The 114,035-nt window shown below is 60.5% G+C and carries 104 protein-coding genes, 2 tRNA genes and 1 pseudogene (2 of these 107 cut by a window edge); 50 read left to right on the top strand and 57 right to left on the bottom strand.

Going from position 1 to position 114,035, the window contains the following annotated elements:
* Together tcuC and JBE38_RS18465 are read left to right on the top strand one after the other, a co-directional pair.
* Positions 1-573 carry the 3' end of an MFS transporter gene (tcuC, locus tag JBE38_RS18470; protein ID WP_060753695.1) on the top strand. The gene continues 732 nt to the left of window position 1, outside the view, so the window shows 573 of its 1,305 coding nt (coding positions 733-1,305); its start codon lies beyond the left edge, outside the window; it ends in the stop codon at positions 571-573.
* Positions 573-1,331 (top strand): substrate-binding domain-containing protein, encoded by a 759-nt coding sequence (locus JBE38_RS18465; RefSeq protein ID WP_060753696.1) that lies wholly within the window; start codon positions 573-575, stop codon positions 1,329-1,331. The genes tcuC and JBE38_RS18465 overlap by 1 nt, the downstream gene beginning before the upstream one ends.
* On the opposite strand, the gene JBE38_RS18460 is transcribed toward JBE38_RS18465, so the two are convergent.
* Positions 1,323-2,225, bottom strand: coding sequence for a LysR family transcriptional regulator (locus JBE38_RS18460; RefSeq protein WP_060753829.1), 903 nt, complete (start codon positions 2,223-2,225; stop codon positions 1,323-1,325). The two genes, JBE38_RS18465 and JBE38_RS18460, sit on opposite strands and share 9 nt — an antisense overlap.
* 194 nt (positions 2,226-2,419) lie before the next feature.
* On the opposite strand from JBE38_RS18460, the gene JBE38_RS18455 reads away from it, so the two are divergent.
* The 3 genes from JBE38_RS18455 (at position 2,420) to JBE38_RS18445 (ending at position 4,588) form a co-directional block, all read left to right on the top strand.
* The gene (locus tag JBE38_RS18455) at positions 2,420-3,298 is read left to right on the top strand and encodes a hypothetical protein (RefSeq protein WP_205344832.1); all 879 of its coding nucleotides are present in this window, start codon (positions 2,420-2,422) and stop codon (positions 3,296-3,298) included.
* Positions 3,299-3,910: 612 nt separating this feature from the next.
* Entirely contained in the window at positions 3,911-4,213 is a 303-nt protein-coding gene (locus tag JBE38_RS18450; protein ID WP_090366207.1) for a type II toxin-antitoxin system HigB family toxin, read from the top strand.
* A 3-nt stretch (positions 4,214-4,216) separates the two neighbouring features.
* Positions 4,217-4,588 (top strand): helix-turn-helix domain-containing protein, encoded by a 372-nt coding sequence (locus JBE38_RS18445; protein ID WP_090366209.1) that lies wholly within the window; start codon positions 4,217-4,219, stop codon positions 4,586-4,588.
* A gap of 71 nt (positions 4,589-4,659) precedes the next feature.
* On the opposite strand, the gene JBE38_RS18440 is transcribed toward JBE38_RS18445, so the two are convergent.
* The gene (locus JBE38_RS18440; RefSeq protein WP_201026469.1) at positions 4,660-5,199 is read right to left on the bottom strand and encodes a tetratricopeptide repeat protein; all 540 of its coding nucleotides are present in this window, start codon (positions 5,197-5,199) and stop codon (positions 4,660-4,662) included.
* Between the two features lie 245 nt (positions 5,200-5,444).
* Here JBE38_RS18440 and JBE38_RS18435 point away from each other — a divergent pair, with 245 nt between their 5' ends.
* On the top strand, positions 5,445-6,671 hold the full coding sequence (locus tag JBE38_RS18435; RefSeq protein ID WP_205344831.1) for an MFS transporter: 1,227 nt from the start codon (positions 5,445-5,447) through the stop codon (positions 6,669-6,671).
* A 473-nt stretch (positions 6,672-7,144) separates the two neighbouring features.
* On the opposite strand, the gene JBE38_RS18430 is transcribed toward JBE38_RS18435, so the two are convergent.
* The 5 genes from JBE38_RS18430 to dapA all read right to left on the bottom strand — a co-directional run bounded on the left by JBE38_RS18430 (position 7,145) and on the right by dapA (position 10,833).
* A tRNA-Ser gene (locus tag JBE38_RS18430) sits at positions 7,145-7,234 on the bottom strand.
* Positions 7,235-7,317: 83 nt separating this feature from the next.
* Entirely contained in the window at positions 7,318-8,031 is a 714-nt protein-coding gene (gene purC, locus JBE38_RS18425; protein WP_010212191.1) for a phosphoribosylaminoimidazolesuccinocarboxamide synthase, read from the bottom strand.
* A 27-nt stretch (positions 8,032-8,058) separates the two neighbouring features.
* Entirely contained in the window at positions 8,059-8,817 is a 759-nt protein-coding gene (locus tag JBE38_RS18420; protein WP_104995791.1) for an MBL fold metallo-hydrolase, read from the bottom strand.
* 4 nt (positions 8,818-8,821) lie between these two features.
* Positions 8,822-9,937: an outer membrane protein assembly factor BamC gene (gene bamC / locus JBE38_RS18415; protein ID WP_060753703.1), complete on the bottom strand. Its 1,116-nt coding sequence runs from the start codon at positions 9,935-9,937 to the stop codon at positions 8,822-8,824.
* 17 nt (positions 9,938-9,954) lie between these two features.
* A complete protein-coding gene (gene dapA / locus JBE38_RS18410; RefSeq protein ID WP_090366213.1) occupies positions 9,955-10,833 on the bottom strand; it encodes a 4-hydroxy-tetrahydrodipicolinate synthase in 879 nt (292 codons plus the stop codon).
* A gap of 273 nt (positions 10,834-11,106) precedes the next feature.
* Here dapA and JBE38_RS18405 point away from each other — a divergent pair, with 273 nt between their 5' ends.
* Positions 11,107-11,667 (top strand): glycine cleavage system protein R, encoded by a 561-nt coding sequence (locus JBE38_RS18405; protein WP_003172487.1) that lies wholly within the window; start codon positions 11,107-11,109, stop codon positions 11,665-11,667.
* A 10-nt stretch (positions 11,668-11,677) separates the two neighbouring features.
* Positions 11,678-12,151 (top strand): peroxiredoxin, encoded by a 474-nt coding sequence (locus JBE38_RS18400; RefSeq protein ID WP_090366215.1) that lies wholly within the window; start codon positions 11,678-11,680, stop codon positions 12,149-12,151.
* A gap of 130 nt (positions 12,152-12,281) precedes the next feature.
* Here the strand turns inward: JBE38_RS18400 and JBE38_RS18395 are convergent, their stop codons facing one another.
* Positions 12,282-13,352 (bottom strand): AI-2E family transporter, encoded by a 1,071-nt coding sequence (locus JBE38_RS18395; protein WP_060753706.1) that lies wholly within the window; start codon positions 13,350-13,352, stop codon positions 12,282-12,284.
* 30 nt (positions 13,353-13,382) lie between these two features.
* Positions 13,383-13,622: a sulfurtransferase TusA family protein gene (locus JBE38_RS18390; protein WP_205344830.1), complete on the bottom strand. Its 240-nt coding sequence runs from the start codon at positions 13,620-13,622 to the stop codon at positions 13,383-13,385.
* A gap of 94 nt (positions 13,623-13,716) precedes the next feature.
* Between JBE38_RS18390 and JBE38_RS18385 the strand changes: the two genes are divergently transcribed.
* Entirely contained in the window at positions 13,717-15,150 is a 1,434-nt protein-coding gene (locus JBE38_RS18385; RefSeq protein ID WP_060753708.1) for a M48 family metalloprotease, read from the top strand.
* Between the two features lie 67 nt (positions 15,151-15,217).
* On the opposite strand, the gene JBE38_RS18380 is transcribed toward JBE38_RS18385, so the two are convergent.
* From JBE38_RS18380 to rpoE, 4 genes are all read right to left on the bottom strand, one after another.
* Positions 15,218-16,657 carry a DegQ family serine endoprotease gene (locus JBE38_RS18380; RefSeq protein ID WP_060753709.1) on the bottom strand — a complete coding sequence of 480 codons (1,440 nt, stop codon included), beginning with the start codon at positions 16,655-16,657 and terminating at the stop codon, positions 15,218-15,220.
* A gap of 234 nt (positions 16,658-16,891) precedes the next feature.
* Positions 16,892-17,854 (bottom strand): MucB/RseB C-terminal domain-containing protein, encoded by a 963-nt coding sequence (locus JBE38_RS18375; protein WP_205344829.1) that lies wholly within the window; start codon positions 17,852-17,854, stop codon positions 16,892-16,894.
* 16 nt (positions 17,855-17,870) lie between these two features.
* Positions 17,871-18,458 (bottom strand): sigma-E factor negative regulatory protein, encoded by a 588-nt coding sequence (locus JBE38_RS18370; RefSeq protein WP_060753711.1) that lies wholly within the window; start codon positions 18,456-18,458, stop codon positions 17,871-17,873.
* 32 nt (positions 18,459-18,490) lie between these two features.
* Positions 18,491-19,072, bottom strand: a complete 582-nt coding sequence (gene rpoE, locus JBE38_RS18365) for an RNA polymerase sigma factor RpoE (RefSeq protein ID WP_060753712.1) — start codon at positions 19,070-19,072, stop codon at positions 18,491-18,493.
* Between the two features lie 463 nt (positions 19,073-19,535).
* On the opposite strand from rpoE, the gene nadB reads away from it, so the two are divergent.
* Positions 19,536-21,152, top strand: coding sequence for an L-aspartate oxidase (nadB, locus tag JBE38_RS18360; RefSeq protein ID WP_205344828.1), 1,617 nt, complete (start codon positions 19,536-19,538; stop codon positions 21,150-21,152).
* On the opposite strand, the gene JBE38_RS18355 is transcribed toward nadB, so the two are convergent.
* Positions 21,121-21,567 (bottom strand): protein YgfX, encoded by a 447-nt coding sequence (locus JBE38_RS18355; protein WP_205344827.1) that lies wholly within the window; start codon positions 21,565-21,567, stop codon positions 21,121-21,123. The genes nadB and JBE38_RS18355 overlap by 32 nt on opposite strands.
* Positions 21,551-21,805 (bottom strand): FAD assembly factor SdhE, encoded by a 255-nt coding sequence (locus JBE38_RS18350; RefSeq protein ID WP_017255216.1) that lies wholly within the window; start codon positions 21,803-21,805, stop codon positions 21,551-21,553. The genes JBE38_RS18355 and JBE38_RS18350 overlap by 17 nt, the downstream gene beginning before the upstream one ends.
* Before the next feature lie 140 nt (positions 21,806-21,945).
* Between JBE38_RS18350 and ygfZ the strand changes: the two genes are divergently transcribed.
* Both ygfZ and JBE38_RS18340 read left to right on the top strand, forming a co-directional pair.
* Positions 21,946-22,887 (top strand): CAF17-like 4Fe-4S cluster assembly/insertion protein YgfZ, encoded by a 942-nt coding sequence (gene ygfZ, locus JBE38_RS18345; protein WP_090366223.1) that lies wholly within the window; start codon positions 21,946-21,948, stop codon positions 22,885-22,887.
* Positions 22,888-22,923: 36 nt separating this feature from the next.
* Complete coding sequence (locus JBE38_RS18340) at positions 22,924-23,745, top strand: HDOD domain-containing protein (protein WP_090366225.1); 822 nt, start codon at positions 22,924-22,926, stop codon at positions 23,743-23,745.
* On the opposite strand, the gene JBE38_RS18335 is transcribed toward JBE38_RS18340, so the two are convergent.
* Positions 23,746-25,131 (bottom strand): sensor histidine kinase, encoded by a 1,386-nt coding sequence (locus JBE38_RS18335; RefSeq protein WP_090366227.1) that lies wholly within the window; start codon positions 25,129-25,131, stop codon positions 23,746-23,748.
* Complete coding sequence (locus tag JBE38_RS18330) at positions 25,124-25,795, bottom strand: response regulator (protein ID WP_104995785.1); 672 nt, start codon at positions 25,793-25,795, stop codon at positions 25,124-25,126. Before JBE38_RS18330 ends, JBE38_RS18335 begins: the two co-directional genes overlap by 8 nt.
* Positions 25,796-26,029: 234 nt before the next feature.
* Here JBE38_RS18330 and JBE38_RS18325 point away from each other — a divergent pair, with 234 nt between their 5' ends.
* The 7 genes from JBE38_RS18325 (at position 26,030) to JBE38_RS18295 (ending at position 38,750) form a co-directional block, all read left to right on the top strand.
* Positions 26,030-27,319 carry an OprD family porin gene (locus tag JBE38_RS18325; RefSeq protein ID WP_205344826.1) on the top strand — a complete coding sequence of 430 codons (1,290 nt, stop codon included), beginning with the start codon at positions 26,030-26,032 and terminating at the stop codon, positions 27,317-27,319.
* A gap of 36 nt (positions 27,320-27,355) precedes the next feature.
* Positions 27,356-28,336, top strand: a complete 981-nt coding sequence (locus JBE38_RS18320) for a Bug family tripartite tricarboxylate transporter substrate binding protein (RefSeq protein WP_205344825.1) — start codon at positions 27,356-27,358, stop codon at positions 28,334-28,336.
* Between the two features lie 130 nt (positions 28,337-28,466).
* A complete protein-coding gene (locus JBE38_RS18315; RefSeq protein ID WP_060753721.1) occupies positions 28,467-28,925 on the top strand; it encodes a tripartite tricarboxylate transporter TctB family protein in 459 nt (152 codons plus the stop codon).
* A gap of 1 nt (position 28,926) precedes the next feature.
* Positions 28,927-30,441: a tripartite tricarboxylate transporter permease gene (locus JBE38_RS18310; RefSeq protein WP_205344824.1), complete on the top strand. Its 1,515-nt coding sequence runs from the start codon at positions 28,927-28,929 to the stop codon at positions 30,439-30,441.
* Entirely contained in the window at positions 30,434-31,465 is a 1,032-nt protein-coding gene (locus JBE38_RS18305) for an AbrB family transcriptional regulator (RefSeq protein WP_205344823.1), read from the top strand. The genes JBE38_RS18310 and JBE38_RS18305 overlap by 8 nt, the downstream gene beginning before the upstream one ends.
* A gap of 137 nt (positions 31,466-31,602) precedes the next feature.
* Complete coding sequence (locus JBE38_RS18300) at positions 31,603-35,010, top strand: YncE family protein (protein WP_240202541.1); 3,408 nt, start codon at positions 31,603-31,605, stop codon at positions 35,008-35,010.
* Positions 35,011-35,156: 146 nt separating this feature from the next.
* Positions 35,157-38,750: a YncE family protein gene (locus JBE38_RS18295; RefSeq protein ID WP_205344822.1), complete on the top strand. Its 3,594-nt coding sequence runs from the start codon at positions 35,157-35,159 to the stop codon at positions 38,748-38,750.
* Positions 38,751-38,827: 77 nt separating this feature from the next.
* Here JBE38_RS18295 and JBE38_RS18290 read toward each other — a convergent pair whose 3' ends face one another.
* The 4 genes from JBE38_RS18290 to ung form a co-directional block, all read right to left on the bottom strand.
* Positions 38,828-41,116 (bottom strand): autotransporter outer membrane beta-barrel domain-containing protein, encoded by a 2,289-nt coding sequence (locus tag JBE38_RS18290; protein WP_205344821.1) that lies wholly within the window; start codon positions 41,114-41,116, stop codon positions 38,828-38,830.
* A 199-nt stretch (positions 41,117-41,315) separates the two neighbouring features.
* The gene (locus JBE38_RS18285; RefSeq protein ID WP_205344820.1) at positions 41,316-43,241 is read right to left on the bottom strand and encodes a hypothetical protein; all 1,926 of its coding nucleotides are present in this window, start codon (positions 43,239-43,241) and stop codon (positions 41,316-41,318) included.
* 212 nt (positions 43,242-43,453) lie between these two features.
* Positions 43,454-45,544 carry a hypothetical protein gene (locus JBE38_RS18280; RefSeq protein ID WP_205344819.1) on the bottom strand — a complete coding sequence of 697 codons (2,091 nt, stop codon included), beginning with the start codon at positions 45,542-45,544 and terminating at the stop codon, positions 43,454-43,456.
* 230 nt (positions 45,545-45,774) lie between these two features.
* Positions 45,775-46,467 (bottom strand): uracil-DNA glycosylase, encoded by a 693-nt coding sequence (gene ung, locus JBE38_RS18275; RefSeq protein WP_205344818.1) that lies wholly within the window; start codon positions 46,465-46,467, stop codon positions 45,775-45,777.
* A 135-nt stretch (positions 46,468-46,602) separates the two neighbouring features.
* Here ung and JBE38_RS18270 point away from each other — a divergent pair, with 135 nt between their 5' ends.
* Positions 46,603-47,715 (top strand): enoyl-CoA hydratase/isomerase family protein, encoded by a 1,113-nt coding sequence (locus tag JBE38_RS18270; RefSeq protein WP_205344817.1) that lies wholly within the window; start codon positions 46,603-46,605, stop codon positions 47,713-47,715.
* Between the two features lie 10 nt (positions 47,716-47,725).
* Here JBE38_RS18270 and JBE38_RS18265 read toward each other — a convergent pair whose 3' ends face one another.
* Positions 47,726-48,166 carry a DUF3757 domain-containing protein gene (locus JBE38_RS18265; protein ID WP_060753727.1) on the bottom strand — a complete coding sequence of 147 codons (441 nt, stop codon included), beginning with the start codon at positions 48,164-48,166 and terminating at the stop codon, positions 47,726-47,728.
* 145 nt (positions 48,167-48,311) lie between these two features.
* Positions 48,312-48,665, bottom strand: a complete 354-nt coding sequence (locus tag JBE38_RS18260; RefSeq protein ID WP_205344816.1) for a hypothetical protein — start codon at positions 48,663-48,665, stop codon at positions 48,312-48,314.
* A 261-nt stretch (positions 48,666-48,926) separates the two neighbouring features.
* Here JBE38_RS18260 and JBE38_RS18255 point away from each other — a divergent pair, with 261 nt between their 5' ends.
* From JBE38_RS18255 to JBE38_RS27700, 6 genes and pseudogenes are all read left to right on the top strand, one after another.
* Positions 48,927-50,549: a methyl-accepting chemotaxis protein gene (locus JBE38_RS18255; RefSeq protein ID WP_205344815.1), complete on the top strand. Its 1,623-nt coding sequence runs from the start codon at positions 48,927-48,929 to the stop codon at positions 50,547-50,549.
* 85 nt (positions 50,550-50,634) lie between these two features.
* Positions 50,635-50,847 (top strand): cysteine-rich CWC family protein, encoded by a 213-nt coding sequence (locus JBE38_RS18250; RefSeq protein WP_205344814.1) that lies wholly within the window; start codon positions 50,635-50,637, stop codon positions 50,845-50,847.
* Positions 50,847-51,539: a 16S rRNA pseudouridine(516) synthase gene (locus JBE38_RS18245; RefSeq protein ID WP_205344813.1), complete on the top strand. Its 693-nt coding sequence runs from the start codon at positions 50,847-50,849 to the stop codon at positions 51,537-51,539. The genes JBE38_RS18250 and JBE38_RS18245 overlap by 1 nt, the downstream gene beginning before the upstream one ends.
* 303 nt (positions 51,540-51,842) lie before the next feature.
* Positions 51,843-52,727 (top strand): alpha/beta fold hydrolase, encoded by an 885-nt coding sequence (locus JBE38_RS18240; RefSeq protein WP_205344812.1) that lies wholly within the window; start codon positions 51,843-51,845, stop codon positions 52,725-52,727.
* Between the two features lie 220 nt (positions 52,728-52,947).
* Positions 52,948-53,021, top strand: a tRNA-Gly gene (locus tag JBE38_RS18235).
* 92 nt (positions 53,022-53,113) lie between these two features.
* A pseudogene (locus tag JBE38_RS27700) lies at positions 53,114-53,331 on the top strand (helix-turn-helix domain-containing transcriptional regulator); the annotation flags it as partial.
* Here the strand turns inward: JBE38_RS27700 and JBE38_RS18230 are convergent.
* On the bottom strand, positions 53,324-54,511 hold the full coding sequence (locus JBE38_RS18230) for an MFS transporter (protein ID WP_205344811.1): 1,188 nt from the start codon (positions 54,509-54,511) through the stop codon (positions 53,324-53,326). The pseudogene JBE38_RS27700 and the gene JBE38_RS18230 sit on opposite strands and share 8 nt — an antisense overlap.
* Positions 54,508-55,671: an MFS transporter gene (locus JBE38_RS18225; protein WP_205344810.1), complete on the bottom strand. Its 1,164-nt coding sequence runs from the start codon at positions 55,669-55,671 to the stop codon at positions 54,508-54,510. The genes JBE38_RS18230 and JBE38_RS18225 overlap by 4 nt, the downstream gene beginning before the upstream one ends.
* 95 nt (positions 55,672-55,766) lie before the next feature.
* Between JBE38_RS18225 and JBE38_RS18220 the strand changes: the two genes are divergently transcribed.
* The 4 genes from JBE38_RS18220 to JBE38_RS18205 all read left to right on the top strand — a co-directional run bounded on the left by JBE38_RS18220 (position 55,767) and on the right by JBE38_RS18205 (position 58,259).
* The gene (locus JBE38_RS18220; RefSeq protein WP_090366250.1) at positions 55,767-56,678 is read left to right on the top strand and encodes a LysR family transcriptional regulator; all 912 of its coding nucleotides are present in this window, start codon (positions 55,767-55,769) and stop codon (positions 56,676-56,678) included.
* A gap of 117 nt (positions 56,679-56,795) precedes the next feature.
* A complete protein-coding gene (locus JBE38_RS18215; RefSeq protein ID WP_060753735.1) occupies positions 56,796-57,128 on the top strand; it encodes a hypothetical protein in 333 nt (110 codons plus the stop codon).
* Between the two features lie 93 nt (positions 57,129-57,221).
* Positions 57,222-57,722: a methylated-DNA--[protein]-cysteine S-methyltransferase gene (locus JBE38_RS18210; RefSeq protein WP_060753736.1), complete on the top strand. Its 501-nt coding sequence runs from the start codon at positions 57,222-57,224 to the stop codon at positions 57,720-57,722.
* A 111-nt stretch (positions 57,723-57,833) separates the two neighbouring features.
* Entirely contained in the window at positions 57,834-58,259 is a 426-nt protein-coding gene (locus JBE38_RS18205; protein ID WP_060753737.1) for a low affinity iron permease family protein, read from the top strand.
* Positions 58,260-58,314: 55 nt separating this feature from the next.
* On the opposite strand, the gene JBE38_RS18200 is transcribed toward JBE38_RS18205, so the two are convergent.
* The 9 genes from JBE38_RS18200 to yiaY form a co-directional block, all read right to left on the bottom strand.
* On the bottom strand, positions 58,315-58,842 hold the full coding sequence (locus JBE38_RS18200) for a DUF4142 domain-containing protein (RefSeq protein ID WP_090366255.1): 528 nt from the start codon (positions 58,840-58,842) through the stop codon (positions 58,315-58,317).
* Between the two features lie 120 nt (positions 58,843-58,962).
* Entirely contained in the window at positions 58,963-59,604 is a 642-nt protein-coding gene (locus JBE38_RS18195) for a LysE family translocator (RefSeq protein WP_090366257.1), read from the bottom strand.
* A gap of 52 nt (positions 59,605-59,656) precedes the next feature.
* The gene (gene fos, locus JBE38_RS18190; protein ID WP_205344809.1) at positions 59,657-60,067 is read right to left on the bottom strand and encodes a fosfomycin resistance glutathione transferase; all 411 of its coding nucleotides are present in this window, start codon (positions 60,065-60,067) and stop codon (positions 59,657-59,659) included.
* Positions 60,068-60,137: 70 nt separating this feature from the next.
* Entirely contained in the window at positions 60,138-61,466 is a 1,329-nt protein-coding gene (locus JBE38_RS18185) for an MFS transporter (protein WP_205344808.1), read from the bottom strand.
* Positions 61,467-61,525: 59 nt separating this feature from the next.
* Positions 61,526-62,467: a hydroxymethylglutaryl-CoA lyase gene (locus JBE38_RS18180; protein WP_161549719.1), complete on the bottom strand. Its 942-nt coding sequence runs from the start codon at positions 62,465-62,467 to the stop codon at positions 61,526-61,528.
* Complete coding sequence (locus JBE38_RS18175; protein WP_205344807.1) at positions 62,464-63,657, bottom strand: CaiB/BaiF CoA transferase family protein; 1,194 nt, start codon at positions 63,655-63,657, stop codon at positions 62,464-62,466. Before JBE38_RS18175 ends, JBE38_RS18180 begins: the two co-directional genes overlap by 4 nt.
* Before the next feature lie 110 nt (positions 63,658-63,767).
* Positions 63,768-64,688 (bottom strand): LysR family transcriptional regulator, encoded by a 921-nt coding sequence (locus JBE38_RS18170; RefSeq protein ID WP_104995766.1) that lies wholly within the window; start codon positions 64,686-64,688, stop codon positions 63,768-63,770.
* Entirely contained in the window at positions 64,688-65,362 is a 675-nt protein-coding gene (locus tag JBE38_RS18165) for an NAD(P)H-binding protein (RefSeq protein WP_205344806.1), read from the bottom strand. The genes JBE38_RS18170 and JBE38_RS18165 overlap by 1 nt, the downstream gene beginning before the upstream one ends.
* 92 nt (positions 65,363-65,454) lie before the next feature.
* Positions 65,455-66,603 (bottom strand): L-threonine dehydrogenase, encoded by a 1,149-nt coding sequence (gene yiaY, locus JBE38_RS18160; protein WP_060753746.1) that lies wholly within the window; start codon positions 66,601-66,603, stop codon positions 65,455-65,457.
* Between the two features lie 122 nt (positions 66,604-66,725).
* On the opposite strand from yiaY, the gene JBE38_RS18155 reads away from it, so the two are divergent.
* A complete protein-coding gene (locus tag JBE38_RS18155; RefSeq protein WP_090366268.1) occupies positions 66,726-67,742 on the top strand; it encodes a DUF4917 family protein in 1,017 nt (338 codons plus the stop codon).
* A gap of 141 nt (positions 67,743-67,883) precedes the next feature.
* Here the strand turns inward: JBE38_RS18155 and JBE38_RS18150 are convergent, their stop codons facing one another.
* On the bottom strand, positions 67,884-68,411 hold the full coding sequence (locus tag JBE38_RS18150) for a helix-turn-helix domain-containing protein (RefSeq protein ID WP_205344805.1): 528 nt from the start codon (positions 68,409-68,411) through the stop codon (positions 67,884-67,886).
* A 106-nt stretch (positions 68,412-68,517) separates the two neighbouring features.
* Between JBE38_RS18150 and JBE38_RS18145 the strand changes: the two genes are divergently transcribed.
* The 6 genes from JBE38_RS18145 to JBE38_RS18120 all read left to right on the top strand — a co-directional run bounded on the left by JBE38_RS18145 (position 68,518) and on the right by JBE38_RS18120 (position 75,551).
* Positions 68,518-69,300 (top strand): aldolase, encoded by a 783-nt coding sequence (locus tag JBE38_RS18145; protein ID WP_060753749.1) that lies wholly within the window; start codon positions 68,518-68,520, stop codon positions 69,298-69,300.
* Between the two features lie 28 nt (positions 69,301-69,328).
* The gene (locus JBE38_RS18140; protein WP_205344804.1) at positions 69,329-70,201 is read left to right on the top strand and encodes a dihydrodipicolinate synthase family protein; all 873 of its coding nucleotides are present in this window, start codon (positions 69,329-69,331) and stop codon (positions 70,199-70,201) included.
* 131 nt (positions 70,202-70,332) lie between these two features.
* On the top strand, positions 70,333-70,872 hold the full coding sequence (locus JBE38_RS18135; protein WP_205344803.1) for an RNA polymerase sigma factor: 540 nt from the start codon (positions 70,333-70,335) through the stop codon (positions 70,870-70,872).
* On the top strand, positions 70,869-71,837 hold the full coding sequence (locus JBE38_RS18130) for a FecR family protein (RefSeq protein ID WP_161549725.1): 969 nt from the start codon (positions 70,869-70,871) through the stop codon (positions 71,835-71,837). Before JBE38_RS18135 ends, JBE38_RS18130 begins: the two co-directional genes overlap by 4 nt.
* A gap of 127 nt (positions 71,838-71,964) precedes the next feature.
* The gene (locus tag JBE38_RS18125; RefSeq protein ID WP_205344802.1) at positions 71,965-74,523 is read left to right on the top strand and encodes a TonB-dependent receptor; all 2,559 of its coding nucleotides are present in this window, start codon (positions 71,965-71,967) and stop codon (positions 74,521-74,523) included.
* Between the two features lie 116 nt (positions 74,524-74,639).
* Complete coding sequence (locus JBE38_RS18120; RefSeq protein ID WP_090366278.1) at positions 74,640-75,551, top strand: DMT family transporter; 912 nt, start codon at positions 74,640-74,642, stop codon at positions 75,549-75,551.
* Here the strand turns inward: JBE38_RS18120 and JBE38_RS18115 are convergent.
* From JBE38_RS18115 to JBE38_RS18100, 4 genes are all read right to left on the bottom strand, one after another.
* On the bottom strand, positions 75,548-76,765 hold the full coding sequence (locus tag JBE38_RS18115) for a class I SAM-dependent methyltransferase (RefSeq protein ID WP_060753755.1): 1,218 nt from the start codon (positions 76,763-76,765) through the stop codon (positions 75,548-75,550). The genes JBE38_RS18120 and JBE38_RS18115 overlap by 4 nt on opposite strands.
* A gap of 87 nt (positions 76,766-76,852) precedes the next feature.
* A complete protein-coding gene (locus JBE38_RS18110) occupies positions 76,853-77,470 on the bottom strand; it encodes a TPM domain-containing protein (RefSeq protein ID WP_060753756.1) in 618 nt (205 codons plus the stop codon).
* 28 nt (positions 77,471-77,498) lie between these two features.
* Positions 77,499-78,230, bottom strand: coding sequence for a TPM domain-containing protein (locus tag JBE38_RS18105; RefSeq protein WP_205344801.1), 732 nt, complete (start codon positions 78,228-78,230; stop codon positions 77,499-77,501).
* An 18-nt stretch (positions 78,231-78,248) separates the two neighbouring features.
* Positions 78,249-78,860, bottom strand: coding sequence for a LemA family protein (locus tag JBE38_RS18100; protein ID WP_060753758.1), 612 nt, complete (start codon positions 78,858-78,860; stop codon positions 78,249-78,251).
* Positions 78,861-79,102: 242 nt separating this feature from the next.
* Here JBE38_RS18100 and bglX point away from each other — a divergent pair, with 242 nt between their 5' ends.
* Positions 79,103-81,394, top strand: coding sequence for a beta-glucosidase BglX (gene bglX / locus JBE38_RS18095; protein ID WP_205344800.1), 2,292 nt, complete (start codon positions 79,103-79,105; stop codon positions 81,392-81,394).
* A 127-nt stretch (positions 81,395-81,521) separates the two neighbouring features.
* Here bglX and JBE38_RS18090 read toward each other — a convergent pair whose 3' ends face one another.
* The 5 genes from JBE38_RS18090 to JBE38_RS18070 all read right to left on the bottom strand — a co-directional run bounded on the left by JBE38_RS18090 (position 81,522) and on the right by JBE38_RS18070 (position 86,324).
* A complete protein-coding gene (locus JBE38_RS18090) occupies positions 81,522-82,679 on the bottom strand; it encodes a phospholipase D-like domain-containing protein (protein WP_161549729.1) in 1,158 nt (385 codons plus the stop codon).
* Between the two features lies 1 nt (position 82,680).
* The gene (locus JBE38_RS18085) at positions 82,681-83,259 is read right to left on the bottom strand and encodes a YceI family protein (protein WP_161549730.1); all 579 of its coding nucleotides are present in this window, start codon (positions 83,257-83,259) and stop codon (positions 82,681-82,683) included.
* 112 nt (positions 83,260-83,371) lie between these two features.
* Positions 83,372-84,814 (bottom strand): amidase, encoded by a 1,443-nt coding sequence (locus JBE38_RS18080; RefSeq protein ID WP_205344799.1) that lies wholly within the window; start codon positions 84,812-84,814, stop codon positions 83,372-83,374.
* A 125-nt stretch (positions 84,815-84,939) separates the two neighbouring features.
* Complete coding sequence (locus JBE38_RS18075) at positions 84,940-85,254, bottom strand: amidase (RefSeq protein WP_104995753.1); 315 nt, start codon at positions 85,252-85,254, stop codon at positions 84,940-84,942.
* On the bottom strand, positions 85,251-86,324 hold the full coding sequence (locus JBE38_RS18070; RefSeq protein ID WP_205344798.1) for a serine hydrolase domain-containing protein: 1,074 nt from the start codon (positions 86,322-86,324) through the stop codon (positions 85,251-85,253). The genes JBE38_RS18075 and JBE38_RS18070 overlap by 4 nt, the downstream gene beginning before the upstream one ends.
* Positions 86,325-86,511: 187 nt before the next feature.
* Between JBE38_RS18070 and olsB the strand changes: the two genes are divergently transcribed.
* The gene (gene olsB, locus JBE38_RS18065) at positions 86,512-87,267 is read left to right on the top strand and encodes an L-ornithine N(alpha)-acyltransferase (RefSeq protein ID WP_205344797.1); all 756 of its coding nucleotides are present in this window, start codon (positions 86,512-86,514) and stop codon (positions 87,265-87,267) included.
* The gene (locus JBE38_RS18060) at positions 87,267-88,058 is read left to right on the top strand and encodes a lysophospholipid acyltransferase family protein (protein ID WP_060753766.1); all 792 of its coding nucleotides are present in this window, start codon (positions 87,267-87,269) and stop codon (positions 88,056-88,058) included. Before olsB ends, JBE38_RS18060 begins: the two co-directional genes overlap by 1 nt.
* Positions 88,059-88,063: 5 nt before the next feature.
* On the opposite strand, the gene JBE38_RS18055 is transcribed toward JBE38_RS18060, so the two are convergent.
* Complete coding sequence (locus JBE38_RS18055; RefSeq protein ID WP_205344796.1) at positions 88,064-88,681, bottom strand: acyl carrier protein phosphodiesterase; 618 nt, start codon at positions 88,679-88,681, stop codon at positions 88,064-88,066.
* A 153-nt stretch (positions 88,682-88,834) separates the two neighbouring features.
* Here JBE38_RS18055 and JBE38_RS18050 point away from each other — a divergent pair, with 153 nt between their 5' ends.
* Genes JBE38_RS18050 through JBE38_RS18040 form a run of 3 tightly spaced genes read left to right on the top strand, consistent with a single transcriptional unit; the run spans position 88,835 to position 91,424 of the window.
* Complete coding sequence (locus JBE38_RS18050; protein WP_060753768.1) at positions 88,835-89,161, top strand: ArsR/SmtB family transcription factor; 327 nt, start codon at positions 88,835-88,837, stop codon at positions 89,159-89,161.
* A 13-nt stretch (positions 89,162-89,174) separates the two neighbouring features.
* Positions 89,175-90,341 carry an MFS transporter gene (locus JBE38_RS18045; RefSeq protein ID WP_090366298.1) on the top strand — a complete coding sequence of 389 codons (1,167 nt, stop codon included), beginning with the start codon at positions 89,175-89,177 and terminating at the stop codon, positions 90,339-90,341.
* A gap of 27 nt (positions 90,342-90,368) precedes the next feature.
* Positions 90,369-91,424 (top strand): alkene reductase, encoded by a 1,056-nt coding sequence (locus JBE38_RS18040; RefSeq protein ID WP_104995748.1) that lies wholly within the window; start codon positions 90,369-90,371, stop codon positions 91,422-91,424.
* 317 nt (positions 91,425-91,741) lie between these two features.
* On the opposite strand, the gene JBE38_RS18035 is transcribed toward JBE38_RS18040, so the two are convergent.
* Entirely contained in the window at positions 91,742-92,374 is a 633-nt protein-coding gene (locus JBE38_RS18035) for a TetR family transcriptional regulator (RefSeq protein WP_090366301.1), read from the bottom strand.
* Between the two features lie 265 nt (positions 92,375-92,639).
* Here JBE38_RS18035 and JBE38_RS18030 point away from each other — a divergent pair, with 265 nt between their 5' ends.
* The 5 genes from JBE38_RS18030 (at position 92,640) to JBE38_RS18010 (ending at position 100,814) form a co-directional block, all read left to right on the top strand.
* A complete protein-coding gene (locus JBE38_RS18030) occupies positions 92,640-93,788 on the top strand; it encodes an efflux RND transporter periplasmic adaptor subunit (RefSeq protein WP_060753772.1) in 1,149 nt (382 codons plus the stop codon).
* Between the two features lie 3 nt (positions 93,789-93,791).
* Positions 93,792-96,953: an efflux RND transporter permease subunit gene (locus JBE38_RS18025; protein WP_161549735.1), complete on the top strand. Its 3,162-nt coding sequence runs from the start codon at positions 93,792-93,794 to the stop codon at positions 96,951-96,953.
* A complete protein-coding gene (gene adeC, locus JBE38_RS18020; protein ID WP_205344795.1) occupies positions 96,950-98,407 on the top strand; it encodes an AdeC/AdeK/OprM family multidrug efflux complex outer membrane factor in 1,458 nt (485 codons plus the stop codon). The genes JBE38_RS18025 and adeC overlap by 4 nt, the downstream gene beginning before the upstream one ends.
* Positions 98,408-98,580: 173 nt before the next feature.
* Positions 98,581-99,831 carry an OprD family porin gene (locus tag JBE38_RS18015; RefSeq protein ID WP_205344794.1) on the top strand — a complete coding sequence of 417 codons (1,251 nt, stop codon included), beginning with the start codon at positions 98,581-98,583 and terminating at the stop codon, positions 99,829-99,831.
* An 83-nt stretch (positions 99,832-99,914) separates the two neighbouring features.
* Positions 99,915-100,814 carry a polysaccharide deacetylase family protein gene (locus tag JBE38_RS18010; protein ID WP_060753776.1) on the top strand — a complete coding sequence of 300 codons (900 nt, stop codon included), beginning with the start codon at positions 99,915-99,917 and terminating at the stop codon, positions 100,812-100,814.
* Here the strand turns inward: JBE38_RS18010 and pcaC are convergent, their stop codons facing one another.
* The 11 genes from pcaC to pcaR form a co-directional block, all read right to left on the bottom strand.
* Positions 100,815-101,207 (bottom strand): 4-carboxymuconolactone decarboxylase, encoded by a 393-nt coding sequence (gene pcaC / locus JBE38_RS18005; protein WP_060753777.1) that lies wholly within the window; start codon positions 101,205-101,207, stop codon positions 100,815-100,817.
* Positions 101,208-101,426: 219 nt separating this feature from the next.
* On the bottom strand, positions 101,427-102,218 hold the full coding sequence (gene pcaD, locus JBE38_RS18000; RefSeq protein ID WP_205344793.1) for a 3-oxoadipate enol-lactonase: 792 nt from the start codon (positions 102,216-102,218) through the stop codon (positions 101,427-101,429).
* A gap of 10 nt (positions 102,219-102,228) precedes the next feature.
* On the bottom strand, positions 102,229-103,593 hold the full coding sequence (locus JBE38_RS17995; RefSeq protein WP_205344792.1) for a 3-carboxy-cis,cis-muconate cycloisomerase: 1,365 nt from the start codon (positions 103,591-103,593) through the stop codon (positions 102,229-102,231).
* Positions 103,594-103,602: 9 nt separating this feature from the next.
* Positions 103,603-104,898 (bottom strand): MFS family transporter, encoded by a 1,296-nt coding sequence (locus tag JBE38_RS17990; protein WP_104995741.1) that lies wholly within the window; start codon positions 104,896-104,898, stop codon positions 103,603-103,605.
* A 166-nt stretch (positions 104,899-105,064) separates the two neighbouring features.
* The gene (gene pcaG / locus JBE38_RS17985) at positions 105,065-105,631 is read right to left on the bottom strand and encodes a protocatechuate 3,4-dioxygenase subunit alpha (RefSeq protein ID WP_060753781.1); all 567 of its coding nucleotides are present in this window, start codon (positions 105,629-105,631) and stop codon (positions 105,065-105,067) included.
* Position 105,632: 1 nt separating this feature from the next.
* Positions 105,633-106,337 (bottom strand): protocatechuate 3,4-dioxygenase subunit beta, encoded by a 705-nt coding sequence (gene pcaH / locus JBE38_RS17980; RefSeq protein WP_205344791.1) that lies wholly within the window; start codon positions 106,335-106,337, stop codon positions 105,633-105,635.
* An 18-nt stretch (positions 106,338-106,355) separates the two neighbouring features.
* Complete coding sequence (gene pcaF, locus JBE38_RS17975; protein ID WP_205344914.1) at positions 106,356-107,561, bottom strand: 3-oxoadipyl-CoA thiolase; 1,206 nt, start codon at positions 107,559-107,561, stop codon at positions 106,356-106,358.
* Positions 107,558-108,337: a CoA-transferase subunit beta gene (locus JBE38_RS17970; RefSeq protein ID WP_198762038.1), complete on the bottom strand. Its 780-nt coding sequence runs from the start codon at positions 108,335-108,337 to the stop codon at positions 107,558-107,560. The genes pcaF and JBE38_RS17970 overlap by 4 nt, the downstream gene beginning before the upstream one ends.
* A complete protein-coding gene (locus JBE38_RS17965) occupies positions 108,337-109,194 on the bottom strand; it encodes a CoA transferase subunit A (RefSeq protein ID WP_060753785.1) in 858 nt (285 codons plus the stop codon). The genes JBE38_RS17970 and JBE38_RS17965 overlap by 1 nt, the downstream gene beginning before the upstream one ends.
* A 172-nt stretch (positions 109,195-109,366) precedes the next feature.
* Positions 109,367-110,707, bottom strand: a complete 1,341-nt coding sequence (locus JBE38_RS17960; RefSeq protein ID WP_060753786.1) for an MFS transporter — start codon at positions 110,705-110,707, stop codon at positions 109,367-109,369.
* 144 nt (positions 110,708-110,851) lie between these two features.
* On the bottom strand, positions 110,852-111,694 hold the full coding sequence (gene pcaR, locus JBE38_RS17955) for a pca regulon transcriptional regulator PcaR (RefSeq protein WP_060753787.1): 843 nt from the start codon (positions 111,692-111,694) through the stop codon (positions 110,852-110,854).
* Between the two features lie 556 nt (positions 111,695-112,250).
* On the opposite strand from pcaR, the gene JBE38_RS17950 reads away from it, so the two are divergent.
* Both JBE38_RS17950 and JBE38_RS17945 read left to right on the top strand, forming a co-directional pair.
* Positions 112,251-112,451, top strand: a complete 201-nt coding sequence (locus JBE38_RS17950) for a hypothetical protein (RefSeq protein ID WP_003172389.1) — start codon at positions 112,251-112,253, stop codon at positions 112,449-112,451.
* Positions 112,452-112,780: 329 nt separating this feature from the next.
* On the top strand, positions 112,781-114,035 hold the 5' portion of the coding sequence (locus JBE38_RS17945; protein WP_205344790.1) for an inorganic phosphate transporter. The gene runs 221 nt beyond the window's last position; only the first 1,255 of its 1,476 coding nucleotides appear in the window; the start codon lies at positions 112,781-112,783; the stop codon falls past the right edge of the window.

Here is a 114,035-nt window from a genome sequence, read left to right as displayed (position 1 = left end):
CTGATGGTTGCCATGACCACCACGGCGTTCTACCTGATCACGGTCTACGCGCCGACCTTCGGCAAGACCGTGCTGCAACTGAGCACTTCCGACGCCTTGCTGGTGACGTTGCTGGTGGCGGTGTCGAACTTTGTCTGGCTGCCGATCGGCGGCACCCTGAGCGACCGCTTCGGGCGCAAGCCGGTGCTGGTGGCCATGACCGCCCTCACCGTGATCACCGCCTACCCGGCGCTGTCGTTCGTGGTGAATGCGCCAAGCTTCGCGCATATGCTCGAAACCCTGCTGTGGTTCTCCTTCCTGTACGGCATGTACAACGGCGCAATGATCCCGGCCCTGACCGAAATCATGCCGGTGGAAGTACGTGTGGCCGGTTTCTCCCTGGCTTATAGCCTGGCAACCGCCATTTTCGGTGGTTTCACCCCGGCGATCTCCACCTGGTTTATCCATGTCACCGAAGACAAGGCTTCGCCGGCCTACTGGATGATGTTTGCCGCGCTGTGTGCCCTGTGCTCGACCTTGGCCCTGTACCGTCGCGCCAATACCCGCGGGCAGATGCTGCAGGAGGCTGTATGATGCGCACCCTACTCAACAGCCTTACGGCCCTTGCACTCGGCGCCCTGGCACTGACGGCGCAGGCCGAAGAACTCAACGTGATGACCTCCGGTGGTTTTACCGCTGCCTATAAATTGCTCGGCCCGCAATATGCCAAACAAAGTGGCGACACCCTGAATACCATCCTGGGTCCGTCCATGGGCAAGGCGCCGGAAGCGATTCCCAACCGTCTGGCGCGTGGCGAACCCGCCGATGTGGTGATCATGGTCGGCTATGCGCTGGATGACTTGATCAAGCAAGGCAAGGTCGACCCTGCGTCCCGCGTGGAACTGGCGGACTCGCGTATTGGCCTGGTGGTGAAAGCCGGCGCGGCCAAACCGGCGATCGGCACTGACGCCGAATTGAAGGCCACGCTGACCCAGGCCAAATCCGTGGCTTATTCGGACAGCGCCAGCGGCGTGTATGTCGAGAAGGAACTGTTCAAAAAGCTCGGCATGCCCGCCAAAGGCACGATGATCGAGCGCCTGCCGGTGGCCGAACAGGTCGCCAAGGGTGACTACGAGGTCGGCTTGCAGCAGGTGGCGGAACTGTTGCCGATACCAGGGGTGACGTTTGTGGGCAAGATCCCGGAAGACGTGCAGTCAGTGACACGCTTTGCGGCGGGGATTCCGGTCAACGCCAAACACCCGGCCCAGGCCAAGGCACTGCTGAAGTTCCTGGCTTCACCCGAGGCGCAACCGGTGGTGCAATCCACCGGCCTGGACTCGGTGTCACGCTGACCGAAACGGCATCTCCCGTACCAACCGCTCCAACTCCAGCGCCGCCGGCGGCAACGTCCGCCCGCGGCGCTTGATCAAGCCCACATTGCGCATCACCTGCGGTTCCACCAGCGGCACACTCACCAGGATCGGGTGTTCGCCCGCCGGCATCGCAATCGATGGCACCATCGCCACGCCCAACCCCGCCTCCACCAGCCCGATCATCGTGGTCACGTGGTGGGTCTCGCAGACACTCGGTTTCTTCACCCGCACGCCGCGCAGGGCCTGGTCCAGCAGAAAGCGGTTGCCCGAGGACTTGTCCACGGTGATGTAGTCGTATTCGTAGGCTTCAGCCCAACTCACACTCTGGCGCCCGGCCAGCGGGTGGTCATGCCGGCAGGCCAGGACGTAGCGCTCCTGCAACAGCAGTTCGAATTCCACTTCATCGGCCAGGCTGCCGCTGAAACTCACACCGAAATCCGCCTCGCCGCTCTCCACGGCGTTGCAGACCTCACCGGCGCTGGCATCCAGCACCTGCAGGCGAATCTTCGGATAGAGCTTGTGAAACTCGGAGATCACATGGGGCATGAAGTAATAAGCGGTGGACGGCACGCAGGCGATGGTGACGTTGCCCATCCGCGTGGACGCCACATTGCTGATGCCCATCAAGGCGATGTCGAGGTCGTCGAGAATACGCTCCACCTGGGGCAGGAACGCACGGCCGACCATGGTCAGGTTGACCCGTCGGGTGGTGCGCTCGAACAGCTTCACATCGAGGGCGGATTCGAGCTTTTCGATACGTCGGCTAAGAGCCGGTTGCGAGATTCGGATGGCCTCGGCGGCACCGCGAAAACTGCCTTTGTCTACCACAGCGCGGAAGGCTTGAAGGTCGTTGAGGTCGAAGTTGATGATCACGAAGGTGGCCAGTGGCTGTCAGGATGGGGGCATTATCGTACGGGAGCGGATGGGACGTCATGTACCCGGGGCTGGACGTCGATTGGAAGCATGGTTTTCGGGGACAGCCGATTTTCCCGGGGTGAAGTTCAATGGCAGCCTTGGTAGGGTGTCCGACTCGATTATTTTTTTCCCATTCCTACCGGCGTACCTCCATGAATCGAATAATAAAAAAACACCAGGCGCTGCGCTGCGGCGCATGGATCCTTGGTCCGCTATGCCTCGCTACCCTGGGCTTTTTTGCCTGGCAGAGTTTCTATCCGGTGCAGGCGAGCGACGGCTGGAGCTACAGCGTGATTCATCGAGACGTGGCCAAGGCGGCGTCGCTGATGCCCCTGCACGATGGCTCGCTGATGGTCAGCCAGGAACTCAAGGACGGGCTGGGCAGCATTGTGCGGATCCACGCGGATGGGCAACGCGAAGTCGTAGTGGCCAACCTGTCCAAACCCGACGGCATGGTCGCCACCCGTGGCGGCTGGGTGTTCAGCCAGGAATCAGGTGGCGCGCCGGTCAGCTTTCTCAAGGACGGCGCCGTCACGGAGTTGTTCCGCGGTGAAAACGTACAGGGCCTGTGGGTCGAGGGCGACGACCTGTACGCCATTGAAGACCGCAAGCCCACCGGCCGCCTGATGCGCTACCGCTGGAGCGACCAGTCCCTGAGCGTGCTGCGCGATCAGGTCGAAGAAGGCGAATCCATCGTGCGTTGCACGGATGGGCGCATGCTCTATACCGAAAAGAAAAAAGGCGTGGTCCGCGAACTGACCGATGATGGCAGCGACCCGGTGGTGCTGGCGGGCTTGAACAAGCCAACTTTCCTGATGTGTGATGAGCGCGGGTTGTGGGTCAACGAAGACTCGACGCACCGGGCACGCCTGTTGTTGATTGACCCTCGGGGCGAGCAGCAGACCATTCTGTCGTTCTTGAAGGCGCCGCAATCGATTGTGCCGACAGGACGGGGCACCTATCTGCTGGCGGAAGGGGGTAGGAACCGGGTGTTGGAACTGGTGCCGGAAAGCCGCAAAGTTTTACCCTAGGTGGGCATGAAGCAGATCAGCACCACTAAAATTTTCTGGCCTGCCTGACCCATTAAACATAAAGTCATAAATATCAGTAATTTAACTCTTATTAAATCATGCATAACGCCAGCTGACGTCGATACTGAGAGCTTGGATGCCCCCCCTCTCAGTAGGTCTTACATGGAAAAAACCATCATTGCCGCAATGCTGATTTCTTGTCTATCGGGCTGTATCGGCGTGCAGTTCTCACTTCCCGACAAACGCGCCAGCTCCACCACTGGTACTCAGCAACCCACAGAAAACGATACGGCGCGAGCGTGGTGCGGGATGACGCTATGGGCCGGCATCCCTCTGCCATTGAAGCTCCCAGTGTGCAAAACCCCTCCCTCACCTTCCCCTTTGTATGCCTGTGGCCCCTTCATGTTTCTGGGCCCGCTTATGCATGGCTACGAGGGGAATTTTCTATGTGGGAAAACTCCCTTTTAGAAGCATGACAAACGGCATAGAACTCAATCTTTGATTACTTCCCAGCCCACGTGTCCGTGCTCAGCCATGTCGGCTGCGCTTGAAAAGCCGGAATCAAAAAAGCACACACTTGCATAGGTCCCGCCTTGGGACTAGGATCTTCGCATGAGAATTATCGCGATCAGTCAACTCAAGAGTTTCTGGCAAAAGTACCCTGATTCAGAGCAACCCTTACTCGCCTGGCTGGATGAGGCAAAAAATGCAAACTGGTCAACACCGGCACTTCTCAAACAACAGTTTCGCAATGCCAGCATTCTCAAAGGCCGCAGGGTCGTATTCAACATCAAAGGTAATGACTACCGGCTCGTAGTCTCTGTGGCATACCGCTACGGGGCTCTCTATATAAAGTTCGTCGGTACGCATGAACAATACGACGCAATTGATGCCGATACGGTTGAAACGGAGTAACCCATGAAAATCCGACCTATCCATACCGAACAAGACTACAAAGACGCGCTGAAGTCGGTCTCCCCATTGTTCGATAACGAACCGGAGCCCGGGACACCGGAAGGTGATTACTTTGACGTAATGATCACTCTTATCGAGTCTTACGAGACGAAGCACTTCCCAATTGACCTACCTAACCCAATCGACGCGATTCGATTTCGCATGGAACAATCTGGCCTGTCAGCTGCAGACCTGGTGCCCGCCATCGGTCGCCAGAACCGCGTTTACGAAGTACTGAATGGAAAACGTGCCCTCACTTTACCGATGATCTGGAAATTGCATGAGATGTTTGGAATTCCGGCACAAAGCCTTATCAAGCCGATAAAAGCCTGCTGAGTACTAAACCCAGGCAGGCATTGCACTTAAAGCGTCGCCTCGCACTCGGATGTTCGAAATAGCGCTCGGCGTCACGCCTGCGGCGCGGCCGCAATGGCTTCGGCCAGGTCCTGATACTCTTCGCAGCTGGTGCTGCACAGGGCTTTGATTTTCGCCAATTGTTCCTGCGCCAAATCCATACGCCCCTTGATCACATATGCCTCACCCAGGTACTCGCGGACCTGGGCATAGTTGGGGTCGAGCGCAACGGACTTCAGGTAATAACCGATGCCTTCATCGGTGCGTCCCAGTTTGCGCGTGGCATAACCACGGTAGTTGAGGGCCTTGGCGGTGTTGGGGTTTTGCAGAGTGTCGAGCAAGGCCAGCGCTTCATCGTACTGCCCATCCTTGGCCAGGCGGTACGCGTAATCGGTACGGTCGGCGTCCGAGATGGCCTTGCTGGTTTGCAGCACGCATTTTCCGCTCTTGGTATCCCAGACCTGGCCTTTGGGGCAGTTCGGCTTGGGCGGCGCCGGTTCGTCCCCGGATGCGAGAACCTGGCCTGCAAATAAAGCCGCGGCCAGAAGAAATGCGCTGCGGTAACCAACGGCCTGCTCACGGTAAGTCTTCATGATGGTCATGCTCCGTCACACTGAGGAAGAACAGCAACAAGAGATATCTGCCACCATGCGCCATTTTTACTGGCAGGTTAAGCGTGGTCTGACTGTCGGCCTAATGAGCGTCGAATCGATTGTACTGATGGTTATTATCGAAACGAGCGCCTCGGTGGTTGCTAAAAACGATTTATATAATCGCCTCCAGTTTCTCCTCCCCTGCGCCTGGCTTCAGGCGACACATCTTTCTGGAACCCGATACCATGCCAAGTGCCAGCCAGGCCCCAAGCGGCCGCCCGGAACATGATCAACAAAGTGTCAAACAGCAGTGGCTGGCGATTCTCTCGGTCGCGGTGGGTGCCTTCGCCCTGGTGACCAGTGAGTTCCTGCCGGTGGGCGTACTCAATGATGTCGCCAGCGACCTCGGCATCAGTGCCGGCCATGCCGGCCTGATGGTCACCCTGCCCGGCATCATGGCCGCCCTCGCCGCCCCGTTGCTGTCTGTGATGATTGGCGCCATGGACCGCCGCTATTTATTGATCGGCCTGACGCTGATCATGATCATCGCCAACACCGTCGTGGCGTTCGCCAGTGACTTCAGCCTGCTGCTGTTCGGTCGCGTCCTGCTGGGCATCAGCATCGGCGGGTTCTGGGCCACCGCCATCGCCCTCAGCGGCCGCCTCGCTCCCAGAGGCGTGGGCGTGGCGAAGGCCACCTCGATCATCATGATGGGAGTGACGCTGGCCACCGTCCTCGGCGTGCCCGTCGGCACCTGGCTCAGCGGCCTGATGGGCTGGCGCATGACCTTCCTGGTCACCGCGCTGGTAGGCGTGCCCGTGCTGCTGGCGCAGGTCTTTTTGCTGCCGCGGCTCGACCCGGAAAAGGCCATCCTCATCAGTGACCTGCCGGCCTTGTTTATCAACCCACGCGCTCGGGTCGGTTTGATCGCCGTGTTGCTGATCGGCCTGGCACACTTTGCCGCCTACACCTACGTCGCGCCGTTCTTCAAGAACAGCTCCGGCTTCGACGGCCAGACCATTGGCTCACTGCTGCTGATGTTTGGCATAGCCGGTGTCGCCGGTAACATTTTTGCCGGCTTCGCCGCCAACCGCAGCGTGCGCTACACCCTGCTGCTGGTCGCACTGATGATCGGCACCAGCACAGCCCTGTTCCCCCACTTCGCCACCGGCCTGATCGGCGCGACGATGTTGATCGCACTCTGGGGCTTCGCCTTTGGTGCCTTCCCGGCCTGCGCCAGTATCTGGATGTTTGTCGTGGCGCCCAAGGATGTTGAACGCGGTATGCCACTGTTCGTCGCCTTGTTTCAGGTGATCATTGCCTTGGGCTCGTTCTTCGGCGGGCGGATTGTGGACCAGATGGGTAGCTCGGTGCTGTTGAGCCTGGCTACGGCGTTGGTCGGCGTAGGTTTTGTCACGGTGCTGGTGCTGGGGCGAAATGTGAGTAATAGCTTGGTAGCGCAATCTGCCTGAGCAGAAAGAGCTGTTGAAAAGCCTGCTAAGCATTGAGCTTGGCAGGCTTTTTTATTTTTCAGCGGACGCGCATCGCAAGTCCCGATTTGGAAAAGCTTCGTAATGAAAACTCTCACAGTGAAGCTTGTGTACCCACGCCCCTGAACTAGCCTCGAAAGGGTCGCCATGTGGCGACGTACTGCCAAGGAGCTTACATGCCAACCAGATATCGTGATGCCGTCACCGGAGAGTACGTGACAGAGGCTGAGGCAAAGAAAAGACCGAGGGAAACGGTGAAGGAGAAGGATAAAAAGTCGCCGTCAAAGCCGCAGGGTAAGAAGTGATGTCGAGGTTGGAAGACAACGCCATACGTTCTATAGCCACGTGATGGGTTTATCAGAGAGCGGCTGAGCTGATTATGGATTTGATGAACTGCTCGGCCAAAAACGAAAAAGCCCCGTAGCTTACTCAGCTACGGGGCTTTTTCTATGTAATGGCGGAGAGATAGGGATTCGAACCCTAGGTACCGGTGAAGGTACAACGGATTTCGAATCCGTCCCATTCGGCCACTCTGGCATCTCTCCAACGGCGCGCATCATAACAGTGTGTTTCACGGAAGCAAACCCCAAAAGAGATTTTTTTCCGTGCTATCAGATGCTTGCGTCGATTAAAGCGGTACGCCGAGACGGTTGGCGACTTCTTCGTAGGCTTCGATAACATCACCGAGGCCCTGGCGGAAGCGGTCTTTGTCCATCTTTTTCTTGGTGTCTTTGTCCCACAGGCGGCAGCCGTCCGGGCTGAATTCGTCGCCCAGGACGATGGAGCCGTCGTGGAATACACCGAATTCCAGCTTGAAGTCGACCAGCAGCAGGCCGGCGTCGTCGAACAGCTTGCTCAGCACATCGTTGACCTTGAGGGACAACTCCTTCATGCGCGCCAGTTGCTCGGCGGTGCCCCAGCCGAACGCCACAACGTGGGATTCGTTGATGAACGGGTCGCCCTTGGCGTCGTCCTTCAGGAACAACTCGAAGGTGTAGGGGTTGAGCTTGAGGCCCTCTTCCACGCCCAGGCGCTTGACCAGGCTGCCGGCGGCATAGTTACGCACGACGCATTCGACCGGGATCATGTCCAGCTTCTTCACCAGGCACTCGTTGTCGCCCAGCAGTTTGTCGAATTGGGTCGGAATGCCGGCCGCTTCGAGTTTCTGCATGATGAAGGCGTTGAACTTGTTGTTCACCATGCCTTTGCGATCAAGCTGTTCGATGCGCTTGCCGTCGAACGCCGAAGTGTCGTTGCGAAACAGCAGGATCAGGCGGTTGGCGTCGTCGGTCTTGTAAACCGACTTGGCCTTGCCGCGGTAGAGTTCTTCACGTTTTTCCATGATGGGCTCCGCTTTGAGTGAGGTGGGCTAGGCGATATGTCGCCAGTCGAGCCCTGAATCTTGATCGGCCAGTTGCAGCCAGTCCGGGTCGCACCCGAGGGTGTCGACAAAACATTGCCGGGCAAGCGTCGGCAGGTTGTTCTTGCTGCTCAGATGGGCCAGGACCAGGTGTTGCAGGTCTTGCCAGCCCAACTCATACACCAGGTACGCCGCCTGGTGGTTGTTCAAATGTCCCAGTTCGCCGCCCACCCGCTGCTTGAGAAAGTACGGGTAATGACCACGAGCCAGCAGGTCACGGCAGTGGTTGGACTCGATCATCAAGGCATCGAGATTGCGGTACCCGTCCAGCACCTTCGCACAGTAGGAACCCAGGTCGGTGAGCACACCGAAACGCCGCTCACCATCACTGAATACGTATTGCGTCGGCTCCTGGGCGTCGTGTGCCACGGCGATCACGTTGACGCTCAACGCGCCGATCTGCAGTTGCTCACCACCGGCCAGGAAACCTGCAGGCTCAATGGGTTTGCGCATCCCGCGCAAGGTGCCGCGACTCAGGTACACCGGCAGATTGTAGCGCCGAGACAGCAAACCCACGCCATGCACATGGTCGGCATGTTCGTGGGTCACCAGAATCGCGCTCAACTGCGCGGGGTGAACCCCCAGGCGCAGCAGGCGCCGCTCGGTTTCTCTTAACGAGAAACCACAATCGACCAGCACGTACGTGTCGTCATGAGCGACCAGCGTGCCGTTCCCTTGGCTACCGCTGCCGAGAACGGCAAAACGCATCGGATCAGCCCAGGTTGTCCTGAATCACGCCCAACACCTTGCGTGCGGTTTCAGCCGGCGCAACGGTGTTGATGTTCTTCTCGACGGTGACCTGCACGCTGTCGCCCACCTTGCTCAAACGAACCTGATAACGCTCGGCGCGGGTTTCGATCTCTTCCTTGGTCGGCTGGCTGCCAAACAACTTGCCGAAGAAACCTGGCTCGTCGTCTTTCTTCTCGGCCTTTTCCGCCACGTTGATGTAGTACAGGCCCAGGCTGCGGTTGATGTCCTCAACACGCCAAGGGCCCTTCTCCAACGCACGGCCTACACTGGCCCAGGCACGATCCAGGTCTTCACCCAGGTTCAGCACCACGTTGCCGCTGCCGTCTTCGGAGAGGCTCACGCGGTTAGGCGTATCGTAGTCGCGTGCAGCAAGCAGGGAAACCGAACCGCCCTTCTCGGAGATACGGCTCATGTTGGCCAGCATCTCATCGACCAGCGCGGCGTCAACGCCGGTGTTGACCGAGCGGTTGGTGAATTCGACATTGGCCGTGCTGCCGGCAGGACGCTCGGCGCTGACCACATAGACTTCACTGGTATTACGCTGCACGCCAGGCTCGATGCGCACACGCACACGGGCTTCGCTGTCGGCCGCTACACCACCGGCCTGCAGACGCTGGGCCATGTTAGCGGACAGTTCACTGCCGTGCTGCCAGGCCGTGGTGAACTCACCGGTCTGCGGGCGCTGCTGGTCAATGCGAAAACCGTTGTCCTGGAAGAACTGCACCGCCACCGGCCAGACTTCGGCAGGTGGGCGCTGCGCCACGATCCAACGGTTGTCGCCGCTTTTCTGCAGGCTGTAGTCGCTGGCATCCGCCACGGCCGTGATCGGCTGTGGACGCGGTACCACGAACTCGCCTTTGATGGTTTCATCGGCAACGTTGCGTGGAATCGGCAGCAGTGGGTCAAGGCGCTTGGCGACATTGACATCAGGCGGCAGTTGCATCGGCTTGGTCGCTTGCGCGTCCAGGTAGTCGCTGCCGCGGTCACGGAAGTAGCCTTCCGGGCCCCAAATCCAACCGCAGCCACTGGTGCTGGAGATAATCAAGGCAAGTGCGGAAAGTCCGGCCAATCGCTTCATGCGTAATGCTTCCTCAATTAAACCAGGACGCCGGACTGGCGCAGGGCCTGTCGCAGCGGTTCGTGACAGGCTTCGCTGAGACGGGTGAGCGGCAGACGGATACCGTCCGGCATCATGCCCATTTCAGTCAGTGCCCATTTCACGGGAATAGGGTTGGATTCAATAAACAGGGTCTTGTTGAGCGGCATCAGCTTCTCGTGGATCGCTCGGGCGGTCACGGCATCACCGGCAATGGCGGCGGCGCACATTTCGCTCATGGCACGCGGGGCCACGTTGGCGGTCACGGAGATGTTGCCCTTGCCACCCAGCAGGATCAGCTCGACAGCCGTGGCGTCGTCACCGGAATACACCAGGAAATCGCTGCTCACGCCGGCCAGGATGTCCTTGGCGCGCTGCAGGTCGCCGGTGGCTTCCTTGATACCGATGATGTTCGGCACGGTGGACAGGCGGATCACGGTCTCAGCCTTCATGTCGCAGGCGGTACGGCCCGGGACGTTGTAGAGGATCTGCGGGATCTCGACCGCTTCGGCGATGGCGCGAAAGTGCTGGTACAGGCCTTCCTGGGTCGGCTTGTTGTAGTACGGGGTCACCAGCAGGCAAGCGTCGGCGCCGGCCTTCTTGGCGTTTTTGGTCAGCTCGATCGCTTCACGCGTCGAGTTGGCGCCCGTACCGGCGATGACGGCAATGCGGCCCGCGACACGCTTGACCACGAATTCGATCACCTGGATGTGTTCTTCCACATCGAGGGTCGCCGATTCACCCGTGGTGCCGACCGCAACAATGGCATTGGTGCCTTCTTGCAGGTGGAAGTCCACCAGCTTGCCCAGGCTGTCCCAGTCGAGATGACCTTGTGCATCCATGGGTGTGACCAGTGCCACCATACTGCCCGCAATCATGCAACCGCTCCTGCCGGAAAAAGAGAGCCGTAATGGTACTGGCGCCAAGATGCTTGCACAAGCGAAGTACCGTCTGAGGATGCGTTCTGGATCAACTAAACGACGGGCAATGCCATCATTGGGCCAAAGCATGGCCTGAAGCACGATGAAACCAGACCGGTCGCGCAATGAAAACGCCGCCTCCTAGCCCTTGGCGACGCTTTTCGCTACCCTTGATCCTTTGATCGATACAGCCCACACGGTATCGACCGCTCATCGCTTTAGGAAGGCTGCATGTCCACCCCCACAGTTCGCGAACAATTCCTTGTTATCAGTGCCCTCGGCGCCAACCCCATGGAGCTGACCAACGTCCTGTGCCGCGCCAGCCATGAGAACCGCTGCGCCGTCGTGACCTCCCGCCTGACCCGCCACGGCGAGTGCAGTGCGCTGGTCCTGCAGATTTCCGGCACCTGGGATGCCCTGGCGCGCCTGGAGACCGGCTTGCCGGGCCTGGCCAAGAAGCACGACTTCACCGTCAACGTGGTACGCAGTGCCGCGCTGGAGAATCGCCCTCAGGCGCTGCCTTATGTGGCGTATGTCAGCTCGGCTTATCGCTCGGACATCGTCAACGAGCTGTGCCAGTTCTTCATCGACCATAACGTCGAGCTGGAGAACCTGACCTGTGATACCTATCAGGCGCCCCAAACCGGCGGCACCATGCTCAACGCCACGTTCACCGTGACCCTGCCGGCCGGCGTGCAGATCAGCTGGCTGCGCGACCAGTTCCTGGATTTCGCCGACGCCCTGAACCTTGACGCCCTGATCGAACCATGGCGCCCTCAGAACCCAATGTAAGGAAGTCCTCATGCCGGTAGCCATCGACACACCCGTGACCGATTTCGAAGCCCAGGCCACCAGCGGCCAGACCTTCAGCCTCGCAGCCCTCAAGGGCAAGCAAGTGGTGATCTACTTCTACCCCAAGGACAGCACCCCGGGCTGCACCACCGAAGGCCAGGGTTTCCGTGACCAGTACGCAGCCTTCCAGGCCGCCAATACCGAAGTCTTTGGCGTGTCGCGTGACAGCGTGAAGTCCCACGAGAACTTCAAGGGCAAGCAGGCGTTCCCGTTCGAGCTGATCAGCGACAAGGACGAAGCGGTTTGCCAGCTGTTTGACGTAATCAAGCTGAAGAAGCTGTACGGCAAGGAATACCTGGGCGTGGATCGCAGCACCTTCCTGATCGACAGCGAAGGGGTGCTGCGCCAGGAATGGCGTGGTGTGAAAGTGCCAGGTCACGTGGATGCCGTTCTGGCTGCGGCGCAAGCCTTGAACAAGCACTGATTGTAGTGAGCGGGCTTGCCCCGCGCTGGGGGGCGAAGCCGCCCTAAACCCTGGCGCCTCGGTCTTACTGAAGCACCGCGGCGTCCTTGGCGGGGCGGCTTTGCCACCCAGCGCGGGGCAAGCCCGCTCACTACAATAGCGGTGCAACTATAGGTTCCTGTCGCGGCCACGCGTCCAGCACCGCCTTGAACAGCGTCGCCAGGGGAATCGCAAAGAACACGCCCCAGAATCCCCATAACCCACCGAACAACAACACCGCGCAGATGATCGCCACCGGGTGCAGGTTGACGGCTTCCGAGAACAGCAGCGGCACCAGCACATTGCCATCCAGGGTCTGGATGATGCCGTACACCGCCATAAGGTAGATGAACTGGTCGCTCCACCCCCACTGGAACAAGGCGATCAACGTCACCGGCACCGTCACCACCACTGCGCCGACATATGGCACTACCACAGAAACGCCCACCAGCAGTGCCAGTAACGCCGCATAGTTGAGCCCGAGGACCACAAAGGCGATGTAGGTGACGCCCCCACAGATAACGATCTCAATCACCTTGCCGCGAATGTAGTTGGCAATCTGACGGTTCATCTCTTCGGCCACTCGGGTAATCAGCGCCCTTTCACGCGGCAGGTAACCGCGGACCCAGCGGCCGATCATCTCGCGGTCCTTGAGGAAGAAAAACACCAGGATCGGCACCAGCACCAGATAGATCATGATGTTGACCAACAACGGCAGGCTGGACAGAGAAAAGGTCAGCGCCCACTGCCCGAATTTTCCGATCTCGCCGCGCGCCAGTTCAATGGCCTGCACCACCTGCTCATCCGACACCAGATGCGGATAGCGTTCAGGCAACATCAGCAACAACGACTGCCACTTGGCCAACATCCCCGGCAACTCGTTGAACAGGGTGATCAACTGATGCCACAGCAGCGGCAGCACCACCACGATGAATACCACCAGCAAGCCCATGAACAGGGCAAACACCAACCCCACCGCCACACCACCCGGTAAGCGCAAACGTTCCAGGGTGTTGACCAACCCTTGCATCAGGTACGCCAGCACCATCCCTGCCAGTACCGGCGCCAGCATGCCGCCCAAAGTGAGCACGGCAGTAAAAGCCAGGAACAGCAGGACCGCCAGCACCACGGCCTCTTCATCGGAAAAGTAGCGCTGGATCCAGTCTCGTAACACTTTGAACATCAATCAACCTCGGATGATGGGGCGAACGATTCAGGCCTTTCGTAGCCAGTAAAAGTACACCCCGGCGGCATCTTCTTCGTGCAGCAGGGTGTGACCGGCCAACTTGGCAAAGGTCCGGAAATCGCGCTGGGAGCCGGCATCCGTGGCGATCACCTTGAGTACTGCGCCACTGGCCAATCGATTGAGTTCCAACTTGGCCTTGAGCAGGGGCAACGGGCAATTCAGGCCGCTGGCATCAAGCTCCGCATCAAAGGCTACAGCGTCGGTCATGGTTTTACTCCGGACAAGCGTTGGGCTGCTTAGAATATCTGGTCCGAAGCTCAGTGTCCGGCTACAGTAGACTCTTTGTCGAAAGGCTTTGTGCATGACTTTTTTGCGCCCTACCCTGCTGACGCTGGCTTGCCTGCTGGCCTCTCCAGGCTTCGCTGACGACCTGCCGTCACTTGGCGACGCCAGTTCTGCCATTGTCTCGCCACAACAGGAATACCAACTGGGCCGCGCCTGGCTTGCCTACCTGCGCGGCCAGGTGTCGCAGCTCAATGACCCGCAGCTCAAGGACTACGTCGAAACCAGCGTGTACAAACTGGTGGAGACCAGCCAGGTCAATGATCGGCGCCTGGAATTCATCCTGATCAACAGTCCGCAACTCAACGCCTTTGCCGCGCCCGGCGGGATTGTCGGGGTCAACGGCGGCCTGTTCCTCAATGCCCAGACCGAAGGTGAGTACGCCTCGGTATTGGCACACGAACTGGCTCACTTGTCCCAACGTCACTTTGCACGGGGCGTGGAAGCACAGTCGCGCATGCAGCTCCCGATGATGGCCGCGCTGCTCGGCGGCATCATCGCCGCGGCGGCAGGTGCAGGTGACGCCGGCATTGCCGCCATTGCCGGCAGCCAGGCGGCGGCTATCCAGGAGCAGCGCCGGTTCTCGCGCCAGAATGAACAGGAGGCTGACCGGATCGGCATCCTCAACCTGGAAAAAGCCGGGTACGACCCGCGCTCCATGCCCACCATGTTCGAACGACTGATGCGCCAATACCGTTTCGACGCCAAGCCACCGGAGTTCCTGCTGACTCACCCGGTTACCGAATCGCGGATTGCCGACACCCGCAACCGCGCCGAACAAGCCAAACCCGGCGGCAAGGAAGACAGCCTGCGCTATCAACTGATCCGCGCGCGCGTACAACTGCAATATGAAGACACCCCAGGCCTGGCCGCCAAGCGGTTCCAGGCACAACTGGACGAAAACCCGAAAAACGACGTGGCACGCTATGGCCTGGCCATTGCCCAGATCAAGGGCACCCAGCTCAAGGCAGCCCGAGAAAACCTGGCACCGCTGCTGGCCAAAGCCCCCAATGACATCACCTACAACCTGGCGCAGATCGAGTTGGACATCACCAACAATCGCCTGCCGGATGCCCAGCAACGCACGGACCGGATGCTCACCCAATACCCCGGCAACTATCCGCTGAATCAGGTGCGCGTGGACTTGCTGCTCAAGCAGAACCGTACCGCAGATGCGGAGAAAGCCCTGGACGGTTTGCTCAAATCCCGCCCCGATGACCCGGATGTCTGGTACCAGGTCGCCGAGACCCGCGGTTTGTCCGGCAACATCATCGGTTTGCATCAGGCCCGCGCCGAGTACTTTGCCTTGGTGGGTGACTTCCAGCAGGCCATTCAACAGCTGGACTTCGCCAAGCGTCGGGCAGGCAACAACTTCCCGCTGTCCTCGCGTATCGATGCACGCCAACGTGAATTGATTGAACAGGAACGTCTGGTGAAAGGGATGATGGGCTAAATCCATCGCCCACAAAAAAGCCCCGCCTTCGTTAAACGAAGGCGGGGCTTTTTAATAGGCTAGAGCCTTACTCAGCCAGCTTGAACGTGATGAAGCTCGCACGCCCCTGACGCAGCACACGCATCGACACCGAGCGATTCTTCGGCAATGCCTTGGCGATGTCGGCGAACTCCTTGGTGGAGTTGATCGCCTGATTGTTCAGGTGGGTGATCACATCCCCCGGCTGCAGACCGATCAAGGCGGCTGGGCCGTCCTGAACTTCCTTGATCACCACGCCACCCTTCAGGTCGAAGCTCTTCTTCTGCTCAGCGGTCAGCTCAACCACCGCAATACCCAGGCGGTTGCTGCTGCGCTCAACGCCTGGCTTGGCGTTACCCAGCGCATCGAGGGCGGCGCCCTCTTCAGGGATAGCCCCTACGGTCAGCTCGACGTTTTGACGCTTGCCATCACGGATCACTTCCAACTTGGCCTTGCTGCCGGCTTTCAGAGCACCGACCAGGTGCGGCAAATCGGCGGACATGATGATCGGCTGGCCGTTCATGCTCAGGATCACGTCGCCAACTTGCAGGCCGCCTTTGGCAGCCGGGCCGTCGTCCTGAATCTGTGCGACCAGGGCACCGGCCGGTTTCTCGAGGCCGAAGGATTCAGCCAGGTCTTTGTTCACCTCCTGGATCACGACACCCAACCAGCCGCGGCTGACTTTGCCACCGCTCTTGAGCTGGTTGGAAACGTCCATGGCCACATCGATCGGGATCGCGAAGGATACGCCCATGAAGCCACCGGAGCGGGTATAGATCTGCGAGTTGATACCCACCACCTCGCCCGCCAGGTTGAACAGCGGACCACCGGAGTTACCCGGGTTGATCGGCACGTCGGTCTGGATGAACGGCACGTAGTTTTCGTTCGGCAGGCTACGACCAATGGCACTGACGATGCCTTGGGTGACGGTATGGTCAAAGCCGAAAGGCGAACCGATTGCCACGACCCACTGCCCGGCTTTCAAGTCCTGGGATTTACCCAGTTTCAGTACCGGTAAATCCTTGCCATCGATTTTCAGCAAGGCCACATCGGAGCGCGGGTCCGTACCGACCAGCTTGGCTTTCAATTCACTGCGGTCGGCCAGGCGTACGAGGATCTCGTCAGCATCGGCAATCACATGATTGTTGGTGAGGATGTAGCCATCGGGCGAAATGATGAAACCCGACCCCAGGGACTGCGCTTCGCGCTGGCCACCGCCGCCGCCACGTGGGGAGCGCTGTTGCGGCATACCCCGTTCGAAGAACTCGCGCAGCATCGGCGGAAGCCCTTCGAGGTCCGGCATCTGCTGGTTCGAGACTTTGCGCTCGGGCAGTTTCTGCGTGGTACTGATGTTCACCACGGCAGGCGAGGCCTGCTCCACCAACTGGGTGAAGTCAGGCAGTTCGGCCGCTTGCGCGGACACAGCCTGACCCAGCACCAGCACCGTGGCGACTATGGATAAGTAAGACTTCAAACGTGGTATCGACATACAGCTCCCGTTACGACGAGCAGGGTTGAGCGACAGGGTTCAAGAAACACCGAAAACTACGATCGGCATCTTTGTTCCGCGAACAAAACAAGGCCGGAGCCGACAAGCCCTGACCTATAAAAAACATGGGGATTTTTTGCAAGTGAAAATAACGAACCAGACATTTCATGCTCTCAATACCCAACCAAGCAGAGGCTCACATTGGAAGGTCAGGATGAACATAGGATTAACAACTCATGGCTGGGTGGCAACCTTTTCACCGCGCACCGACAGCGCGATGCGTTCGGCGGTGCCGATGGGGATTTCGCCGACAACCGTCACCATCATCTCGCCGTCCACCGTGTTCAGGCGCCGCGACACCGCAACCGTAGGCCCCAGTTGAGTGCGGTTTTCCGTCACGCTCGCTCCGTCTGTCGACTCGAGAAACACCGAGAAGCGTGCAAGGCCGTCGCTATACATCCAACTGTCGACAGTAGATTGGGTTTGGCTATCTCGGCGTGCGTTACTGCTGATGGGCTCAAAACCAGGCGGCAGCCAGTTCAGGTGCCATGCCTGATCGGCAGGTACTTCTGGCGCGTTGTTGTTGGAAACGGCGACGGCTTTACATTCGCCGCTGGGCTGCAGATCGCGATCAGAAAGCGCGACCGACGTATTCAGGCGGGTGAATTGAAAACGTTCCAACAACTGACCCTGATCGTTGAGTAACAACGATTTGAGTGGCAATGCCGTTTCGCGATCCAGATGCAACTCGAAGCCATATCGGTATTGGTCTCGAGGGGTGATCGAGACAATCACCGCGTTACGACCGGCCACACGGGATTTCCCGATAACGGACAGTTCATAAAAGGGAGTGAGCTTTTGGGGATCAAGAACTCGCGCGGCCGAGGCATCACGCGAATTCCCAAGGCCTGCGACGAGTGTGCCGCTGACGCATTGAGTACGACCATCTATCCGTACGACTTCCTGGGCAGAACCGTCGAGCTGGAGTAATCGCTCACGAACCTGACCATTCTGGACACGATGCCAGATGTCATGGGTAGAAAAACTGCCATTACGTTCGTAGACGAACGTACCTTCGAAGCTTTGTTGCTGCTCTGCACGCCCAAGTCGAGTCAGCCAGTCTTGGGCTTCGTCGGCATGGGCGGATAGTGCAAACCAGCTACTGAGCAAAAGCGTGAGGAGCGGTATGGCGCGCATAGTGCTCCTCAGCGATTCAACGGTTTTCCAGGCTTGCAGCACGTGCGTAAGGCAGAGCGCTTTCAGTACCTTTCAAGGCCGACTCCTGTGCGTGTTGACGCAGGTAGCCTGGAAGGCGCTGATCCTGCCAGCCGGATTGCCCTTGCAGTACGCCATTGGCCATTGGGCCGGTGGTGTCAGAGCTTTCCTTGTAGCCGGCCAGTACAGCCGGGCCCTTGACTTGCGGACCAGCCATGACCGGCTGCTGAACCTGTTGGGCCAGCTCGTTACCGGCGATTTCGTCCTGGTTGTACAGGCGAACACCCGCCAATACGGCAACAGTCACCGAAGCAGCAACCGCCAGGCGACCCAGGCTGCGCCATGGACCACGAGCAGCTTTTGCCGGAACGGCTTCATCGGCCAGCGCAGCAGAAACGGCCGCAGCAATATCCAAACGAGGGATTAGTAGATCCTTGTGCATCACCGCCCGAGCGACTTGGTAACGAGACCAGGTATCACGGGTTTCGGCATCATCAAATGCGTTGAGCACTCGACGAAGTTCCAGTTCATCCGCTTCGTTATCCATCACTGCGGACAGCGATTCCTGCAGGGCATCACGACTCATGGCGGTTCCTCTCTTGGCTGTCGCCGCTGTCTTTAGTTTTCCTGCAACAACGGTTGCAAGGCTTTGTCGATGGCTTCCCGGGCCCGGAAAATCCGTGACCTTACAGTCCCCACCGGACACTGCATGACGCTCGCAATGTCTTCGTAACTCAGACCATCGAATTCACGTAAAGTTAACGCGGTACGCAAATCTTCCGGCAGTTGCTGAATTGTGCGATGAACGGTGCCTTCGATTTCGTCGCGCAGCAATGAGCGCTCCGGCGACTCGAGATCCTTGAGACCATGATCACCATCGTAAAATTCAGCATCTTCTGAACTTACATCACTATCGGGTGGGCGGCGGCCGCGAGACACCAGATAGTTCTTCGCCGTGTTAATGGCGATGCGATATAGCCACGTGTAAAACGCACTATCACCGCGGAAATTGCCTAGTGCACGGTATGCCTTGATAAAGGCTTCCTGTGCTACGTCCTGCGCTTCATGGGTGTCGTGCACGAATCGCACGATCAACCCGAGAATTTTGTGCTGGTATTTCAGCACTAGCAGATCAAATGCACGCTTGTCACCGCGCTGAACGCGCTCGACCAGCTGCTGATCCTCTTCCTGGGTTAGCATGAACACTCCTCGTTGTACTTGAAGGAGGCTTGCATAACTAAATGACCAGGCTTGCAAACATAGACTCGGGCTTTTCGCAAAAGTTCTCCCCTTTCAAGCAAGTTTCCGGCGCGCACTGTTTTGGCACACACGAAAAACGCAGCTCGGGCAACGCCGGCTGCGCGAATAATCTTGTCGTCGGCTCCTGACGCGTCCAATGCTCCCGACGGGCCAATAAACTCAACGTTTTCCCAGCTTTCGGGCAACCTGCTATTGAGTCGGGACTGCTGCAAAAAGTTCCCCCCTCCAATAACCGGCTCATTTCACCCGACTGATGCACGGCAATCTCATATTGCCACGAATGCCCGACTATTGTGCCGCTCCCCCCCTCTATATACTAGTGGCCCGTGTGACCCTTTGATTCGCCGATCCAGGCGTCCTGTTTGCGCCAGCCTTTCGGATCGCTTTTTGCGGAATCCTTCCAATGAGCCAACAGTTTCAACACGATGTCCTGGTGATCGGTAGCGGCGCGGCCGGCTTGAGCCTTGCGCTGACCCTTCCCAGCCATTTGCGCATTGCCGTACTGAGCAAGGGCGACCTGGCCAACGGCTCGACCTTCTGGGCCCAGGGCGGGGTCGCCGCCGTGCTGGACGACACCGACACAGTGCAATCCCACGTTGAAGACACCCTGAATGCCGGCGGTGGCCTGTGCAATGAAGACGCGGTGCGCTTTACCGTCGAACATAGCCGCGAAGCCATTCAATGGTTGATCGACCAAGGGGTGCCGTTCACGCGTGACGAGCAGGCGGGCAACGATGATGGCGGATTCGAGTTCCACCTGACCCGTGAAGGCGGCCACAGCCATCGTCGCATCATCCACGCCGCCGATGCCACCGGTGCCGCGATCTTCAAGACCTTGCTCGAACAAGCCCGACAACGCCCCAACATCGAACTGCTGGAACAACGCGTCGCCGTCGACCTGATCACCGAAAAACGCCTGGGCCTGGACGGCGAACGTTGCCTCGGCGCCTACGTGCTCAACCGCGCCAGCGGCGAAGTCGATACCTACGGCGCACGCTTCACCATCCTCGCATCCGGTGGTGCAGCCAAGGTCTACCTCTACACCAGCAACCCCGACGGAGCCTGCGGCGATGGCATCGCCATGGCCTGGCGTTCCGGCTGCCGCGTGGCCAACCTGGAATTCAACCAATTCCACCCCACGTGCCTGTACCACCCGCAGGCCAAGAGTTTCCTGGTCACCGAAGCCCTGCGCGGTGAAGGTGCACACCTGAAGCTGCCCAATGGTGAGCGCTTCATGCAGCGCTTCGACCCACGCGCCGAACTGGCGCCACGGGATATCGTGGCCCGCGCCATCGACCATGAAATGAAGCGCCTGGGCATCGACTGCGTCTACCTGGACATCAGCCACAAGCCCGAAGCCTTCATCAAGACCCACTTCCCGACGGTCTACGAACGCTGCCTGACCTTCAATATCGACATCACCAAAGGCCCGATCCCGGTGGTGCCGGCGGCGCACTACACCTGTGGTGGCGTAATGGTCGACCAGCACGGGCGCACCGATGTACCGGGCCTGTATGCAATTGGCGAAACCAGCTTCACCGGCCTGCATGGCGCCAACCGCATGGCCAGTAACTCGCTGCTTGAGTGCTTTGTCTACGCGCGCTCGGCGGCGGCCGACATTCTTGAACAACTGCCACACATTCCTGTGCCCGCCGCCCTGCCCCGCTGGGACGCCAGCCAGGTCACCGATTCGGATGAAGACGTGATCATCGCCCACAACTGGGACGAATTGCGGCGCTTCATGTGGGACTACGTAGGGATCGTGCGCACCAATAAGCGCCTGCAACGGGCGCAACACCGGGTGCGATTGTTGCTCGATGAGATCGACGAGTTCTACAGCAACTATAAGGTCAGCCGCGACCTGATCGAATTACGCAACCTGGCCCAGGTGGCGGAATTGATGATCCGCTCGGCCATGGAGCGCAAGGAAAGCCGGGGGTTGCACTACACCCTCGACTACCCCCAGATGCTACCCGAGGCCCGCGACACTATCCTGGTGCCAACCACCTACGGCGGCTGAACTTGAGGCGCACCCGCAGGCGCCGATGCACATCGGCAGCCTGCGAGTCCTTCGGCACACAGAGCGAACGCACGCACCACTCACCCGGCACCCGATAACGCAGCACCACGATCCATGGCAATGCCAGGCTGTCGGGACGCAGTTGCACGCTGTGCCAGCCGCGTTCCTCACTGAACAGCTGCCAGCCATCTTCATCCCGGCGCAGACCGCGAACCGACGAACGGTGAGTCAGGCGGATGTGGCGTGGTAGCACCCAGACGGCATGCGCCAGGCACAACAGCGCACCAAGGCTTGAATAAGGTAGATCGAGAACCAGCAGACTCCCCAGCGCGAGCAACTGGGCAAGCAGATACGCCGCCAGCAGCAGCCCGGAGGCCTGCCAGCGGCATTCGAAGCGATTACTTGGGCTGGACACGATCCAGGATCATCCGGACCATGCGTTGCAGCTCCGGGTCTTCGGATTCGCTGCGCTCCATGAACCAGCCGAACATGTCCTGGTCTTCGCACGTCAACAGCCTGACGTAGAGGTCACGATCCACCTGATCGAGCGTCGCATAGACCTCTTTGGTGAACGGCACCAGCAACACATCCAACTCCAGCATGCCGCGGCGGCTGTGCCAGTAGAGGCGATTGATTTCTACATCTTCGACCATGGAGCGCTCCTCAAATAGAGCGCAAGTATACAGGCCCGACGGCGGTGGAACAGTCGGCTTTGGTCGCCCCTCACGGAAACTATCCATTTGCCGGGCGCCCCTCTATGATGCACTCATGACTTTTTGACCTGCGATGACCCATGGCTGACTCTGCTTTTTTCTGCCCCCTGGCCCACGAAGGCGTTCTCGCCGTCCGCGGCGCCGACGCTGCCAAATTCCTGCAAGGGCAACTGACCTGCAACCTCAACTACCTGAGTGACACTCAAGCCAGCCTCGGTGCGCGCTGTACACAGAAAGGGCGTATGCAGTCGAGCTTTCGCATCCTGCTGCAAGGCGACGGCGTGCTGCTGGCAATGGCCACCGAATTGCTCGAACCGCAACTGGCGGACCTGAAAAAGTACGCGGTGTTCTCCAAGTCCAAACTCACCGACGAAAGCGCCGCCTGGGCACGCTTTGGTCTGGCGGATGCGGATCAGGCCCTGGCCAGCCTCGGCCTTCAATTACCTGGCGAGACCGACAGCGTCGTACGTACCGATTCACTGATCGCCATCCGTGTGTCCCCCGGCCGCGCCGAACTCTGGGCCCCTGCCGAACAAGCCGAAGCCCTGCACGCGCAACTCAATGCACAGTTGAAGGAAGCCGGCTTGAATGAATGGCTGCTCGGCCAGATCCGCGCCGGCATCGGCCAGGTCATGCCGCAAACGCGCGAATTGTTCATTCCACAGATGCTCAACCTGCAGGCCGTAGGCGGCGTCAGCTTCAAGAAAGGTTGCTACACCGGCCAGGAAATCGTCGCCCGCATGCAATACCTGGGCAAGCTCAAGCGACGCCTGTATCGCCTGAGTCTCAACGCGGCCGAACTGCCGGAGCCCGGCACCCCGCTGTTCTCTCCCAGCCACAACAGTTCGATCGGCGAAGTGGTGATCGCGGCAAAAGCTGACTCATCCGTTGAACTTCTCGCGGTGTTGCAAGCCGAAGCTGCCGACAGCGGCGATGTGCACTTGGGCACCCTGGAAGGCCCTGGCCTGCAACTGCTCGACCTGCCTTACCCACTGGATCGCGATAAAGAGATCCAGCGTTAATCGCCGTACCTTTTTGCAGCACCCTAGAGAGCATGAATGAACAAGCTGGCGGAAAAAGTTCAACAGGCTTTGGTGAAGGCCATCGACAACGATGACCTGGTTCTGCCGACATTACCGGAAGTGGCCCTGAAGATTCGCCAAGCCGCGGAAGACCCGGATATCAGCATCAGCCACTTGAGCAAGGTGATCGGTCGCGATACCGCTTTGTCGGCGCGGCTGATCAAAGTGGTCAACAGCCCACTGTTGCGCGCCACCCAGGAAGTCACCGACCTGCATACCGCCATCACCCGGCTGGGCACCAATTACAGCAGCAACCTGGCCATCGGCCTGGTGATGGAGCAAATCTTCCACGCCCGCTCCGAGGTGGTAGAGCTGAAAATGCGTGAAGTCTGGCGGCGCAGCCTGGAAGTGGCAGGCGTCAGCTATGCCCTGTGCCGCCGCTTCAGCCAGTTGAAGCCGGACCAGGCAGCCCTTGGCGGGCTGGTCCACCAGATCGGCGTGCTGCCGATCCTCACCTATGCCGAAGACCACTACGAACTGCTCTCGGACCCGGTCAGCCTGAATCACGTCATCGACAGCATTCACCCGGTGCTCGGGAACAAACTGCTGCGCGTCTGGGATTTCCCGGAGATGCTGGCCAACCTGCCGGTGCAATACCTGGACCTGGAGCGTGACTCGGCGAAGCTGGACTACATCGACCTGGTACAGATCGCCAACCTGTATTGCCACCGAGGCACCGGCCACCCGTTGGCGAACGTACCGGTATCGACATTGCCGTCCGCCAGGAAACTGCGCACAGATCTCTACAGCGATGCCCTTCTGACAGAGCTGGATGAAGCACGCTCGATGTTTTACTGATCAGCCCGCGATAAAACTCACCCGCACTTTCAACCCCGCCGATTCACCGTCGTGCAAACTGATCTGCGCCAGATGCGCCCGGCAGATCTCCCCGACAATCGCCAACCCCAGTCCCGAACCCACGCCCTGCTGACTACGGCGGTAGAAACGTTCGAAAACCCGGTCCCGCTCATCCAGCGGGATACCTGGCCCATCATCCTCGACCTCCAGCACGGCCGGGGCCATGACCCGCAGGATCACATTGCCGCCAGGCGGGGTGTGGGCGAGTGCGTTATCCACCAGGTTGCTCAGCAGTTCATTCAACAACGTCGGCTCGCCGCGCAGCCACACCGGTTCATCGGCTTCCAAGGCCAGGGCGACACCCCGCGCATGGGCCAGCGGCGCCATGGCCATGCCCAGTTCCCGCGCCAGTTGGCTGAGGTCGAGTAGCTGCGCGCCACCCTCGGCAATCGCCCGGGCGCCGTTTTCGATGCGTGCCAGGGACAACAATTGATTGGCCAAGTGCGTCAGGCGGTCGGTGCCCTGGGCCGCCGTCTCCAGGGTGCTGCGCCAGGTGCCGGGGTCTTCGGCACGCAGGCCCAGTTCCAGCCGAGCCTTCAATGCGGCCAACGGGGTACGTAACTCGTGGGAGGCGTCGGCAATGAACTGCGCCTGGCGCTCGAACTGGCCGCGCAGACGTTCGGTGAAGTGGTTGATGGAACGCACCAGAGGGCCAAACTCATGCTGCACTTCCACCAATGGCAGCGGCCGCAAGTCGTCGGGCTGACGCTCCTCCACCGCCGTACGCAGGCGCTCCAGCGGGCGCAGCGCCGCGCTCACGGCAAACCACACCAACAGCAACGCGCCGATGGCCAGCATGCCCAAGCGCAGCAAGGTGTCGGCCATCAGGCTACGCGCCATGGCGACGCGCGCCTCCTGCGTCTCGGCGACGCGAATTTCCGCCATGCCGTTCATATTCGGTTCGGAGACCGCCTTGAGCAGGCTCACCACCCGCACGGACTGGCCCTGATACTTGGCGTCATAGAAGCGCGCCAGAGCCGGGTAATCATCGGTGCGCGGTGTGCCGGGCGGCGGGCCTGGCAGGTTTTCGTAGCCCGAGATCAGCTTCTGATCGATGTCATTGACCTGGTAATAAATGCGCCCGGCACTGTCATAGGCGAAGGTATCCAGGGCCACATACGGCACATTGGCACTGAGGGTGCCATCGACCTGGGTCAAGCCGGCGGCAATCGTCCGCGCCGAGGCCAGCAGCGTACGGTCATAGGCGGTATCGGCGGCTTCGCGTCCATTCCAGTAAGCGCTCAGGCCACTGGCGAGCATCAACACCACCAACAGCAGCGCCAGGTTCCACAGCAGCCGCCAACGCAGGCTGCTGGGCTTATGCATCACGCGCTTCCAGCAAGTACCCCAGGCCACGGAACGTCACGATGGCGATGGGTTGCCCATCGAGCTTCTTGCGCAGGCGATGCACGTAGATTTCGATCGCATCGGGGCTGGCTTCCTCGTCCAGGCCGAACACCTGGGAAGCCAGTTGCTCCTTGCTCATCACGCGGCCCGGGCGCGCAATCAAAGCCTCCAAAACCGCTTGCTCGCGAGAGGTCAACGTCATCAATTCGCCCCCCACCGTGAACCGTCGTGTATCCAGGTCGTAGACCAGCACACCGCAGGTCTGCTGGCGCTCGCCGCCGAGTACGCTGCGGCGCAACAGTGCCTTGACCCGCGCTTCCAGTTCCGTCAGTTCAAACGGCTTGGCGAGGTAGTCGTCGGCGCCCAGGTTCAGGCCATGCACGCGGTCCTTCACATCACTGCGCGCCGTCAGCATCAGCACCGGCAGGTTCTTGCCGCGCGCCCGCAAGCGTGCAAGCACCTCGAAACCATCCATGCGCGGCAGCCCGACATCGAGGACCACCACCGCATACTCCTCGCTGCCCAAAGCCAGATCCGCAGCCACCCCATCGTGCAGCACATCGACGGTCAAGCCCGTGCTCTTGAGCGCCTGGGCGACACTTTCGGCGAGCTGCAGATGGTCTTCAACCAAGAGGACACGCATGGATTTTCACCTCATTCGGGCATGGTCGACGCCACGCTTTGCGAGGCAGTTTACAGACGCCGCCTGGCCTGTGAAGCCCGAAAACATTGAAAGACAACTGAAAGGTTAGTGAAAGGTTCGCCCTTTAGCATCCCGTTACGGTGGTCTATGCCCACCCCGTTGCCTGAGCGCAACGCTCGAAAAACGCCTCGAAGCGTTTTCGCCAAAATAAGAACAATAACGGAGTACACCCCCATGCTGTCGACACAGCCCCAGGCTCGCCCGCCTGTCCGGTTTTCCCGCCTGACCCACACCGCCCTCGCCAGTGCCGCTGCGCTTGCCGGCTTTGCGCCGCTTAGCCAGGCCGCCTTCTTCGAAGACAGCAGCGCGACCCTGGAAACCCGCAACATGTACTTCAACCGCGACTTTCGTGACGGCACCAGCGCGCAGCAATCCAAGCGTGACGAATGGGCCCAGGGCTTCATGCTCAACCTGCAATCGGGCTACACCGACGGCACCGTGGGTTTTGGCGTGGATGCGCTGGGCATGCTCGGCGTCAAGCTCGACTCCAGCCCCGACCGCACCGGCACCGGCCTGTTGCCCACCGACGATGGTCGTGCGGTCGACGAGTACAGCAAACTCGGCCTGACCGGCAAAGTGAAGATCTCCGCCACCGAACTGAAAATCGGCGCACTGATCCCCGAACTGCCGATCCTCAAGCCCAACGACGGCCGCATCCTGCCGCAGACGTTCAACGGCGGCCTGCTCACCTCGAAAGAATTCAAGAACCTGGTATTCACCGGTGGCCGCCTGGACAAAGCCAAGGACCGCGATTCCACCGACTACGAAGACATCGCCCTCAACAACAAGAACAGCCGTTTCGTCGGCGGCGCCACCGGCAAGCACTTCAACTTCGGCGGCGTCGACTACAAGTTCGCCGACAAAATCACCGGCAGTTACCACTTCGCCCAGCTCGATGACGTCTACCGCCAGCACTTCCTCGGCCTGGTGGCCTCGCGCCCGATAGGCCCCGGCACCTTTGGCGCCGACTTGCGCCTGGCCATCAGCGATGACACCGGTGCGTCCCGCGGCGGCAACATCGACAACACCTCCCTCAACGGCCTCTTCAGCTATGCCCTCAATGGCCATAAGCTCAGCGCCGGTTACCAGCACATGTCCGGCGACAGCGCCTTTCCTTATGTGGATGGCAGCGACCCGTACCTGGTCAACTTCGTACAGATCAACGACTTTGCCGGCGCCGAAGAACGCTCCTGGCAAGCGCGTTATGACTACGACTTCGCCAAACTGGGGATTCCCGGCCTGAGCTTCATGAGCCGCTACATCTCGGGCGACCACATCAGGCTCAAGAACGGCGAGACCGGCAAAGAGTGGGAACGCAACAGCGAGATCCGCTACGTGGTGCAAAGCGGCACGTTCAAGGACGTCGCCGTGCGCCTGCGCAATGCCACGTACCGTTCCAACTATTCGGCCCGTGATGCGGATGAAGTACGCCTGTTGGTCAGTTACAGCGTGGCGCTTTGGTAGTCAAACAAGCTCATAACAACAAAGACGGAGAGACCCATGACCTTTTCACTGCGTAAATTGGCCCTTGCCGCCGGCTGCATGCTGTTCGCCGGCCAACTGCTGGCCGACGAACCCAAGCGCCCGGAATGCATCGCCCCGGCCTCCCCCGGCGGCGGGTTTGACCTGACCTGCAAACTGGCGCAAAGCGCGCTGGTCAACGAAAAACTGCTGAGCAAGCCGATGCGCGTGACCTACATGCCCGGCGGCGTAGGCGCGGTGGCCTACAACGCGGTGGTAGCCCAGCGCCCTGCGGATGCCGGCACGCTGGTCGCATGGTCCAGCGGTTCGCTGCTGAACCTCGCGCAAGGCAAGTTCGGTCGCTTCGATGAAAGCGCCGTGCGTTGGTTGGCGGCGGTCGGCACCAGCTACGGGGCTATCGCGGTGAAAGCCGATTCGCCCTACAAGAGCCTCGACGATCTGGTCAAAGCCCTGAAGAAAGATCCGGGCAGCGTGGTCATCGGCTCCGGCGGCACCGTCGGCAGCCAGGACTGGATGCAAACTGCGCTCATCGCCAAGGCCGCCGGGATCAACCCGCGTGAGCTGCGCTATGTGGCGCTTGAAGGCGGCGGTGAAATCGCCACCGCCTTGCTCGGTGGCCACATTCAGGTGGGCAGTACCGACATCTCCGACTCTATGCCGCACATCCTGAGCGGCGACATGCGCCTGCTGGCGGTGTTCTCCGAGCAGCGCCTGGACGAGCCGGAAATGAAGAACATTCCGACCGCCAAAGAGCAAGGCTATGACATCGTCTGGCCCGTGGTACGTGGCTTCTACCTCGGGCCAAAAGTCAGCGATGCCGACTACGCCTGGTGGAAGGAAGCATTCGACAAACTGCTGGCTTCCGAGGAGTTCGCCAAGCTGCGTGACCAGCGCGAGTTGTTCCCGTTCGCCATGACCGGCCCGGAGCTGGACACCTACGTGAAGAAACAGGTGGCTGACTACAAAGTGCTGGCCAAAGAGTTCGGCCTGATCCAGTAATCGCCCCTCTGTGGGAGCGGGCTTGCTCGCGAAAAACTTCAACGATGACGCGTGCTGCCTGGATACACGCGACGTCCTTGCGTTCTTCGTGAGCAAGTTGGCGCCGACAAGAGTTTCCAAGGAGTTTCCTATGCTCTTACAACGCATTTTCGCCTCGGTGATGCTGCTGGTCTGCGCGGGCCTCGCGCTGATGGCCTGGCCGTATCAGGCGTCGTTTTCCTACGAGCCGGTCGGGCCTCGCGCCTACCCGCTGTTGATGCTCGGGCTGATGAGCCTGGGCCTGCTCTACATGCTGTTTCGCCCACAGCCGACCAAGCACACGGAAGAAGAACCGGCGCTGGACCGTGAAACCCTGATCAAGATCGGCATCTGCGTGGTCTTGTTGCTGATCTTTGCCGGCACCTTCGAATCCCTGGGTTTCATCCTCAGCAGCATGTTGATCGGTATTCCGATGGCACGGCTGTATGGCGGCCGCTGGTTGCCCGGTGCAGTGATCATCACCTTGATGAGCGTCGGCCTTTATCTGCTGTTCGATAAGGCCATGGACGTACCGCTGCCCCTCGGCCTGCTCGACGTTCTGGAGAACTGATATGGATACTTTCGGCTATTTGGGCCAGGGCTTCGGCGTTGCACTGAGCCCCTACAACCTGGTGACCGCGCTGTGCGGCACCTTGATCGGCACCGTGGTCGGCCTGTTGCCGGGCCTGGGTCCCATCAACGGCGTGGCGCTGTTGATCCCCATCGCCTTCGCCCTGGGCCTGCCGCCGGAGTCGGCGTTGATCCTGCTGGCCGCCGTGTACCTGGGTTGCGAGTACGGCGGGCGTATCAGCTCGATCCTGCTGAACATCCCGGGCGAAGCCTCCACCGTGATGACCACCCTCGACGGTTACCCGATGGCCCGCAAAGGCCTGGCCGGCGTGGCGCTGTCGTTGTCCGCGTGGAGTTCGTTCATCGGCGCGTTCATCGCCACCTGCGGCATGGTGTTGTTCGCACCGCTGCTGGCCAAATGGGCGATTGCCTTCGGCCCGGCGGAATATTTCGTACTGATGGTGTTCGCGATTGTCTGCCTCGGCGGCATGGCCGGCGACAAGCCGTTAAAAACCTTTGTCGCCGCGCTGATCGGCCTGTTCCTCTCGGCGGTCGGCATCGACGCCAACAGCGGCGTGTACCGCTTTACCGGCGACAATATCCACCTCACCGACGGCATCCAGTTCGTGGTGCTGGTGCTGGGCCTGTTCTCCATCAGCGAGATCCTGTTGCTGCTGGAAAAAACCCATCGGGGCCAGGAAGCGGTCAAAGCCACCGGACGCATGCTGTTCAACCTGAAGGAAGCGGGCGCAGTATTTGTGGTGAATATCCGTTGCGGCTTGCTCGGTTTCATCATGGGCGTGCTGCCCGGCGCCGGGGCCACCCTGGCCTCAGCCGTTGCCTACATGACCGAAAAACGCATGGCCGGCGCCGGCGGCAAATTCGGCCAAGGTGACATGCGCGGCCTCGCGGCCCCGGAAACCGCGATCGGCGCGTCCGCCTGCGGCGCCCTGGTCCCGATGCTGACCCTGGGCGTTCCCGGTTCGGGCACCACGGCGGTGATGATCGGCGCCCTCTCGCTGTACAACATCACCCCAGGCCCGCTGCTGTTCCAACAACAACCCGACATCGTCTGGGGCCTGATCGCGTCGTTGTTTATCGCCAATATCATGCTGGTGATCCTCAACATCCCGATGATCCGCATCTTCACGCGCATCCTTGCCGTACCGAACTGGGCGCTGGTGCCGGTGATCGCCATCATCACCGCGATCGGGGTGTACGCTGTGCACGCCACCACCTTCGACCTGTTCCTGATGATCGGGATCGGTATCTTCGGCTACATCCTGCGCAAGCTTGACTTCCCGCTGTCGCCGGTGCTGCTGGGCTTTATCCTCGGCGGCCTGATGGAGCAGAACCTGCGCCGTGCGCTGTCGATTTCCAACGGCGCGCTGGACATCCTCTGGTCGAGCCCGATCACCTTCGGTGTATGGGTGTTGACGGTGCTGATGCTGGCCTTCCCGCTGGTGCGTATCTACCGTAAGCGTGCCCTGCAGCGTCGTGCCGTGGCCGATGTCTGAGGCCACCTTTAAACATTGGTGGGGCACACCGCTGGTCGGCCTGGCCGGCGGTTACCTGGCCAGCCTCGTCGGCTGGCCTTTGCCGTATATGGTCGGCTCGTTGCTGGCGATCATCCTGGTGCGCTGCCTGACTCCCTGGCAATTGGCCGAGATCCCCGGCGGGCGCAAATGCGGCCAATGGGTGGTCGGCATCGGTATCGGCCTGCACTTCACCCCCGTGGTGATCGAACAGGTGATGAGCCACTTCGGGCTGATCTTCTTCGGTGCGCTGGTCACCAGCCTGTCGAGCGTGGTGGGTGTGTGGTTGATGCGCCGCAGCGGCGAAGACCGCGCCACCGCATTTTTCTCGAGCATGCCGGGCGGCTCCGGCGAGATGGTCAACCTCGGTTCACGCAATGGCGCAGTGCTCAGCCGGGTCGCGGCGGGGCAAAGTTTGCGCGTGCTGGTGGTGGTGCTGTGTGTACCGGCGATCTTCAAGTACGTGCTGGAGGGTGGCACGCCTCAGTTTCATCCGGCGCCGGTGAGTTGGCCTTGGCTGCTGGCGTTGTTTCCTATCGGCGCGCTGATGGCCTGGGGCTGGCAGCGTTTGCGTCAGCCCAACCCCTGGCTGTTCGGGCCGTTACTGGTGAGTGCCACCGCCAGTGTCGTGTGGGACTTGCATATCGGCCTGCCCGATGGCGGCAGCCAGATCGGCCAATGGCTGATCGGCAGCGGCCTGGGCTGCCACTTCAACCGGCAGTTCTTCCGCCGCGCGCCCTCGTTCATCGGACGCACCTTGATCGGCACGGCCTTGACCATGGCATTGGCGACTGTCGCCGCAGTGGGTTTGAGTGCATTGACCGGCCTTGACCTGCGCTCACTGACCTTGGGCATGATGCCCGGCGGCATCGCCGAGATGAGCCTCACCGCCGAGACCCTGCAACTGTCGGTGCCCCTGGTGACGGCGATGCAGGTGATGCGGTTGTTGTTTGTGTTGTTTCTGGCGGAGCCGTTATTCAGGCACTGGAACCGACGCCCTTCGTGACTCAAGTGGCCCATCCTGGGCCACGACCGCTGGTCGGCACTGTCATTTCTCACAGCTAGCCACGTCGCAAACACTCTGTGCTCAATCGCTACATGCTCCGCATGCCGCAGCCCATTGCCTTGCACGAGGTGTAGATCATGCTCATCAGCCCCAACGCTCAACCTCCGGTCTCACAACTGGCCCCGTACATTCCCGGGCTAAAAACACCCGTGGCGGGTTTTTCCGGCGGTGTGTACCTGCAGTTGCTGGAAAGCCACGGGAGCGAGGGCCTGATTTGTGTCATGCGCCCTTACGCCGGCCAGCGTGAGGGCGACTTCCTGGCGTTGTTCTGCAGCGATCCCCAGACCCCGGCCGACTTTCACACCGTCACCGAACAGGAGGCCCGCGAAGAAAGGCCAATCGCCTTGCACATTTCCAGGGCTCGCCTGCCTGAAGGCACGGTAGGGCCGATTTTCATTCGGGTCACGCACCTTGATCAGCGGGTTGAGGAAACCCAACGCCTGACAGTCAAAGTCGACACTGTCCCTCCTACGGGTAGCGGCGCCATTTCCGGACCGTCCTCGGAGAATGCACAGCTGCCGCGCCCTCAACCGACACTGACGTTGGTCGACTCGGCCGCGGCCGGGCGCGGAGTCGGTGTGAGAATTCCATTTTACCCGGTAGACACCAGCCTTCCGGACGCCACCCACCGAGCGGTGCGCGACCGTATTCGCTTGATTATCGGCAATCAAGTCATCGAACACAGCGTCACCGAGAGCGAAGCCAACAACCGCAATCCCATCACCATCATGGTCTACTACGCCACTTGGCTGCTGATTGGCAGTGGTCGTCACGCCTGCACCTACGAGGTCATTGACGAGGTGGGCAACTTCGCCCCCGGCCGTTCCCCCATGCAACTGATCGAGGTGCGCCTTGATCCCAATGAGCGGTTGTTAGAGGCCGCACAGATCGTCGAAGCGCCCAGTGGCACCCTCGATGCGGACAGGCTGGCGGGAAGCGATGCAACCCTGCGGGTCGCCATCGCGGGCAAAGGCTGGGCTTCGGGCGACGGCATCCGCCTGACGATCCGTGGGCGCACGCAAGATGGAGTCGACATCGAACAGACCTACAACGCTTCGATCCCTTCATCTACCGTCCCGTTCGCTGATTTTCCATGGCCCAACGCTGATCTGCGGGAACTCATCGGCGCGTTGATTCAGCTGAGTTATGAGCGAGCAAGAGCCGGCCAGGTCAACCTGCCTTCGGAAAACACCTTCGTCCAAGTCATCGGTACCCCTACCGATACCGGTCTTGCGGTGCCGCAATTACCCGCTGCCAGCGGCGGTGTGCTGCATCCGCTCACCGACCCGGTCACTGTCTACATCACTTCATACACCGGCCAGAAACCCAACGACCGCGTCACCCTGGTGCTAGAGGGCACCTATGCCAATGGCCATCGTTTTTACCAGGAACATACACAGGTCGCCGGCCTTGGCGATATCAGCTTCGACCTGCCCAACGGGGTTGACGGCGATATCCGCCAACTCGATGGCGGCCGGCTGATGTTCTATTACTACATCAACCTGGCCGGGCAGCGGCCACCGTCCGCCATCCTCACACTCGACATCGGCGAACCTCAGGACGCCCTGCCCGCGCCAACGGTCCAGCAGGCACCGGAACCCGACTTCACCTTTGACCCGGAAGCTTCCAAGGGCAATGCCAACGTCACGGTACCGGGCCACGCCACCTTCATCGCAGGGGCCACGGTCACGTTATATGTCGAGGGCAGCGCCCTGGGCGGCAGCGCCCCGCCAGCGGTATTTCCTATCACACAGCCCTGGGTCGGCCGAGACTTGCCCTTTGTTGTTGCGCGGGTGTTCATCGTGGCCAACCTCAACGGTTCGGCGCGTCTCTACTACCGAGTGGACAGCCCCAACCAACGCACCCGCTACTCCCAGGCGCGGGTGATAAAAGTCGGCAGCGGGCTGCAACTGCCGGTGCCGCGCATTCTGGAAAGTACGTTCACCGGCGACACCACCGCCACCCTCAATCCGGTTCATGTGCTGCCCCCCGCTCCGCCGGTGTGCACCCTGCGGGTGCGCTACAGCCCGATGCTGGCCAGCGATGATATCCAGCCGGTCTTCAGCGGCACGCCCGGCCCAGGAACCCCCGTATTGAACCCTTTGCCCGGCAACCCCGCACAGGGCTATGTCGATTTCCCGGTCAGCAATCTGGTGATTGCCGCCAACCTGGGCAAGACCGCCACGCTGTCCTATACGGTAACCCGCGCAGGGGCCACGACGCTGTCCCAGGCCTCCACCCTGACCGTCGACCCATTGCCTTCTCAATTGCTGGACCTGGTCAGCGTGCCCCCCTCAACAGGCATCATCAATGTCAACTCGGCGTATACCGTGCTGGTGCGCGAATGGTCGTTCATGCGCTCGGGCCAAGCCGTGTGGATCGATATCAATGGCCCCGGCCCCGCCGGCCTGAAGTTGCGCGACGGCACGCCCTTGACTACGCAAGAGTTCGCCGCCCGACGGATCGAACTGCCCTTGCCCAACGATTACCTGCGCATGCAGCCCAACCTCAGCAACTTGAGCGTGGAAGTGCGGGTATCCCTCAACGGCAACGTCGGCAAGTACTTCGCCACCGACTTGCGAACCGTCAACTATCGAATCAATAACACACGCGGCATCTTTGCGCGTATCCCGGTCGGCACGGGGCCGAACACCCTGGTACTCAGCCCCGACGGCAACCGGCTGTACGTGGGTTGCCTGTTTGGGCAGCCGTCGATCTGGGTAATCGATACACTGCGCAACCGCGTCATCGGCAGTTTTGATGTACCTGGGTCCCCCGTCTGGATGGCCGTTCACCCCACGGCCGGGCGCTTGTATGTCACCGACAGCAGCGTTGCAGCCAACACCTCGATTCGCATCTACAGCACCCTGGATCATTCACTGGTCGATACCCTGACCGGGTTTGGCACCGTCAACGGGATCGCCTTCAACACGACGGGCTCGCGCCTGTATGTGGCGGACAATCGCGCCGGGCGGCTGATCATCCTCGACACCGCCAACCACCAACCATTGGCCTCGGTGCCGGTGCCCAACCCCATCGACATCACATTAAGCCCCGACAACAGCCGCGCCCATATCGCCACGCTCGACGGCTGGGCCGTGGTCAATCTCACCAACAATAGCCTGATCAACAGCGTGGCGGCGGCAAACCCCACACACATCGCCCACAACCCTCGTGCCTCGCAGGTGTACATCACGCGCAGAGACACCGGCGTCGCCATCGGCAATACGCAGACCGCGCGTATCGAGCAGACCCTCACCGGTTTGCAAGGCCCTTACGACATCGCCTTCGAGCGCGGGCGAGACATTGCCTATGTGACGCAAACCGATGGCGACCGGCTCGGCATTATCGATACACGCCTGCGGCGAGTGACGGGGGCCTATGCCGGTTTCAACAAGCCACGCGGGGTGGTGGTTGCCGCCGATGGCACCCATGGATATGTGGCGAATATTGGCGATGATAGCGTGGCGTTCGTGGTGTTTTAGCTGGGGAGTGCCGCTCGTCGGCACTGTCATTTCTCACAGCTATCCAGCGTCTACAGCCAGCTGTCAAATGAGTACTGCGACTTCCGCCCAGGCACCTTGGCATTCGGGGCTCGAAGCGTCTCTTTCATTTGCAAAGGACGTCGTTCATGAACCAACTTATCGATAGCCCCGCCGACACCCCTGATCAACTGCCAGTGCCGCTCGCCCCGCGCCCAGCTCCCGCAAGCAGCACTGACCCGGCTCAGCCGGACCTGAATCTGAACTACTTTGTACCGGCGCTGGACGGTAACGATCCGGTGACCGCCGGCAGCTTCTCGAGCATGCCGTTTCACAACTTGCCGCTCTATATTCCCGGTCTTACCCAAAAAGTGGTTGAGTACGATGGCGGTATCAACCTGGCGGCACTGGAGGTCAATCTCGAAAAGGGCTTGTTGTGCGCCTTGCTGCCTTACCTGGGTATGGCCGCGCTGGATTTCATCGAGGTATTTTGTAACGACCTCGTGGTTCCAGTGGCGAGACACATTGTGACTCAGGATGACGTCGACGCCGCGAGAATCATTCCGCTGTACATACCTCGCACCCGTTTGCCTGATGGCCCCGCCGATCCCGTCTTTATGCGGCTCACTCGCGTAGGAGGTGGCCAGGAAGAAACCCCGAAACTCAGATTGAAGGTTGATACGGTCAGACCTGCCGGTATCAAGCCCAACGCCAGTGAAGCCCACAACGCAAATTTGCCTGCGATTGAAGTCCCACCGGACATCCGCGAATACGGAGTGACGCAGGACGACGCCAACAACGGCGTACCTTTCACTATTCCTTTTTACCCTCGTGATCAGAATCAATCACCCAGGACCTACCGGGCCGCAAGGGACCGGATTCGCCTGAGCATCGGTGGGCACATCTTCGTATACACCGTGACCGAAGGTGAAGCGGCCGGTAGAGACCCCATCACGATCATCCTGCATGCCGGGTTCTGGGCAACGGTGGGTAGTGGGTCCCATGTGTGTGAATACCAAATCATCGATGAGGTCGGAAACGCTTCCGATGGTTGGTCACCTTCGTTTGTGCTGATCGTTCAGATAAATGACGGCAGTGAACCTTTATTGATCGCCGCCTATATCGACGAAGAAAACCCGGAAGGCGTGCTCGACCATGACAGCCTCAATGGCGCGGACGCAACCATCCGCGTGTTCGTGCGCAATCATCAATATGCCGTGGGTGACGTGATTCGTGCACGCATCAATGGTCGCGCCCAGGATGGTACACCCATCATTACTTACCACGACTCTGCCCCGCTGACCTCCACCACGGTACTTCAAATCAGTATCCGACTCGCCAATGAAGTGGTGCAGGCGCTGATCGGCGGCAAGTTGCAATTGACGTATCAACGTATTCGCCCAGGGGTGCCGGATCGTGGCTCCGATAGCAGTATTTTGCAGGTGATCGGCACCGCACTCCCCGGTGGGCTCCTCGCTCCCCATATCATTGAAGCCAACGGCGGTATTCTCGATCCGCAAACATTGTTTTTTAATGCTGAACTGTACAAATACCCCGGTCAGGGTGCTCACGACCTGGTGACTCTGGTGATGGTGGGCACGCTTGCTAATGGCAATAACTTCTATCAGGAAGTTGATGAAGTCGCCGGCACTGACAATATCCTGTTCTTCATACCTAACGGCCCTGACGGTCCTATTGCAAAACTTGAAGGGGGAACGCTACGTCTCTATTGCCGTGTGACCAGTGCCGACGGCTCTGAAACCCGCACCTCCCCGGACGTGACGTACGCCGTCGGCGAACCGGCGGCAACCCTGAAGGAGGTAGTGATACTGCAAGCACCTGGACCGCTCTATCAATTTGATCCTGAAAAATCGCTGGGCAATGCCAATATACAAGTGTCGCCCGACCCTGATATCCAGGCGAATGACACTATTCATCTGCACTGCGAGGGGGACACCGCAGGCGGCACTCCGGCCGTGCAGGACTTCCTGGTGACAGGGGCATGGGTGGGCAGAACGATACCGTTCACCTTGCTGCGCCAATACATCATCCCCAATAACATCATGCGGATTTACTACAGGCGCACACGTGATAACGAACCGACGCGGTTCTCCCATGAGGTGCAAATGAAAGTCGGCGCCAAACTGGAACTCGCGCCGCCTATCGTGTTGGAGGCCACCAAGACAGGTGACAATACTGCTGAACTCAACCCTCGGCATACAGAGTCCCCACCCGTCGTAACTATCAGGGTGATCTCGGATAAATTCCCACCCACTGCGGATATTAAATTGTTCATTATCGGGATACCCAACGGCATCGGCCAGCCCGACATAGCAATGAAACCCGCCCGGCCTGAGCCAGGTACCAACTATGTAAGTTTTACGGTACCGAACAGGTTTGTCGCGGCCTACTTCGGCGGAACGTGCACCCTGTACTACAACTTGCTTGAGGATGGCAAAACCACCAAGTCGGAAGAACTGACTTTGAGTGTCAGCGAATATACGCAAGATGAGCTAGATTTACTGAGCATTCCCGAAGCGCAAGATAATCGCATCGTCAAGAGTGAAGGCAACCATGTCCAGATAGATGCATGGGCATACTTCGCTCAAGCTCAGCAGGTTTTTATTGACCTGGAGAGTTCTACAAATCTTGCCTTGCGTACGGGGACACAAGTCAGTGCCGCCGAATTTATCGCCAGGAAGACAACGGATTTGATCCCCGCAGCTTATGTGCAAAAATTACTCGCGAATGATGTGCTGGAGGTTAAAGCGCGTGTTTCGATGGATGGGACGGGTAACAAGGATACGGCGATTGCGCTTAAGCCGGTGAGTTACAGCATTGCAGGTCAAGCGGAAGTCATTGGCACCATTCCTGTGGGTAAAGGCCCGTTGGTAATGGCAATCACGCCCGACAGCAATAAGCTATATGTTGCAAACATTCTTTCAGGCACAACTACGGTCATTGACACCCGGACTCAAAAAGTAGAAACCACTCTGGATACACGTGGGTGTTTTGGCGTCAGCGTCAGTAGCGATGGAACCCGAGTTTACATAACCAGAAGCATAACCGGAAATGAGCAAGTGTTTGCTTACAGCACCACAAACAACTCGTTTATCGGAAACATTGTCGTATCCCAAGGCTACTGGCCCCATGGATTACTGGCAAATGCTGACAATACAAAACTTTTTGTATCCACCGCCCAAAACGCACTTGACATATACAACATACCCGCGCACACCTTAATGAAACGCATCAATATTGGCCTTAGACCAACGAATATATATTCAGACATTGAAAGAAAATCAATCTATATCCTACCTCACTCTACGAGCCAAAATTACTACCTTAGGTTTAATCCAAATGGCGACTCATTCTTAAGTAACACACCCGAGCTTGGCGGATATCCTAGGGGAATATCCTTCCACGGCAACCGCCCAAGGGCCTTCTACACAATAGACAATAAGGTTGGATCACTTGACACAGCGCTAAATAAATTAACTGGTGAACTAACAGGTTATTCAGCAGCTCGAGGCATTGCCTGCCACCCTACTCTTGACCTGGCGTATGTGGCGGACAGCCTGCAGCATACAGTTACCGTTATTGACACCAGCACCGACTCACCGAAAGAGCTATATAAACTAAGCGAGTTCAATGCCCCTACCGACGTTCTGGCTTCACCTGATGGCAAGCGTGTCTACGTCATCAACTATGCGGCTGAGGTCATTTCAGTCATCCGTACTTAATTAATCAACACCCAAAAAAAAGCCCCGTATTAACCAATACGGGGCTTTTTCATACTTCACGCTACACGCTCACACCCTTAGAAATCGTAACGCACCCCCACATTCACCCCCCAAGGCTGGTCAATGTTCTTGCCCATGCTGCGTTCCACATCGGCATGCACCTTCCAGTTCTTCGACACGGCCATTGCCACGCCCGCCGCCATTTCAACCCGGGTACCCGACAGGTCGTTGTTGAAGCTGTTGCCGTTCACCGAGACTTTGTTGCTCTGGTTGAACTCATGGGCAACCGCGGTACGCAGGTACGGCTGCAGCACGCTGCCACCGTCCAGCTGGATATCACGCCCGGCGGTCACACCGGCCTTGCCCACCACCGAAGCGGTACGCGGGCCTTTGGCTTGCAGGCCGTTGTCCAGCTCATAGCTTTGGCTCTGGATGATTGCGGTGTTCAGTTGACCGTAAGGTTCAACGAAGAAGCCATCGTCCAGCTTGATGTGCCGGCCCACTTCCGCCGAAGCGGTAACCGCGTTCTGCGTGTAGTTGCCCTTGGCTTTTTTACCGTCGCTCATGGCCACGTTGGACTCGTTGTGCAAGCGGTTGAACTTGAGCACGCCATCGAAGTAGAAGCCGCTTTCAGCGTCCAGCCAAGTGGCGTAGGCACCGGCGTAGTAGCTGTTGACGGTGGCTTTACTGCCACGGCCCAGGTCCAGGTCCGACGTGCTGTGACCCGCCAGGAAGCCGGCCAGCCATTGGCCATCGCCGCCCGACAGTGGTGTGTCCGCACCCAGGGTGAAACCACGTTGGTTCTGGTTGTACTGCACTCCTTTATTGCGGTTGTCCACTTCGAACTTGTTGCCGTACGCACGGCTCCACAGCCCGCTCGACTTGCCATCGCTGTGACGCAACTCACCCATGCGCGTACGCAGGTTGGTCATTTCACCATACAGTGCACTCGGCGCCGCGTTGGCCAAGGCCAGCACGGAGTTGGTGCTTGGGCTGATGACCTTGCTGCCCGGGTCCAGCAACCAGTCCTTGCCTTCGTTGTCCTCAACCAGGCTGTAGGAATAAGTACCGACATCCACGCGATCCCCCACGAGGCTGAACTTCGCGCCGCCGTCTTCGGTGTGCACCACGTGCAGGCGGTCTTCACTCAACGGGTCGGCCCCGCTGCTGGCGATCAACAGCTTGTGGTCACCCGAGGACGTGCCGGTGACATTGAGGAAGTCGCCGGTCAGGGTGGAGAAGTCCGCACTCATGATGAAGGTGCCATTGCCCGACAGGTTGGCCACGTCCAATTGGTAGAACGTGCCGGTGTCACCGAACTTGACGTGACCGCCGCTCAACGACAGGTCGCCCACCTGTTGGTTGTCGACCATCACCCAGGTGGCGTCGCTGTTGATCGCCAGTTTGTCGACGTTCTCCAGGCGGCCGGTGAGTACCGCGCCATTGTTCAAGCCCACGCTGGCGGTGCCGCCATCGTTGATCACATCGCCATTCATAATGGCGTGGTCAAGGTTAAGGTCCAGGGCGCTGCCCGTGCCCACTTGGATGTTGCCGGCCAGGGCGCTGTTGTTGACGCGCATGTTGGCCGAACCACCATTGGCGAGCTCCAGCATGTTGCCGTTCTGCCCCTGCAAGGTGGAGCCATTTTTAACGTCGATTTCAGCCGTTACGGGCCCCAGCACACTGATCGCCGGACCGTTGAGCCCGACAACCCGCGAACCATCCAGGGTCAACTGAGGCACTTGAGTCGCAGTAGCACTATCAAGCGTCATGACGACACCCGTGGTAGCGCCGGTAATTTCACTGCCTGTCGCGATCGCCGAACCACTGAGCAACCTCAGGCCCTGCTGGCTTTGGCCCGTCAGCGATGTGTTGTTCAACTCCAACAGGCTGTGGGCCGTGACGTTGGCGCCGTAGGTCGCCCCCGTGATCTCGCTGTCGTTGACCTGGGCATGCGAACCTGTGGTCGAACTCGCCTCGCGAGCCACGTTCAAGCCACCGTTCGTGTAGCTGGTAATACGCGTACCAGAGATCACTGCATTTGAATTGCTGAGCGCAATCGCCGCCTGGGAGCCATGGACGGACGTCACGTTGGCGCCTGTCAAGGTCAGCGCTGATCCGTCGGTGGCGCTGATTTCTTTAACCGTTGCGCCGGTATGAACATTCAGCGTCGCACCGTTTCTAGCAATGTAGTCGGTGGCACCTGTTCCAGAGTAGACGTCTAGCTTGCCGCTACCGACGTTACCGTCGACTACGATAGCTGAAAGCGCCTGTTCGCTTAACAGGTACAGTGGCGCAATCGCCATCAGTTTGACGAAGGACGATAAACGCGAATAACGAAACGGAAGAGCAGTAATGGAAGTCATGTCATGTAGCCTCAGAATAAATACCAGTTCGAACCCGGACCCCGTATCGAATAGGTTTCCGTTTTCACGGCGCAGAGACTAATGATCTGATTTCCCTAAGCGTGTAGGACTTTCCTTAATGACGCGTCTGTAGCGACGACAGGTCAGTGGATAAAAAACGGCCCCACCTGCCTCACAGAGACAGGCGGGGCCGTACTAATCAAAGCGTACCGCGACGTGTTGCCCCGGGAACACAGGTGGGCGGCGAGCCAGTGGAAAGCAGATCCCAGGCAGCCCTCACCTCATCGGATTGGCCTCGATCCCCAGTCGAAGGTCGCAAGAGTTTCCAACGTATACCGATGTAACCTCGAGCTTGAGTCCCCGTGAAGTCCTCGAACCAGGCGTTCAGGTGCATCGGCACGATCAAACCATTGTTGACATCGGAGCTGGTGAGGGTGAATTCAGGACTCACAATGGGGTTTCCGACAGGCATACCGACGGGCGTTGCGAAAGCATACCTGACCGCTTCAACCGTGATCTTGTCGTCCATTTGGAGTATTGCAGGGTCCAGAATCCTGATAGGAACAGACTCCCAGGGCACGTGACCGCAATTGATGAAATAGCTGAAGTTCGGGTTGCCTGTAATGGTTTGAGCCTTGTCGAAAATAGCCAGCCCCAGACCCGATAGATTGAAGATCTCCACGATCACATCTTGATGCACCGAATGCTTGTAATTGACCGCATTGCGGATGATGCAGTAGGTATCAATGGTACCGTTGCCCACGGCATCGATATCGGCCCAAGCGATGGTAAAGGGTACCAGGAAACCAGCACCTTCCGAGCCCGTCACTGGGTAAGTGGCGACAACGTTGCCGGCATAGACGAAATCAACGTGATCCCCCGAAACCAAACCGGTTGGTAACGGGAAACTGACCGTTGCATCAAAGCCGCGGTCTTTCTCGGAGAGGCGGTTGGGAGGGCTGGGCAGCGGCCCACCACCGATGAGCGTAGGTGCGGTAATGGCAGGGTCTACAGGCCCTTCACCAGGGTTTGAGACCCCAGGTTCTCGTAGATCAGCTTGTGTTTGTACTATCGGCGCAGGGTAGGTTGAACCGTCCAGGCGATAGATAACAAGTGCGATATTCGCCTCGTAAAACTCCCCTGGTGCAGCGATGGGCGCAAAGCCGACGGGGATATCCAGTGGGAAAGTGCCCATGCCAATCGGTTGGTTATAGACCTCTGCCCCCTCCCACATCACCACCAGCCTGTCACTGGGCAAGTGGCCGGTCAGACCTTGCAGGCGTATCGTCACACCATTACGGGCTTCCTCCTTATCCACCAACGGGCCTTCCAGCACCGAAATCAGGCCGAATACCGGTGGCTCGTTAAGGCTGACCCGTACATAGCTCGGAAGAGAAAGATTCGTAGTGTTAAAGGCACGGTCCGTCAGATTGTAAGTCACCTCGATTTCACCTGGCTTTTCCAGGATCACCGCCGTTGGAATGATGCCGGTGATATCTCCTGTCGGCGGCACAGCATCTTCGATGGGGCTGTCGGAAGTCCCGACATACACACTATAGGTATCGCCACCACGACGGTCCGCCGGTGTGGGGATGGTGAATCCCAGGCCGGTTTTACCGACCAGAAAAGCGGGAGTCAGTTCCGAACCATAATTTTCGAGCTGGACCCTGGCAGGTTGAGCACCGTAATTAGGATCCTGCGCATCCACGTAAATCCGGATGAGATTGTAGTTAATATCATTACCGCTGGCATTGCGCACATGCACTCGAATGTCTTTGAGACCGTGAGTCTGCAACAACGATTTAGGTCCAATGTCCAGGATAACCGGGTCTGGAAGTACGTCGGCCGTCGCGAAGCTTTCAATGAAGACTCGCCAGTCGTTCACAAATACTGTGAGTACTTCGAACAGTTCCACGAACCCGCGTGACCACGGCGCAACATGCAGTTGAATCCCTTCCAACCGCATCGTGCGGGTCACGATATTGCGGTGAGTATCTCCGACAATAGCAGGCAATAAACCGGGGATCAGCGGCGCGGGTTGAAGCGAGGGATTATTTGGCGGATCTTCCCAATCCTCTAGGGGGCTTTCTGATTTGATAGCGGGTTCATGGGGCTTACTGGACATGATTCAAACTCCTCATACAAATAAGTATCTGTCCGGGCATAAAACGACTGCATGACACACCCGATGTAATTGCTTAAACAAACAACCATCACCTTGTCTGGTTCTACAAACTCGTTGATGTCTCGTTCATTAGAGAGCATTTTGGGGCGACGCATAACTGTCAAACTTGACAGTACTCACCACCCGTTCACTTCACTGATCCTTGAATAAACTCAGGCGAGCCTTTCATCCTGACGAAGCGTTTTAATGTCATCCGCCAGGCAAGGTTCCGCACCACCAGGTCGGATCAACGTGATGAAGACCAGCGCGGGGCGGGAATAGCCCATACCCCCTCCCGCCGGCTTGATGACCTGGTAGCGCGCAACGGCAGAGCCGTGCCGAGGGTTGGTCTGCCCTGGGGCCGGTTTCACCAACCCCGGGTTTCGGATAAAGGGATCGAATGCAACCCTGAACTCATACCCATTGCGGGCCTCATCGGCAGTCAACACATGTGAAAAGGTCGCTATGGTTTCTGGCATCACGCCACTGGGATGACCATTGGGGTTCGCATAGCTTGCCCATTCCAGACGGACCTCATCCCCCGCCCCCAGTCTATCTTCATCCCCGGGAATCAAGACCCCCGCACCATTTACCCAAGGTCGCAGTGGGCAACTGATAAAGCCAGAATCGGGCCCTGGCCCATAGTTGACCCCAACGTACACAAGATTTAGCAGCCCGACGATAGGGATGACATTGACGAGCACCGCCGTATCAGGCGCGCGCTGGCGGTTGACCCCGTTGAAAGTCCAATAGAAGAAAGGAATGACACCGCCAGAGCCGACGATCAATTCGACAATATCCCAGTCGACAAAAAACTCGATTTCCTGACCGGCGACATCTCCTTGCTGCACGGGATAAGTCGCAACGGGTGAAGGGTGGGTGCCTATCATCAACTCCAGGATGTGCCCTATCACAGGCCCGTCCGGCAACGGCGCTACGACCCGCACAGGTAAACCCACATCATTGATGGTCAACAGGTTGTCACCGTCTCTTCCCTTGACGGTGACCCTGCCCAGCAAGGCGTTGATCGGGTCCGGATTGTCAGGGCTCACCGCCCCGAAAACCGTGAGGTCGACCGGCACGAAGCGTGGTTGCGACGGCCGTGTTGGCGACGTGCCGCGCTGCCAGGTGTAGTCTGCCCGGACAACCCCCGGCGTAAACTCGTAGCCACCGCTTGCAAGAAGTGAATAAGGAATGGGGACACGGATGGGCCAGACCTGAACATCAGCAATTACGATTGGGTCCAGGGCAATCAGGTCCCAAAAGGGCTGCAAAATATCCCCGGCGATGGAGCCGACCACCTCAAGGATGTTCATATACACCCCCCCCTGTTGACGGGCGTCGGCCAGGTTTATGAGCCCATCCTCCAACTGCGGCAGTTGCACCGGGCGTAGGTCAGTAGGTGTAGTTACCAGGTTGATAAATAAGGGGGCAGTGAAGGATGGCCCGGACTCACGACCAGAGCGATCAGTGAGAAAATAATAAAAGTTGTATTCCTTACCGGTCTGCAGACCACGCAGGAGATCCCCTGGGAGAAATACTGTTACCGGTTCTCCGTTTTTGTGTGCCTGAGTGATTTCGGTAGTGGCAACGATGCCCTGTCGCCGGTCATGTTTGCGCGGCGAACGTACCGAAGGTAAAAGCGCGATATAGGTCTCGACCTTATCGCCCAGTCGCATATCCAACCAGGCAGGTACAGTGGGGGAGACGATCGTTGCCACCACCCCGCCGTTGTTGGCAGGGTCATCCAGATAGGGGTCGTCGACACCGTTTGCTTCGACCTCCGGCGGAAAACGAAGACGCGGACCTCGTTGCCCCTGATTGGGCCCGACCTTGTCACTGTCCAGCACTGTTACGAAAGAAGGTTCGGAGGGGTTTCCACTGGTCTCTCTCAAAGTCACTCGGTAGTAAACGTCATGCAGGCCGGGAGCGTCCATAAAATGAGAGGGGACAAAGCCATCGGCGTCGGGAAGATCGTTCTCGTCATAGGGATATTCCAGGAACTTGGTATCAAACGGAACAGTGGCTTTGTCCCAATACCAACGCACACCAGTTATATCTCCCGGCTGTAGAAAGGTACTTCCGCCCCATAGAACAGGCACCAAAACCCGCAACCCCGTACTTTGAAAGGGCACTGGGATTTTATGACCGTTGTCGTCTGGCATGAGCGGTAATGCATCGGGTACGTCCGGTGCATCAAGCATATTAACGCCAAGGACTTTGGTGCTGGTGAGCGTGGAATCGTGTCCATTGGATTTTGGCATGTCTAGTCTCCTGGGCAATTAGCAATGAGCCACCGTCGACCACGACCTGCTACGTGCCAGATCCTGTGGTCGGGAAGATTAGTTAATGCCTTTCTGCTGAGGGGGGATACTGTCAGAACTAACAGGTAACGGCGGCCACCGAAGCCCCCCTCCAAGTTGAGCCCCATTGCCAACTATTGATAAAACAACAAGTTACAAAGGCCGAAGCGGCGTTGCACCGCCCTAGTCATTCAGACCAACGGCAACCGCCAATCAATCGGCGTCTCGCCATTCTGCTCAAGAAACTTGTTGGCACGGCTGAAGTGCCCACACCCCAGGAACCCGCGATACGCCGACAACGGTGAGGGATGCACCGAGGTCAGCACCAGGTGCTTGGTGGCATCGATCAGCTTCTGCTTGCTCTGGGCGTGCGCGCCCCACAGCAGGAACACCAGGTGCGGCTGGTGCTGGCTGACCACTTCGATAATCCGATCGGTAAAGAACTGCCAGCCCTTGCCCGCATGGGCGTTGGCATTGGCGCGCTCGACGGTCATGGTGGTGTTGAGCAGCAGCACGCCCTGGTCGGCCCAGCTTTGCAGGCAGCCGTGGTTGGGGATGTCGATGTTCAGGTCGCGCTTGAGCTCTTTATAGATATTGACCAGCGACGGCGGCGTCGGCACGCCCGGTTGTACCGAGAAGCACAGGCCATGGGCCTGGCCGGGGCCGTGGTACGGGTCTTGGCCCAGGATCACCACCTTGACCTGGTCCAGCGGCGTGGAATTGAGCGCATTGAAAATCAGCGGGCCAGGCGGGTAGATCTCTTTGCCGGCCGCATGTTCCTGGCGCAGAAATTCGCGCAACTGGGCCATGTAGGGCTGTTCGAATTCGTCGCGCAGGGCGTGTTTCCAGCTGGGTTCGAGTTTGATACGGTCGCCGTCGGTCATCGTGCACTTGTCTGGTAAAAAGAATGAAGCGAACCCTAGGAAAGCCCACTCCGCTTGTCAATTGATCTGACACACCACCGGCACTTTCCTACCCAGCGATCATACTTATCTTCCAACCTATCGATTGAGGTCACGATGAACCTGCACTTCGAAGAGCTGACCTGCAGCGACGGCGCCCGCCTCGGCATCGCCAGCCTGGACGCGGAAAAATCCCTCAACGCCCTGTCCTTGCCCATGATCCTGACCCTGAGCGAACGCCTGGAAGCCTGGGCCAAAGACCCGCATATTGTCTGCGTGCTGCTGCGCGGCAACGGCGCCAAAGCCTTTTGCGCCGGTGGCGAAGTACGCAGCCTGGCCCAGGCCTGTCGTGAACATCCCGGCGCGGTGCCCGGCCTGGCGGCGCAGTTTTTTGCCGCCGAATATCGTCTCGACTATCGCCTGCACACCTATCCCAAGCCACTGATCTGTTGGGGCCACGGTTACGTGCTCGGCGGCGGCATGGGGTTGCTGCAAAGCGCGGCGGCGCGCATCGTGACGCCCAGCAGCCGCCTGGGTATGCCCGAAATCAGCATCGGCCTGTACCCGGACGTGGGCGCCGGCTGGTTTCTCTCGCGCCTGCCCGGCAAGTTGGGTGTGTTCCTCGGCCTTACCGGCGCGCCGATCAACGCTCGAGATGCCCTGGACCTGGGCCTGGCCGACCGTTTCCTGCGCGATGACCAACAAGAGGCGCTGATCGAGGGCCTGCTGCGCCTGAACTGGCAGGAGCAGACCGCGAAACAGCTCAACAGCTTGCTCAAGGCCCTCAGCCAGGAAGCGCTTGGCCAGCAACCCGCAGCACAATGGCTACCGCGTCGTGCGCAGATCGACGAGTGGCTGGACGTGGGTGACGTACGTTGTGCCTGGCGCGCCCTGAGCCAGCTGCGCGAGCACACCGACCCGCTGTTGAGCCGCGCCGGCAAAACCCTCAGCGACGGTTGCCCGCTGACCGCGCATCTGCTGTGGGAGCATCTGCGGCGCGCCCGTCATCTGTCACTGGCCCAGGTGTTCCAGGTGGAGTACACCTTGAGCCTCAATTGCTGCCGTCACCCCGAGTTTGCCGAAGGCGTGCGCGCACGTTTGATCGACAAGGAACAGGCGCCCCACTGGCACTGGCCGGATATCGACACGATCCCGGACGCGGTAGTCCAGGCGCATTTCAACAAAGCCTGGGAAGGTCGCCACCCGCTGGCGGATTTGTCCGACTACTGACAGCTCATGCCTACCGACCGTTGACCCTGAACGCGCAGTTGTCGGGCTGGCTGTCGCGGCACAGAAAAACCTGTTGTTCGAAAGGAGCTTCGCCAGGCTCCCAATGCGAAGTACTGGTCAACGACATGTTGGTGACAAGGTCTCCCAGGGCCGGTCTCATGGCAACCAGGTTACCGCTACCGCTGCGGTAGAGACATTTGTCCATGTAGCCGTCTTCCCGCTCTTGCCCGCTGCCCGGCATGAAGATTGCGCCGATAAACAGGTCGATAAAGTCGCGGCTGTCGACCTTTGGGCTCTGCCACAGCAGTTGCTTGTCCACGGTTCTGAAATGCCCGTCGATGTACCGGATCGCGGAGGGATAGGGGCAGCCTTGCTCAGCCTGCACTTGGGCGATAGCGCTGAGCATCAAGATGCACAGGGCCACCTGCTGTTTGAATAGAGGGAGGTTCATTCGACGAGTCGCTCCACTGGACAAGCACAACGGCTTTTGTGCAGTGAAATATAGTTTGGCCCCAAAATATAGCTGTTAATTCTGACAGTACTTATAAACGCCAGGTATAAAAAAACGGCGCCTCATGCGCCGTTTCTTCCGCTCGTCAGCGATGCCCGCCGCGCCCGCCGCCATGATCGGAGCCGCGCCCGTGACCGCCGCCGTTACCCCAACGGCTGCCCCAGTCCTGATTTTGATAGGGTCGGTAACCGGGCCGTGGGTAATAGCGCGGTGACGGCTGATAATACCGGGGTGACGAATAGTAGCGTGGCGCTGAGTAATAGCGCGGTGCCGGCGCGTAGTAACCGCGCCCGTAATAGGCAGGGCCGCCGTAATAGTAGGCCGGCGCAGGCGCTGTGTAGACTTCGGAGCGGTAGTAGGTGCCGCCTCCCTCGTAGTAAGGCACGCAAGCTGACAAGGTCAGGCCGAGTAAAGCAGTGAGCAGCAGTCGTCGATACATGGCGGCCTCCTGGACCGCGAGAGAGCACCTCCAGCGACGCTGGAGCGCGGCATTCAGCTTTCACTGAATGACGAAACATCTGACATCAAAAACAGAATCTGGTGCGTTTTCGCAACAACTTGATACATCCCTTCTGGCTTTATCGATTCAGTAAATTTATCTGGCATGCAACTTTGCCTGTTGCGATGATGTCACTATGACACCACCAAGGGCCAGGGAGGCTCTAGCGTGCCCTCTTCGCTACCCTTTCCGGAATCGCCCATGAAAATCTCAACCAAACTGCTGCTGTCATTTCTATTGTGTGCGCTAATCACTTTTGGGGTGGGCCTTCTAGGCATCAAAGGCGTGGTTCGTCTCTCCACGGCATTGGAACTGACGTTCTCCAACAACCTGGTCTCTGTGAGTAATACAGCCGCTACCCTCAACGGCCTTATGGCCCATAACCGCGGCATGTACCGCTTGATGGACGCCAGCAAAGGCGATGTTGCCCCACAGGATCGCGAACGCGTGCGCCAGGATATCGCCCAGGAGCTCAAGCGCAGCCAGGCTGCCTACGCCACCTATCGCGCAACGCCGCTGGAAGATGACGAACGGGTAGCAGGAGACAAGCTCGATCAGATGTGGCCCACCTACATCAGCAACTCCGAGCGCATCATTTCTCTGCTCGACGCCGGCCAGATCGATCAAGCCCGCACTCAGCTCAATACCACCAACAACGAACTGTTCCGTCAGGCACGCGAGCTGATCCGCATAATGGTCGAGTCCAATAACCGCCAGATCAAGGAAGGCGCGATCGCTGCCGAGGAGCTGCGCAGTAGCGCCTTGACGTGGATGATCGGCGGCATTTTGCTGGCTTTCATCATCGCGATCATTGTTGGCGTGCTGATCACGCGCCTGATCACCCGCCCTATCGCCCAGGCCGTGGAAAGCGCCCAACGCATTGCTCAGGGTGATTTGACCCAGGCCATCATCACCGAACGTACCGACGAAGCGGGGCAACTGCTGATGGCGTTGTCGGGTATGCAGGGCGGCCTGAAAAGCACTCTCATGGAAATCGCCAACGCATCCGACCAGTTGGCCTCGGCGGCCGAAGAAATGAGTGCGGTCACCGATGAAAGCAGCCGTGGCCTGACGCGTCAGAATGATGAGATTCAACAAGCCGCCACCGCCGTCAACCAGATGACCGCCGCAGTGGAAGAAGTGGCCAGCAACGCAGTCTCCACCTCTGAAGTGTCGCGCCAGGCTACCACCGAGGCCGAAGATGGTCGCCAACAAGTGGAGCAGGCGGTGTCCGGCATGAACTCCATGGTGGTCGAGATCAACGGTTCCACGCAATCGGTTGCAGAGCTCGCCGGCCAGGTACGGGAAATCGGCAAGGTGATCGATGTGATCCGTGGCATTGCCGAACAGACCAACCTGCTGGCCCTTAACGCCGCCATTGAAGCCGCTCGTGCGGGTGAGCAGGGGCGTGGTTTCGCGGTGGTCGCCGATGAAGTGCGGGCGCTGGCCCACCGTACCCAGACGTCCACAGTCGACATTGAAAAGATGATTGGTGAAGTGCAGATCGGCGCCGACAATGCCGTGGCGGCGATGAACAAGAGCCTGACCTGGGCCAACAACACCCAGGCCCTGGCGCAGAACGCCGGCGAGGCTCTGCAACGGATCACCACCAGTGTGGCGAAGATCAATGAACGCAACCTGGTGATCGCTTCGGCATCCGAGGAGCAGGCCCAGGTAGCGCGCGAGGTGGACCGCAACCTGCTGAACATCCAGGATCTGTCCACCCAGACGGCCGCCGGTGCGCATCAGACCAACGCCTCCAGCCAGGACCTGTCGCGCCTGGCCACCTCGTTCAACGTACTGGTCAGCAAGTTCCAGCTCTGAGTAGCCTGGGCAGGGTCGGCCCTGTATCGTACAAGGCACACCGGGAACGCTCCGGAAACTTGCCCGACCCAGCCCGAACCTGCCCATGACCACGCCCACCCTTTGCCCTGCCTGCGGCGCCCGCAACGACTGCTCCCTGGCTGACCCGCGCACGGTCGACCAGCCGTGCTGGTGTTACAGCGTCACCATCGACCCGGCAGTCCTCCAGGCCCTGCCCGACGAATTGCGCAACCAGGCCTGCCTGTGCCCGCGCTGTGCCCAGGTCGATGAGCAGTTGCGTGGCAACGGGCCGACGTAATGCGGGTTGATCGTTTCCTCAGTAACCTGCCGCGGTTCAATCGCAAGCAAGTCCGCCTGCTGCTGGTTGAACGGCGGGTGTCGATCGATGGCATAGCGGTCAGCGACCCGCATCACGAGGTGCGGGCCTTCAGCCGCGTGTGCGTTGACGACGATGTGCTGCAGGCCGGCAAACCGGCGCGCTACTTCATGCTGCACAAACCCCAGGGTTGCGTAAGCGCCACGGCCGACCCACAACACCGCACCGTGCTGGATCTACTGGATGAGCCGGACAAAGAGGAGTTGCACATTGCCGGCCGCCTGGATTTCAACACCACCGGCCTGATGCTGATCACCAACGACGGCCAATGGTCGCGCCGCCTCACGCAACCGCAGACCAAACTGCCCAAGGTCTACCTGGTGCAGACCGAGCAGGACATTGGCCCGGAATACGCGTCGACTTTCGCCGCGGGCCTGTATTTTGCGTTTGAAGACCTCACCACCCAACCGGCCGAATTGGCACTGCTGGGCCCTAGAGCCGCACGCTTGAGCATCATTGAAGGCCGCTACCATCAGGTCAAGCGCATGTTCGGGCACTTCAATAACAAGGTGACCGGCCTGCATCGCGAGCGAATGGGCCCGCTGGCGCTGGATGCAGCCCTCGAGCCGGGCCAGTATCGCGCGCTGACCGCGGATGAAATCCGACAGGTATGACGACCGTTCGGCCGGTAGTGGCAAAAACCCATTTCTGTGGCTTGCGACTTCCGGGGTCAGGTGCTTGAATCACACCGTCAGCCAAAATATGACTGATGAGTCGCCTATAACCTCCAAGAAACACTTTGCCCCGCCCGCGCCTGATCCATGGGCCTTCCCGGCAAATAGCCCGCCATAACAACACCCGTCGGCCAGCCGTTATCGGACCGACATGGGCCTCCCATTCCAGGCGTATGCCTACCTGTCATAAAGCTCGTGCAGAGTGTTCTGCGCGCCCTACCCGCTTGCCAGGAGTCTTATGACATGAGGCCAGAAATCGCTGTGTTGGATATACAGGGTCAGTATCGGGTTTACACGGAGTTCTATCGCGCGGAAGCTGCTGACAAGACCATCATCCTGGTCAACGGCTCCATGGCCACCACGGCATCTTTCGCCCAAACCTTGAAAAGCCTGTACCCGCAATTCAATGTGGTTTTGTACGACCAGCCCTACGCTGGCCGCTCCAAAATCCATAACCGCCATGAGCGCATGCTGACGAAAGAAGTCGAAGGCCAGATCCTGCTGGAGCTGATCGACCACTTCGCCGCTGAGCACGTGCTGTCGTTCTCCTGGGGCGGTGCCGCCACGCTGGTCGCCCTTGCCCACCGCCCACGACGCGTGGAAAAAGCGGTGATCAGCTCGTTTTCCCCGGTGATCAACGCGCCCATGCGCGATTATCTTGAACGCGGCGTCGACTACCTCGGCAACCTCGACCGTCACAACGTCGGCCACCTGGTCAACAGCACTATTGGCAAACACCTGCCATCGCTGTTCAAACGCTTCAACTACAAGCACGTGAGCAGCCTGGCCGAGCACGAATATGGGCAGATGCACTTTCACATCAGCCAGGTGTTGAACAGCGACCGGTTGTGCTACCTCAAGGCGGCCAAACAGATCGACATTCCGGTGCTGTTTGTGAATGGCGAATGGGACGAATACACCAGCGCCCAGGACGCCACGTTGTTCGGTCAACACGTGGCGAACAGCAGCTTCAGCACCATCCAGGCGACCGGGCACTTCCTGGACATGGAGCACAAGGCTGCATGCCGGGACACTCGGAATGCGGTGGTGGGCTTCCTCAAGCCAGAGCGTCAGGCCAGTCGATTGCGCTACCAACGGGACCAGACGCAGCATGCCTTGGCAATTTGAAATATCGCTTACTGTGGCGAGCAAGCTTGCTTGCGCTGGGGTGCGAAGCAGCCCGACTGTTTTTATTTTAGGAGCGCGTCGCCCCAGCGGGAGCAAGCTCCCTCGCCACAGGCACGCTCGCTCCTACAGTGGATCCAGTCGTCGACTTACGTAACCCACACATTTTTGAAGAAAAACTTCAAATCCCGGCGAACATCTGGTACAAAGTCAGCCGCTCTGAGCGGGTATAGTTTAATGGTAGAACAGTAGCTTCCCAAGCTTCCGACGAGGGTTCGATTCCCTCTACCCGCTCCACTCAAATTCGCGCTCCACGTCAGGTTGTTTTTTGACGCAGGATGCCTAAAAAACCGGCCCTTTGAGGCCGGTTTTTTTTGCCCTACGCTAGGACCGACGGTGACAATGAAGCGTTTCTTCGCGCCATCAGCTATGTGGCTAAAGAATGACAAAGGTTAACGCTGAAGCGGGCATGGGCCGTGAGAGCCTCTACAAAGCCCTTGCTCCCGGCGCAAAACCTCGCGTTGAAAGCGTACTCAAAGCACTCCACTCCCTGGGTATCGATCTGTTTGCCCGAGCGGGACACACTGCCCATCACTCAATCATTTGAGCCGCCCCCGCTGCACCACCCACGCCAACGGCAACGTCACTAACAACACCCCTGCCAACACCATCACCGCGACCGGCACGCCCAGCGCATCCCCCACGCCACCCAACACCACCGGCGCCAGTGCTCCGCCCCCAATGGTGCCGGTATAGAACAGCGCAAACGCCTGTTCCCGCTTGCCCGCGCTCGCCAGGTCCGGCACGGCGCCGTACAACACCGAGGAGGTACCATTGAGCACCAGGCCGAGCACCGGCAGCATCACCATCAACCCGGCCAGTGGCAGGTACACCGCCGCGACGATCAGCAGCGCGGTGCTGGTTTCCGTCAGCCATACGGTTTTCATCATGCCGATACGGGCGCCGAGGTAGCCACAAAAGAGCTTGCCGAACGCGCCGCCGATAAACAGCAGCATCAGTGCCAAGCCAATGCCCGCCGTACCCGCGCCTTTGGCTTGCAGCAGGAACGGCAGGAACGTGAGAAACCCCATGCGCACGGCGCTGTCGAGGGTGCCGGTGAGGATCAGTGCGCGCAGGCCCGTGGCGGAGCCGTTGCCGGTGAGGGGCTTTGCCTTTTTACTCGACGGGGGTAGAGAAGACTGGCCAGGGATCAACCACCACAACAGCCCCGCCGCCAGCAGACCCAGCAAGCCCAGCAGTGTGGCACTGGCGCGCCAACTGACCACGGTCAGCAGCAGGCCGATCAGCCCCGGAATCAGGGTTTTGCCGATGTCGCCGGAGAAGTTGTACTGGGACAGCGCTTGCTTGACGCCACCGCCATCCTCGTAGGCGTCGGTGATCATCGAGGACGCCAGCGGGTGTTGGGCGCTGGCGCCCAGGCCGCCGAGCAGCAGCGCCAGCAGCAACAGGCCGAGGCCGGTGGCTTGCCCGACCAACAAATAAGCGGCACCTGCCAGCGCCGTACCGCCCACCAGCATCGGCATGCGCCCCCAGCGCTTGGCCGCACGGCTGGCCATGAGTTGGAACACCGCCATCGTCCCGGAATAGGCCCCGCGCAACAGGGCGATCTGGGCGTAGGACAACGCGAACTGGGTTTGCCAGATCGGCAGCAGTACATAGATGACATCAGTGAGGCCATCGTGCACGGCATGGGCGCTGCAACCGGCGATGAGCGAGCGACGGCGCGAGGATCGTTCGGTTGCAGGCAAGGCGACCATATCGTTCATGGTGTCGGGACCCGTTCAGGCGTAAGGGGCTTCCAGCCGGTCTGGGCGATCAGCAGGGTGAGGAGTTGCACACCGATAATCAGGCTCACGCAACCGGGCCAGCCCCATTGTTCCCAGAGCAATGCAGGGACGATGGCGCCGCAACTGCCGCCCAGGTAATAACACGTGAGGTAGGCCCCCACCGCGCCAGCCTTGTTGTCAAGGGCACTGGCAGCCGTGAAGGCATTGGCGGCGGTCTGCGCGAGAAATACCCCGGTGGAACTGAGGGCCAGCCCTACCACGATGCACCACAAGGACGACAACAAGGTCAGTGCCGAACCCACGACGCCGAGCACGACGGCAACACTCAGCAGCTCGGCATGGGGCCGGGCCTTGCCAAGACGGCCGGCAAGGGGGATCACCACCAGGGCCAACAGGAAGACCATGTAGAGTGCGCCTAAGGCGGCAGGCCCGAGATGGTAAGGCGCCAAACCAAGGTAAAGACCTGCGTAGGTAAACGCCGCAACCTGTGAAAACAGCACGCAAAACCCTACGGCGTAGGCCGCCAACAACGGTAGGCGAAAGACGCCCGCTGCGGAGCCTTTCAACTGCACCGCCCGTGGCCGATTGGCGGGCAATAGAAACTGGATAAACCCCCCCACCATCAAGCTCAGCACCGCCAGCCACTCAAAGGCCTCGCGCCAGCCCACATACTCTGTGATCACCCCCGTGACGAAGCGCCCGGCAAACCCGCCCAACACGGTGCCCGCCACATAGAGGCTGGTGACTTCAGTCACCGTACCGCCGCTCCAGCGATCGCCGATATACGCCACGCTGGTGGCAAACACCACCGGGATCAACATGCCTTCGACGAATCGCCACGCCAGCACTTCGGCGAAGCTGTCGGCATACGCCGTCATCAACGCTGGCACTGCCAGCAACAACGCGGCCACAGCGATCACCGTGCGTTGTTCGAAACGCCCGGTCAGGCGGCTGACGAAAGGCGCGGTGATGGCCACGGCCAGGGTCGTCACCGTGATGCTCCACCCCGCCGCCTTGGCGCTGATCTGAAACTGCACGGCAAAGGTCTGGAGAATACTCTGGGTCGCATAGAGGTTGAGAAACGCCGCGCATCCACACAAAAACAGGGCAAGGCGGGCACAATGCAGGCGCGGTTTCATGAAACATCTCGTTTTATTTTGTCCTGCCTTTATAGAATGGGCGGCAGGATCGAGACCAATACCGATTTCCGACCGATCAATACCCAAGGACCAGGATGCTTGACCTACGCAAGCTGCGTTACTTTCTGACGGTCGCCGAAGAACTGCACTTCGGCCGAGCCGCCCTGCGCCTGCATCTGGCCCAGCCACCGCTGACCCGGCAGATCTCGGCGCTGGAAGCGGAGTTGGGTTTCAAGCTGTTCGACCGCACCAGCCGCAGGGTGACCCTCACTGCCCCGGGCCGTGCGTTTCTGCCCTACGCCCGGGGGGTGCTGGAACAGGTTGAGCTGGCCCAAGTGATCGCCGGCAAATTGGCCGCCGGCACCGCCGGGCAGTTGGCATTGGGCTATGTCAGCTCAATCGCTTTGTCGGATCTGTTCAGCCAGACGATCCAGGCGTTCGCCCAGCGTTTTCCCGACGTGCAACTGACCTTGGTGGAGTGCGCCTCCGGTAGTCTGGGCGCGCAGGTGGCGGATGGGCGGCTGGATATCGGGCTCAGTCGCCTGCAGCCACAGGCCCCAGACGTCCAAGCCCGGTCATTGGGCGAAGAACGATTGGTGGCGGCCGTCTCCAGCGACAGCCCCCTGGCGCTCGAGCCACAGGTCAACCTGGCGCAATTGAGCGCTTACCCGTTGATCCTGTTTCCGCCGGATTATGGATCGGGGCTGAACCAGTCCATCGAGCAGCTTTACCGGCACCACGGCGTCCCCTTGCGCGCCGGCCCGACCGGACGGCAGATCACCTCGATCATTGCCCTGGTGGCAGCCGGTCAAGGCGTGGCACTGGTGCCGGAGTGCACACAAAGCCTGATGAACAAAGGCGTGACGTACCGGCCGTTGGTGGAAGTGGATGCGTGTGCCCAATTGTTGGTACTGACTTCGGGTGAAACAAAAAGTGGCTTGGTTGAAGCCTTTCTCGCCGTCATCGAGGAGACCCTGCAGACCCGCACTCGGCTTAGCTGCGACTAGGCGGCGCTGAAGGTGTGGCAACAGCAGCGCCAACGATCACTCGGAAATATCTGAATGCCACGGCGCACTGGCATGTTGATCATGTCTACTCGCCAGCCTGAAGGAAGGATCAGCGCCATGCTTGAACCCGGACAACGCACACCAACACCCATACTGCGCCAAATGGTGGGTTGGGTATTGGTATTGCCGCTATTGGTGGCCTGGGTGAAGCTGCCATTCCCGCTGGGGATGCTCCTGTCGCTCGGCTCGATTGCAGCCTCCGCCTATGGCGTTTGGCGAGCCCGGCGCTACGCCAGCCGACGTGTGACGCGACTCGCCTGGGTGGTCATTGTGCTCAATGTCATCTCATGGGTGTTGACGGCGAATGCATCGGTCCTCATGGCGCTTTATTGGGTGTCCTGGCTGTATGTTTACCCACACTATGCCCATTGGGTTTACTGGAACACCTAGACTGCCGCAGAATTCGAGCGCAAGAATCGTAGTTTTCAGTCGGGTCGAGGGACTTACAGTAGCGTCGTACCTTTTACCCTCAGGAGCCCGATCATGTCTTACGAATACAAGCTCATGCCCTCCCCCGTCGGCCAGCTCACCCTGGTGGCGCGCAATGGCAAACTCAGTGCCATCCTGTGGGAAACCGAGCGTGCCAACCGTGTACGCCTGGGTCAATTGCAGGAAGCCAATGACAGCCCGGTGCTGTTGGAGGCCGAACGCCAGTTGAAGGAATACTTCGCCGGCACCCGCAACCGTTTCGAGCTGGAACTGGACTTCACCGGCACGGATTTTCAGAAGCAGGTCTGGCAGGCGCTGCTGACCATTCCCTTTGGCGAAACCCGCAGCTACAGCCAGATTGCCCGGCAGATCGGCAACCCGAAAGCCGTGCGCGCGGTGGGTGCTGCCAACGGGCGTAATCCGATCTCGATCATCGCGCCCTGCCATCGGGTGATCGGCGCATCGGGCGGGCTGACCGGGTTCGCCGGGGGGCTTGAGGCCAAGCAATATCTGCTCGCGCTGGAAGGCGTCGGCCAGGCCGAACTGGCGTTTTGAGGCACTTGACGAAGGTGCTGTAACCGCTGGGTCATCGCATCAATTGTTAAAAGAAATTTCAGCGAAACGCCGTGGTCCATCTTTCATCACCACGATTCAAGGAACACGGCCATGAAATTTTCTGCAGTCTCCCAAACCCTGTCCCGCTGGGCAGGCAGTGCCCGGACATTTTACGCGGCGGTCGCGTTGATTTTCCTCTGGAGCCTCAGCGGCCCGTACTTTCACTACAACGACACCTGGCAACTGATCATCAACACCTCGACCACCATCATCACCTTCCTGATGGTGTTCCTGATCCAGAACACGCAAAACCGGGACAATGACATTCTGCATATCAAAATCGATGAGCTGCTGCGCGTGTCCAAAGATGCGCAAAATGCGGTGTTGAGCCTGGAAGGCCTGGACCGCAAAGAGCTGGAAAAACTGCGCAAGCAGTACCGCAGCATTGGCAACACCGGCACCGTCAACCTGAACGACAGTTGTGGTGAGAATGGCGACGATACGGCGCGCGCCCATACCGATTTGAATCAGGCCTGAAAAAAACGGCGGTTGGAGAAACTCCAACCGCCGTTTTTCATTGCCGGCCAAGGCTTCAACCGTCGCCTTGATGGCCCTTGCCATAGGTCGACGCCAGCGCCCGGGCTTTCTGCAGACGCTCCTCCAACTTGGGCAGCGTCTCATCGACCAGGGCTTTTATTTCCGGTACGTCCGACGCCGCGCCTTCCTGTTTGAACAGCGCAATGGCGTCTTCATTTTCCTTGACCTGCTGCGCGGTATAAGCGGCGTCAAAGGAGTCACCGTCCTTGAGTTGCGGCATCAGGGTTTCGGCCTTATCGACGATTTTCTCCCGTGGGGCCACGGGCAGGTCGAGCTTCTTGGCGATCGCCGCCAAATGCTGGTTGGCCAGGGTCCGTTCGTTGATCACCTCAATGGTGTAATCCTTGATTTCCTGGGATGAGGTCTTGGCGTGGGCCATGCGGCTGGTTTCGATATCGGCCATCCCTTTGGCCGAAGCCTGCTCGATGAATTCAGCAGGCGACTGGGCGAAAGCATTGCTGGCGCCGAGGCCCAGCAGCATCGCGAAACTGGCGGTGCGTAACCGGATAGCCATGCGGCTCATGATAGGGTCCTCCAGGGCAAAAATAGGGGCGGGGCAACGCGGCCCCGCCCTCAATTCGAATTTTCCGGGCGGCAAAGGTTTAGAAAAACCTGCTCAGTGCGACGAACGGTCGTCGGTAGGTCACGCCGGCTTGCTGCCGAACAACCCTGGCAACGCATGCGCCAGGGCATTGATGGCAAAGCCGATGAACATCACGCCGCAGAGCCGGGTGATCAGGATTTCATGGCGCTGATAGACGGTGCGCACGCGCTGGGCGCCGACCACGCCGATCAGGATCGCATAGGCCAGCAGGCCGCCCAGAAAGCTGAGGACAATCAGCCACGGCAGCATCGACCAGGTGAGCAATTCGGCGCGGCTCGACAACAACGCGGTAAAGGTTGCGACCGCCACCGGGTAAGCCTTGGGGTTGGTCAAACCGAACAGAATGCCGTGCCGGAACGGATGCCGGGCGGCGCCTTGCGGCGCATCGCTGCTGCGAACCTGGGTACGAATGGCGCGCCAACCGAGCCAGAACAGATACAGGCCGCTGAGTACGCCCAATACATCAAAGGCACTGCTGCCCACTTCCTTTGCACCGACGATGGCGATCAGCGCGGTGCTGCACCACACCACATCGCCGAGCAGATGCCCGCCGAGAAACCCCGCCCCGGCGCGGCGGCCACGTGCGGCGCCAATCCCGAACACGGCCAGGACACCCGGCCCTGGCGTAATACCGTAGATAAAACCCGAAGCGAGGACGGCGAGCAGCAAGGACGGGGTCATGGGCACGACTCTGGCAGAGGGTTGAGGTGGATCGATTCTGCACGTTCTGCCGCTACGGGTAAAACTTCATTCCGGCATAAGGCTGGGTGCGGCAGGCTTGCAGACGCGACGCCAAGTCGCCGACATGCACTTCAAGCTTATGGCCGTCAGGGTCGAGAAAGTAAAACGACGCGCCTTCACTGCGGTTATCGCGCCACTCTTGCACACCGGCAGCACGCAGGCGCGCCACCACCTCGCTGAAGTCATCTGGATGTGCGGTAAAAGCGTAGTGGGTATATTCAGCCGTCGCGCCCACGGAGCGCGAAGGGTCGAGCGACAGGCACAGCCATAAACCGGGGAGTGAGAGGTAGGCGCCGTTGTCCCAGGTGGCGTCGAGCCGAAGCTGCAACAACTCATGATAGAAACTGACGCTGCGGTGCAGGTCGGTAACGGCAAGCGTCAGGTGGTTGAGACCAGAAAGCATGGTGTTTTCCTGTTATCCAATTGAATGCAAAGCAGCGCCCGCCTGACCTCGGACGCTGCGTGAGGATTCGTCAGCGCTTGTCGGAGGTCCGCAGCTTTTGCGGCAACCCCCACAGCAGCAGCGCGGCAGCGATCAGTGCACAGACACCAATCACGTAGAGAGCCGGAGTGGTACTGCCCGTCATGTCCTTGATCCGACCGACCATCACCGGGCTGACAATACCCCCCAGTTGCCCCAGGGTATTGATCAAGGCAATCCCGCCGGCGGCCCCTGCCCCGGCACCTGCCAACAGCTTGGGCGGCAACGTCCAGAAGGTGGGGATCGAGGCGATGATACCCGCACCCAGCAGCCCCAGGGCAATGATCAGGAAGGTGGTGTGATCATCGAAGATCCCGGCGCAGAAGAACCCTACCGCGCCTAACGCGACCAGGCCACTGACAAACTTGCGCCGTTCCCCCGTCGCGTCCGACCAACGCCCCACCAGTACCATGGTGATGGCTCCGCAAATGTAGGGAACAGCAGTCAGCAGGCCGATCACTACCGAACTTTCGATCCCCGTGCTGCGGATCAATTGCGGCGCCCAGAAATTCAGGCCATAGGACGCCACCTGGATCAGGAAGTAAATCAAGCCCAGCATCAGGAAACCTGGAATTCGCAAGGCTTGCAGCAGGGAGCCTTTTTGATGCACCTCATGCACCGCGATACGGCTTGAGAGCAATGCCTTTTCGTCGCAGTTCAACCAGGGCGCATCCTCGATGCGGTCCTTGAACTGCGTCAGTACCAGCCACGCCAGCACCACACAGGGCAGGCCGCCCAGCAGGAACAGCCAGTGCCAGCCGCGCATCTCCAGCACGCCATCCATGTGGCCCAATACCAGCCCGGAGAACGGCGCGCCGATCAGCCCGGCAAAGGCCGAAGCCAAAAACAGCATCGAGGTGATACGCCCACGGAAATCCTGGGGGAACCAGAGGGTCAGGTAATACAGCACGCCTGGGGCAAAACCGGCCTCCATGGCGCCGATCAGAAAACGCAGGACGTAGAACTGCCACTCGGCCGTGACGAACACCATGGCCGCCGTCGCCAGCCCCCAGGACAGCATGATGCGCGCGATCCAGCGCCTTGCGCCGACCTTGTAGAGCATCATGTTGCTCGGCACTTCAAAGAGCACATAACCCACGACAAACAAGCCGGCCCCCAGGCCGTATGCGGTGTTGCTCAAGCCGAGGTCGGCCTGCAACTGGAACTTGGCGAAGCTGATGTTGATACGGTCGAAAAAAGCAAACAGATAGCAGACCATGATCAACGGCATCAGGCGCCAGGCGACCTTGTTGACCACCGCCTTGATCGGATCGATTGCTCCGGCCGCGCTCGCGCCGGCCTCTAACGTATTAGTGTTCATGATTTCTCTCCAGCGGGCAGCTCATAGGCGCCCGATTGTTTTTGTTGTCTGGTACAGGGTTACAACGTGGCGATGTGATCCGGGGGTGAGTGCAGGTCACAGTTGCGCCCGGCCTTGGCCACTTGACCGGGCAATTCATGACCCAGCAGCGCCGGCAGGCGACGGGATATGTTCAGCAGATGCGGCAGATCAATGCCGGTGTGAATGCCGACTTCCTCGCACAGGTTGACCAGGTCTTCGGTGCAGATATTGCCCGACGCGCCCGGCGCAAACGGGCAACCGCCGAGCCCGCCCAGGGCCGCGTCAAAGCGCCGGGCACCGGCCTCGTAGGCGGCCAGCACATTGCACAAACCCAGGCCACGGGTGTTATGAAAGTGCAGGGTCAGATCGCTGGCGGGCACGCGCTGCAATACGCGCTTGACCAGACGTTCCACCTGGCGCGGGTTGGCCATGCCGGTGGTGTCGGCAAGGCTGATCCCGCGAATGCCGAGCGCCTGATAAGCGTCGACAATTTCCAGTACACGGTCTTCGTCAATCCTGCCTTCGAACGGGCAGCCGAACGTGGTGGCGATACTGCCATTGAGGCGCACCGGGTAATCGGCGGCAAAGCGGGTGATATCGCCGAACGCCGCCAACGATGCCTCGCACCGCATACGCATATTCGCCAGGTTGTGGGTCTGGCTGGCGGACATCACCAGGTTCAATTCGTCGGCGCGCGAGTCGATGGCACGCTGGGCTCCCTTGAGGTTGGGGATCAGTGCTACGTAGATAACCCCGGCTCTGCGTTGAATCCCTTGGAACACCTGCTCACCGTCGCGCAATGCAGGAATGGCTTTGGGGGAGACAAATGAACCGGCTTCGATGCGCGAGAATCCAGCCAGGGAAAGCTGGTCGATCAACGCGATCTTGTCGGCCGTCGCCACCCAGGTCGGCTCGATTTGCAGGCCGTCGCGCGGGGATACTTCCTGCACGATCAGCCCTGCCGAATAGTCAGTGATCATTGCACCACTCCCGAGGTTTTCAGACGTTGGATATCGGCAACCGTCATACCCAGGCTGCCGAGGATGTCATCCGTATGCTGGCCCAGGGCCGGACCTTGCCAGTTGATTGCGCCGGGCGTTTCCGACAGCTTGGGCACAATGCCGGGCATCTTCACTGACACACCGCCGGGCAGCTCGGCCTTGAGCAGCATGTCGCGTGCCTGGTAATGCGGGTCGCTGACGATGTCGGCCACCGAGTAGATACGCCCGGCCGGCACTTCGGCGGCCTCCAGGGCGCTGAGCACCTGCTCGATAGGCCGGCTGCTGGTCCAGTGGGTAATGGCCGCATCCAGCACGCCGCTTTTCGCCGCACGGCCATCGTTGTGGGCAAACTCCGGCGCCTCGGCCAGATCGGCGCGGCCGATGGCGGTCATCAGGCGCTTGTAGATCGGGTCGCTGTTGCCGGCAATCACTACATAGGCGCCGTCGGCGGTGAGGTAGGTATTGGACGGCGCGATGCCCGGCAAGGCACCGCCGCTGCGCTCACGCACATGGCCGAGCATGTCGTATTCAGGCACCAGGCTTTCCATCAGGTTGAACACGCTTTCGGCGAGGGACACATCAACAATCTGCCCGTCGCCCTGGCCGGTCTTGACCCGCAGCAAGGCCATCAGCGCGCCGATCACCGCGTGCAAGGACGCCAGGGAATCCCCCAGGCTCACGCCCACCCGCGCCGGCGGTGAATCCGGGTTGCCGGTGGTGTAGCGGATGCCGCCCATGGCCTCGCCAATGGCGCCGAAACCCGGGCGGTCACGGTAAGGGCCGGTCTGGCCATAACCGGAAATGCGCACCAGGGTCAGCTTGGGGTTGAGCGCGTGCAACACGTCCCAGCCCAGGCCGAGTTTTTCCAGGCCGCCGGGGCGCAGGTTCTCGATAAGGACGTCGGCGTCGCCGAGCAGTTGTTTGATCACGCCCAGGCCTTCTGCGGACTTCAGGTCCAGGGCCAACGACTTCTTGTTGCGCGATTGCAGGTACCACCACAGCGACGTGCCTTCGTGCAGCTTTCGCCACTTGCGAAGCGGATCGCCCTGGCCCAGGGCTTCGATCTTGATCACCTCGGCGCCAAACTCGGCCATCAGCCGTGCGGCAAACGGCGCGGCGATCAGCGTACCGATCTCGATCACCTTGATACCGCTCAGGGGAGCCGTCATGGGGTGTACCTCTTGTTCTTGGAATGTGCGCCAAGGCTAGAGGACTCTGAGAGCAGAAAGCCAACCGTCAGTTGGCAAGGAGCGTTCGCGAAACGCGAACGAACCGCGAATTATCTGTCAGCCCCCGCCGAGTGACTCAGGTAGTCAAAGAGCAAGCGGCTAACCGGCGAGAGCTGCGCTTCATCCCGGACCACCAGGATCAGGCTGCGATCGGACCAGTCATCCGTGAGCGGCACGGCATGCAGACCCAGTGCGCGACCAAACAATTCAAAAGCCTTCTGCGGCAGGATGCCAATCCCCATATTGGCCTGGACCATCCGGCACATCGCGTCAAAACCCGGCACATGGATCCGCAGGCGCAGCATCTGGCCTGCCTCGCGAGCGGCCGCGTGGGTGCGCATATTGATCGAGCTGGCCGAATGCAGGCCGACGTAATCGCTGCCCAGGGTTTCGGCGAAGGCCAGGGATTTGCGGGCCGCCAACGGATGGTCCGCGGGCATCAGCACCATCAATTTGTCGCGGCGGTAAACCACACGCGGCAAGCCCTTGGTGTCGGTGTCGCTGGAACAGATGCCCAGGTCCGCCACGCCATCCAACACGCCTTGCACCACGCCATTGCTGGGACGTTCTTCAAGGTCGGTTTTGACTTCTGGATGTAACTCGGAAAAATCCCGCAAGTCTTCCGGAAGGAACTGAATGATCGCCGACAGGTTGGCCAGCATCCGCACATAGCCCCGCACGCCATGGCTGTGCTCGCCCAGTTCCAGGCCCATTTTTTCGACGTTGAACAGCATCTGCCGTGCATGGTGCAACAGCGTTTCACCGGCTGCCGTCAGGTCCATGCCCTTGGCCCGACGCACGAACAGGCTGACGCCCAGCACCTGTTCCAACTCCATCAAGCGCTTGCTGGCCGCCGACACCGCGATGGCTTCCCGCGCGGCGGCACGGGTCAACGTGCCTTCTTCAAACACGGCAACGAACAGTTGCAGGGTGATCAGGTCCAGTCGCCGCACCAGGCTCTTGTGCAGCATCAGTGGCGCTCGGCGGCCAGGCGATGGATCGCGGCCTGCTCCACCACCGCCTGTGGTGCGCCATGACGCACTGCCGCGAGCATCGCCTGGCCGACGGTCTCGGTACTCACCACCCAACTGGGTTTGACCCGGCGAACGAACGACAGCAGCGGGCCGAGCACGCTATAGAACGATTGGTACAGCGGCGTTTTCGAGCGCACACCATGCAACGGTTGGATCACCCCAGGCCGGAACAGGTACACCGCCTTGAACGGCAGGCGCAGCAACGCATTTTCGGTCTTGCCCTTGACCCGGGCCCACATCGACTTGCCCGCCTCGGAGCTGTCGGTGCCGGCGCCGGACACGTAGATAAACGTCATCTGCGGATTGAGCCGCGCCAGGGTGCTGGCGGCCACCAGCGTCAAGTCATAGGTCAGGTGGGTGTAGCGGGTTTCATCCATGCCCGCCGAGGAGACGCCCAGGCAAAAGAAACACGCATCAAACCCTTGCAGCAGGTTTTCCAACGGTTGCAAATCCAGCATGTCGCTGTGCAATACCTGGTGCAGCTTGCCGTGCTCCAGGGTCAACGGCGTACGCCCCACGGCGACCACTTCCTGAACGTCGGCCGCCAGCAGGCACTCGCGCAACACGCCCTGGCCGACCATGCCGGTGGCGCCGAATAGCAGAACTCTCATAACGGGACCTCAGCGGCAAGCCGCAAGCTTCATGCTCAAGTTGAATGCAGATCGACTTGTAGCTTACCGCTTGCAGCTCACCACTGCCCGATTCAGAACGCGCTGCGGAAAATCTCCTCGATCTGACGCTGGTCGGCCCGCCGAGGGTTGGTCAGGCCGCAGGCATCTTTCAACGCGTTGGCGGCCAGCAGTGGGATGTCCTGCAACTTGGCGCCCAACTCACGCAAGCCGGCCGGGATCTCGACATCCTGGGCCAAGGCGCGGATGGCCGCGATGGCCGCCTGGGCGCCCTCTTCCGGCGAATTGCCCTTGATGTCGGCGCCCAACGCACGCGCCACGTCGCTCAAGCGCCTGGCACTGACACTCGCATTGAAACTTTGTACGTGGGGCAACAGCACTGCGTTGCAAACCCCGTGCGGCAGGTCATACAGGCCGCCCAGCTGATGGGCCATGGCATGCACGTACCCCAAAGACGCATTGTTGAAGGCCATGCCGGCGAGAAATTGCGCATACGCCATGTTTTCCCGCGCAGCCTTGTCGCTGCCGTCACGTACCGCCAGGCGCAGGTTGGCACTGATCAGTTCGATGGCCTTGATCGCACAGGCATCGGTAATCGGGTTGGCGGCGGTGGACACGTAGGCCTCGATGGCGTGGGTCAAGGCGTCCATGCCGGTGGCGGCCGTGAGGCCCTTGGGCATGCCGACCATCAGCGCCGGGTCGTTGACCGACAGCAGCGGCGTGACGTTGCGGTCGACGATGGCCATTTTCACATGGCGGGTTTCGTCGGTGATGATGCAGAAGCGGGTCATCTCGCTGGCGGTGCCGGCGGTGGTGTTGATAGCCACCAGCGGCAGTTGCGGCTTGCTCGACTGGTCGACGCCCTCGTAGTCACCGATATGCCCGCCGTTGGTGGCGCACAACGCGATACCCTTGGCGCAGTCATGGGGCGAACCACCGCCCAGGGATACCACGAAATCGCAGGCATTGGCCTCCAGCAGCGCCAGGCCTTTCTCGACGTTTTCCACATTGGGGTTGGGCTTGGCGCCGTCGTAGATCAGCGAGTCGATGTCCTGCATCGCCAGCTTTTCGGCGATCATGCTGGCGACGCCCGCCTTGGCCAGCCCTGCGTCGGTGACGATCAGCGCCTTGCGAAAGCCGTAGTTGCGGATGGCGGTCATGGCTTCGTCGAGGCAGTCGCTGCCCATGATGTTGACGGCGGGAATGAAGAAGGTACTGCTCATGGCAAATCCTCAGAGGCGTTATGCCAACAGGATCAACCGCCGTGGCTTGAGGCATCTTGATCAGGATCAACGCCGGCTCGTGATAAAGTCACCCACCCGCCGATTTGAGTAGACCCGCCGCAATGAAGGATTTCCAGGATATTGACGCCCACCTCGAAGACTGGAGCGCGGTACGCAGCGCCATCGACTTCAGCGCGATTCTGATCGGCAACGGTGCCAGCCGCACGATCTGGGAAGACTTCGCCTACGACTCGCTGTTCGAAAACGCCCGCACCGTTGAAGAAAAGCCCCTGAGCCAATCCGAACTCAGCGTGTTCGACGCCTTGCAAACCCGCAGTTTCGAGCAGGCCCTGGGCGCGCTGAAAACCACCAGCCGGGTCAACAAAGCCCTGGCCGTCAGCTCGGCGGCGCCGCGTAATCGCTACTACGCGATCAAGGAAGCGCTGATCAACACCATCCACGCCGTGCACATCCCCTGGCGCCTGGTGCAGCCCTCGACGCTGGCGACGATCAACGCAGAGCTGGCACGCTACCCGACCGTATTCACCAGCAACTACGACCTGCTCAACTATTGGGCAATCCTGCACACGCCGGGCATTGATGATCTGTTTCGCGGCGTGGATGCCAGCTTCGACCTGCGCCACACCCACACCGACGCCACACGCATCCTCTACCTGCACGGCGGCCTGCATCTGGTGCGCAACCTCGATGGCACGGCGCGCAAATTGGCCTCCACCGACAGCACCTTGCTCAGCAGCTTCGCGATCAACAACACGATCAAGACCCTTGATGATGTGCCGCTGTTCGTCAACGAAGGCAAGGTTGAGGAGAAGCTCAAGACCATCCGCAGTTCGGACTACCTGTCGTTCTGCTACGAGCAGTTGCTTGGCCATGCAGGGGCGCTGTGCATTTTTGGTCATGAGCTGGGAGCGCAGGATAAGCACCTGGTGGATGCGATTCGCCAGGCGAAGCTCACGACCCTGGCGATCTCGGTGTCGGGGCGCAGTGACGGGTTCATCCGCCAGCAGAAGCGCCGGTATTCAGCGTTGTTCGAGGGCACCGGAGTGGCGCTGAAGTTCTTCGCGGCGCGCACGCATCCATTGGGTGACCCGGCGCTGTCAGTCCCTGTGGAACGCTGATATCCAGAACAAAGGCGATCCACTGTGGGAGGGGGCTTGCTCCCGATAGCGGTGTGTCATTCACAGTTTTACTGACTGATCCACCGCTATCGGGAGCAAGCCCCCTCCCACACTGGAGTGCATTGCAAGTCACTGCCGTGGTCACTCTTCGGCGCTGTGAACGACGACCAGCAACTGCGCCTGCACGCCTCCCACCGAGCGAAGCCGGTGGGGCTTCTGCGCGTTGAAGTGCAGCGCGTCTCCCCGCTCCAGAATCACCCGTTCGTTCATGAAATCCACTTCCACCCGGCCTTCATGCACGAACAGAAACTCCTCCCCCACGTGCTCCTTGAAGGTCTTGTCGGTGAACTCCGCCGGCGGGTAGATGATGAACGGCAGCAGGCTACGCTCACTGACCTGACGGGCCAACACGGCATACCCCGGCGAAGTGTCCGGCCGCTCGTGACTGCGCACCAGGCTGTAGCTGTCGAGGTTCACACTGTCTTCGCTGAATAACTCTTCGACCTTCACGTTCAACGCCTTGGCCAGTTTCAACGCGGCGGCGATCGACGGCGTGTTCAGCCCGCGCTCGACCTTGGACAGGTAACTCTTGGTCATCCCGGATTTTTCAGCCAGAGATTCAAGGGTTATGCCAAGTTTTTTTCTCAATAATTTCAAACGGATAGACATTTGCTGCGATTAATCCCTGCAGTAAAGCGAAAGCGGCGCTTGCCAATGACACTTTGTGTCATATAGCATCTTTAGTGTCATTTGCACTTACCCAAAGGACACCGATATGGCCAAGACATTAGCACTCCCCAAAGACCAACTGGTCAAGCAAGCGCTGACCCAGATGCAAAACACCCTGGCGGATAATACGTGGACCGACCGGCAAAAGCTGGCGCTCACGTGCCGCATCCTGTTCGAGCACGGCCACGACTCCGGCCTGGCCGGGCAGATCACCGCGCGCGGGCCCACCCCCGGCACGTTTTACACCCAGCAACTGGGCCTGGGCTTTGATGAGATCACTGCCGGCAACCTGTTGCTGGTCAACGAAGACCTTGAAGTCCTGGAAGGTCATGGCATCCCCAACCCGGCCAACCGCTTTCACACCTGGGTGTACCGTGGACGGCCGGATGTAAACTGCATTATCCACACGCACCCGACCCACGTCGCTGCGCTGTCGATGCTGGAAGTACCGCTGCAGGTGTCGCACATGGACCTCTGCCCGCTCTACGAAGACTGCGCTTTTCTGGAGGCTTGGCCGGGGGTACCGGTGGGCAATGAAGAAGGGGAAATCATCACCACCGCGTTAGGCGACAAACGCGCAATTCTGCTCTCGCACCACGGCCAGCTCTCCACCGGGGCAAGCATCGAGGAAGCCTGTGTGATCGCGCAGTTGATCGAACGCGCGGCCAAATTGCAGCTACTGGCGATGTCGGCGGGCACCATCAAACCGATCCTGCCGCAACTCGGCCGCGAGGCCCACGACTGGATTTCCAAGCCCAAGCGCTTTGGTGCCGCATTCAACTACTACGCCCGGCAGAACCTGCGTCAACACGCCGATTGCCTGAACTGATTGCTCTTTTTCGAGCGGAGACCTTCCCATGTCCACCCCAAACATTCACGGCATCATCGGCTACACCATCACCCCGTTCAGCACCGACGGCCAACGCATCGACCTCGACGCCCTGGGCCGCTCCATCGACCGCTTGATCGACAGTGGCGTGCACGCCATCGCACCGTTGGGCAGCACGGGCGAAGGCGCGTACCTGAGCGATGCCGAATGGGATGAAGTCAGCGCCTACAGCCTGGCAAAAATCGCCAGGCGCGTACCGACTATCGTCAGCGTATCCGACCTGACCACGGCCAAAGCCGTGCGCCGCGCCCGTTATGCCGAGGCCAATGGCGCCGATGTAGTAATGGTGCTACCGGCCTCGTACTGGAAACTCAGCGAGGCGGAGATCCTCGCGCATTACGCGGCGATCGGCGACAGCGTCGGCATCCCGATCATGCTCTATAACAACCCGGCTACCAGCGGCACGGACATGTCGGTGGACTTGATCCTGCGTATCGTTCAGCAGGTCGCCAACGTGAACATGGTCAAGGAAAGCACCGGTGATATTCAGCGCATGCACCAGCTGCGCCGGCACAGCGACGTGCCGTTCTACAACGGTTGCAACCCGTTGGCCCTGGAAGCCTTTGCGGCAGGCGCCAAGGGCTGGTGCACGGCGGCACCGAACCTGATCGCGCAATTGAACCTGGATTTATATGACGCGGTACTGGCCAATGATCTGACTCTGGCGCGGGAACTGTTCTATCGCCAGTTGCCGCTGCTGGAGTTCATCCTCAAGGACGGGTTGCCGGCGACGATCAAGGCCGGGCTGCGTCTGACCGGGTTGGAGGTAGGCGATCCACGGTTGCCGGTGTTCCCATTGGGCAAAGCGGGGATCGAACACTTGAAGACACTTCTGAGCTGACACCACAACGCTTATGTGGGGGCTTGCTCCCACATTTTGACTCTGCAGATTCGTTACATAGAGACAAATGACAATAGTTCTCGATATCATTCGCGACTTTTCTACAGCGCGCTTCGTCAAGAAGGATATCCATGTCTCGTCCCAAGCCCGACCCGCTGTCGGCCGATGCCTTTCGCGGGTTTTATGCAGATATCCTGCATTTCCTGCGCAAACGCACGGACAACGCCAGCGACGCGGCCGACATGACCCAGGATGTCTTCACCCAATGGCTGGGCTACCGCGACCGGGCCAAGGTCGAGCAACCACGGGCGTTTCTGTTCCAGATGGCGCGCAACCTGCTGCGTGACCACTGGCGCAAACAGAAGGTCCGCCACATCGCTCACGCGGTTCCGACCGACCAGGACACCGAGCCACTCGCCGACGAGCAAAACGACCCCATGGCCGCCGCGCTTCGCGTGCAACGCCTGGATCAGTTGAAAGAAGTCCTCGCCGAACTCTCGCCCCGCAGGCGAGAAGCCCTTATGCTGCACCGCTTCGAAGGCTTGAGTCAGTCGCAGATCGCCGAGCGCATGGGGATTTCGACCAGCATGGTGGAAAAGCACATCGCTTTTGCCCTGCTGCACTGCAAGCGACGCCTTCAACACGCACCCGGCACGGAGCAGCCAGAATGAACCGCCTGAGCGAGAACGACGCCCAGGGCATCGAAGCGAGTGACTCGATCGATGCCCAAGCCGCCAGTTGGTTTGCCCGCAACCGCAACGAGTTGGGGCGCGCCGACCGCAAAGCCTTTGCCGCCTGGCAAGCGGAGCCTGCCCATGCCCGCGCCTATGCCGAGTTCGAACAACTGTGGGACGACCTCGCCCAGTTGCAACAACACAGCAGGCCCGTGCCGCTGCCCCAACGCAAACCCTCGGTGTGGCGCCCTGCCCTGGCCGTGGCTGCCGCCTTGGTCTGCGCGGTGATGACCAGCCACATCGGCACGCCCCGCGAGCTGTACCACAGCCAGGTGGCCGCCCATGCCAAAGGCATGCGTACCCTGCACCTGCCGGATGGCAGCACCTTGTATGTGAATGCCAACACGCGCCTGCAAGTGGATTTCACCGCCTACCAACGCATCCTGCACCTGGAAAAAGGCCAGTTGTACATCGACGTCGCGCCCGACAAAGAGCGGCCGCTGTACGTGCAAGCCGGCGAGGCGAATGTGCGGGTGGTCGGCACCGGCTTTGACGTGCGGCGCAGCCAGCAGCAACTGGTGGTCAGCGTTGCCCATGGCCAAGTGGCCTTCGAACCGGACGCAAAAAGCCCGGTGGCCCTGCTTGGCGCCCAGCAACGCGCCACCTACCAATACGCCAAAGGCACCGTGCAGCAGCAAACCCTCACCGCTGATGAGGTCGCCGACTGGCGCAGCGGGCACCTGTCCTTTCGCAACCGCGAGCTGGCCAGCCTGATCGATGAACTGAGCCTCTATCGCCCCCAGCCCCCGTTGCAGGTCAACCGTGCCGTTGCGCAACTGAAGGTCTCGGGCAATCTGGATGTGAATGACCCGCAGGCCCTGCTCAATGCGTTACCCGCCCTGTTGCCGGTAAAAACCGTGGCCTCGGCCGATGGCATCGTCAGAATCGAACCGCGTAAGTAAGGTAGAAAATCCACACATGAGAATATTTTGCATTTGCATGTGTGGTTTTTTTTGCCTGCTCCGTCTTCCTCCCGACTGTGTTTGATACGCACACCTTTTTGGCTGTTCAGCCGCACCGGGGGATTTCATGTTTCGCGCGCCTTGCCACGCTTCGCACCTGTTTCTTCGACCCAGCCTCATTGCCACCTGCCTGGCGTTCAGCCTCACTGCCCAGGCTGAGTCGTTCAAACTGCAACTGCCCGCCCAGCCACTGGCCCTGTCCCTGAGCCAAGTGGCGCAACAGGCGAAAATCCAGCTGCTGTTCGATGAAACGTTGCTCAAAAACGCGCAGGCACCGGCGCTCAGCGGTGATTTCACCCCGGAAGTGGCGATTCGCAGCTTGTTGCAAAACGGCGAGTTCACCCTGATCAAAGTCGGCACGACTTACGTGGTGCGTCCCGACGAAGGCAGGACCACCCAAAGCGGCGCGATCCAATTGGACGCCCTCAGCGTGATCGGCACCGGCAACGAAGTCGACTCCGCCACCGTCAACCGTTCCACCCTGACCCAGGCCGATATCGACCGCTACCAGTCCAACAACATCCCAAGCCTGTTGCAGACCTTGCCCGGCGTAAGCCAGGGCGGCTCGCTCAAACCCGGCGGCCAGACCATCAACATCCGGGGCTTCGGTGACGCCGAAGACGTGCCGCTGACCGTCGATGGCGCCACCAAGAGCGGCTTTGAGCGCTATCAACAAGGCACGGTGTTTATCGAGCCCGAGCTGATCAAAAGCATCGAGGTAGAGAAAGGCCCCCACTCGCCGTTCACCGGCAACGGCGGTTTTGGCGGCACGGTCAACATGACCACCAAGGACGCCCCCGACCTGCTCCAGGACGGCCGCAACAGCGGCGCGATGCTCAAATATGGCTACTCCAGCAACGACCACGAACAGGTCTACAGCAGTGCCGTGTATGGCCGCACCGACGACGGCCGTTTCGACGCGCTGGCCTACCTGACCCAACGTGACGGCGGCGACATGAAGGTGGCCGGCAAACTGCCCAACGACAACAACCAGTACCCGATCAACCCCCAGCGCCTGCCCAACTCGGCACAGGACGTGGATGGCAAGTTGTTCAAGGTCAACGCGCACTTCACCGATGAGCACAGCGTGGGCTTGTCCTACTCGCGCTCCCACAGCAACCGCTGGACACCGTTCTCCGCCGCCAGCTACCCGACGCCGCCGACCCAGGCCAACATCGACCGCTACGGCTATGAAAACGCACTGAAACGCTTTTTGGCCCAACGCGACACCACCGACACCACCTGGTCGGGCAAGTACGAATACACACCGCTGGATAACCCGTTGGTGGATCTGACCGTCAAGTACTCCCAGTCCAACACCGAGCAGACGGACGAGCGCGACGCCACCGCGTTCTTCCAGCTCGCCAGCGGCGGACGCAAGATGGACACGTCCTACACCGACAAGAACCTGGACGTACGCAACGTCAGCCTGTTCAGCACCGGGCCGTTGCAACACGCGCTGACGGTGGGTGGGCAGATCCGCAAGCACATCCGCGAAACCGAGATGTGGATGCCCGGTGCCACCTATAACAGCGCACGTTACAACTATGGGCATTTCCAGCCCGGCTTCATGCCCCACGGCAAAGTCGATACCAACAGTTTCTTCGTGCAGGATGCAGTCACCGTCGGGGATGTGACCATCACCCCATCGCTGCGCTACGACCACGTGCGTAACCGCGGCGAAGGCAATGATGCGCCGTACTACAACAACCCGGATCCGTCCTACGGCCACGACTACAGCGACCGCACCTACACCGGCTGGTCGCCGCGCCTGGCGCTGTTCTGGAACGTCACCCCACACCTGGGGCTGTTCGCCAACTGGAGCAAGACCTGGCGCGCGCCGGTCATCGACGAACAATATGAAGTCCAGGGCCTGGGCAGCCGCACCGCTACCAGTCTCGACCTCGACCCGGAACGCATCACCTCGATCAGCCTGGGCAGCGTGACCAGCTTCGATCACGTCATCACCCAGGACGACAATCTGCAATTGCGCACCACGCTCTTCCATAACAAGGTCGAAGACGAAATCTTCAAGGCCACGGGGGTGGGCTGCCAGAACCAGGCCATCAACGGCGGCACGATTTCCAGCGCCTGTCCACCGGGCGCGCTGTCCAACTACCGCAACATCGGCGGCATGACCATCAAGGGCTTTGAACTGGAGTCGTTCTACAACTCCACCTACCTGTTCGGTTCGGTGTCGTTCGCCTATGCCAAAGGCGACCACGAAGGCGCCTACACCAACCCCTGGGGGCCGGATGTACCGGCACGTGACATTCCACCGACCAAGTGGGTACTGGTGCTGGGCACCCACATTCCGGCCTGGGATGCCCAGGTGGGCTGGATGGGCCAGTTCATCGGCGCGACCGACCGCCTGCCCAGCGACAAATATTCCGGCGGCCCGGGCAGCAGTGTCGGCGACCTGTTCTACGACCAATACGGCAACAAGCGTTACAACACCCAGGGCCTGTTCGCCAAATGGAAACCCCAACAGGCTTACCTCAAAGGCACCGAGGTGAACGTCACCGTCGACAACCTGTTCAACGAAAACTTCCGTCCGGCCTTGAGCGGCGACCGTGCCTACACCAAGGGCCGCGACGCGAAGATCAGCATTACGCGGTTCTTCTAAAACTGTACGGATAAATCCGCACGCAGCTGTAGGCCCCTGGTCGACGGGGGTTGTGGCTAGATGGGCTTCCCTGGAAGCCCTCTGGATTTGGGCTTCTCTCTATTTCGGATGCCCCCATGAGCTCGCGCGAAAACACCGGCATGGCCCTCGGCCTGCTGGGTGTCATCATCTTCAGCCTGACCCTGCCCTTCACCCGCATCGTGGTGCAGGAAATCCACCCGTTGCTCAACGGCCTGGGTCGCGCCTTGTTCGCGGCGGTGCCGGCGGCCGCGCTGTTGTTGTGGCGCCGCGAACGCTGGCCGACCTGGCGCCAAGTGCGTGGGTTGTGCCTGGTCATGGCCGGCGTGATCCTGGGTTTCCCGGTACTGTCGGCCTGGGCCATGCAAACCTTGCCGGCGTCCCATGGCGCGTTGGTCAACGGCCTGCAACCGCTGTGCGTGGCGTTGTACGCAGCGTGGCTGTCCCATGAGCGGCCGTCGAAAGCTTTCTGGGCCTGTGCGGCGCTGGGCAGTGGGTTGGTGCTGGGTTACGCCTTGATCACCGGCGCCGGCAGTATTCAGGCGGGCGACCTGCTGATGCTCGGCGCGATCGCCGTGGGCGGCCTGGGTTATGCCGAAGGCGGCCGACTGGCCAAGGAGATGGGCGGCTGGCAGGTGATCTGCTGGGCACTGGTGCTGTCTACGCCCGTGTTGATCGGCCCGGTGTGGTACCTGGCGGCGCAACATCAAGGAACAATCTCGCTGCGCACCTGGTGGGCGTTCGGCTACGTGTCGCTGTTTTCGCAGTTCCTGGGGTTCTTTGCCTGGTACGCCGGGCTGGCCATGGGTGGCATTGCCCGGGTCAGCCAGATTCAACTGCTGCAGATCTTCTTCACCATCGCCTTTTCGGCGTTGTTCTTTGGCGAACATATCGAGCCGGTGACCTGGCTGTTTGCCTGCGGGGTGATCGCGACCGTGATGCTGGGGCGCAAGACCGCGGTGCAGCCTGCACCAGTTCCCAAGCCCCCTCCCACACCGGACTGCGTTTAGACCAGGTACCCATCTGCGCGCAGCAGGGTTTCCAGGCAGTGCTCGGTGATGTGGTAGAACGCCTTCAGCTCTTGAATTTTCTCCAGCAACTGGGCGTTGTCCAACGGTTCGGCGCGTTTGACCGCGAGGATCATCTTGTTCTTGTTGGTGTGTTCCAGGGAGATGAACTCGAACACCTTCGTCTCGTAGCCACAGGCTTCAAGGAACAGTGCACGCAGGCTGTCGGTGACCATTTCCGCCTGTTGGCCAAGGTGCAGGCCGTATTGCAGCATCGGCTTCAATAGTACCGGGCTCTGGATCTGCAGGCGAATCTGTTTGTGGCAGCACGGCGAGCACATGATGATCGACGCGCCGGAGCGGATGCCGGTGTGGATCGCGTAGTCGGTGGCGATATCGCAGGCATGCAGGGCGATCATCACGTCCAGCTCGCTGGGCGCCACGCTGCGCACATCGCCGCATTTGAACACCAGCCCCGGGTGCTCCAGGCGTGCGGCGGCGTTGTTGCACAGGGTGACCATGTCTTCACGCAGCTCAACGCCCGTCACCTCACCCTCGGCCTTGAGGGTGTTGCGCAGGTAGTCGTGGATGGCGAAGGTCAGGTAGCCCTTGCCCGAGCCGAAATCGGCGACGCGCACCGGCTGGTCGAGCTTGAGCGGTGACGAGGTCAACGCATGGCTGAACACTTCGATGAATTTGTTGATCTGCTTCCACTTGCGCGACATCGATGGGATCAGCGCCTGTTTGGCGTCGGTCACCCCCAGGTCGGCAAGGAACGGCCGGCTCAGGTCGAGGAAACGATTTTTCTCGCGGTTATGCTCGGCGGAAGGTGCCTCCCGCAGTTGTTGTGGCTTGCTTTTGAACAGCGAGCTTTTGTTCTTCTTGCTGTATTCCAACTGGGCTTCATCAGTCAGCGACAGCAAGTGCGCGTTCTTGAACGAGGCCGGCAGCAGCTCGGCAATCGCCTTGACGCCTTCGGCCAGGGGCAAATTCTTGGTGATGTCGCGCGTCTTGTAGCGGTAGACGAAAGACAGGCAAGGCTGCTCCTTGACCGCCACCTGCTTGATGATCAGCCGTTGCAGCTCGGCCTCCGTGCCCACGTACTTGGCCAGCACCAGTTTGATAAACGCGTTCTGCGCGAGGCTGGCGTTCAACAGTTCGATGAACTGGGCATGATGATCCGGCGCAGGGCTGGCGGGTTGAGCGGTGACGGACATGAACAAAAACGCCTCGGGCTGGGAATGCCGGGCATTTTAGGGGGGATAGCCCTTCAGGGCACGGAGTTATTTGACCAGTGGTACGCCTTACTCCAGCACCACCAATCGATTGGGCAGTTCGTTACGCGTCTGCGTCACCGGCACATGGACCTTCAACAACTCGCCACAGGCCTCGATGCACGCGATAAACCCCGCCAATGTCTGCCCCTGCTTCACCTGCTGGGTAAACGCCTTGACGATCCCATCCCAACTGCTGTTATCCAGGTGCCTGGAAATCCCCTCATCCACCAGGATCTCCACATACCGCTCCGCCTCGCTGACAAAGATCAGCACCCCAGTGCTGCCCAGCGTGTGGTGCAGGTTCTGCTCCAGAAACTGCCGCCGTGCCAGGTTGGAGGCGCGCCAGTGGCGCACCGAACGCGGGATCAACCGGGTGGTGACCTTGGGCAGGCGGAACACCAGGCACAACACGATGAAGGTCACCCATTGCGCCAGCAACAAGGTGTACATGGTCAGATAACCCGACAGGTAATGCACCACGCCGGGCACCACTAACGCGATCAGGCTGGCCCACAACAGCGGGATGTAGGCGTAGTCATCGGCGCGGGCGGCCAGTACGGTCACCAGTTCCGCGTCGGTGTCTTTTTCCACGCGGGCAATCGCTTGCGCGACTTGGCGCTGCTCGTGCTCAGTCAGTAATGCCATGGTTGTGCTTGCTCTCTCATTATTATCATCACCAGCCGCCTGACGCCCCGCCGCCACCGAAGCCACCACCACCGCCCCGGAAACCACCGCCGCCTCCCCCGCCGCCACCGCCACCACGGCCGCTGTTGCTGAGAATGGCCAGCAGGATCGCCCCCACCGGCAGCCCCATGCGATTGCACAGCCACAACACGCCGATCAGCAGAATAAACAGGCCGATGGAAAAACCGGGATTATCCTTGGCAAAGTTGGCATCCGCCACATGGGCCGGCACGGCCAGCGGCTCGCCACCCACCACCTGCAACATCGCCGCCACGCCGTCGCTGATGCCTTTGCTGTAGTTACCGGCCTTGAAAGCCGGCGCGATCACCTGGTTGATGATGACCCACGACTGCGCATCCGTCAGCACGCCCTCCAGGCCGTAACCGACTTCGATACGCAATTTGCGCTCATCGCGGGCGACGATCAACAGCGCGCCGTTGTCCTTGCCCTTCTGGCCAATGCCCCACTGGCGGCCCAATTGATAACCGAAGTCTTCAATGGGCACACCTTGCAAGTCAGGCACGGTGACCACCACGATCTGGTCACCCGTGGTTTGCTCCAGCGCCTGCAATTGCTGAGTCAGTTGCTGGCGCGTGGCCGGGTCGATCATCTGGGCGTCGTCCACCACCCGCCCGGTCAGCGCCGGGAAGGTCAGCGCCGCGTGGGCCGCACCGACACAGGCCAACCAGCACAGCGCCAGGCCTATCCTTAATAAACGCATCGACACCTCAGGGAAGCCTTATTTGAACTTCACTTGGGGCGCTTTATCGGCATCGGCACTGGTGGCTTCGAACGTCGCGCGGATCGGCAGATCGCTGTACATGATGCTGTGCCACAGGCGGCCCGGGAAGGTGCGGATCTCGGTGTTATACGCCTGTACCGCCTGGATAAAGTCACGCCGGGCCACGGCGATACGGTTCTCGGTACCTTCAAGCTGGGATTGCAGGGCCAGGAAGTTCTGGTTGGCCTTCAGGTCCGGGTAACGCTCGGACACCACCATCAAGCGGCTGAGGGCACCGCTCAAGCCGTCCTGGGCTTGCTGGAACTGCTTGAGTTTTTCCGGGTTATCGAGGGTGCTGGCATCCACCTGGATCGAAGTGGCCTTGGCCCGCGCTTCGATCACAGCGGTCAGGGTGTCCTGCTCATGGGCCGCGTAACCCTTGACCACCTCCACCAGGTTGGGGATCAGGTCGGCGCGCCGTTGGTACTGGTTCTGCACCTGGCCCCAGGCGGCCTTGGCCTGTTCATCCAATGTGGGAATGGTGTTGATGCCGCAACCGCTGAGCACTGTGCTGAGCAAAAACAAAGCGGCGGCCTTGAAGCCCCAGCGGTAGGTGTGTGCTGCTTGCATGGTGTTTCTCCTGGTGCAACGAGATGAATTTGACGGCTGGCCCTATCGCTCACACGCTTGAGGCATAATCCGCGACCACGACTGGATTGCGTCGAGTCAATCAGCTAAAAGATGCCCAGCGCAAATAAGAGTTCAGAAGTGTGGTGCATTTTCAGCAATAACACTCGAACAACAACATAGGTTCCCCACATTTTGGCAGAACGGCGTATTTACGCCGCGCAGTGTGCCGAAAAAGGATATTCATGAAAAAGCTGTGTTTGCTCGGCCTTGTTGCCACTCTGGCCACTCACCCCGTATGGGCAGAAACAAAGCCTGCTGCGCTTAAAGACAAGGACGCCTTCGTCAGCGACCTGCTCAAGCAGATGACCCTGGATGAAAAGATCGGCCAATTGCGCCTGATCAGCATCGGCCCGGAAATGCCCCGCGAGCTGATCCGCAAGGAAATCGCCGCAGGCCGCATCGGCGGCACGTTCAACTCCATCACCCGCCCGGAAAACCGTCCGATGCAGGACGCGGCCATGCGCAGCCGGTTGAAGATCCCGATGTTCTTCGCCTATGACGTGATCCACGGCCACCGGACCATTTTCCCGATCAGCCTGGCCCTCGCCTCCAGCTGGGACATGGACGCCATCGGTCGCTCCGGGCGCATCGCCGCCCAGGAAGCCGCCGCCGACAGCCTCGACATCACCTTTGCGCCGATGGTCGACATCTCCCGCGACCCCCGCTGGGGCCGTACGTCCGAAGGTTTCGGCGAAGACACCTATCTGGTCTCGCGCATTGCCGAAGTGATGGTCAAGGCATTCCAGGGTGCCAGCCCCGCCAACGCCGACAGCCTCATGGCCAGCGTCAAGCACTTCGCCCTGTATGGCGCGGTGGAAGGCGGCCGCGACTACAACGTCGTCGACATGAGCCCGGTCAAGATGTACCAGGACTACCTGCCGCCCTACCATGCGGCGATCAAGGCCGGTTCCGGCGGCGTGATGGTGGCGCTCAACTCCATCAACGGCGTGCCCGCCACCGCCAACACCTGGCTGATGAACGACTTGCTGCGCAAGGACTGGGGCTTCAAGGGCCTGGCCGTCAGCGACCACGGCGCGATCGTCGAGCTGATCAAGCACGGCGTGGCCAAGGACGGGCGTGAAGCCGCCAAGCTGGCGATCAAGGCCGGTATCGACATGAGCATGAACGACTCGCTGTACGGCAAGGAACTGCCGGGGTTGCTCAAGTCCGGCGAAATCCAGCAGAGCGACATCGACAACGCTGTGCGTGAAGTGCTCGGCGCCAAGTACGACATGGGCCTGTTCAAAGACCCGTACCTGCGCATCGGCAAAGCCGAGGACGATCCGGCCGACACCTACGCCGACAGCCGCCTGCACCGCAGCGACGCCCGCGACATTGCGCGCCGCAGCCTGGTGCTGCTGAAAAACCAGCATGACACTCTGCCGCTGAAAAAATCCGCGACCATCGCCCTGGTTGGCCCGCTGGCCAAGGCACCGATCGACATGATGGGCAGTTGGGCCGCGGCCGGTAAGCCGGAACAATCGGTGACCCTGCTCGACGGCATGAACGCGGTGATCGGCGAAAAAGGCAAGATCATCTACGCCCGTGGCGCCAACATCACCAACGACAAGGCGGTGGTCGACTACCTCAACTTCCTCAATTTCGATGCACCGGAAGTGGTGGATGACACCCGCCCAGCCCAGGTGATGATCGACGAGGCCGTGAAAGCCGCCAAGGACGCCGACGTGGTCGTGGCGGCCGTGGGTGAATCGCGGGGCATGTCCCACGAGTCCTCCAGCCGCACCGACCTGAACATCCCGCAAAGCCAGCGCGATTTGATCAAGGCGCTCAAAGCCACCGGCAAACCCCTGGTGCTGGTGCTGATGAACGGCCGCCCACTGTCGATTCTCGATGAGAACCAGCAGGCCGATGCGATCCTGGAAACCTGGTTCGCCGGCACCGAAGGCGGCAACGCTATCGCTGACGTGCTGTTCGGTGACTACAACCCATCGGGCAAGCTGCCGATCACCTTCCCTCGTTCGGTGGGCCAGATTCCGACCTACTACAACCACCTGACCATTGGTCGGCCATTCACCCCAGGCAAACCGGGCAACTACACCTCGCAATACTTCGATGACACCACCGGGCCGCTGTTCCCGTTCGGCTACGGCCTGAGCTACACCACGTTCAGCCTGTCGGACATGGCATTGTCGTCCACGACCCTGAACAAGACCGGCAAGCTCGACGCCAGCGTCACGCTGAAAAACACTGGCAAGGTGGATGGCGAAACCGTGGTGCAGCTGTATATCCAGGATGTGGCCGGTTCGATGATCCGTCCGATCAAGGAGTTGAAGAACTTCCAGAAAGTCATGCTCAAGGCGGGTGAAGAACGCACCTTGCACTTCACCATCACCGAGGACGACTTGAAGTTCTACAACAGCCAGCTCAAATACGCAGCGGAACCGGGTGAATTCAACGTGCAGATCGGGCTCGACTCCCAGGATGTGCAACAGCAGACGTTCGAACTGCTCTAAAAATGTGGGAGGGGGCTTGCTCCCGATAGCGGTGGATCAGTCAATATTTTCAGAGGCTGACACCCTGCAATCGGGAGCAAGCCGAATCCTCGCACCGCCCCTCCCATATTTGATTTCATTGACCTGGTTAGCCGCGTCTATCCAGCAAGTTCACCACCAACCGATCAATCCACCCCCACACCCGCTGTTTCACCCGTCGCCACAACGGCCGAGCCTTCCAGGCCTCCAGGCTCACCGCCTGGCTCTGTGCAAAGTCACGCTCGAAACTGCCCGCCACCGCCTGCGTCAATGCCGGGTCCAGCGCTTCGAGGTTGGCTTCCAGGTTGAAGCGCAGATTCCAGTGATCGAAATTGCACGAGCCCACGCTCACCCAGTCATCTACCAGCACCATTTTCAGGTGCAGGAAGCACGGCTGGTATTCGAAGATCTGCACCCCCGAGCGCAGCAGGCGCGGGTAATAGCGGTGCCCGGCGTAACGCACGGACGGGTGATCGGTGCGCGGGCCGGTGAGCAACAAGCGCACATCCACGCCCCGCGCCGCCGCTCGGCGCAGGGCACGACGCACGCCCCAGGTCGGCAAAAAGTACGGGGTGGCCAGCCAGATGCGTTGCTGGCTGCGGTTCAGTGAGCGCAGCAGTGATTGCAAGATATCGCGGTGCTGACGGGCATCGGCATATGCCACCCGGCCAAGGCCCGGGCCTGTCGCCGGCACCTTGGGCAAGCGCGGCAAACCGAAATGGCGGGAGGCTTTCCACTCCCGGCGCGCCGCATTGGCCTGCCATTGGCGGTCGAACAACGCCTGCCAGTCCTGCACCAGAGGGCCGTGTATATGCACCATCACTTCATGCCAATCGGCGGTGTCGTTGCCCGGTGTCCAGAACTCATCCGTGGCCCCGGTGCCGCCCACAAATGCGTTATGCCGGTCGATCAACAAGAGCTTGCGATGATCGCGGTACAGGTTGCCCATCCACCGGCGCCAGTTGAGGCGATTGTAAAACCGCAGCTCGACACCGGCGTCGATCAAGCGCTTACGCAGCCCAAGGGTAAATGCCAGGCTGCCGTAATCATCGAACAGACAGCGCACCTGCACGCCACGTTCGGCGGCCACGACCAGCGCCTGCACCATGGCTTCGGCACACGCCCCGGCTTCCACCAGATAGAGTTCGAGGTCCACCTGCCGCTCAGCTCGGGCAATGCCCACCAGCATCTGCGGGAAAAAACTCGGCCCGTCGATCAGCAACTCGAAACGGTTGGCGCTGCGCCAGGGGAACACTGCGCCGCCCATGTCAGCGCGCCGAAAAGATCAGTACCGCACCCACCGGCACCGACAAGCTTATAGACGTGAGCCCGGCCGCCTTACGCAAGGCCGCCACACCCGGCATCAGCTCGAAATCCTCGGCGTGCACCACCACAGGTTGCAGGGTCACGACCTGGAACCGGCGATCATCCAGGCGCGTGGCGAGCAGCTCGGCACTGTAAGTCTGGGTCTTGCCATGCAGCGTGACCGCCAGCGGCAGACGCAACTCCAACTGTGCGCCCGGCGCCAGATCGTTGATCGGTTGCAGGTTGATCTGCGCGTTGATCCGGGCTTCAGGGAAAGTCTTGATTTCAAACAGGTCATTGCGCATGCGCTCATCGCGCAGGGGGATGCCACTGTTGATCGACTCCAGCTCCACCTCCAACTGCGCCGCGCCGTTGCCATCCACCTTGCCATGCAACACCAGGAAGCGATGCACTTCGGCAATTTCAGTGTTTTTGGTGGTCACGAACGACAGGCGCGAGGACTCGTTATCCAGGTACCAATCGGCATGGGCAGGTAAGGCGGTGGCGGCCAGGAGGGCGAAGGCCAAGGGTTTGATTGACATTAACGACTCGCGGGGGAAAACCTGAGCGAACCTTAAGCGCAATGTCATGAACGGTGCAAATCCATTGTGGGGGGAGGCGCGCCAGGCCAACGCCAGGTCCTACGTCGACCAATCAACCTATCCCCGCTAGACACGCAGGCGGCCGCCGCTGCACCCATTGCGTCAGTTGCTCATGGGCATACGCCAATTGCAGGACCGCATGGTCGGCCTGCGCCGGGCCGATGATCTGCAGGCCCATGGGCAGGCCCTGGGAGTTAAAGCCCACCGGAATGCTCATGCTCGGCAGGCCGGCCAGGGTGGGGCCGATCACCACTTCCATCCAGCGATGGTAGGTGTCCATGTCACGCCCTGCCACCTGGCGCGGCCAGGGCTGTCGGGCATCGAAAGGGAATACTTGGGCCGTGGGCAACAACAGGAAATCGTAACGTTCGAACAGCTTGGCCAACGCGCGATACCACTCGCTGCGATCCGCCGAGGCCTGATACACCTGCTGGGCACTCAAGCCCAGGCCACCCTCCACTTCCCATTGCGCCTCGGGCTTGAGCAAGGCGCGTTTTTTCGGGTTGGCGTAGGCCCCAGCCAGGTTGCCATGCACCAACCAGTGGCGATGCACCAGCCAACTACGCCACAGGCGCGCCATGGAAAAGTCCGGCAGGCAGCGTTCGACGTTGCAGCCCAGCGTGGCGAAATCCCCGAGGGCCGATTCGCACAAGCTCATGATCCCGTCTTCCATCGGCAGGTAGCCGTTATAGTCGCCCAACCAGCCCAGGCGCGTGCCCTTGAAGTCACGCGCCAAGGGTTGGCCCAAGACGCGCGGATCGTCCTTGGATGACAACGGTACCCGAGGGTCATAACCCGCCTGGATGCTCAGCAGTTGCGCCACATCCGTCACGCTGCGGCCCATCGGGCCTTCGGTGCTCAATTGCTGCACGAACAGTTCCGGCACCGGCCCGTGGGGCACCCGGCCCTGGGACGGGCGCAAGCCGAACACATTGTTGAATGCCGCCGGGTTGCGCAACGAACCCATCATGTCGCTGCCATCGGCCACCGGCAGCATGCGCAGCGCCAGGGCCACGGCCGCCCCGCCGCTGCTGCCGCCTGCGACGCGGCTGGGGTCGTACGCGTTTCCGGTGGTGCCGAACAGCGTGTTGTAGGTCTGTGAGCCGAGGCCGAACTCCGGCACGTTGCTCTTGCCGATGATGATCGAGCCGCTGGCACGCACGCGTGCCACGCTGATCGCGTCTTCTGTCGGAACATGATCGGCGAACAATGGCGAACCCAGGGTCGTGCGTAACCCTTGGGTGGCCGCCAGGTCCTTGATCGCCTGGGGCATGCCGTGCATCCAGCCACGGGACCGGCCCTGGGCCAATTCGCGATCACAGGCCCGCGCCTCGGCCAGCACCTCATCGGTTTCGCGCAGCGACACCAGCGCATTCACGCTCGGGTTGAAACGCTGGATCTGCGCCAGAAATGCCAGCATCACTTCTTCGCAGGAGACCTGCCGGGCGTGGATCGCCCGTGACAGTTGCACGGCATCCCAATCAACAATACTCAAGGCCTCACCTCACTCGCAAACGATAGCGGCTACCTGGCAAACGCTACCTCATGCGTACAGTAAGCACACCGGCAACGTCAGCGTGCAAGCTGACAGCAACGGCGTGTGCGTACAGGTGTGAAACTTCAAGGCAACAGGCGGCAGCCCTGGCGGTCCCCCATCCACCGTGCAGTATGGGTGCGCCCCAACCCACTGGCGGTGACTTCACTGCGCTGCGGGTTATCGCTCAACGCATTGATCGGCACGTACTGCTTCACATACCCGCGGCAATAATCGGCCGGGTTGTTCTCCACATACCGGCACGAACAATATTCCTTGGCCGTGTACGCCGCGATGATGTCGGGGAAGGCTTGCAGGTTGACGCGCTCGTGCCAGATCCAACCCAGCAAGGCTAGCAACAACAGTAGAAACAGACTGGTAAACGGTCGACGGCGGATCATGGTTGCACCGCCGCAAGCACGCGTTTGAGCAATTCGTTATGGCGGTAGCTGCCGTCGCGGTCGTCGCCGTAACGCACGATCACCAAGTGTTCGTCGGGCATCACGAACAATGCCTGGCCCCAGTGGCCGAGGGCGGCAAAGGTGTCGGCAGGGGCGTCGGGCCAGGGTTGCGGCACGCCTTTGTTAAGCCACCAATGCCCACCCGGCACCGCGTCGTCCTGGCCGGCTTTGTAGCGGTCGAACGGCTGGCGGTTGAAGGCGACCCAGTCTTTGCGCAGCAACTGCTGATCACCCCAGCGCCCGTCGCGCGCCATCAGCAGGCCGACCCGCGCCAGATCGCGGGCCGTGAGGTAGGCGTAGGACGAGGCGACAAAGGTTTCATTGGCATCGGTTTCCCACGTGGCGTTGTGAATGCCCAGCGGTTTGAACAGCGCGTCCCACGGGTAACTCATATAGGCCTTGTGACCGAGCATGCCTTTGAGGGCGGCGGAGAGGATATTGCTGTCGCCGCTGGAGTAACGGAACGCCTGGCCTGGCGGGTTGACGGACGCGGTGTCTGCGGCGAAGTCGGCCATATCGCCACGGCCGCGGGTGTAGAGCATTGCCACCACCGAGGAATTCAGCGGAGCGTATTCATAGTCCTCCTGCCAGTCCAGGCCCGAGGCCCAGTGCAGCAAGTCGGCCATCGTCACCGTGGGGTGCTGTTTCATCGGCGGGTAAAAGCGCGCCACGGGGTCGCTCAGCTTGAAGCGGTTTTCGCCGTAGGCCACACCCAGCACAGTGGCCATCAGGCTTTTACTGACGGACCACGTCAGGTGCGGCGTGCTGGCCGTGGTAGGCGCGCCGTAGCGCTCATAAATGATCTGGCCATCGCGGATCACCAGCAAGGCGTCGGTGCGGATGCCTTTGCGGGTGACGTCATCGCGGGCTGGGAATGCGTAGGCATCCAATGCATCGACAGCAGGGCCGGAAAGCGCTGTGCCCTTGGCCCATTCCTTGTCGGGCCAGGTTTCGGCGTGGGCGGTAACGGTGACGAACAGCAGGGCGACACACAGCAAGCCTCTGACCATAAACGCAGACTCAACGAGGGGGCATTCAAGCCCGCGAGCCTAGCCGAGGCCGATGACAGATTTGCGACAAACAGCCTGTCATCCAACCGTCACCGTAACTTCATGGAGATGACACCGAGGCTACATAGCCTGAGTTTGGACAAACAAGTCGACCGGCCGGTAAGTGGCCGGCACTCGGAGATTCGCCATGACTCAGATCGCCCGCATCAGCGACACCGGCAATGAACGCCGCCTGCAAGCCGAACGCCTGGTTGGCGCACAGGCGTTGCACGAAGCCCAGGCCCTGCGGTTCAACGTGTTCAGCGGCGAATTCAACGCCAAGCTGAAAGGTGCGGAACAGGGCCTGGACATGGATGATTATGATGTTCACTGCAGCCACATCGGCGTGCGTGATTTGAACAGCGGTCGACTGGTGGCGACCACCCGTTTGCTGGACCACCAGGCAGCCGGCACTCTGGGCCGGTTCTACAGTGAAGAAGAATTCAGCCTGCACGGTTTGTTGCATCTGCAAGGCCCGATCCTGGAAATCGGCCGCACGTGCGTCGACCCCGCTTACCGCAACGGCGGCACCATCGCGGTACTGTGGGGCGAGTTGGCCGAGGTGCTCAACGAGGGCGGCTACAACTACCTGATGGGCTGCGCGAGCATCCCGATGCACGATGGCGGCATCCAGGCCCACGCGATCATGCAGCGCCTGCGCGAACGCTACCTGTGCAATGAACACTTGCGCGCCGAACCGAAAAAGCCGCTGCCGGCGCTGGACCTGCCGTCCAACGTCATCGCCGAGATGCCGCCCCTGCTCAAGGCGTATATGCGCCTGGGTGCGAAGATCTGCGGTGAGCCGTGCTGGGATGAAGACTTCCAGGTGGCCGACGTATTTATCCTGCTCAAGCGCGATGAGTTATGCCCGCGTTACGCCCGCCACTTCAAGGCGGCAATGTGATGAGCCGTCTGCGCGTCTATGGGCGCATTGCACGGGTGTTGCTGGTGGTGGCGCTGGGCTTGAGCATGGCCAGTGTCTTTGGGGTGTTCGAACGCTTGGGTGTCGCCAACTCGATGGTGCGACGCCAGCGCTGGTCGCGATTCTTCATGGCGCGGTTGACTAACGCCCTGCCCTTTCGCGTGACGGTACACGGCGAGCTGCCGCAAACGCCGATGCTGTGGGTGAGTAATCACGTGTCCTGGACCGACATTCCGCTGCTGGGCATGGTCACGCCGATGTCGTTCCTGTCCAAGGCCGAAGTGCGCACCTGGCCGGTCGCCGGCTGGTTGGCGGCCAAGGCCGGCAGCCTGTTTATCCGCCGGGGCTCGGGCGACAGCCAGTTGATCCGCAAGCAGATGACCCGCCATCTGGAGCAGCAGCACCCACTGCTGATGTTCCCGGAGGGCACCACCACCGACGGGCGCAGCCTGCGCACCTTCCACGGACGTTTGCTGGCCAGTGCCATTGATGCCGAGGTGTCACTGCAACCGGTGGCCATTCGTTATCTGCGCGGTGGCCAGGTAGATCCGCTGGCACCGTTCATTGGCGATGATGATTTGCTCTCGCACCTGATGCGCCTGTTTGCCAATGACCAGGGCGATGTCGAGATTCATGTGCTCAAGCCGATTGCCTGTGCCGGCCAGGAACGCGCGGCATTGGCGTACCAGGCGCAACAAGCGGTGCAGAAAGCCTTGTTCGGGCCGCTGCCGGAGATCGAGCAGGTGGATGCACGGCCTGCATTCGCTGCCTGAATCGTTCAAATGTGGGAGGGGCCTGCTCCCTCCCACACTTGGCCTGATGCTGCCAGTTGGGTGCTGGCAAACGCCTGCAGTTGCGGATAGAACACCCGGAAGTCCTCACTCAACGGCTCATAGAGCACCCGCAATTCCTGCATCGCATGGCCCAGTTCTGCGGGCTGTGTCAGGCGCCGTGAAATCCCCCGCAACACCTGCTCCATCACCGCAAACTCGCGGTAGGAACCCAACCAGTCATCCGCCGCCATATAGGGGGCGATCTGCGCCAGGCGCCCTGGCAACTGCCGTTCGGCCGCCAATACGCGATACACCTGCGAGGTGAAGCGCTCCAGTGGTTGGTCGGCATACACCAGCCAGTCCCGCGCCAGGCAGTGGTCGAAAAACACATCGAGGACGATCCCGGCATAACGCCGGCGGGTCAGGCTAAAGCGCGACAACGCCTGCCCCACCCGTGGGTGGCTGTCGGTGTAGCGGTCGATTGAGCGGTGCAGCGCAATGGCCGATTCGATTTGCGGGCTGAACTGGCCCTGCAGGCGGCCTTTGACGAAGTCGCCATAGAGGCTGCCCAACAGTTGCGCAGGAAGTTGGCCGCCCAGGTGCAGATGTGCGAGATAATTCATGACGTGCAGTCTAACACTGCCGCCAACGTATCGTTATAACCCGATATACCGATTTGAGCTGGATTAAGTCCAAAATCATATTGGAATATCGGGATATAGCGATTTAAAGTTCGCCTCATCGCGATATAACGCTGCAAGCAACGAGCAACCGCCATGTCCATCGACCTCGACGAAATAATAAAAGCCCTGGCACACCCAGTACGACGAGACATCCTCACCTGGCTTAAAGACCCCAAGGTGCAGTTTCCCGAGCAACTGCATAACCACGAATACGGCATTTGCGCCGGGCAGATCGACCAGCGCTGCGGCTTGTCCCAGTCGACGGTGTCGGCCCACCTGGCCACCTTGCAACGGGCCGGTCTGATCAGCAGCCAGAAGGCTGGGCAGTGGCACTTTTTCAAACGCAACGAGGAAACCATCCAAGCCTTCCTCGCTGCGCTCATTACCGAACTCAGCGCTGACGATAAGGCAGCGCTATAACAAGGACAGGATAATGCCTCTCTCGCTACTCATACTGGCCCTGAGCGCCTTTGCCATCGGCACCACCGAGTTCGTCATCATGGGCTTGTTGCCCGATGTGGCGGCAGACTTGGGTGTGTCGATTCCAGGTGCCGGCTGGCTGGTGACCGGCTACGCCCTGGGCGTGGCCATCGGCGCGCCCTTCATGGCATTGGCGACCGCCAAGCTGCCACGCAAGGCCGCCCTGGTAGTGCTGATGGGCATCTTCATTATCGGCAATCTGCTCTGCGCCCTGGCCAGCGACTACAACGTGCTGATGTTTGCCCGCGTGGTGACCGCGCTGTGCCACGGTGCCTTCTTCGGTATCGGTTCGGTGGTGGCCGCCAACCTGGTGCCCGCCAACAAGCGTGCCTCGGCCGTGGCCTTGATGTTCACCGGCTTGACCCTGGCCAACGTGCTTGGCGTGCCATTGGGCACGGCGCTGGGCCAGGCAGCCGGCTGGCGCTCGACCTTCTGGGCCGTCACCGTGATTGGCGTGGTGGCGTTGATCGGTCTGATGCGCTTCCTGCCCGCCAAGCGTGATGAAGAAAAACTCGACATGCGCGCCGAACTCAAAGCGCTGCAGGGCGCCGGTATCTGGCTGTCGCTGAGCATGACCGCGCTGTTTTCAGCGTCCATGTTCACGCTCTTTACCTACGTCGCGCCGTTGCTGGGCGATGTCACCGGCGTGTCGCCCAAGGGCGTGACCTGGACGCTGTTGCTGATCGGCCTGGGCCTCACCCTGGGCAACATCATCGGCGGCAAGCTGGCGGACAAACGCCTGGGCGCCACCTTGATCGGCGTGTTCATCAGCATGGCGGTGGTTTCCACCGTACTGAGCTGGACCAGCGCCGCACTGATCCCGACTGAAATCACCCTGTTCCTGTGGGCCACCGCTGCGTTCGCCGCCGTCCCTGCACTGCAAATCAACGTGGTGACCTTCGGCAAGGCTGCACCGAACCTGGTGTCCACCCTGAACATCGGCGCTTTCAATGTCGGCAACGCCCTCGGCGCCTGGGTGGGCGGCAGTGTGATTGCCCACGGCCTCGGCCTGACCAGTGTGCCCCTGGCCGCCGGTGCCCTGGCGGTGCTCGCGCTGCTGGTGACCTTGATGACTTTCCGTCAGGGCGGCGACGCCGACCTGGCACCTGCGACCAACTGATCAACTTAATAGAGAGAGTGTTTTCCCATGACGACTATTTTCGATCCGATCAAACTGGGCGACCTGGAACTGTCCAACCGCATCATCATGGCGCCGCTGACCCGTTGCCGCGCCGATGCCGGTCGCGTTCCCAATGCACTGATGGCCGAGTACTACGTGCAACGTGCTTCCGCCGGGCTGATCCTCAGCGAAGCCACTTCGGTCACGCCGATGGGCGTGGGTTACCCTGACACTCCGGGCATCTGGTCCAACGACCAAGTACGCGGCTGGGCGAATGTCACCAAGGCCGTGCACGGCGCGGGCGGCAAGATTTTCCTGCAACTGTGGCACGTAGGGCGCATCTCGCATGAGTCCTACCTGAACGGCGAAACGCCGGTGGCCCCGAGCGCCATCCAGCCTAAAGGCCACGTCAGCCTGGTGCGCCCACTGGCCGACTACCCTACCCCGCGCGCCCTGGAAACCGCTGAAATCGCCGACATCGTCGACGCCTACCGCGTGGGTGCGGAAAACGCCAAGGCCGCAGGTTTTGACGGTGTGGAAATCCACGGCGCCAACGGCTACCTGCTCGACCAGTTCCTGCAAAGCAGCACCAACCAGCGTACCGACAACTATGGCGGCTCCCTGGAAAACCGGGCGCGCCTGCTGCTGGAAGTGACCGACGCTGCGATTGAAGTCTGGGGTGCCGGCCGTGTGGGCGTACACTTGGCTCCGCGCGCCGACTCCCATGACATGGGCGACGAGAACCTGGCGGAAACCTTCACCTACGTCGCGAGCGAACTGGGCAAACGTGGTATCGCCTTCATCTGCTCCCGCGAAAAAGAAGGTGCCGACAGTCTCGGCCCACAGCTGAAAAAAGCCTTCGGCGGCCCGTACATCGCCAACGAGCGCTTCACCAAGGACAGCGCCAACGCCTGGCTGGCCGCCGGCAAGGCGGATGCGGTGGCCTTCGGCGTACCGTTCATTGCCAACCCGGACCTGCCGGCCCGTCTGAAGGCCGATGCGCCGCTGAACGAAGCGCACCCGGAAACCTTCTACGGCAAAGGCCCGGTGGGTTACATCGACTACCCGACGCTGGCGCTTTGAGCGTCACTCTGAATAAGTAGTACGACAATAAAATGTGGGAGGGGGCTTGCCCCCGATAGCGGTGTGTCAGCCAACGAATCAGGCGACTGACACTGTGCTATCGGGAGCAAGCCCCCTCCCACATTTTGCTTTATATAGCCTATGAGGAAACATTCCTTCACAGGCTTGCAACAAAATCGCTACAAAATACTTAGGCGGCTACCTATCAACCGCCGGTCAGCCCGTATATAAAGTCATCCTACCCATCACGCGAAGGGGCGATTGACTGTTTCTGGAATTTGCCGTTGACACAACTGGAAGCAATTACGCATTTTGTCTTAATTGCGCAGGCTGGGGCTCAGGCGCAGCATGTCCAGCCCTGTATCCACCCAACGCTCGGCGTCCTGGTGCAGTTGGAAGCTGTCAGGCACCAATAGCCATTGGCCAATCAAGCCGTGGATGTAGGCGTGGATGCACACGGCACCACGGGTAGTGTCCAGGTTTTCCGGCAGTTGTCCCCGATTGACCGCGTTACGCAACGTCAGGCCGATGCGCAGGTTGCACTCAAGACTGTGGGTCTGGCGTTGGCGCCGCATGTCACACATTTCGTCGGTGAACTCGCACTTATGAAACAGGATTTCGTTGATGCGACGGGTTTTCGGGTCCAGGGCCACTTGATGATAAAGATGAATCAACAGCTTGCGCATACAGCCCAGCGGGTCGACTTCATCCTCGCTTTCACTCGCCCTGGCCAATTCGTCCAGGGGTTCGTGCAGTGTGTCCAGCAATGCCTGGAACAAGTCCGACTTGTTACTGAAATGCCAGTAAATGGCACCGCGTGTCACGCCGGCCAGCGTGGCGATGTCCGCCAGCGTGGTCCGCGCGACGCCGCGCTGATAAAAGGCGTGCTCGGCGGCCTCGAGAATCTGGCTGCGCGTTTCCTGAGCTTCCTCTTTGGTGCGACGAACCATGGCAGTAAAACCTCAATCAGAACACTTGGGATGATCGGTAACGAGCATCTGAATAATTGTGGGACGACGCCGTCAGGGGCGCCGAACGTACTAGAATCGAGGCTTTCAGCGGTGCTTTGTCAACATTGCGCGAAGCCTGTCAAGAGTTTACAAACAACCATGAACGTAAGTATATTGCGTAGCAAGCTACTTATCTACTCACAGCTTGTTTTTTACCCTTCCACACTGCTTGTGCGCACTCTGCGCGCCTGACCCGAGGATCTTCATGCAACTTAAGCCAGCTGTTACCGCTCTGGTCACTGCCGTCGCCCTGGCATCGCTGCTCAGCGGATGTAAAAAGGAAGAAGCGGCTCCGCCCGCTCAAACCCCTCAGGTCGGCGTGGTCACCATTCAACCGCAAGCCTTTACCCTGACCACTGAACTGCCGGGCCGCACCACGGCTTACCGCATTGCGGAAGTCCGCCCCCAGGTCAATGGCATCATTCTCAAGCGCCTGTTCAAGGAAGGCGGCGACGTGAAGGAAGGGCAGCAGCTCTACCAGATCGACCCGTCGGTGTATGAGGCCACCCTGAAAAGCGCCCAAGCCAGCCTGACCCAGACCAAGTCCATCAGCGACCGCTACAAGCAGTTGGTCAATGAGCAGGCCGTCAGTCGTCAGGAATACGACACCGCCGTGGCCAACCGCATGACCGCCGAAGCCAACGTGCAAACCGCCCAGATCAACGTGCGCTACACCAAAGTGTTCGCGCCGATCTCCGGGCGTATCGGCCGTTCTTCGGTGACCGAAGGCGCGCTGGTCAGCAATGGCCAGACCGATGCACTGGCCGTGATCCAGCAACTGGACCCGATCTACGTCGACGTCACGCAGTCCTCGGCTGAAATGCTGAAACTGCGCCGCGACCTGGAAAGCGGCCAGCTGCAAAAAGCTGGCGACAACGCCGCCAAGGTCAAGCTGACCCTGGAAGACGGCACCGCCTACGGCCTGGACGGCAAGCTGGAATTCTCGGAAGTGTCGGTCGACCAGACCACCGGTTCCGTGACCCTGCGCGCCGTGTTCCCCAACCCTGACCACACCCTGCTGCCGGGCATGTTCGTCCACGCCCAACTGCAAGCCGGTGTGAACAGCAAGGCTATCCTGGCGCCGCAGCAAGGCGTGACCCGTGACCTCAAGGGCATCCCGACGGCACTGGTCGTGAACCAGGACAACAAGGTCGAACAGCGCGTCCTGGTGGCGAACCGCACTGCCGGCGCCTATTGGCTGGTGGAAGATGGCCTGAAGGCCGGTGACCGCGTGATCACCGAGGGCCTGCAGTTCATCAAGCCGGGCATCGAAGTCAAGGTCAAGGACGCTGATAACGCTAAACCCGCCGGTACGGCTGCAGCACCTGCTGCCGCTGCTGGTAAAGGGGAGTAATTCATGTCGAAATTTTTTATCGACCGTCCCATTTTTGCCTGGGTAATCGCCCTGGTGATCATGCTGGTCGGGGCACTGTCGATCCTGAAGTTGCCCATCAACCAATACCCGGCCATCGCGCCAACCGCCATCGACATCCAGGTGACCTACCCAGGCGCGTCCGCACAAACCGTGCAGGACACCGTGGTGCAGGTGATCGAGCAACAGCTCAACGGTATCGACAACCTGCGTTATGTCGCCTCGGACAGTAACTCCGACGGCAGCATGACCATCACCGCGACGTTCAACCAGGGTACCAACCCGGACATCGCCCAGGTTCAGGTGCAGAACAAGCTGAACCTGGCGACCCCATTGCTGCCGCAAGAAGTGCAGCAGCAGGGTATCCGCGTGACCAAGTCGGTGAAGAACTTCCTGATGGTGATCGGTCTGGTGTCGGAAGACGGCAGCATGACCAAGGACGACCTGTCCAACTACATCGTTTCCAACATCCAGGACCCGATTTCCCGGACCGCCGGTGTGGGTGACTTCCAGGTGTTCGGTTCGCAATACGCCATGCGTATCTGGCTCGACCCGGCCAAGCTGAACAACTACCAGCTCACGCCGGTAGACGTCAGCAACGCCATCTCGGCCCAGAACGTCCAGGTCGCGACCGGCCAGTTGGGCGGCCTGCCTGCCCTGCCCGGCACCCAGCTGAACGCCACCATCATCGGCAAGACCCGTCTGCAAAGCGCCGAAGAGTTCGCCAAGATCCTGATGAAGGTGAACGCCGACGGCTCGCAGGTTCGCCTGGGCGACGTGGCTCGTATCGAGCTGGGTGGCCAGAACTACAGCATCAGTGCACAGTTCAACGGCAAGCCGGCCTCCGGTATGGCCATCAAGCTGGCAGCCGGCGCCAACGCCCTGGACACCGGCAAGGCGATCCGTGCCACCGTGGCCTCCCTGGAACCGTTCTTCCCGCCAGGCATGAAGGCGGTGGTGCCGTATGACACCACCCCGGTGGTGACCGAGTCGATCTCCGGGGTAGTCGACACCCTGGTCGAAGCGATCGTGCTGGTGTTCCTGGTGATGTTCCTGTTCCTGCAGAACTTCCGCGCCACCATCATCACCACCATGACGGTACCGGTGGTATTGCTGGGTACCTTCGGCATCCTCGCGGCAGCCGGCTTCACCATCAACACCCTGACCATGTTCGGCATGATCCTGGCCATCGGCTTGCTGGTGGACGATGCCATCGTCGTGGTGGAAAACGTCGAGCGGGTCATGGCCGAGGAACACCTCTCGCCCAAGGAGGCGACGGTCAAGTCCATGGGCCAGATCCAGGGTGCCCTGGTGGGTATTGCCCTGGTATTGTCGGCGGTACTCTTGCCGATGGCCTTCTTCGGTGGTTCCACCGGTGTGATCTACCGACAGTTCTCCATCACCATTGTTTCGGCGATGGCGTTGTCGGTACTGGTTGCCCTGATCTTTACCCCGGCCTTGTGCGCCACCATGCTCAAGCCGATCGACCCGGAAAAACACGGCCAACCCAAGCGCGGCTTCTTCGGCTGGTTCAACCGCACCTTTGATCGCGGCGTTCAGAAGTACGAGCGCGGCGTGGGCGGCATGATCAAGCACAAGATTCCAGCGTTCCTGGTGTATGCGCTGATCCTGGCCGGCATGATCTGGATGTTCACCCGTATTCCAAGCGCGTTCCTGCCAGAGGAAGACCAGGGTGTGATCTTTGCCCAGGTGCAGACGCCGGTCGGTTCGTCGGCTGAACGTACGCAAAAAGTCATCGACGACATGCGTGCCTTCCTGCTCAACGACAAGGAAGGCGAGCCGGGCGAAGGCAAGGCCGTGAAGTCGGTATTTACCGTGAACGGCTTCAACTTCGCCGGCCGTGGCCAGAGCTCGGGCCTTGCGTTCGTGATGCTCAAGCCATGGGGCGAGCGGGATGCTTCGCAATCGGTGTTCGAGGTCGCGAAGCGGGCCCAGGGTTACTTCTTCGGGGCCTTCAAGGACGCCATGGTCTTTGCCATCGTGCCGCCTTCGGTTCTGGAACTGGGTAACGCCACCGGTTTCGACGTGTTCCTGCAAGACCAGGGCGGCGTCGGCCACCAGAAGTTGATGGATGCGCGTAACCAGTTCCTCGGTGCTGCGGCGCAAAGCAAGATCCTGGCAGGCGTGCGCCCCAACGGCGTGAACGATGAGCCGCAGTACGAACTGACCGTTGACGACGAGAAGGCCAGTGCCCAGGGCATCAGCCTGTCGGAAATCCAGCAGACCCTGGCGATTGCCCTGGGTGGCAGCTACGTCAACGACTTCATCGACCGTGGTCGTGTGAAGAAGGTGTACGTGCAGGGTGACGCGGCCAGCCGCATGTCGCCGGAAGACCTGGACAAATGGTACGTACGCAGCACCTCCGGGAAGATGGTGCCCCTGTCGGCCATCTCGTCGGGCAAGTGGATCTATGGCTCGCCCAAGCTCTCGCGTTATAACGGTGTAGCGGCGATGGAAATCCTCGGTACTCCGGCACCTGGTTACAGTACCGGTGACGCGATGGCGGAAGTCGAGCGCATTGCCAAGAGTCTGCCGGCCGGTGTCGGCTACTCGTGGACCGGCCTGTCATATGAAGAACGCCTCTCCGGCTCCCAGGCGCCTGCGCTGTACGCCCTGTCGCTGCTGGTGGTGTTCCTGTGCCTCGCGGCCCTGTACGAAAGCTGGTCGATCCCGATTGCGGTGATTCTGGTGGTGCCGCTGGGTGTGATCGGTGCCTTGATCGCCACCAGCCTGCGCGGCCTGTCCAACGACGTGTTCTTCCAGGTGGGCCTGCTGGTAACCGTCGGTCTGGCGGCGAAAAACGCCATCCTGATCGTGGAGTTCGCCAAAGAGCTCCACGAACAGGGCAAGGGCATCGTCGAGGCCGCCATCGAAGCGTCCCGCATGCGTCTGCGCCCGATCATCATGACGTCCATGGCGTTCATGCTCGGCGTACTGCCGCTGGCGATTTCCACCGGCGCAGGTTCAGGCAGCCAGCATGCAATCGGTACCGGCGTGATCGGCGGTATGATCACGGCGACTGTCCTGGCGATCTTCTGGGTGCCACTGTTCTACGCTACCGTGTCCTCCGCCGGCGAACGCAAGAAGCCGGTGGCCATTGAAACTCCTAAAGAGGCTGGCCAATGAGCAAGTCGCTAATTTCCCTGGCCGTCACCGCATTCGTGCTCAGTGGCTGCTCCTTGATACCTGACTACCAGCGCCCCGAGGCGCCGGTAGCTGCCCAGTTCCCGCAGGGGCCGGCGTATTCGTCGGCCCAGGCGCCGGGCCAGGCCGCTGCAGAGCAAGGCTGGAAACAGTTTTTCCATGACCCGGCCCTGCAACAGCTGATCCAGACCGCGCTGGTGAACAACCGTGACCTGCGCGTCGCGGCGCTGAACATCGACGCGTATGCGGCGCAGTACCAGATCCAGCGTGCCGACCTGTTCCCGGCCGTTTCGGCCACGGGCAGCGGCAGCCGCTCGCGCACTCCGGCCCGCCTGTCGCAGACCGGCGAGGCGAGCATCAACAGCCAATACTCGGCCGGCCTCGGGATCAGTTCGTATGAGCTGGACCTGTTCGGTCGCGTACGCAGCCTGAGCGAAGAAGCCCTGCAAAAGTACTTCGCCACTGAAGAAGCACGGCGCAGTACCCAGATCAGCCTGGTGGCCAGCGTGGCCAACGCCTACCTGACCTGGCAGGCCGACAAGGAACTGCTCAAGCTGACCCAGGAGACCTTGGGCGCCTTCGAGGAGAGCTATCGGTTGACCTCGCGCAGCAACGAAGTCGGCGTGGCCTCGGCCCTCGACCTCAGCCAGTCGCGTACCTCGGTGGAAAACGCGCGCGTGCAGCTTGCCCGCTATACGCGCCAGGTGGCCCAGGACGAAAACAGCCTGACCCTGCTGCTGGGTACCGGCCTGCCGGCCAATCTGGCCAGCAAGCCGCTGTCGGATGACCTGCTCAGCGAAGTGCCGGCCGGCTTGCCGTCGGACCTGCTGCAACGGCGTCCCGACATCGTGCAGGCCGAGTACAACCTCAAGGCCGCCAACGCCAATATCGGCGCCGCGCGGGCAGCGTTTTTCCCGAGCATCAGCCTGACCGCCAGCGCCGGTACCGCCAGCCCTAACCTGGGCGGCCTGTTCAAAGGCGGCTCGGGCACCTGGTCGTTTGCCCCGCAGATCAACATCCCTATCTTCAACGCCGGTAGCCTGCGCGCAAGCCTGGACTACTCGAAGATCCAGAAAGAGATCAACGTGGCCAACTACGAGAAAGCCATCCAGACCGGCTTCCAGGAAGTCTCCGACGGCCTCGCCGCACGTGCGACCTATAAGCAGCAACTGGACGCCCAACGTGGTTTCGTCGCAGCCAACCAGGATTACTACCGCCTGGCCGAGCGTCGCTACCGCATTGGTGTCGACAGCAACCTGACGTTCCTCGACGCACAGCGCCAACTGTTCAGTGCCCAGCAATCGCTGATCACCGACCGCCTGGCGCAGCTGACCAGCGAGGTCAACCTGTACAAGGCCCTCGGCGGTGGCTGGAACGAGCAGACGGCGAAGAACGAGCCGTTGAAAGAAGAAGCGCCGAAGATGAAGTTGTTCTGATCTGCGCGACGTAAACGAAGCCCACCTTTTGGTGGGCTTTTTATTTTGCATGCCTTCAACAGCTTTCGTTCGATCATCGCACACAACCCGCTCTCCCCCACTTTCAACGCTCCCATAGCGCCAAGCACCATGGCCGCCACCTGCACAACCCCAATAACAACAGGTCCAACGCCATGAGCATTTTCCACCCGCGCCAGCTGTTGCTGGCCACCGCTGTCGCCAGCCTTGCCCTCCCCGTGGTCGCCGAAGAACACGGCTTTCTCGAAGACGCCAGCGCCAACCTCAACCTGCGCAATTTCTTCTTCAACCGCAATTTCACCAACCCGACCAAAAGCCAGGGCGGCGCGCAGGAGTGGACGCAGAGTTTCATCCTCGACGCCAAGTCCGGCTTTACCCAGGGCACCGTGGGTTTCGGCCTGGACGTGCAGGGCTTGTACTCACAAAAGCTCGACGGTGGACGCGGCACCGGCGGCACCCAACTGTTGCCGCTGGATCACGATGGCCGCCCGGCCGATAACTTCGGACGCCTCGGCGTAGCGTTCAAGACGCGCATTTCGAAGACCGAAGTGAAGGTCGGCGAATGGATGCCGGTACTGCCGATCCTGCGGGCCGACGACGGCCGCTCGCTGCCGCAGACCCTGCGCGGCGGGCAGATTACTTCCAAAGAGATCGACGGCCTGACGCTATATGGCGGCCAGTTCCGCGCCAACAGCCCGCGTGACGACAGCAGCATGAGCGACATGTCCATGACCGGCAAAGCGGCGTTCACCTCCGACCGTTTCAACTTCCAAGGCGCGGAATACGCGTTCAATGACAAACGCACCCAGGTCGGCCTGTGGAACGCCCAGCTCAAGGACATCTACCGCCAGCAATTCGTCAACCTGATCCACAGCCAACCCGTGGGCGACTGGACCCTGGGCGCCAACCTTGGCTTTTTCTATGGCAAGGACGATGGCAGCGCCCGCGCCGGCAGCCTGGACAACAAGACCTGGTCCGGCCTGTTTTCCGCGCGCTACGGCGGCAACACCTTCTACGTCGGCCTGCAAAAACTCACCGGCAACAATGCCTGGATGCGCGTCAACGGCACCAGCGGCGGCACCCTGGCCAACGACAGCTACAACTCCAGCTACGACAACGCCCAGGAGAAATCCTGGCAAGTGCGCCACGACTACAACTTCGCCGCCCTCGGCATCCCGGGCCTGACCTTGATGAACCGCTACATCAGCGGCAGCAACGTGCACACCGGCACGATCACCGACGGCAAGGAGTGGGGGCGTGAAAGCGAAGTGGGCTACACCGTGCAGAGTGGAAGCCTGAAAAACCTCAACGTACGCTGGCGCAATTCCACGATGCGCAGGGACTACAGCAACAACGAGTTCGATGAAAACCGGTTGATCGTCAGTTACCCGATCAGCCTGCTGTAAACCGGCGTCACACTTACTGTATGGTGCGCGCCTGCCGCTGCTGAAGCACCCAGCAGCGGCCTTTATTCGAGCCCGCGTCCACCATGAAAGCCCTCGCCTTAGCGACTGCCCTGCTAGCCCTGGCCTTGAGCCTCAACGGCTGCATCAGTGCACCTATTGCCCTGACGCCGCAGACCGCGCAGCGTTTGCAGGCCCAGGCGCCGATCCGATTTCTGCTGACCTTCGATGACGGCCCCAGCGCCTCGGGCTATAACAACCCGAGCCGTTCGGTAATCGCGGACCTGGCGAAAAACCCGGTGTTGCCGGGCATCAAGGCGGTGTTCTTCCTGCAGACCGAAGCCTCGCGCTCGGGGGGCAACCCGCGTGGTCACAAGACCATGGAGCGTGAGTATGCCGCCGGGCATATCCTGGCATTCCACACGGCCACCGCGTTTCATACCAACCATCGCTGGCTCAATGATGCCGAATTGGAAAGCACCCTCACCCAGGGTTCGGCAGATATCGCCGCCATCACGGGAACCCCGCCCCGGCTGGTTCGCCCGCCCTTCTGGAACTACGACAAACGCACCTTCGCGGCCTACCAGCGCCACCACCTGCAGGTGTTGCTGACGGACTTGAGTGCCAACGACGGCAAGATCTGGGGGTTCAATGGCAGCCCGCGTCGCCGCGCCAACCTGTACCGGCAACTGTCAGTGGTGCGCGAACGCATTGCCTTGGGCGAACTGCCCACGGTGGACGGGGTGATCCCCGTAGTGGTGACCTTCCACGACATCAACCGCTACACCGCACGGCATATGCAGGAGTATCTGCAGATCCTGCTGGACAGTGCGCGGATCAACGGCATGAAAACCGCCGCCGAACCCTTCTACACCGACCATGCCACCCTGGAACGCGCCGCGCTGGCACGCACGGTCAAGGATGTGAATGAGCCGGTGCATCTGCCTGGGGTATGGAATTGGGTGTGGGATGCCGACTCCCACTGATCACTGCCGAGACTCAACCCCCAGCTCATCCCACACCGACTCCGCCAGGTGGAACGTCGCATTCGCCGCCGGAATGCCGCAGTAGATCGCGCTCTGCATCAATACTTCCTTGATCTCGGCACGGGTCACGCCGTTGCTGGCGGCGGCGCGCAGGTGCAGTTTCAGCTCTTCGCTGCGGTTCATGCCGATCAACATGGCGATGGTGATCAGGCTGCGGGTGTGCCGTGGCAACCCGGGCCGGGTCCAGATATCGCCCCAGGCATGACGGGTGATCATCTCCTGGAACTCGCTGTTGAACTCGGTCAGGGCATTGAGGCTGCGATCGACGTGGGCATCGCCCAGTACCTCGCGGCGTACCTGCAGGCCATCGGCGTAACGTTGTTTCTCGTCCACAAAAAATTCCTCACTTGTAGTGAGCGGGCTTGCCCTAATGCCAGTCAGTTAAGGTTTAACGCTGTCACTGTGGGCGGGGGCTTGCTCCCGATAGCGGTGGGTCAGTCGATAAACTGCTGACTGGCATACCCTCATCGGGAGCAAGCCCCCTCCCACAAGTTATTCATCGTCCGTTCTATCGCTTAACTGACTAGCATTAGGACAAGCCCGCTCACTACATTAATGGGCCAGTAGAAAGTCCAGGACGCGGTCGCTGAACGCCGCGCCCGCTTGAACGTTGGATAGGTGCGCCGCGTAGAACTCGGCGTATTCGGCGCCCTTCACATGGTTCTGAATAAAGTGCCCGCCGGCCGGTGGCGTCACGGCATCTTCAGTGCCGGCAATCACCAGGGTCGGGACATTGATCGAAGCCAGTTGCTCACGAAAATCGGCATCGCGCACCGCCGCGCAATTCGCCGCATAACCCTCGGGCGAAGTCGCAGCGAGCATATCGGTGATCAGCTTGGCCTGATGCGGGTTGGCCGCGGCGAAATCCGCCGTGAACCAGCGTGCAATGGACGCATCGCGCAAGGCCACCATCGCCGCCGCGCCGTCGCGCAGGACCATTTCTATGCGTGGGTTCCAGACCTCGGGCGTGCCGATCTTGGCGGCGGTGTTGCACACCACCAGGCGGTGCAGGCGTTTACCGGCGTGAATGCCCAGCCATTGGCCAATCAACCCGCCCATGGACAGGCCACAGAAATGCGCACGCTGGATATCCAGCGCATCAAGCAACGCGATCACATCATGGCCGAGCTGCTCGATGCTGTACGGCCCCGGCGTCACCAGGGATTGGCCGTGGCCGCGGGTGTCGAAACGCAACACGCGAAAATGCCGGGCAAAGGCCGGGATCTGCAGGTCCCACATATGCAGGTCGGTGCCCAGGGAGTTGGACAGCACCAGCACCGGCGCGTCGGCCGGTCCGTCCAGTTGGTAATGCAGTTCGCCCTCGGCGAGTTGTACAAAAGCCACAGCGTTCTCCTCAGGCGGTCAATGCAAAATGGTCGGCCACTGCGCGGGTCACCCAGGTTTGCGCCTGGCCCAGGTAGTGGGCCGGGTCAAGCAGCCGGTCCAGTTCAGCCGCCGACAACTCGGGGGTGATGCGCGGTTCGTCCGCCAGCACGGTGCGCAGATGGCGCCCTTCGGCAACGGCCCGTTTGCAGCAGTGTTCCAGCAAATGATGCGCGGTCTCACGGCCCAGGCGCTGGGCCAGCACGATGCTGACCGCTTCGGCCAACACCAGGCCTTGGGTCAGGTCGAGGTTGTGCGCCATGCGCTGCGCATCGACCTCAAGCCCCTCGATCACCTGCAACGCCTGCTTCAAGGCGCCGGACACCAGGCGACAGATCTCCGGCAAGGTTTCCCATTCGGCGTGCCATAGGCCCAGGCTGCGCTCATGCTCCTGGGGCATGGCACTGAACATCGTCGCGACCAGGCCGGGCACGCGTGTGGCGGCGCTGATCAATACAGCCGCGCCCACGGGGTTGCGCTTGTGGGGCATGGTCGACGAACCGCCCTTGCCTGGCGCCGAGGGCTCGAATACTTCCGCCGCTTCGGTCTGCATCAGCAGGCTGACATCGCGCCCCAGTTTGCCGAGGCTGCCGGCGATCAGGCCAAGGCTGGCGGCGAACTCCACCAAGCGATCACGCTGGGTATGCCAGGGTTGCTCGGGCAAGCTCAACTGCAACTCGTCCGCCAGCGCCTCGGCCACCGGCATGGCCTGTTCGCCCAGCGCCGCGAGCGTGCCGGAAGCACCGCCAAACTGCAGCACCAGCAGGCGCGGCTTCAGTTCGGCAAGACGCTGGCGGCAGCGTGTCACCGCCCCCAGCCATCCGGCGATTTTCATGCCCAGCGTCACCGGCGTCGCGTGTTGCAACCAGGTGCGCCCGGCCAGAGGGGTGCTCGCATAACGCTGCGCTTGAGCAGCCAGAACGCCACCCAACTGCGCCAAGTCCGTTTCGATCAACGCCACAGCGCGCCGCAGTTGCAGCACCAGGCCGGTGTCCATCACATCCTGGCTGGTGGCGCCCAGGTGCACATAGCGTTCGGCGCCGGCGTCTTCAGCGGCAATCAACTTGCCCAGCGCCTTGACCAATGGAATCGCCGAATTGCCCGCCGTGGCAATCGCCGCGCCGAGCGCATCGACGTCGTACAGCGACGCCAGGCACGCCTGGGCAATCGGCGCCACGGCGGCCTGTGGAATCAGCCCGACCCGGGCCTCGGCCCGGGCCAGCGCCGCTTCGAAATCCAGCATGCCCTGCAGGCGTCCCTGGTCGCAGAACACCTCGGCCATGCTGTCAGCAGTGAAGTAAGCGTCGAACAGTTGATTGCTCGTGCGCAGTGTCATAACTCATCCCTAGAGATCGTGGTGCAGATACGCCGCCTGTTTCGGCAGGCGCAAGCTGAACAGGAAAGCGATTGCCATCATCGCCGTGACGTACCAATAGAAGCTGTTTTCCAGGCCGATGGATTTGAGGCTCAGCGCGACGAACTCCGCAGAGCCGCCAAAGATCGCGTTGGCCACCGCGTAGGCCAGGCCCACGCCCAAGGCACGCACCTGGGGCGGGAACATCTCCGCTTTGACCAGGCCGCTGATGGAGGTGTAGAAGCTCACGATCGCCAAGGCCAGGGTGATCAGCACGAATGCCAGGAACGGGCTGCTGACGGTTTTCAAAGTGAGCAGGATCGGCACGGTAAAAAGCGTGCCAAGGCCGGCGAACCACAGCATCGAGTTACGTCGGCCGATCTTGTCCGCCAACATGCCGAATACCGGCTGCATGCACATATACAAAAACAGCGCACCGGTCATGATGTAGCTCGACGTCTTGGCATGCATGCCGACGGTGTTCACCAGGTACTTCTGCATGTAAGTGGTGAAAGTATAGAAAATCAGCGAGCCGCCGGCGGTGTAGCCCAGCACCGTGATAAACGCGGCTTTGTGGTCGCGGAACAACGCGGCAATGCTGCCGGCGTCTTTGTCTTCGCGCATTTCCTTGCTGGTGGTTTCTTTCAACGAGCGGCGCAGCAGCAGCGAAATCACCGCCGCGACGGCGCCGATCACGAATGGAATCCGCCAGCCCCAGGCCCGCAGTTCGTCTTCAGTGAGGATCTGTTGCAGGATCACCACCACCAGCACGGCCAGCAGTTGCCCGCCGATCAGCGTCACATACTGGAAGGAGGCAAAGAAACCCCGTTGGCCCTTGAGCGCCACTTCACTCATGTAGGTCGCGGTGGTGCCGTACTCGCCGCCCACCGACAGCCCCTGGAACAAGCGCGCCACCAGCAGCAGGATCGGCGCCCAGACGCCAATGGCGTTATAGGTCGGCAGAAAGGCGATGACCAGGGAGCCGGCGCACATCATCAACACCGAGATCATCATCGAGTTTTTACGGCCGTGCTTATCGGCTACCCGACCAAACAGCCAGCCACCAATGGGCCGCATCAGGAACCCGGCGGCGAACACACCGGCGGTGTTGACCAGTTGAACCGTGGGGTTGTCCGACGGAAAAAACGCCGGCGCAAAGTAAATGGCGCAGAAGGCATAGACATAGAAGTCGAACCATTCGACAAGGTTGCCGGAGGAAGCACCGACAATCGCAAAAATCCGTTTGCTGCGTTCTTCTCCGGTGTAGTGACTCGTTGTTGTTGTCATGTTTTTTTACTCAGTGGGAACGGTTATAGCCTAGACATACTTTGCAACAACCATGTTCCGCATTTGGAACAGTTGCAAGTTTCAAGCTACAAGCTGCAAGAGAAGAGCGGCCGCGATCACTGCTTTTCCTTGAGACTTGCAGCTTGTAACTTGCCGCTGCTACTGATCAATAATCGAAGAACACCGTTTCCTTGTCTGTGCCCTGCAAAATCACATTCCACTGATAGACACCCCCGGCATCCTGCCGGGCAATCAAGGTGCTACGACGCTCAGCCGGTACACAGGCCAGCAACGGGTCGTCCCCGTTCAGCGCCTCGCCATCAAAATAAATCCGCGTGAGCAAGTGCTTCACCAACCCACGGGCAAACACCAGGACCACCAGGTGAGGCGCCTGGGTCGTGCCGTTCAGCCCCGGCACCGCACCCGGCTTGATGGTGGTAAAGCGGAAACGCCCTTCGGCATCCACCGGCACCCGGCCGAAACCTTCGAAGTTCGGGTCGACGGCCTTGTCCTGCTCATCTTCCGGGTGGTCATATTTACCGGCAGCATTGGCTTGCCACACTTCAAGCATGGCGTCGTTGACGACATTACCCTTGCCATCCACCACCTGCCCACTGATCGCCACACGTTCGCCGAGGGTGGCCGGCACGGTCAGGTCTTCACGGTTCAGCCAGGTCAGGCCAATGTGGTAATACGGCCCGACGGTGTGGGACGTAGTCGCGTTGAGTGTCATCTCATTTCTCCATCGGCGTGGCGTCGCGGCCGCGCAGGACGATGTCCCAGCGGTAGCCGAGGGCATAGGAAGGAATGGTTTTTTCCAGGTCGAAACGGGCGATCAGGCGCTGCTTGGCCGAGGTGTCCGGTACGCAGTTGTAGATCGGGTCATATTCGAGCAACGGGTCGCCGGGGAAATACATCTGCGTGACCAGCCGCGTCAGCACGCTCGGGCCGAACAGCGAGAAGTGGATATGCGCAGGCCGCCACGCGTTGTGGTGGTTGCCCCACGGGTAGGCGCCGGGCTTGATGGTCTGGAACTGATACCAGCCGTCGGCGTCGGTGACGGTGCGGCCGGTTCCGGTGAAATTCGGGTCCAGCGGCGCGTCGTGCAGGTCGTTCTTGTGGTTGTAGCGCCCGGCGGAGTTGGCCTGCCAGATCTCCACAAGAATACCGGGCACCGGCGAGCCGTTTTCGTCCAGCACACGGCCATGAATGATGATGCGTTCGCCCTGGGGGTCGCCTTCATGCTGTGCGGTGAGGTCGTTGTCCTTCGGGTTGACCCGCTCGGCACCGATGGTCGGGCCGGTAATTTCCGACAACGAATGGGGCAGGAACACCAATGGCTTGGACGGCGAACGCAGGTTCGTCGACTGGTAGGCCGGGTGCAGGTAATCCGGTTGAGTACCCGCTTGCGGGCGCCGGTATCCGGGCTTGTCACTCATGGAGCAATCCTCTCTTATTTAGATGCGTTCAATCGCCAGGGCCAAGCCCTGGCCGACGCCCACACACATGGTCGCCAGGCCTTTGCGCCCACCGGTCTTTTCAAGCTGATGCAGTGCGGTCAGCACCAAACGCGCACCGCTCATACCCAGCGGGTGGCCCAGGGCAATGGCGCCGCCGTTCGGGTTGACCTGCGGCGCGTCGTCGGCCAGACCCAACTCGCGCAGCACCGCCAAACCCTGGCTGGCGAAGGCTTCATTGAGCTCGATCACATCAAAATCGGTGACCGCCAGGCCCAGGCGTTCCACCAGTTTGCGCACGGCGGGCACCGGTCCGATCCCCATCACACGCGGCGCGACACCGGCGCTGGCCATGCCCAGTACCCGTGCACGGGCGGTCAAACCGTGTTTCTTTACGGCTTCGGCGCAAGCGAGGATCAGCGCTGCCGCACCATCGTTCACACCCGAGGCATTGCCGGCAGTGACAGTCTTGTCGGGGCCGTTGACCGGCTTGAGTTTGCTCAGGGCTTCCAGGGTGGTGTCAGCCCGTGGATGTTCATCTTGCTCGACGACGGTCTCGCCTTTCTTATGGGCAACGCGTACCGGCACGATTTCCTCGGCGAAGAACCCGGCGGCTTGTGCGGCAGCAGTCCGTTGCTGGCTGCGGAGGGCGAAGGCGTCCTGGTCGGCGCGGGACACCTTGTAGTCGTCAGCGACGTTATCGGCGGTCTGCGGCATGGCATCCACACCGTACTGCGCTTTCATCAACGGGTTGATAAAGCGCCAGCCGATGATGGTGTCTTCCAGTTTCATGTTGCGCGAAAACGCCGCGTCAGCCTTCCCCATCACGAACGGTGCACGGGACATCGACTCAACGCCGCCGGCGATTGCCAACTCCATTTCGCCACTGGCGATGGCGCGGAAAGCGGTGCCGATTGCATCCATGCCCGAGGCGCACAGGCGATTGAGGGTCACACCGGGAACGCTTGCAGGCAGGCCCGCCAGCAACAGCGCCATACGGGCGACGTTGCGGTTGTCTTCACCGGCCTGGTTGGCGCAGCCGAGGAACACTTCATCCACAGCATTCCAGTCCACCGATGGGTTGCGCTCGATCAAGGCCTTGATCGGCAGCGCCGCCAAGTCATCGGCGCGTACGGTAGACAGGCCGCCGCCAAAACGGCCAATGGGCGTACGAATAGCGTCACAGATAAACACATCGCGCATCAGGCTTCTCCGGGGGCTTGGCCATGGGCGGCGGCAGTGCGGGCTTCAAGGTCACGCAGAGCGGTCAGCTCCAGATCGGTCGGTTCGGCCGTGGTGTCGACCTGCTCGGCAAAACGAACAGGCCAACCGGTTGCGGCGATGACTTGCTCACGGGTGACCCCAGGGTGCAGCGTGGTGACCACGAACTCATGGGTGCCCTCTTCCGGCTCCATGATGCACAGGTCAGTAATAATGCCTACCGGCCCCGCGCCCGGCAGGCCCAGGCGTTTACGCGAGTCACCGCCTTCGCCATGACCGACCGAAGTAATGAAGTCCAACTTGTCGACAAACGAACGCGCCGACTGCTTGAGGATGATCAACACGCTCTTGGCGGAACCGGCGATCTCCGGCGCACCGCCGGCACCGGGCAGGCGCACTTTAGGCTGGTGGTAGTCACCGACCACGGTGGTGTTGATGTTGCCGAAGCGGTCAACCTGGGCGGCGCCGAGAAAGCCGACGTCAATGCGCCCGCCTTGCAGCCAGTAACGGAAGATCTCACCGGTCGGGACCACGGTGTCGGCGGTTTCCGCCAGCTCGCCGTCACCGATGGACAGCGGCAATACCGATGGCTTGGCGCCAATCGGGCCGGATTCGTAGATCAGCACCACATCCGGCGACGAGGTCAGTCGCGCCAGGTTGGCGGCCTTGGACGGCAGGCCGATCCCAACGAAGCATACGGAGCCGTTCTTGAGGCGGCGCGCAGCGGCGACGGTCATCATTTCATTGGTCGAGTAAGCCATTACTTGGCCTCCTGCGCGGTGGCCAGCTTGGCCTGGAATTCAGTGAAGTCGGCGGTACCGCGGATGTATTCATCAATCCATGCGGTAAAGGTCCCACGGTCGCGGGCGATTGGGTCCCACGCTTGGTAGAAGCGGTTATCACGCTCGTTGTAGCCATGAGCGTAGGACGGGTGCGCACCACCGGGTACATGGCACACCGCAGTCAGGGCCCAGGTCGGCAGGACGCAGCTGTTCATCGGCGCATTCAGGTCATCGACGATTTCTTCGACGGTGACGATGCAACGCTTGGCGGCCAGTGCCGCTTCCTTCTGCACCCCCAAAATACCCCACAGCAGCACGTTGCCCTTGCGGTCGGCCTTTTGCGCGTGGATCACGGTGACGTCCGGACGTACCGACGGCACCGCCGCCAGCACTTCACCGGTGAACGGGCAAGTCACGGACTTGATCAGCGGGTTGACCTTGGGCAGGTCGGAACCTGCGTAGGCGCGCAGCACCGCGAACGGCAGGCCGGATGCGCCGGCGACGTAGGCATTGGCCAGGTCGGCGTGACTGTGTTCTTCAATTTCCAACGGTTGCGGCCATTGCTTCTCGACCGCGTCGCGCAGCCGGTGCAGGGAGCCCACGCCCGGGTTGCCGCCCCAGGAGAAAATCAGCTTGCGGGCGCAACCGGCACCGATCAACTGGTCGTAGATCAGGTCAGGCGTCATACGCACCAGCGTCAGGTCTTTCTTGCCCTGACGAATGATTTCATGACCCGCTGCCGTAGGGATCAGATGGGTGAAGCCTTCCAGAGCGACGGTGTCGCCGTCGTTCACAAATTGCTTCACCGCGTCACGCAGCGCGAGAATTTCAGCCATGGGGTTCGGGCTCCCGATATGGATCGAAAAAGGCGCTGAGGTGGCGCCGAAGTGCTTGAAGATTAAGCCGGGAAAATCGGCCAAACAATCCGATAATCGACTCAGCGTTCGATTATCGAACCGATTGTTGCCTAGCTAATCGTTTGCCAAACGCAGGCAAAGTGGCAGAGGCTCAGGTCGCGTCGGCGTGGCTGACCATGCCTTTGATCACGACAGCCGTGGTGGCCAACGCCGCCGGAATCACCAGGGCGGTCAGTACCTGCTCGAAGTTCCAGCCCAGGCCGAGCAAGGTGGCGCCCATCCATGCGCCAAGGATGGCGCCGAAGCGGCCGATGCCGAGCATCCACGACACGCCGGTGGCGCGGCCCTGGGTCGGGTAGAAACGTGCGGCCAGTGACGGCATCGCCGATTGCGCACCGTTGACGCACATCCCGGCGATCAGCACCAAGGTCGCCAGCAGGGTGATATTGCCCAGACTCTGCCCCACCGCGTAGGCAAACACCCCGGCCAACAGATAGAAAGTACCGATGACCTTGTGCGGATTGAACCGGTCCATCGCCCAACCCACGCCGACCGCGCTCAGTACGCCACCAAACTGGAACAACGCGCCGATAAACGCGGCTTGCTCCATGCTGGCGCCGCTGTCACGCATCAGGGTCGGCAGCCAACTGGTCAGCAGGTAAACAATCACCAACCCCATGAAGTAAGTCAGCCACAGCAGCAACGTGCCAGCGCTGTAGGTGCCGGAGAAAATCACCGCAAACACGTTGCGCGCCTTGACGGTTTTCTGCTCGGGCACACTGAAGCTGGTGGCCTGGGCGACCAGGTCGGGCGCAATCGGTGACAAGGTTTTGCGCACCTTGTCGCTACCGCGATTGCGCACCACCAGATAGCGCGCCGATTCCGGCAGCCATACCCATAGCACCAGCGCCAGGATCAACGGCAGGATGCCACCAATCAGCAGCAGGCTATGCCAGCCGAAGGCCGGAATCAGCTTGGCCGAAATAAACCCGCCCCCTGCCATGCCCAGGTTGAAGCCACAGAACATACTGGTGACCAGCAACGATTTGTGACGCTCCGGGGTGTATTCGGACAGCAGCGTGGTGGCATTCGGCATGCCCGCCCCCAGGCCCAGCCCGGTGAGGAAGCGCAACACCAGCAACTGATCGACGCTGGTGCTGTAGGCCGAGGCCAGGCTGAACGCGCCAAACACCAGCACCGCGCCCACCAGCACCACTTTGCGCCCGAAGCGGTCGGCCAACGGACCGGAGCCCAGCGCGCCGAAGACCATGCCGATCAACGCGGCACTCATCACCGGGCCCAAGCTGGCGCGGTCGATGCCCCAGTCCTGGGACAGCGCAGGCGCGATAAAGCCCATGGCGGCGGTGTCGAGGCCGTCGAGGAAGACAATCAGAAAACACAGGATCACCACGCGCCACTGATAGCGAGACAATGGCTGGGCATTGATAAAGGACTGTACGTCCAGGTTGGTGCCGACAGAAGGCTGATTCATTATTGTTATTTCCACACCGATGGGCGGGCCGACGACCTGAGGCCGTGATTATTATTGGGGGCAGCGATAGCGCTGCCGCACATTAATAAGCCAGGGGAAACACCGTCAATTGATCAGGCCGGGATCTGTGCGGTCACCGAACACTTAGGCAAACAACTGCGTGCTCAGCTCACGGCTGGCGCTGAGCATGCTCGGCAAGAAGCGCTGCTCCAACTCGTTGCGACTGACCCGCCCGGCGTGGGTGCTCACATTCAGCGCGGCCAGCACCTGGCCCGAGGCGTCATACACCGGCACGGCAATCGAACGCAGCCCCTGTTCCAGCTCCTGATCGACGATGCACCAGCCCTGCTGACGCACTTGTTGCAGGCATTCGAGCAAGGCTTGCGGCGTGGTCAGGGTGCGGCTGGTCTTGGTTTGCAGGTCGGCGTGATCGAGGTAGTCCTTGAGCGAGGAATCATCCAGCGCCGCCAGCAGAATGCGGCCCATGGAAGTGCAATACGCCGGCAGGCGCCCCCCCACCGACAGGTCCACGGAAATCAGGCGCTGGGTGGTGGCCGAACGGGCGATATAAAGTATGTCGTCGCCCTCCAGCGTCGCCATGTTGCACGCTTCGTGGAGCTGCTCGCTCATACGGTCCAGATAGGGCTGGGCCGACACCGCCAGAGGCGTGGAGGACAAATAGGCATGGCCCAGGGTCAAGACTTTGGGCAGCAGCGAATAGGTACGTCCATCCGTGGTGGCGTAGCCGAGTTTGATCAAGGTATGCAGGCAACGGCGCACGGCGGCGCGGGGGATTTCGGTACGGTGGCTTATCTGGGCGATCGTCAGGTGGCGCTTGCGCTCCTGGAACGCCTGCACCACGGCCAAGCCTCGCGCCAGGGATGTCATGAAATCCGGATCCCCCGTAAACGCCTGGATACGCTTGGCCGGTGAAGCCACGATCGGCGGCGCGACGGATGCGAAGGAATTGCGCAATTGATCGTTCATTTCGGGGCCCTATCTTATTTTCAATCGCCGGGAGGGTTGGCAGCGATTAGCTATTACCAGTCGCACAGACCGATGCACAAGGTCGCCAAGGCAACATTGGGCGATTATCGGACAACCATCCGATTATCGCAATTTGCCGGGTACATCAAGTCTTAACACTGAGCGATGAACATGAAAGAAGCGTACTGCGCCGATATTGAGATGAGGGCAGACTTTATGACGCGGTATATCGAAAATTGAGACGCAAACTTGTAACAACCCCCTCACACGGCGTTGAGTTTTTTTAACTTCATGATGATAGTGTTATTCGTGTGCGCCGCTATAATGCAGCGTGTACAGAGGTCAGCCCGGTAACGCTGTCGGGATTGGAGCTCATCAGGCGCAGCGGGTTGTAGGCCGCGCCGGTAATAAAAACAAATAGTCGGTTTAGAGATAACGTTCCCTGGCCTTTGCTTCAAACTTGAACGGTTGCACTGTTCATACTTGGCATAGCCCCGGGACGACTCTCACGCACCGCGTTGCACAACACATACACTCAACTCAATTAGGTAACACTGTGACGAAAGACGAACTGCGCGCGGAACTTGAGCGCCAGGAACAACGTTACAAGGACGTTTACGGCGGGGAAGTCACCACCTACGCCGCCCAACCTGAGCCGGAACGCAAGCCATGGCGCAAACGAGCCAGCCTGCTGGACCAGGCATTCGCCCAGGAAATTCAAAAGATCGAACAGGAGCTCAAAGCCGAAGAGCCATAAGCACTTCGACATGAGCCTTGCGGTTTTTGCTGTCTCCGCCGGTCCACCAACGGCGGAGAGCACCTCCCTGTTCCAAACGGTCAGCTTCCTGCTGCCGCCAACGAAATTTCATACAAATGTTTCAAACAGGATGTTTGCCGGTAAAAACCCGCCTCGATCGCCCCGAACTTTATAAATCAAAGACTTGCCAAGCCCCCGAAAACCCTGGGATGAGCGCCCTGCCCGCGGTTTTTTTCAGAGAAGATTGTTACCGATGAGCAGCTAATGCATCGATTACTGAGGTTTTCTGGCATAATCGCGCCCCCTTACGACCGGGTCAGAAAACCTTCATGATCGATTTATTCAGCGGACTGGATGCTTGGGTTCTAGTGAGCCTGTTGCTCGCCCTGGCCTTTGTCCTCGCCTTCGAGTTCATCAATGGCTTTCATGACACCGCTAACGCGGTGGCCACAGTCATCTATACCAAAGCCATGCCGCCACACCTGGCCGTGTTCTTCTCCGGGGTATTCAATTTCCTCGGCGTGTTGCTCGGCGGTGTCGGCGTCGCCTACGCCATCGTGCATTTGCTGCCGGTGGAATTGCTGATCAATGTGAACACCGGCCATGGCTTGGCAATGGTCTTCTCGCTATTGGCCGCGGCAATCACCTGGAACCTGGGCACCTGGTACTTCGGTATCCCCGCCTCCAGCTCCCACACCCTGATCGGCTCGATCCTCGGCGTCGGCCTGGCCAATGCCCTGATCAACGACATCCCCCTGGCTGACGGTGTGAACTGGCAGAAGGCAGTGGATATCGGTGCCTCGCTGGTGTTCTCGCCGATGGCCGGTTTCCTGGTCGCAGCCCTGGTGCTGATCGGCCTGAAATGGTGGCGCCCGCTGTCGAAGATGCACAAGACCCCGGACCAGCGTCGCAAACTCGATGACAAGAAGCATCCGCCGTTCTGGAACCGCCTGGTCCTGGTGATTTCGGCCATGGCCGTAAGCTTCGTGCACGGCTCCAACGACGGTCAGAAAGGTATCGGCCTGATCATGCTGGTGCTGATCGGTATCGTACCGGCCCAGTTCGTACTCGACCTGGGCAGCACCACTTACCAGATCGAACGCACTCGCGACGCGACCGTGCATCTGAGCCAGTTCTACCAGCGCAACAACGCCACGCTCGGCGAGTTCCTCGCACTGGGCAAAGGCGTGAAGGATGATCTGCCGGGCAAGTTCCAATGCAATCCGCAACAGACCGAGCCGACCATCAACGCCCTGATGGAAACCCTCAAAGGCGTCTCCGACTACCACTCGCTGACCGCCGAGCACCGTATCGAAGTACGCCGTTACCTGCTGTGCCTGGACGATACCGCGAAGAAAGTCGGCAAGCTGCCAGGCCTGGATGCGCGTGAGAAGTCCGACCTGGACAAACTGCGCAAAGACCTGACCGCCACCACCGAATATGCCCCGTTCTGGGTGATCCTGGCCGTTGCACTGGCCTTGGGCCTGGGCACCATGGTCGGTTGGAAGCGCGTGGTCTTGACCATCGGCGAGAAGATCGGCAAACAGGGCATGACCTATGCCCAGGGCATGTCGGCGCAAATCA

Origin of the sequence: Pseudomonas sp. ICBG1301 (assembly GCF_016918385.1) — a bacterium.
Lineage (GTDB): Bacteria > Pseudomonadota > Gammaproteobacteria > Pseudomonadales > Pseudomonadaceae > Aquipseudomonas > Aquipseudomonas palleroniana.
The sequence above is the reverse complement of the archived record's forward strand: the minus strand, read 5'-3'. Positions and strand labels throughout refer to the sequence as shown.

What these genes read in the sequence shown, in the direction of transcription:
- JBE38_RS18285 (WP_205344820.1), bottom strand. Translation starts at nt 43,241, where the DNA reads ATGTCCAGTAAGCCCCATGAACCCGCTATCAAATCAGAAAGCCCCCTA.
- JBE38_RS17970 (WP_198762038.1), bottom strand. Translation starts at nt 108,337, where the DNA reads ATGGCTTACTCGACCAATGAAATGATGACCGTCGCCGCTGCGCGCCGC.
- JBE38_RS18155 (WP_090366268.1), top strand. Translation starts at nt 66,726, where the DNA reads ATGAAGGATTTCCAGGATATTGACGCCCACCTCGAAGACTGGAGCGCG.
- JBE38_RS18180 (WP_161549719.1), bottom strand. Translation starts at nt 62,467, where the DNA reads ATGATCACTGACTATTCGGCAGGGCTGATCGTGCAGGAAGTATCCCCG.
- JBE38_RS18265 (WP_060753727.1), bottom strand. Translation starts at nt 48,166, where the DNA reads ATGAACCTCCCTCTATTCAAACAGCAGGTGGCCCTGTGCATCTTGATG.
- JBE38_RS18320 (WP_205344825.1), top strand. Translation starts at nt 27,356, where the DNA reads ATGACCTTTTCACTGCGTAAATTGGCCCTTGCCGCCGGCTGCATGCTG.
- dapA (WP_090366213.1), bottom strand. Translation starts at nt 10,833, where the DNA reads ATGATTGCGGGCAGTATGGTGGCACTGGTCACACCCATGGATGCACAA.
- JBE38_RS18225 (WP_205344810.1), bottom strand. Translation starts at nt 55,671, where the DNA reads ATGAAACCGCGCCTGCATTGTGCCCGCCTTGCCCTGTTTTTGTGTGGA.
- ung (WP_205344818.1), bottom strand. Translation starts at nt 46,467, where the DNA reads ATGACCGACGGCGACCGTATCAAACTCGAACCCAGCTGGAAACACGCC.
- yiaY (WP_060753746.1), bottom strand. Translation starts at nt 66,603, where the DNA reads ATGAGCAGTACCTTCTTCATTCCCGCCGTCAACATCATGGGCAGCGAC.
- JBE38_RS18455 (WP_205344832.1), top strand. Translation starts at nt 2,420, where the DNA reads ATGAATCGAATAATAAAAAAACACCAGGCGCTGCGCTGCGGCGCATGG.
- JBE38_RS18120 (WP_090366278.1), top strand. Translation starts at nt 74,640, where the DNA reads ATGAGCTCGCGCGAAAACACCGGCATGGCCCTCGGCCTGCTGGGTGTC.
- JBE38_RS18375 (WP_205344829.1), bottom strand. Translation starts at nt 17,854, where the DNA reads ATGCGCGCCATACCGCTCCTCACGCTTTTGCTCAGTAGCTGGTTTGCA.
- JBE38_RS18125 (WP_205344802.1), top strand. Translation starts at nt 71,965, where the DNA reads ATGTTTCGCGCGCCTTGCCACGCTTCGCACCTGTTTCTTCGACCCAGC.
- JBE38_RS18335 (WP_090366227.1), bottom strand. Translation starts at nt 25,131, where the DNA reads ATGCATAAGCCCAGCAGCCTGCGTTGGCGGCTGCTGTGGAACCTGGCG.
- JBE38_RS18260 (WP_205344816.1), bottom strand. Translation starts at nt 48,665, where the DNA reads ATGTATCGACGACTGCTGCTCACTGCTTTACTCGGCCTGACCTTGTCA.
- JBE38_RS18055 (WP_205344796.1), bottom strand. Translation starts at nt 88,681, where the DNA reads ATGAATTATCTCGCACATCTGCACCTGGGCGGCCAACTTCCTGCGCAA.
- JBE38_RS18445 (WP_090366209.1), top strand. Translation starts at nt 4,217, where the DNA reads ATGAAAATCCGACCTATCCATACCGAACAAGACTACAAAGACGCGCTG.
- JBE38_RS18330 (WP_104995785.1), bottom strand. Translation starts at nt 25,795, where the DNA reads ATGCGTGTCCTCTTGGTTGAAGACCATCTGCAGCTCGCCGAAAGTGTC.
- JBE38_RS18100 (WP_060753758.1), bottom strand. Translation starts at nt 78,860, where the DNA reads ATGCAAGCAGCACACACCTACCGCTGGGGCTTCAAGGCCGCCGCTTTG.
- JBE38_RS18400 (WP_090366215.1), top strand. Translation starts at nt 11,678, where the DNA reads ATGCCGGTAGCCATCGACACACCCGTGACCGATTTCGAAGCCCAGGCC.
- JBE38_RS18085 (WP_161549730.1), bottom strand. Translation starts at nt 83,259, where the DNA reads ATGTCAATCAAACCCTTGGCCTTCGCCCTCCTGGCCGCCACCGCCTTA.
- JBE38_RS18135 (WP_205344803.1), top strand. Translation starts at nt 70,333, where the DNA reads ATGTCTCGTCCCAAGCCCGACCCGCTGTCGGCCGATGCCTTTCGCGGG.
- JBE38_RS18240 (WP_205344812.1), top strand. Translation starts at nt 51,843, where the DNA reads ATGAGGCCAGAAATCGCTGTGTTGGATATACAGGGTCAGTATCGGGTT.
- JBE38_RS18115 (WP_060753755.1), bottom strand. Translation starts at nt 76,765, where the DNA reads ATGTCCGTCACCGCTCAACCCGCCAGCCCTGCGCCGGATCATCATGCC.
- JBE38_RS18395 (WP_060753706.1), bottom strand. Translation starts at nt 13,352, where the DNA reads ATGTTCAAAGTGTTACGAGACTGGATCCAGCGCTACTTTTCCGATGAA.
- JBE38_RS18325 (WP_205344826.1), top strand. Translation starts at nt 26,030, where the DNA reads ATGCTGTCGACACAGCCCCAGGCTCGCCCGCCTGTCCGGTTTTCCCGC.
- JBE38_RS18040 (WP_104995748.1), top strand. Translation starts at nt 90,369, where the DNA reads ATGACGACTATTTTCGATCCGATCAAACTGGGCGACCTGGAACTGTCC.
- JBE38_RS18245 (WP_205344813.1), top strand. Translation starts at nt 50,847, where the DNA reads ATGCGGGTTGATCGTTTCCTCAGTAACCTGCCGCGGTTCAATCGCAAG.
- JBE38_RS18300 (WP_240202541.1), top strand. Translation starts at nt 31,603, where the DNA reads ATGCTCATCAGCCCCAACGCTCAACCTCCGGTCTCACAACTGGCCCCG.
- JBE38_RS17995 (WP_205344792.1), bottom strand. Translation starts at nt 103,593, where the DNA reads ATGACACTGCGCACGAGCAATCAACTGTTCGACGCTTACTTCACTGCT.
- purC (WP_010212191.1), bottom strand. Translation starts at nt 8,031, where the DNA reads ATGGAAAAACGTGAAGAACTCTACCGCGGCAAGGCCAAGTCGGTTTAC.
- JBE38_RS18405 (WP_003172487.1), top strand. Translation starts at nt 11,107, where the DNA reads ATGTCCACCCCCACAGTTCGCGAACAATTCCTTGTTATCAGTGCCCTC.
- JBE38_RS18170 (WP_104995766.1), bottom strand. Translation starts at nt 64,688, where the DNA reads ATGCTGCACAAGAGCCTGGTGCGGCGACTGGACCTGATCACCCTGCAA.
- JBE38_RS18440 (WP_201026469.1), bottom strand. Translation starts at nt 5,199, where the DNA reads ATGAAGACTTACCGTGAGCAGGCCGTTGGTTACCGCAGCGCATTTCTT.
- pcaH (WP_205344791.1), bottom strand. Translation starts at nt 106,337, where the DNA reads ATGAGTGACAAGCCCGGATACCGGCGCCCGCAAGCGGGTACTCAACCG.
- JBE38_RS18305 (WP_205344823.1), top strand. Translation starts at nt 30,434, where the DNA reads ATGTCTGAGGCCACCTTTAAACATTGGTGGGGCACACCGCTGGTCGGC.
- JBE38_RS17965 (WP_060753785.1), bottom strand. Translation starts at nt 109,194, where the DNA reads ATGGCTGAAATTCTCGCGCTGCGTGACGCGGTGAAGCAATTTGTGAAC.
- bamC (WP_060753703.1), bottom strand. Translation starts at nt 9,937, where the DNA reads ATGAAGCGATTGGCCGGACTTTCCGCACTTGCCTTGATTATCTCCAGC.
- JBE38_RS18290 (WP_205344821.1), bottom strand. Translation starts at nt 41,116, where the DNA reads ATGACTTCCATTACTGCTCTTCCGTTTCGTTATTCGCGTTTATCGTCC.
- JBE38_RS18435 (WP_205344831.1), top strand. Translation starts at nt 5,445, where the DNA reads ATGCCAAGTGCCAGCCAGGCCCCAAGCGGCCGCCCGGAACATGATCAA.
- JBE38_RS18205 (WP_060753737.1), top strand. Translation starts at nt 57,834, where the DNA reads ATGAAATTTTCTGCAGTCTCCCAAACCCTGTCCCGCTGGGCAGGCAGT.
- JBE38_RS18340 (WP_090366225.1), top strand. Translation starts at nt 22,924, where the DNA reads ATGAACAAGCTGGCGGAAAAAGTTCAACAGGCTTTGGTGAAGGCCATC.
- pcaG (WP_060753781.1), bottom strand. Translation starts at nt 105,631, where the DNA reads ATGACACTCAACGCGACTACGTCCCACACCGTCGGGCCGTATTACCAC.
- JBE38_RS18030 (WP_060753772.1), top strand. Translation starts at nt 92,640, where the DNA reads ATGCAACTTAAGCCAGCTGTTACCGCTCTGGTCACTGCCGTCGCCCTG.
- JBE38_RS18145 (WP_060753749.1), top strand. Translation starts at nt 68,518, where the DNA reads ATGGCCAAGACATTAGCACTCCCCAAAGACCAACTGGTCAAGCAAGCG.
- JBE38_RS18370 (WP_060753711.1), bottom strand. Translation starts at nt 18,458, where the DNA reads ATGAGTCGTGATGCCCTGCAGGAATCGCTGTCCGCAGTGATGGATAAC.
- JBE38_RS18195 (WP_090366257.1), bottom strand. Translation starts at nt 59,604, where the DNA reads ATGACCCCGTCCTTGCTGCTCGCCGTCCTCGCTTCGGGTTTTATCTAC.
- fos (WP_205344809.1), bottom strand. Translation starts at nt 60,067, where the DNA reads ATGCTTTCTGGTCTCAACCACCTGACGCTTGCCGTTACCGACCTGCAC.
- JBE38_RS18045 (WP_090366298.1), top strand. Translation starts at nt 89,175, where the DNA reads ATGCCTCTCTCGCTACTCATACTGGCCCTGAGCGCCTTTGCCATCGGC.
- JBE38_RS18140 (WP_205344804.1), top strand. Translation starts at nt 69,329, where the DNA reads ATGTCCACCCCAAACATTCACGGCATCATCGGCTACACCATCACCCCG.
- JBE38_RS18215 (WP_060753735.1), top strand. Translation starts at nt 56,796, where the DNA reads ATGCTTGAACCCGGACAACGCACACCAACACCCATACTGCGCCAAATG.
- JBE38_RS18280 (WP_205344819.1), bottom strand. Translation starts at nt 45,544, where the DNA reads ATGCCAAAATCCAATGGACACGATTCCACGCTCACCAGCACCAAAGTC.
- JBE38_RS18035 (WP_090366301.1), bottom strand. Translation starts at nt 92,374, where the DNA reads ATGGTTCGTCGCACCAAAGAGGAAGCTCAGGAAACGCGCAGCCAGATT.
- JBE38_RS18385 (WP_060753708.1), top strand. Translation starts at nt 13,717, where the DNA reads ATGACTTTTTTGCGCCCTACCCTGCTGACGCTGGCTTGCCTGCTGGCC.
- JBE38_RS18060 (WP_060753766.1), top strand. Translation starts at nt 87,267, where the DNA reads ATGAGCCGTCTGCGCGTCTATGGGCGCATTGCACGGGTGTTGCTGGTG.
- JBE38_RS18185 (WP_205344808.1), bottom strand. Translation starts at nt 61,466, where the DNA reads ATGAACACTAATACGTTAGAGGCCGGCGCGAGCGCGGCCGGAGCAATC.
- JBE38_RS18250 (WP_205344814.1), top strand. Translation starts at nt 50,635, where the DNA reads ATGACCACGCCCACCCTTTGCCCTGCCTGCGGCGCCCGCAACGACTGC.
- JBE38_RS18220 (WP_090366250.1), top strand. Translation starts at nt 55,767, where the DNA reads ATGCTTGACCTACGCAAGCTGCGTTACTTTCTGACGGTCGCCGAAGAA.
- ygfZ (WP_090366223.1), top strand. Translation starts at nt 21,946, where the DNA reads ATGGCTGACTCTGCTTTTTTCTGCCCCCTGGCCCACGAAGGCGTTCTC.
- JBE38_RS18315 (WP_060753721.1), top strand. Translation starts at nt 28,467, where the DNA reads ATGCTCTTACAACGCATTTTCGCCTCGGTGATGCTGCTGGTCTGCGCG.
- JBE38_RS18210 (WP_060753736.1), top strand. Translation starts at nt 57,222, where the DNA reads ATGTCTTACGAATACAAGCTCATGCCCTCCCCCGTCGGCCAGCTCACC.
- nadB (WP_205344828.1), top strand. Translation starts at nt 19,536, where the DNA reads ATGAGCCAACAGTTTCAACACGATGTCCTGGTGATCGGTAGCGGCGCG.
- JBE38_RS18075 (WP_104995753.1), bottom strand. Translation starts at nt 85,254, where the DNA reads ATGATCCGCCGTCGACCGTTTACCAGTCTGTTTCTACTGTTGTTGCTA.
- JBE38_RS18255 (WP_205344815.1), top strand. Translation starts at nt 48,927, where the DNA reads ATGAAAATCTCAACCAAACTGCTGCTGTCATTTCTATTGTGTGCGCTA.
- JBE38_RS18130 (WP_161549725.1), top strand. Translation starts at nt 70,869, where the DNA reads ATGAACCGCCTGAGCGAGAACGACGCCCAGGGCATCGAAGCGAGTGAC.
- JBE38_RS18050 (WP_060753768.1), top strand. Translation starts at nt 88,835, where the DNA reads ATGTCCATCGACCTCGACGAAATAATAAAAGCCCTGGCACACCCAGTA.
- JBE38_RS18420 (WP_104995791.1), bottom strand. Translation starts at nt 8,817, where the DNA reads ATGCGTTTTGCCGTTCTCGGCAGCGGTAGCCAAGGGAACGGCACGCTG.
- olsB (WP_205344797.1), top strand. Translation starts at nt 86,512, where the DNA reads ATGACTCAGATCGCCCGCATCAGCGACACCGGCAATGAACGCCGCCTG.
- JBE38_RS18105 (WP_205344801.1), bottom strand. Translation starts at nt 78,230, where the DNA reads ATGCGTTTATTAAGGATAGGCCTGGCGCTGTGCTGGTTGGCCTGTGTC.
- JBE38_RS18200 (WP_090366255.1), bottom strand. Translation starts at nt 58,842, where the DNA reads ATGAGCCGCATGGCTATCCGGTTACGCACCGCCAGTTTCGCGATGCTG.
- JBE38_RS18230 (WP_205344811.1), bottom strand. Translation starts at nt 54,511, where the DNA reads ATGAACGATATGGTCGCCTTGCCTGCAACCGAACGATCCTCGCGCCGT.
- JBE38_RS18015 (WP_205344794.1), top strand. Translation starts at nt 98,581, where the DNA reads ATGAGCATTTTCCACCCGCGCCAGCTGTTGCTGGCCACCGCTGTCGCC.
- JBE38_RS18165 (WP_205344806.1), bottom strand. Translation starts at nt 65,362, where the DNA reads ATGAGAGTTCTGCTATTCGGCGCCACCGGCATGGTCGGCCAGGGCGTG.
- JBE38_RS18150 (WP_205344805.1), bottom strand. Translation starts at nt 68,411, where the DNA reads ATGTCTATCCGTTTGAAATTATTGAGAAAAAAACTTGGCATAACCCTT.
- JBE38_RS18110 (WP_060753756.1), bottom strand. Translation starts at nt 77,470, where the DNA reads ATGGCATTACTGACTGAGCACGAGCAGCGCCAAGTCGCGCAAGCGATT.
- rpoE (WP_060753712.1), bottom strand. Translation starts at nt 19,072, where the DNA reads ATGCTAACCCAGGAAGAGGATCAGCAGCTGGTCGAGCGCGTTCAGCGC.
- JBE38_RS18295 (WP_205344822.1), top strand. Translation starts at nt 35,157, where the DNA reads ATGAACCAACTTATCGATAGCCCCGCCGACACCCCTGATCAACTGCCA.
- JBE38_RS18090 (WP_161549729.1), bottom strand. Translation starts at nt 82,679, where the DNA reads ATGGGCGGCGCAGTGTTCCCCTGGCGCAGCGCCAACCGTTTCGAGTTG.
- JBE38_RS18270 (WP_205344817.1), top strand. Translation starts at nt 46,603, where the DNA reads ATGAACCTGCACTTCGAAGAGCTGACCTGCAGCGACGGCGCCCGCCTC.
- bglX (WP_205344800.1), top strand. Translation starts at nt 79,103, where the DNA reads ATGAAAAAGCTGTGTTTGCTCGGCCTTGTTGCCACTCTGGCCACTCAC.
- JBE38_RS18350 (WP_017255216.1), bottom strand. Translation starts at nt 21,805, where the DNA reads ATGGTCGAAGATGTAGAAATCAATCGCCTCTACTGGCACAGCCGCCGC.
- JBE38_RS18010 (WP_060753776.1), top strand. Translation starts at nt 99,915, where the DNA reads ATGAAAGCCCTCGCCTTAGCGACTGCCCTGCTAGCCCTGGCCTTGAGC.
- JBE38_RS18070 (WP_205344798.1), bottom strand. Translation starts at nt 86,324, where the DNA reads ATGGTCAGAGGCTTGCTGTGTGTCGCCCTGCTGTTCGTCACCGTTACC.
- JBE38_RS17960 (WP_060753786.1), bottom strand. Translation starts at nt 110,707, where the DNA reads ATGAATCAGCCTTCTGTCGGCACCAACCTGGACGTACAGTCCTTTATC.
- JBE38_RS18380 (WP_060753709.1), bottom strand. Translation starts at nt 16,657, where the DNA reads ATGTCGATACCACGTTTGAAGTCTTACTTATCCATAGTCGCCACGGTG.
- JBE38_RS18310 (WP_205344824.1), top strand. Translation starts at nt 28,927, where the DNA reads ATGGATACTTTCGGCTATTTGGGCCAGGGCTTCGGCGTTGCACTGAGC.
- JBE38_RS17990 (WP_104995741.1), bottom strand. Translation starts at nt 104,898, where the DNA reads ATGACAACAACAACGAGTCACTACACCGGAGAAGAACGCAGCAAACGG.
- JBE38_RS18465 (WP_060753696.1), top strand. Translation starts at nt 573, where the DNA reads ATGCGCACCCTACTCAACAGCCTTACGGCCCTTGCACTCGGCGCCCTG.
- pcaR (WP_060753787.1), bottom strand. Translation starts at nt 111,694, where the DNA reads ATGAACGATCAATTGCGCAATTCCTTCGCATCCGTCGCGCCGCCGATC.
- JBE38_RS18390 (WP_205344830.1), bottom strand. Translation starts at nt 13,622, where the DNA reads ATGACCGACGCTGTAGCCTTTGATGCGGAGCTTGATGCCAGCGGCCTG.
- JBE38_RS18175 (WP_205344807.1), bottom strand. Translation starts at nt 63,657, where the DNA reads ATGACGGCTCCCCTGAGCGGTATCAAGGTGATCGAGATCGGTACGCTG.
- adeC (WP_205344795.1), top strand. Translation starts at nt 96,950, where the DNA reads ATGAGCAAGTCGCTAATTTCCCTGGCCGTCACCGCATTCGTGCTCAGT.
- JBE38_RS18450 (WP_090366207.1), top strand. Translation starts at nt 3,911, where the DNA reads ATGAGAATTATCGCGATCAGTCAACTCAAGAGTTTCTGGCAAAAGTAC.
- JBE38_RS18025 (WP_161549735.1), top strand. Translation starts at nt 93,792, where the DNA reads ATGTCGAAATTTTTTATCGACCGTCCCATTTTTGCCTGGGTAATCGCC.